The organism is Streptococcus infantis (genome assembly GCF_047463655.1).
Taxonomy (GTDB): domain Bacteria; phylum Bacillota; class Bacilli; order Lactobacillales; family Streptococcaceae; genus Streptococcus; species Streptococcus infantis_Z.
The window spans coordinates 57,672-173,014 of record NZ_JASHDM010000003.1; the positions used below are offsets into that span (position 1 = coordinate 57,672).

Here is a 115,343-nt window from a genome sequence, read left to right on the forward strand (position 1 = left end):
AAGCCTTCTTTTGAATTACTATTCTTCTACTTGGTCTTCTATAAATTGACTATTGTAGAGGTCTGCATAGAAACCACCTTGAGCCATAAGCTCTTCATGATTGCCTTGCTCGATGATGTTTCCTTCTTTCATGACCAGAATCAAGTCAGCATTGCGGATCGTTGACAAGCGGTGGGCGATGACAAAGGATGTACGTCCCTCCATCAAACGGTCCATAGCCTTTTGAATCAACTCCTCCGTACGAGTATCGACTGAGGATGTTGCTTCGTCCAGAATCAAGAGCGGAGCATCTTTGATCAGAGCACGAGCAATGGTCAAGAGTTGTTTCTGCCCGACTGACAAGGTCACTGTATCATCCAAAACAGTATCGTATCCATCAGGTAAGGTTGTGATAAAGTGGTGGATTCCGACTGCTTTGGCAGCTTCAATCACACCTTCATCACTGATACCTGTTTGATTGTAGATGAGATTGTCACGAATGGTTCCTTCAAAGAGCCAGGTATCCTGCAAGACCATTGAAAAGGCATCGTGTACTTCTGAGCGCCTCATAGCCTTGGTATCCACACCATCAATGCGAATACTTCCCTTATCAATCTCATAGAACTTCATCAAGAGGTTAACAATGGTCGTCTTCCCAGCACCAGTTGGTCCAACAATGGCAACCTTTTGACCTGCATGAGCTGTCGCAGAAAAGTCATGAATGATGGTTTTATCAGGAGTATAACCAAAGGCAACTCTGTCGAAGACTACTTCACCCTTCATGTTGGTCAATTGTCTTTCCTTATGAGATTCGTCTTCCATCTCAGTTTCACCTAGAAATTCAAAGACACGTGTCATGGCTGCACTGGCTTGTTGCAAACTTGTAATCCCTTGGGCAATCTGTGATAAGGGTTGAGAGAAGGTACGAACGTAGACCATGAAGGCTACGATGATACCAATACTGATATGGCCTTCAAGAGCTAGGACTGCACCGACGATGATTACCAAAACATAGCTAAAGTTCCCAACAAAGATCATTGCTGGCATCATAATTCCAGAAATAAATTGAGATTTCCAGATACTATCATGTAGGTCTTGATTCAATCCTGCGAATGTTTCTTTAGTTGGTTCTACAGCGTTATAGCTGGTCACAACATTGTGGCCAGAGTACATTTCTTCCACATAACCATTGACAGCTGCTAGATTGTTTTGTTGAGCTTTAAAGTAGCCTTGTGACTTAGCCATAATGACTGAAACAGCCGCAAAACCTACAAGTGTTGAAACAACTGTTACCAATGCTAAAATCCAGTTCATGCCAAACATGGTAATCAAAACAGCAATCAGTAGAAAGCTAGCTGAGAGCACTGTTCCCAGACTTTGGTTGAGGGACTGAGCCGCCGTATCGACGTCATTGGTTACACGAGATAGAGTATCTCCTTGAGAATGACGGTCAAAATAAGCAAGTGGCAGACGGTTAATTTTTTCAGCAATGGCCGTCCGCATTCGTTTTGAAAAATGTTGGATACTCGTTGAAAAAATATAGGCTTGCGTATAGTTGAGAATGGCACCAAGTACATACAAAATTGCTAAAAAGCTGGCGATACTTGTTACAGCCCCTAAGTCGATTTCTGTAGTTAAACCATCTGAAATCAAGTTGGTGATTTCCTTAATCTTAGTTGGTCCATAAACCGTGATGATGCTTGAACATACAGCCGCCACAACTGCAACTAGTAGAGGAAGTTGGAGACCTGCTAGAAAAGGTTTGCACTGTTTCCATAAGGACATTTTCTTATTTTCCATGTTCCAATTCCTCCTTCGATAGTTGTGAATAGGCAATTTCTTGATAAACTTCGTTGGTCGCAAGAAGTTCCTTGTGGGTGCCTTGTCCCACGACTTTACCCTGATCTAAGACTAAGATCAAGTCAGCGTCCATAATGGTTGAGATACGTTGGGCAACGATCAACTTGGTCATAGACTGGGTTTTTTCAGCTAGTTCTTGGCGCAAGATACGGTCTGTCTTGTAGTCCAAGGCTGAGAATGAATCATCAAAAATGAGAATTTCTGGCTTACGAGCCAAGGCACGCGCAATGGCCAAACGTTGTCTTTGTCCTCCTGAAAAGTTGGTCCCACCTTGGGCCACTTCTGAGTTTAGACCTGCTTCCTTATCCTCGATGAAGCTTTTAGACTGGGCCAACTCAAGAGCTTGCCACATAGCAGTCTCACTTAGTGGGCTTTCTTGACTTTTACCGAAGTCTAGATTGCCTTTGACATTTCCTGAGAAAAGGACGGCTTTTTGTGGGATATAGCCGACTTTATTCCGCAAGTCTTCCAAATCATAATCCTGCACATTGACGCCGTCTACTAGGATTTCTCCATCTGATACATCATAAAAACGAGGCAAGAGGTTCACAAGCGTAGATTTACCAGAACCAGTTGAACCGATAAAAGCGACCGTTTGACCAGCTTCTGCCTTGAAGCTAACATGTTCCACAACTGCTTCTGAGTTTTTAGAATAGCGGAAGGTTACATCACGGAATTCCACTTGACCTTGAATAGATGAATCTGCCGTCTGTGGTTGACTAGGATTTTCAATAGAAGAATGCAAGTCTAGTACTTGATTGATACGTCCTGCAGAAACCAAGGTACGAGGAAGGACGATAAAGAGAGCTCCCATGAGCAAGAATCCCATCACGACCTGCATGGCATAAGACATGAAGACCACCATATCACTAAAGAGTGGTAGACGGTCTGTCAGGCTAGCATCATTAATGATATAGGCTCCAATCCAGTAGATAGCTAAACTCAAGCCACTCGAAATCGCCATCATAATAGGATTCATAATCGCAATCAAGCGGTTGACAAAGAGATTGAGACGGGTGACTTCATCATTAGCTTCCTCAAATTTCTGATCTTGGTAGTCCTCAGCATTATAAGCACGCACCACTCGAATCCCTGTCAAACTTTCACGAGTAATACTATTGAGTTTATCTGTCAATTTTTGGATGACAGATTGTTTTGGAAAGGCCAGAGTCAGGAGAACAGTTGTCATCAAAACATTGACGATAACAGCGATTACTACTGCCCAGAGCCAGTACTCAGACTTCCCAAGGATTTTTCCAATGGCCCAGATAGCCATGATTGGTCCACGAGTGACCACCTGGAGTCCCATGGTAAAGAGCATCTGAACCTGCGTGATATCATTGGTCGTCCGAGTCAAAAGACTAGGAATAGAGAAACGTTTGATCTCTGTCTGAGAGTAATCCAAGACACGATTAAAAATATCACTACGCAGATGAGCCGTGTAGGATGCTGCAACGCGAGCTGCAAAAAATCCAACAGTAACGGATGACAGAAAAGCAAGTAGAGACAAGCCTATCATCTTAATGGCTGGTGACCAAAGATCTCCTAGCTCCGTACCTGGAGTTCCAAGTAGTTCTGTAATTTCTGAAATGTAAGTCGGTACTTCTAACTCTAGATAGACCGAGAAACAGGTAAAGAGGACAGTCAAGAGAATCATTCCCCACTCTTTTCCCGTGATACGTTTAGCGAGTTTCTTCATTCTTACCTCCCATTTTATCTACATTAGCCTGTAGTCGACCCATGACTTCTTCAAAAACAGCTAGTTTTTCCTCAGAAATTCCATCAAGTAGACTACGGTCAATTCGATCAAAGAAAGACTTGATTGGCTTCATCTGAGAGCGTGATTTATCCGTCAATCGAACGTACTTAGCTCTCTTGTCATTTGGATTCACTTCCAATTCCACCAAACCATTTTGCACCATACGCTTCACTAGATTACTGGCGACTGACTTGGTGATATTGAGTTCCTGCTCAATATCCTTGATTAACACCGCCTGTTCAGACTCCTCACGATAGTCTAAAAATCGTATGACTTGGCCCTGCGGTCCGCCCATAAATTCAATACCACAACGTTTAGCTTCCTGTTGCACCATAAGGTGAACCTGATGACCAAAACGTTTAAAAGCTAACATCGGCTTATCCATGATTGCTCCTTTTTACACATAAATAGTTCTCATGAAAACCAATTGGTTCTCATGAGAACTATTTTATCATTTTCAAATAGGATGTCAAGAAAAAAGTTTCCTTGAGAACTATCTAAGCAGAAATTGACATAAGCTCTTATTTTATCTATAATAAACACTATCTCACAAAGATACGAATCCAGTTTACTAGAAATGAGAAATTCACACATGAAACAAAAAGAACAGAAAATCTTAGGAATTCTTGCCATCATCTTTGGAGCCCTGGCGCTTCTTGGTTCTTGGATACCAATTATCAATGGTCTATCCTTTCTCTTTGGATTTGTTGCCTTGATCTTAGGAGTCATCGGCATTGGCCTCAATCTCCAAAATCAAAAAACATTAGCTATGATTGGTTCAAGCTTTGGCCTCATTTCCATTATCATTGTACTGATAAGCCAACTGCTGTTCACTCCTATCTTCGCTGATTTTATAAGAGGCTATCGTGGCTCTTCTAATTATCTCATGGAAGAACCAACCAATGAAGATTGGCCAAATAGTACCATTGATGAATATGAAGAGGAAGAAGAGATCTTTACCTGGACTCAAGAACAGTTTGATGCCTTAATAGAGGGCGACCCTTCCAACCAAGGGCAAGGGGGTACCAACTACAATGACATTATCAGGGAACATGGGAGTCCAGATTCTGAAGTAGATTCAAGTGACAGTGATTATGAAACCAAAAGAATCACCTATCTCTCCCTAGGTTCACCTAGTAAGGCAGTTGTTTTAAACTTTGTAAAGCAGAAAAATGGTCAGTTTCTTCTGATTCATAAATTTGCTGTCGGACTGGACCGAAAAGAACAATCTGATTCTGGAGTGAAAGTTTAACATAACTAAAAAGGTACTGGGAATAGCAATCGGTAGACCAAGTCTCGATTTCTAAACCCCAGCACCACGATATTTCCACAATCCATTGGATTATGGATCAAAAATGAATTTTTTGTAAAAAGAGATTTTTGCCTCTTTCCTGCACCTTTTGTTATCACAGGATAAACAAACCCCTTGAAAATACTGAATTTTCAAAGGGGTTATTTTTATTCTTAGAATCCATCTACGTTTGTGTAGATTTTTTGTACGTCTTCGTCGTCTTCAAGGACTCCGTAGAGTTTTTCAAATGTTTCCAAATCTTCACCTGACAACTCAACTTCTGATTGAGGAATCATTTCTAATTCAGTTACTTGGAATTCTTCAATACCAGATTCACGCAAGGCAACGATAGCCTTGTGAAGATCAGTTGGTGCAGTGTAGACAGTGATTGTTCCTTCTTCTGCTTCTACATCGTCTACATCGACATCTGCTTCAAGCAAGAGTTCAAAGATAGCATCAGCATCTTCACCTGCAAAGACGATAACACCTTTGTTGTCAAAGAGGTAAGAGACAGAACCTGAAGCTCCCATGTTTCCACCGTTTTTACCAAAAGCAGCACGAACATTCGCAGCTGTACGGTTGACGTTTGAAGTCAAGGTATCAACGATCAACATTGAACCATTTGGTCCAAATCCTTCGTAACGTCCTTCTGTAAAGGTTTCGTCTGTGTTTCCTTTTGCCTTATCGATAGCCTTATCAATAACGTGTTTTGGTACTTGCGCTTGTTTGGCACGATCGATAACGAATTTCAAAGCAGTGTTTAGTTCTGGATCTGGTTCACCTTTTTTAGCTGCTACATAGATTTCTACACCAAATTTTGCATATACTTTAGAGTTAGCTCCATCTTTAGCCGTTTTCTTAGCTACGATATTGGCCCATTTACGTCCCATTAGGAATCTCCTTTTTTCACATTTTAATCTTTCTTATTATAACACAAGTCTATCCGATTTTCACTAGAGGAAATGGATTTTCTTTTGTAAATTAAGCTAGGATTTCCCGCCAGTAGCCAAGAGTTTTTTGCCTTCTTTGATCCATGGATGTTTGGAAAGTGAGAAGTAAAGTTGGGCAGTCATAACTAGCCAGAGAAGGGGCTCACATAGAATCACACCTGTATAACCTGTCCAAGGAATAATCCAAGCCACGAAAATAATTTTACCAAAAAACTCGATAAAGCTAGATACGAGGGGTAAGAGTTTTTGACCTAGCCCCTGTAAGCTATTTCTATAGATCAATAAAAGACTCAAAAATGGATAGAATACCGAACTGATGCGTAGGTATAAAGTCCCGTTTTCAATCAGATAACCATCTGTCGAACTTGCTAGGAAAGAAACCAGACTAGGACTTGCAAAAAATAGAAATACACAAGCAAAGCTTGCCCAAGCCATACTGATATAACTCCCTAGTCGAAGACCTTGAACGATACGTTCGGGACGTTTCGCTCCAAAGTTTTGAGAGATAAAAGTCGTCATGGAAGCTGAAATAGCTGTCATCGGCAATAAGGCAAAGGCCATGATTCTGCGTGCTGCTGTCTGAGCACTGATAATGACTGCTCCAAAACTATTGACAGAGGATTGCAAGATGACGCTTCCGACAGAAACGATTGATCCCATCAGCCCCATAGCTAGCCCCTGCTCTAAGAGATCGACATAGAGGGCCTTATTCCATTTAAAATCCTTCAACCTAGGAAGGAGCTCTGGAACACTCTTTCGGATATAGAGATAACAAAGGATAGCTGACAAACCCTGGGAGATAATGGTTGCAAGACCAGCAGATTGAACACCTAACTGCAATTGTGTAATAAAATACAAATCCAGAATCACATTAACGATGGCTGAGAAAATAAGAAAACCAAGCGCAGCAAGACTATCGCCAACAGAGCGTAGCAAACCTGCAAAAAGATTATAAGCAAAGCTCACTCCCACACAGCTAACAATCATGGAGATATATTCATAGGACTGAGGGAGAATTTCTGCAGGTGTTTCTAGGTACTGTAAGAGTGGATAAAGACCAAAAAAGCCCATCATCATGACAAGCACACTCAATATAATCCCTAAAATCCAAGTTGCTGCGACAGCTTCCTTAATCTTCTCAAAATTACGAGCGCCGTAGAGACGTGCAATAACAACACCCATCCCATTTCCAACACCGAGGGCAAAGCCGATAATCAAATCAAAAATGGCTGTCGTTGCTCCGACTGCCGCCAAGGAATCTTGCCCTAAAAAACGCCCAACAATCAAAATATCAGCCGTATTATAAAGTTGCTGAAAGATATTGGACAGTAGAATCGGTAATGCAAAACTAATTAGCGCGGGAAGGATGGGACCATGAATCAGGTCCACCGTTGATTTTTTATTCATAAGGCTATTATATCAGCTTTCTAGTAGGGGAACAAGGGAGTTTGGATAAGAAAGCGTTGCCTAGTTACAAACAATCTGGTATAATCGTGACAGAAAAGGAGAGTATGTATGAGCTTAACCAGCCAGTTAATTACAGATGCATTCCCAGACCTTGAAAAAGTCGACCAATTAAACAAGGAAGCCTTTCCTGAAGAAGAACGCGTCTCTTTGGAAGAATTTTTAAGTTACCAGGATAGAGATGATGCCCACTTTTTCGCTTTCTATAACGAGGAAGAATTTGTCGGCTTCGCTTTTGCCATTTCCAACCAAAAAGCATTCTACATTAGCTTCTTTGCTATTATGCCTCATCTCCGTAGTCATGGCTACGGGAGAGAAATCATTGAAAAACTCATTGATTTTTACCAACGTACCATGATTCTTGAAGTGGAGCGGTTGGACGAAGATTGTGATAACCTCGAACAACGAAAAGCCCGCATGGACTTCTACCTACAAAATGGTTTTAAAACTGCCAATGCTTTTTTGGAGTACGAAGGTCTTAGTTTTGAGATTCTATATCGTGGCGACCACTTTGATGAAGAAGCCTATCGGAATATCTTCCAAAAATTGCAAGAAGAGAATTACTTCGACTTTCGCATCGAGTACCGTCGCTTTAGCGAACACTAATCTAGATTGAAACCTTGAATCTCCATTAAAGATTTGTAATTTTCTCTGTAACCAATATACAATCACCTGTCGTAGGTGATTTTTTATTTTTCCTAAATAAGATGAAAATTGGGAAAAAACTATTCTCGCATATCACAAATAAGAGGCTGGGACAAAAATCCTAGCCTCTCAATTGTCTTTGGATTATCGAGCAAGACGCAGTGGTTGAGTGGGCTCTACTACGCTGATTTCATCAGCTTTTACAGCCCTACTCAACTTTGCGGAGGTGGGACGACGAAATCGAATTCTAACGAATTACCGATTTCTGTCCCACTCTCTTATCATGATTTGTCTTATAAAGATGCACTAAGTTTATGCTTCTGTTCCAGCTTCAGGCATGATGAGCCAAAGAATGAGGTAAGCAAGAATTCCTGATCCACCTAGTAATGTGAAGAGAATTCAAAGCCCACGAATAAGTGTTGCATCAATATCTAAATAGTCAGCAAGCCCTGCACAAACACCAGCAATTTTTTTATCTTGAACATTACGAACTAGACGTTTTTCCATACCAACAATCTCCTTGGCATTACTTTTGTTTTCAATTTGTTTTATCATCAAATCAAATCTTTTGCAATAGTCTTCCTCATTTTTACTGTGAAAATCTGTCATTCCTGCTCTCATAACCTTGTTTCTTTATTCTCATATAGCAGAAAAAGTGGGGATTTCTCCACCACTTTTACTTTTTAATCTTCAATTTCGATTTCAAGATCATCGCCAAGGTCAAGAGTCACTTCTTGATTAGCTACTTCTGATTCTACTGGTGCAATTTTTTCATCGGCTACTGCATCATCTTCAATCAAGCCAAACTTGACACGAACTTGGTGGTCAATTTCATCAAAGATTTCTGGGTGATCCGCCAAGTATTTCTTAGCATTTTCAGAACCTTGACCGATTTTTTCGTCTTTATAAGAGTACCATGCTCCTGCTTTCTTGATGATGTCAAGATCACTTGCAATCTTCAAAAGCTCACCAGTTCTTGAAATTCCTTCACCATACATGATTTCAACAAAGGCTTCTTTAAATGGTGGAGCCACCTTGTTTTTAACAACCTTAATCTTGGTTTCCTTACCTACGCTCGTATCTTTTTGGTCACCAGTTCCCTTGATTTGTGTGCTTCCACGAACATCCAAACGGACAGAAGCGTAGAATTTAAGGGCACGTCCACCAGGAGTTGTCTCTGGATTACCAAACATAACCCCTACTTTTTCACGCAATTGGTTGATGAAGATAGCGATTGTCTTAGTCTTATTAATAGAAGCTCCAAGTTTACGCATAGCCTGGCTCATCATACGAGCTTGAAGACCAACGTGGCTATCTCCGATATCTCCATCGATTTCTGCACGAGGTACAAGGGCAGCAACTGAGTCGATAACAACAAGATCAACTGCACCTGAGTCAATCAATTTCCCCGCAATTTCAAGGCCTTGCTCACCTGAGTCTGGTTGTGACAAGAGCAATTCATCGATATTAACACCAAGCGCTGCTGCATAGGCTGGATCAAGCGCGTGCTCCGCATCGATAAAGGCAGCAATTCCGCCTTCTTTTTGGGCTTGCGCTACCGCATGAAGGGCTACTGTTGTCTTACCTGATGATTCTGGCCCGTAGATTTCAATGATACGTCCCTTTGGATAACCACCTGAACCAAGTGCAATATCAAGAGCCAAAGAACCTGAGCTCATCACTTGGACCTTTTGCTCTGCACGTTCCCCCAGACGCATGATTGAACCCTTACCAAAGTCTTTTTCAATCAATTTAAGGGCATCGTTTAAGGCTTTTTCACGATCAGCACCAAATTTTTTGCCAATTTCGTCTAATTTTTTTGTTGGTTTTTTCGCCATTATATTCTCCTGTATTCTAATAGTCCTTAGACCTTCTTCTATTATAACAAATCTCCAGCACTTAATAAAGCTTTGCGAACTAGGTTAAAGGCATGTAAGACTGCAATTTCTCGGACATCAGCTCGACTTCTGCCTGCTATATTGGCCTGGATAACTTCTGTCCCCGAAGCTTGCGCCAAAGCGATAAAGACTGTACCTGCTGGATGTCCTTCTAGGCTATCTGGTCCAGCCACTCCTGTCAAACTAATTCCAAAATCTGACTGAGTCTTGATTCGCGCCTGTTCAGCCATTTTTTCAGCAGTAAAGGCTGAGACGACTCCGTGTTTTTCCAATTCCGCTTGTGGAATATTAAGCATCTTAGCTTTTTCCTCAAGACTATAGGTCACAAAGCCACCTTTAAAGATAGAAGATACACCTGAAAAATCTGCCAAAGTAGCTTGAAAAAGACCTGCAGTCAAGCTTTCTGCTGCAGTGATAGTTTTCTTTTGCTTTTTCAACTCTTCTACTACCAGGCTAGCCAAGCTGGTTTCTTCCCCATAGCCATAGCAAATTTCTCGAAGTGAAAGCCCCTCAAAGGTTTCTCTTTCAAGGATTTTTTGTTCTAAAGCATCTAGAACACGATCCGCCTCTTCCTGACTCTTAGCCTTGGTCGACAAGCGAAGGGTCACTTCTCCAGTTTTGGCGTAAGGCGCTATGGTTGGATCCGTTTGCTGGTCAATCAGATCTGATAGAATGGTCACTAGCTGACTTTCACCAATCCCAAAGAAACGCATGACATGCGAATAAAGCTTAGAGCCCGTTGTCAATCTCGGCAGCAACTCATTTAAGACCATGGGTTTCAATTCACTTGGAGGTCCTGGTAGGACAACATAGGTGACACCCGCCACCTCAATCATGCCACCGACTGCCAGCCCTGTTTCGTTTGGTAATGGAGTTGAACCTTGAACGATTTGAGCCTGGCGTTCATTATTTGGTGTTCTAGCATAGTCTGGTCGGTGAGCAAAAAAGTCATCCAGCTTAGCCTGAGCCTGAGGATCAAAAGTCAAGTCACGTCCTAAAAATTGGGCCAAAGTTTGCTTGGTCAAATCATCTTCCGTTGGCCCCAAGCCACCTGTTAAAATAACTAGACTACTGCGATTCTGAGCAATTTCTAACAAGGATAAGAGACGAGCCTCGTTATCTCCTACGGCCGTCTGAAAATAGACATCTACACCAATTTCAGCCAACTTTTCAGACAAGAATTGCGCATTGGTATTGACAATCTGACCTGTCAAAATCTCTGTCCCGACAGCTATAATTTCTGCTTTCATTTTTTCCTCCTACTTACCTATTCGGATTTCTTTGAAAAAATCGCAGGATAATTCCTACGATTTGATGGATAGTTTCTTGTTATTCTGACTCCTCAGAAGATGGTGGCAAGTGGCCAAAAAGATTCTCGTACAAGACTATATTGGTCTCCAAATTCGTAACCTCTGGTTGTCCGAGCGAACGGCGTAAAAGATTTTGCATCTCTAGTATATGCTCAGCGGAAACGATCTGGTAAGAAATCCCGTCAATCATTTCACCTTCACCACGTAATTGTTGGGTTTCGATATTTTTAAAGGAATCTTGATAACCCATCAACTGAGGAATCGTTGTTGTTGTAATCTCGATATTTGTCTGCATGTTGTCACTAAGAGCCTTTAGAATCTCTTGGTAGTGACTCACACTGTTCAAACTAAGAATTTTCTCGACAACCTTTTGAATCACTTCACGCTGGCGTTTTTGACGACCATAGTCCCCTTCAGGATCCTGATAACGCATGCGTGAATAAACAAGAGCTTCTTCACCATTGAGGGTTTGCTCACCGACTCCAATCGAAATCGTATTAAAAGGTTCCTGATCTTGAATAGAAATTGGGAAGCCGAGAGTGTTGTTGACTGTAATTCCACCCACAGCATCAACCATTCTTTGAAGTCCATGCATATTGACCATCACATAACGGTCAATATGGATGTTCATCATCTTTTGAATCGTTGAAATAGACAACTCTGCTCCGCCATCAGCATAGGCAGCATTGAGTTTCGCTTCTCTAACACTACCATCTGGTTGCTGGATTTGTGTGAGAATATCACGCTCCAAACTCATCATGACTGTCTTCTTAGTTTTAGGATTCACTGTCACTAAGATCATTGAATCACTGTTACCAGCCCATGGATCTGTACGCTCAACATTTCCTGTATCCACGCCCATAAGCAAAATCGTCAGAGGTTCGGTCGCTTCAATGACCTTGGTTTCTTCACCGATTTTTTTATAGGTTTTAGCTAAAGTTTGCGTACTTTGCTGATAAATTGTATAAGCATAGGCACCTACACCTAGCACCGTCACAAGGACCAAACCCAAAAACATTCCAATTATTTTTTTTACCATACTCTTATTCGTCTATCAGTTGACCCATTAGGTAAACATCTAGAAACTCTCCTCCTTCTATACAAGCACCACGTTCCTGTAATCCTTCTATGATAAAACCCATTTTTTCATACAGATGCACCGCAGCAAGATTTCTTTTTTGAACTGTCAATTGTAACCGTCGAATACTACCACTTGATTTGGCCCATTCAATAGTTTCTTCCATCAAGATACTACCGAGATCATTTCCCCAGTAAGCTTTTTTTATTCCTAAAAAAACATCTCCAATATGACGGACTCGCGGACGTTGATCAGCTGTTGTATTGATGATTCCTACTAACTCATCATTCAAAAAAGCGAGTAGGGTAATTTGATTATCCGACTGGGCCTGCTTATCCAAAAAATGTTGCATCTCAGACTCACTCATTGCAATCCCATTTTCATCCAGACTGGTAAAATTAGACTCTTGACCAATTTGATCTAAGAGAGCAATGACCGCTGAAGCATCCTGGATTTCCGCTTCACGGATTAAAAGATCATACTCCATCCGTCAATCCTTTCAAAAGTTCTGTAGCTCTTTGGCCATGAGCATGAAAGACGATTTCTCGGCCCTCATCTTTTTTAAGGATTTCTAACTCCAGATAATCCGATGGAAGATTGCCCCCCAATAGATGTCCCCACTCAATAACCGTTACACCTGAACCAAAAAGAAATTCATCCAAGTCGATAGAATCTGCATCACCTTCGATACGATAAACATCTAAGTGATACAAGGGTAGACGTCCTTCATATTCTCGAACAATGGTATAAGTAGGACTCTTAATCATTTGATGAATGCCTAATCCCTTAGCCAGACCCTTTGTTAGCGTTGTTTTCCCAGCACCTAATTCACCAGTCAAAATCAACACATCATTTTTTTCTAACAAGTGCCCTAGCTTTTCCCCAAGTGCAACCAACTCATCTTCATTTTTTGTGTACATGTATTTATTATACCAAAAAGTTTTATTTTGTGATATTTCCATCAACAAAAAAAGAGGAGACTCCCCTCTTTTTTTGTTTTTGTCATTAGTTAAGAGCCATACTGATATAGTTCAAGATAAACAAGGCATCCAAAATCCAAATCATGACATGCACATCTTTCACTTGACCTTTGACAACTTTCGTTAAAGTATAAGTTAAGAAACCAACGGCAATCCCTTGTGTAATTGAGTAGCTGAATCCCATAAAGATAGATGTGAAGAAAGCTGGAACAGCTTCAGCCATATCATCCCAAGGAATATTTTTCAAGTTAGAGAGCATCATAATTCCGACAATAATCAAAATTGGTGCAGTTGCAGCTGTTGGAACGATTGCTAGAAGTGGGCTAAAGAAGCTTGATAGGGCAAAACAGATGGCAACAACCAAAGCTGTCAAACCAGTACGTCCACCAGCACCGATACCAGCTGCAGACTCAACATAAGTTGTAACGTTTGAAGTACCTGCAATAGCACCTACTGAAGTTGCCACCAAGTCAGAGTAAAGAGCCTTATCCAATTTAGCTGACTCATGGTTTTCACCACTTGTTGCAATGATACCAACTTTTTCACCAGTACCGATAAGAGTACCGATAGTATCAAAAATATCTGTCAATGAGAAAGCAAGAATGGCCATCAAGGTTTCTGGCAAACGAGAAGTGTTTGAAATCAGAGATCCCAATCCTTCTGAACCAAGAGCAGCACCAAACAAGGTTCCTAGGTCATTAACGGCTGATGAAAGATTATTGCTTGCAAAGTCAATGCTAGACAAATCAACAAGACCAACAGCAATGGCAAGAACTGTCGTTGTCAAAATAGAAAGGATGATACCACCTTTGATCCCCTTAACAACGAAGAAGATAGTAATGGCAATACCTGCAAGAGCTACCAAGACAGCTGGAGTGTTGAAGTCTACCAATCCTGGAACAGCTGCTGAGTTTGCAGTAAGTGCTGCTTGAGCCTTATCTGCTCCTTCACCTGCTACTGTATAGGTACCTGGGTCAATCGAGAATTTCAAGAGACCAGCATTCTTAATCCCAACATAAGCAAGGAAAACCCCAATACCAGCTGAAATCGCTGAACGAAGAGTTGTAGGAATAGATTCGATGATCATTTTACGAACATTGGTCAATGTAATAATCAATGAAATAATCCCACAGATGAAGACCATTCCAAGAGCTTCTTGCCATTTATAACCCATCCCAAATACGACGGTAAATGTGAAGAAGGCATTTAGTCCCATACCTGGAGCTTGCGCATATGGCAAGTTAGCATAGAAGGCCATCATCAAAGTTCCCACAACAGAACCGATGATTGTTGCCAAGAATACACCTTGAACAGGCATTCCTGTTTGTGAAAGCATTTGAGGGTTTACAAAGAGAATATAACTCATTGCAAAGAAAGTTGTTAAACCAGCAAGAACCTCTGTACGGACGTCTGTCCCGTGCTCTTTTAGTTTAAATAGTTTGTCCATTTTTAATCTCCTTTGTCATTTTACGAACAATATGACTATTATACCATCAATCATTCATATTTTCAAGATGTTTTTACTGAATCATAAAAATCTTATCCGATACTTTTCTCCTTCTTTTTACTTATTATCAGCTTTTCTAGTCACTTTCTGATATAATAGAAAACATCTTATCTGAAACTAGATTCGGGAGGATTTTATGACTAAAAAAATGATTGCCGTCGATTTGGACGGTACCCTACTCAACTCTGAAAGCAAACTTTCTGACTTTACTATTGAAACGATTAAGAAAATCTCAAAAAAAGGCCACCAAATCGTTATCGCAACTGGTCGCCCTTACCGTATGGCCAAAGATTTTTATGATCAACTTGAACTTGAAACCCCTATGATCAACTTCAACGGTTCACTTACTCATCTGCCAGGTAAGACTTGGAAACATGAAAAGTGTCTGACTGTGGACAAAAAATACCTCTTGGATATCGTGAAACGAAAAGAGGATATTGAAGCAGACTTTATCGCAGGCGAATACCGTAAAAAGTTTTACATTACAGCCCCGAACAAAGAAATTGCCGACCCTAAATTATTTGGTGTTGAAAACTTTCGCCCAGAAAATCAATTCCAGTCTAATTTAGTGACCAAGGGGCCTAACTGTATTCTATTACAAACTAGGGCAGACGATAAATATGCACTGGCTGAAGAGATGAACAACTTCTACAAGCACCAACTCAATATTAATACTTGGGGTGGCCCCTTAAATATCCTTGAATGCACTCCAAAAGGTGTCCACAAGGCTTTTGCCCTCGAATACCTTCTCAATGTCATGAACATAGACAAACAGAATTTGATTGCCTTTGGTGACGAACACAATGACCAAGAAATGCTTTCTTTTGCAGGTAAAGGCTATGCCATGAAAAACGCAAATCCTGCTCTGTTACCTTTCGCAGACGAACAATTACCATTAACCAATGAAGAAGATGGCGTTGCTCAGTTTTTACAAGAACGATTTCTTTAATTTCACTCATTCTATACTTTTGTGGTAGACATTAGCGACCTTAAAAGTATGGAATTTTTTTGAGCTCAAAGTCAATAAAAAAAGAATTTGCACCTGTTTTAGCCAGATTCAAATCCTTACAAAATATCTATTTCTTTAAAACGATACGATCAGAAACGTCGCGGTCCATGTCATCGATAATAATCTGGTTCTCTTCTGCCACATAAATCTTGATATCGTCTCCAATAAAGACTCTCTGATTTTCTGATTCGAAGGTCACCTTCTTAACCTCTTGATCTCCGTCCGCTTCAACTTCTGTCCACGTTCCGGTATTTCCAGTGACTACAAGAGTAATGCTATCACCCTCGTCTTGGCCCTTGTAGGTCCCATCTATATTAGTAGTTGTGTCAGTCTTTGCACTAGTAGTAGAACTAGAAGCACTGATTTCTGATACTTGACTAGTGCTCGCTTCAGAGCTAGTGCTTGCTTGGGATAAAGGTGTCGACTTAGTTATTGGCAAACACGCAACTAAGAGACTAAGACTTACCACAGTAGCAAGAGAAAGTGTGAATTTTTTTTAGTGACATAATGTCTCCTTTCTTTTAACAACTATGAAGTATCATAATACTGCTGAGCCATTTCACCTCTACTATATCAAGCGGGTTCAAACATTCACAAGATAGGCACGAACCTCAGATATAAAATAGAGAGAACCTGTCACAAATAGCAAGTCTTTCTCGCCTGCAGAACTATCAAAATTATCTATAAAATCTCGATAGGAAGCAACTCTATGATAGCCACTCAAATCCTGCTCCTCCAAAGAGCCTTGATAGTCGAAGCTCGTCACATAGAGAGCTGTATCAGGTAAATGATCTGTCAAATAAGTTAACATTCCGCTATAATCCTTACGCTTTAAAGCACCAAAAAGGATTTGGGGATGATAACCTTGCTGAATTTTTTCCTGGATAAATTCAACCAACCGCTCTAGAGCTGGTAAATTGTGAGCCCCATCCAAATAAATGTGCTCCGTAACAGCTTCTAGACGCCCAGCCCAGCTGGTTGTTTTCAGAGCATACCGGATAGCTTCCTCATTGATCTTTTCACCTCTCTCTGTCATAAACAACAGAAATGCCTGCAAAGCCAAAGCAGCATTCTCCTCTTGATAAGATCCTTCCAATCCTAGTTTTAGTTGGTTCAAATCCGCAAGAGAAGAAGAAAAATGTCCTGATTTGAAAGAAAAATCTCGGTCAGCTTGGTAGAGAGTTACATCTAAATCTTCTGCTATCTTTTGACAAACGAGCTGGGCTTCAGGAGCTAAGTTTGCAATCACTGCTGCTCTTTCTAGCTTAAAAATTCCTGCTTTCTGTTCAGCGATTTCTTCTAGACTATTACCCAAGGTCTCTTGGTGATCTAGGCCGATTGATGTAATAACTGCGATCTCTCCAGTCACCACATTGGTCGTGTCAAGCAAGCCACCAATTCCAACTTCTAATAGAACTAGATCCACCCCTTGTTCTTTAAAATAAAGCAAAGCAATCACGGTTAACAACTCAAAAAAAGATAGCTGATCGTGTGTTTCTAGAAGTCTTTGCTCCATTTCCTTAACTTGATTTGCTAAACGGATAAAGTCTGCGTCCGATATGGGTTGACCATTGATGCAAATCCGATCATGGATGCTAACAATATGGGGCGAAGTAAAGGTCCCCACCTTCTTGCCGTGCGAAACAAAGAGCTCTCTCATAAAGGCGATGGTTGAACCCTTTCCATTTGTCCCTGTCACATGGATAATAGGATAGGCTTGCTCAGGATTTCCCAGCAAGTTTACCGCACTCTGCATCCTCCCTAAACCTGATCTAAAATTCAAACCGATTCGACTATGAAGCCATTTTTCTACTTCAAACACGCTTAATCTCCTTAATCCTTAACAAAAAAGCGAAGATTCTCTTCGCTTTTTACTCATTTTGCTAGATACTAGCTAAATTTTATTTTTAGCGTCAGGCTAAAAACATCCACCGAACTTACTGACGGTTTTTATTTTTAGCATCAGGCTAAAACGTCCACTGGACTGACTTGCGGTCTTCATTTCTATCGCAAGGGTAAAAACGTTCCCCGAACGTTTTTACTCCTCCATAAAGCTGTTGAAGACTTCTTCAATCATGTTCCATTCATCTTCTGAATCTTCAGGGATTGGTTGCAATTCACCTTCTGTTCCATCTTCATTTTCGATGAACGAATAAGCTTGAATTTCAACTTCGCCGTTTTCATCTTCTTCTGCATTAACTGGTACAAGAAGGACATAGTTTTTACCAAATTCTTCTTTTCCGTCAATAGTCAAAAGGATTTCAAACAAAGTTTCGTTTCCTTGCTCATCTACAAGTGTAATAAGTTCACGTTCTTCGTGATCGTGGTTGTGATCGTGTGACATAGTTTCTCCTCTGTCTTAAAATTTTCTATCTAAATAATTTTGCAAAATCAATTGAGCGGCTAATTTATCAATAACTTTTTTACGCTTATTGCGACTAATATCCGCTTGCTCAATCAACATACGCTCTGCAGCGACCGTAGTTAGGCGTTCATCTTGATACTCTACCGGTAGACCAAAGAGTTCTTCTAGTTTGGCTCCATAGGCTTGACTGGCTTCTACCCGCGGTCCGCTGGTATTGTTCATGTTTTTAGGCAAACCAACAACAAAACGGTCTACCTTATAGGTTTCAACGAGTTCCTTGAGGCGGTCAAAACCGAACTCTCCTTGTTCTTCATTGATTTGGATGATTTCAAGTCCTTGTGCCGTAAAGCCTAACGGATCGCTAATCGCCACTCCTACCGTTTTGGAACCAACGTCCAATCCCATAATTCTCATAGATTATAGATCGACTCCTTGTCCTTTAAGGTAGTAGCGAACCAATTCTTCAACGATTTCATCTCGCTCATACTTACGGATTTGATTTCGTGCATTGTTATAACGAGGAACGTAAGCTGGGTCTCCACTGAGAACATAGCCCACGATCTGGTTAATAGGGTTATAGCCCTTTTCATTCAAAGAAGCATAGACATCTGTCAATGTTTCACTGATTTCTTTTTTATTGGAATCGTCCAATTTAAAACGTACGGTTTCTTCAGTAAATCCCATTCTAACACCCTCTTTCCTTAGAATAGTACTATTATAGCACATTCGCGGTCGTTCTACAAATCACACAGTCTGATTCTGCTGATTTTCTCTGACTTTTTACTGGACTGTTGCCCCATTTGCAACACGATTAGCAATATAGTCCTCTGGTTCGTTTTTCAATAGATTTTCCAGTCCAACATTCTTCAAGTATTCGTTTTCACTTGCTTTTTTGAGATCCAGTGTTTGGAAATCATAGCTAGTCTTGGTTTCCATTTCTTTCTCATTTAAAAGAGTCGTTTCAATGGTAAAGCCTGAAATTTTTCGAGCCACTTGAACAGACTCATCCTTATCCTCAGCTTCTTTTAGAGCTTTTTTAGCTTCATCTAATCCTCGCTCAGAAATATAAGTTTTTAAGTCTTCTGATACAGGACGCTTCTGCTGAATGGTCAAGCTTAAAAATTGATTGCCTTTGTAGGTAATGATTTGAGTTTGCTGTGCTCCACTCTCATCAGCTGGCAAAACTAAGGTCTTGGTAACAACTGTATTCTTGCTTGCATTTTCTAATACGGGCAAGGTTGACTGCAGGGCTTCTTGAGAACTCTCAGTAGTTGAAGAGGCCGTATCTTTTTTCTGACCACAGCCAACAAGTAAAAATAGCGCTGCGAATGTTCCAATGACTAACTTTTTCATAAATCCTCACATGTTATCCAATTTAAAAATTTAAATATTAGAGAAGGCCAGGAGTCACTCCCAGCCTTGATGTTTTATAGAGCCGCACGTAAACGCGCTTCTGCATTTTCCACATTACGGACAGAGCGTGGTAAAAAGGCACGGATATCGTCTTCTTTATAGCCGACTTGTAGGCGTTTCTCATCCACAAGAATTGGACTTTTCAAGATACGTGGTGTTTCCATGATTAGGTTGAGCACTTCATTGACACTCAAATCTTCGATATCAACACCAAGGGCCTTTGCATAACGATTTTTCGATGATACGATACTTGCAATTCCATTGTCTGTTTTTGTCAAAATATCAAGTAGTTCTTCTCTCGTGATTCCTTCCTTACCGAGGTTTTGTTCTTTATAACTTAACTGGTGGGCATTGAGCCAGGTCTTCGCTTTTTTACAGCTAGTACAACTTGAGACTGTATAAATTTTGATCATGTACCTACCCCTTTCGCTACATGTTACTATCAGTTTAGACTATTATACCATAAAAAACATCGGACTTGCGACCTATTTTTAAAAAATTTTAACTTTTTTGGCAATTTTTGAACTTTTTTCTTGACAAAATACGAACTATAACCATTCTTTATACTTTTTAATGTAAAATTTCTTAATAACTGTAACGCTAAACATATACAAGAAAATAATACAGATTAAGAACAAGAAGTAAGGAAATCCTAAGGGTGCTAGACGAAGGATATTTACCAGTGGTCCATATGGTAGACTGGTTACGAAGAAGGCTGCAACCAGTGTCATCAAAATCACAAGCCAAGCTGGTCTGCTTTGTACAAAAGGAACTTTTGCTGTACGAAGCATATGGATGACCATGGTTTGAGACCACATAGATTCGATGAACCATCCTGTTTGGAACAAGATAATAAACTGAAGGGCAGATTCAGAGCCGTGAACATAATGATGACCTGTCACCAATGGAACAATGATAAAGTAGAGGAAGATAAAGGTCAAAATATCAAAGACAGATGAGATTGGTCCCATCCAAACCATAAATCGCGTAATGGATTTTGCTTCCCATGTATGGGGTTGTTTAAGGAAGTCTTGATCCACATTATCAAATGGCAATGCCACACAAGACAAATCATAGACTAGGTTTAGGACAATGAGATGAACAGGGGCCATTGGTAAAAATGGCAAGAAGATACTCGCAACAAGGAGTGAGAAGATATTCCCAAAGTTTGAACTAACTGTCATCTTGATGTACTTGGTCATGTTGGCGTAGACCTTACGGCCCTCAACAATACCAGTCTCAAGAACCATGAGATCCTTGTCTAGCAAAATAACATCCGCTGTTTCTTTGGCGATGTCTACTGCTGTATCTACAGAAATTCCAACATCAGCCACCTTCATGGATGGAGCGTCGTTAATCCCATCTCCCATATAACCAACGGCATGACCATTTTTCTTTAACTGTAAAATGATACGAGCTTTTTGATCCGGAGACAATTTAGCAAATACTGTTACACTTTCAACCGCTTCTGCCAATTCTTGATCTGTCATTTGGTCAATGTCAGCCCCTAAGAGCATATGCTCAACGTCCAAACCAACCTTTTGACAAATGGCTTGGGTTACTTTTTCGTTATCCCCAGTTAAAATTTTTGTTTTGACACCATGCTCAAGCAGAGCTTGAATAGCGGGTGCTGCAGATGGTTTTGGCGGATCCAAGAAGGCAAGGTACCCCGTAAGGATCATGTCACTTTCATCAGTCACAGCATAGGCATAATCTTCACGTAGACCTGACTTGTAACCAACACCTAAGACACGCAAACCTTGACGGTTTAATTGACCAACTTCTGCTAATACTTCTTGGCGAATGTCTTCGGTTAGGGGAATGATTTCTCCGCGATATTCCACATGAGTCGAAATGTTCAACATTTCTTCTAAAGCGCCTTTGGTAACCATACTAACGACATTGCTGTCGTCTTTTACAATGACGCTCATCCGTCTACGTTCAAAGTCGAATGGAAGTTCGTCAATCTTTTGGAAGATTTTATCCAAATCTTGTAGAATAACGTGTTCTTTAGCTTCTTTTTCAGTTCTACTGATAATGGCACGGTCCATCAAGTTTTTCAAACCTGTTTGGAAATGTGAATTTAGATAAGCTCTTCTTAAGACTGCCATATCCAAATCACCATGGATATCCAAAGGGTATTCTAAGACAATCTCATCTTGCGTTAGAGTTCCAGTTTTATCCGTACATAGGATATCAATTGCTCCTAGGTCTTGAATAGCATTAAGTTTTTTGATAACCACCTTTTCCTTGGCCATGATAATGGAACCTTTGGCCAAGCTGGCTGTGATAATCATTGGAAGCATTTCTGGTGTAAGTCCGACACCAACGCTCAAGGCAAAGACTCCAGCCTCTAGCCAGTCTCCATCAGTCAACCCATTTGCGAAAAACACGATTGGAACCATGACAAGCATCAAGCGGATCAAGAGCCAAGAAATGCTGTTCATTTCACGTTCAAAAGAAGTTGGTTCATCGTAGGTGTTGAGAGTCTGCTCAATGGCTCCCATCATGGTGTCATCACCAACTGCCAGAACCATCGCTGTAGCACTTCCCGAAATAACGTTTGTCCCCATGAATGCCAAAGATTCTGCTTCTAAAAGACTCTCTACATTTTGATTAGTAGCTTTATTTAAGGCAAGTTTTTCAACTGCATCACTTTCTCCAGTCAAGCCTGACTGTTGAACGAAAAAGTCGCGTGATTCAAATAAGATAACATCTGCTGGAATCATATCTCCCGCACTCAATTTCACGAGATCTCCTACAACCAACTCATCGATGGGTAACTCTTGTTCAAGACCATCACGAATAACAGTTGCAGTGTTGACAATCATTTTTGAAAGGTTGGTTGTTGCCTTGTCGCTCCGCAATTCTTGGACAAAACGGATACCTCCTGAAATCAAAACCAAGACAACGATAATGATAGAAGTCGTTGGATCCTCTTGACCAGGTTTGGCAAGCCAGACGTTTGTAACGAGAGAGATAAAGGCAATCACAAGCAAAATGATTGTGAAAGGATTGATAATGGACTCATAAATCTTTTTAAAGATGGAATCCTCTTGACCCTTAGTGATGGTGTTTTCACCATATAAGTCACGGTTTTCTTCGACTTGTTCTGAATCTAAACCTTTTTGACTTGTATGGTAAAAAGCTAGACTATCTTTTAATGAATTTTGAATAGCTGCTGCTAGTCTTTCTTTTGTAGTTTTCATTGGTTTCTCCTATCTGTATGAATGGTGATTTCATACACGGGGACCAATCACTTTATAAGGACAGAACGACACAAATCAGCGATTGGCTGTGTATGTGCGGTTCTGGATGATCGTCAATTTGCATCGTTTGTCTCCCTTCTTTGTTCTAAAACAGCAGAAAGTCCTGCCATAAAATGGCAGGACTAAAAAACTGATTATCTGTTTTCGTTCAAGCTTTAACTCCATAGGGCGATGTAATGAGCTTAGTCTTGACCTTCGCGACCAGAACTGTTGACCAACGAGTAGTGTCTCCACTGCTTTGCGGTAGTCATCCGTATCCCTATGGTAGCCTCACCTACCGTTTTCGCCTTTCAGTATAAACCTTTAACTAGTAAAAGTCAACGATTTATCTCATTTTTCTTAGATTACGATTAATTCTTTTGGAGCAAGGGTTAATAACTCGCAACCAGTATCTGTAATCAGGATGTCGTCCTCAATACGAACCCCGTATTTACCTTCAATATAAATACCCGGTTCATCAGTCAAGACCATACCCGATTTAATAACTTCTGTAGAGGTTTGGCTAAAGTAAGGTTCTTCGTGGATATCGAGTCCGATACCATGCCCGATACCGTGTGTAAAGTATTGTCCATAACCTGCTTCCACAATAATGTCACGAGGAATCTTATCAAAGTCTCGGAAACCTAAACCAGCCTTAGCTTGGTCAATCAATGCTTGGTTGGCTTTTAGAACTGTATTGTAAATCTCTGCCTGCTCGTCACTGACATGACCGAGGTAGATGGTCCGAGTCATATCACTGACATAATGCTCGTAAAGGCATCCAAAGTCCATAGTGATAGCTTCGCCTAGTTCTACTGGCTTGTGCATTGGGTGGGCATGGGGTTTAGAAGAGTTGATGCCACTCGCTAGAATCGTATCAAAAGACAAACCGGCAGCTCCAAGCTCTCGCATACGGAAGTCGAGGAAGTTGGCAATTTCAATTTCTGTCTTACCTGGTTTGATAAAATCAAGAGCATCACGGAAAGCTTGGTCTGAGATAGAACAAGCCTTGCGAATGGTCGCAATCTCTGTCTCATCCTTAATCATACGAAGCGCCTCAACAAACTGTTTCTGTGGAACTAGTTCCAAACCTTCAAAAGCGGATTGCATGCGATGGTAATAAGAAACTGAAATCTCATCTTCAAACCCGATACGAGAAAGACCCAGGTCTTTTACAATTTTTGCGATAGTAGCCAACTCGTCACGCTCCGCAAAAATCTCAAAACCAGTTACTTCTTGCTTGGCAGCAATGATATAGCGGGCATCTGTCACCAAGACCTGACGGTCACGACTGATGAAGACTGTTCCATTTGAACCCCAAAATCCTGTCAAATAGTAGACATTTTTGAGGTTGTTGATAATGATTCCATCTAATTCTTTTTCTTGCATTTTATCGAGAAATGCTTGCACACGTTTATTCATGATGTAACTTTCCTTTCAAATACTGTCCTGTATAGCTGGCTTCATTAGCAGCTACTTCTTCTGGTGTTCCTGTTGCGATAATGGTTCCGCCACCCACACCACCTTCTGGTCCTAAGTCGATAACATGGTCTGCTGTTTTGATGACATCCAGATTGTGCTCGATCACGAGAACTGTATTTCCATCATCGACAAAGCGAGACAAAACGGTGAGTAATCGAGCGATGTCCTCAGTATGCAAACCAGTTGTCGGCTCATCTAAAATGTAGAAAGACTTACCTGTCGAGCGCTTGTGGAGTTCGCTAGCCAGCTTCATACGCTGCGCTTCTCCACCAGAAAGGGTGGTAGCAGGTTGTCCTAAGGTCACATAACCTAGACCAACATCTTTGATTGTCTGGAGTTTGCGTTGAATTTTCGGAATATGTTGGAAAAATTCTACTGCGTCGTTGACGGTCATATCCAAGACTTGCGAGATATTCTTTTCCTTGTAGTGAACTTCTAGCGTTTCACTGTTGTAGCGGGTTCCGTGGCAGACTTCACAAGCCACATAAACATCTGGCAAGAAGTGCATCTCAATCTTGATAATCCCATCACCCGAGCAGGCTTCACAGCGACCACCCTTAACATTGAAACTGAAACGACCCTTCTTGTAGCCTCGAATCTTGGCTTCATTTGTCTGAGCAAAGAGGTCTCGGATGTCATCGAAAACACCTGTATAAGTAGCGGGATTAGACCTCGGTGTTCGTCCTATTGGACTTTGGTCAATATCTATCAGACGGTCGATATGCTCGATTCCTGTAATAGTCTTAAACTTCCCAGGTTTGTCTGAATTGCGATTTAGTTTTTGAGCAATAGCTTTTTTGAGGATGCTGTTGATTAGGGTCGATTTCCCTGAACCCGACACCCCTGTCACCGCAATGAATTTTCCGAGAGGGAAGCGAGCAGTGATATTTTGTAGGTTGTTTTCACGCGCTCCCGTCACTTCGATAAAACGACCATTACCGACACGACGCTCTTCTGGCACTGGAATGGCACGTTTGCCTGACAAGTACTGACCTGTGATAGACTTGCTGTTGCGCGCTACTTGCTTAGGTGTTCCCGCTGCAACAATTTCTCCACCAAAGACGCCCGCTCCAGGACCAACGTCGATCAGATAATCAGCTTCTCGCATGGTATCTTCATCGTGTTCTACCACGATGAGAGTATTTCCTAAATCCCGCATCTTTTTCAGACTGGCGATCAGGCGATCATTGTCCCTCTGGTGAAGACCAATCGACGGCTCATCAAGAATATAGAGAACTCCTGAGAGGTTGGAACCAATCTGAGTTGCCAAGCGAATACGTTGGCTCTCCCCACCTGATAATGTTCCTGCAGAACGGGATAACGTTAAATAGTTAAGACCCACGTTATTGAGGAAGGTCAAGCGATCCTTGATTTCCTTAAGAATCGGACGAGCGATAATAGCTTCATTTTCAGATAAGGTTAGCTGGTCAATAACTTCCAAATGGTCTGCGATGGATAGGTCTGAAATTTCTCCGATATGGAGTCCTTTTTCTCCCCCTACACGAACCGATAAGGCCTGGTCATTGAGACGATAACCATGACAGGTACCACAAGTTAGCTCATTCATATAAAGGCGCATCTGAGTGCGAGTGTAGTCGCTATTGGTTTCATGATAGCGACGCTTGATATTATTGACAACTCCTTCAAAAGGGATGTCGATGTCGCGAACTCCGCCGAATTCATTCTCATAGTGGAAATGGAATTCCTTACCATTTGAGCCATAGAAGATGAGATACTTCTCCTCCTCTGACAAGTCCTCAAAAGGCCTATCCATATCCACTCCAAAGGCTGTCATGGCTTGTTCTAGCATATTTGGATAATAGTTAGAAGAGATAGGATTCCAAGGTGCTAATGCTCCCTCACGAAGGGTCTTGCTAGCATCTGGCACTACTAAGTCCGTATCAACCTCTAGCTTGATTCCCAAACCATCACACTCGCTACAAGAACCAAATGGTGCATTGAAGGAGAAGAGACGAGGTTCTAGCTCTGGAACTGTAAATCCACATACTGGACAAGCATAGTGTTCTGAAAAGAGCAACTCTGAATCATCCATAGTATCAATAACGACATAACCTTCAGCGATACGAAGGGCTGCTTCAATTGAGTCAAAGAGACGACTACGGATACCATCTTTGATGATAATACGGTCTACCACCACATCGATGTTGTGTTGTTTATTCTTTTCAAGTTCAGGAACTTCGGTCACATCATAGACAACCCCATCGACACGGACACGAACATAGCCATCCTTTTGAATCTTTTCAATCAGCGTCTTATGCTGACCCTTTTTCTTACGAATGACAGGAGCCAAAATCTGCAAGCGTTGGCGTTCTGGCAATTCCAAAACCTTGTCCACAATCTGCTCTACAGACGAAGCCTTGATAGCCCCATGTCCATTGATACAGTAGGGGGTCCCTACACGTGCATAGAGAAGACGTAGATAATCGTTGATTTCCGTCGTTGTTCCAACCGTCGAACGAGGATTTTTACTGGTCGTTTTCTGGTCAATGGAAATGGCAGGGCTGAGACCATCGATAGAATCCACATCTGGCTTTTCCATATTGCCTAAGAACTGACGAGCATAGGCTGACAGACTCTCAACGTAGCGACGTTGCCCTTCTGCATAAAGGGTATCAAAGGCTAAACTAGACTTTCCTGATCCAGATAGTCCCGTCACCACAACTAACTTGTCACGCGGAATTTCCACATCTATATTTTTTAAATTATGGGCGCGAGCCCCATGGATGACAATCTTATCTTGCATGTTACTTCTTTCTAGTCCATTGTTGCTTTCCATTATACCAAAAAAAGTGAAATTCTATTACCAAAAAAGCCGATTTTGTAGTATAATAGTACGGTGTCAAAAATCACTGAAACACGGATTAGATTAGGAAAGGATAGGAGATATGAAACAAGTCTTTCTCTCAACAACAACTGAATTTAAAGAGATCGATACGCTCCAGCCGGGCACTTGGATCAATCTCGTCAATCCTACTCAAAGCGAATCGATGGAAATCGCCTCTGCCTTTGATATTGATATCGCAGACCTCCGTGCACCACTCGATGCGGAAGAAATGTCTCGTATCACCATCGAAGATGAGTACACCTTGATTATCGTAGACGTCCCAATCACAGAGGAAAGAAATAACCAGACCTACTACGTGACCATTCCCTTGGGGATTATCATAACAGAAGAGGCTATCATCACTACCTGCTTGGAGCCACTACCACTTCTTGATGTCTTTATCAATCGTAGGCTTCGGAATTTCTATACCTTCATGCGTTCGCGCTTCATCTTCCAAATCCTCTACCGCAATGCGGAGATTTACTTGACAGCCCTCCGTTCAATCGAACGTAAGAGTGAGCAGATCGAGAGTCAACTTCACAAATCTACTCGAAACGAAGAATTGATCGAACTCATGGAGTTGGAAAAGACCATCGTCTACTTCAAAGCTTCTCTGAAGACAAATGAGCGCGTGATTAAAAAATTGACCAGCGCAACTAGCAATATCAAGAAATACCTTGAAGACGAAGACTTACTGGAAGATACCTTGATTGAAACGCAACAGGCCATCGAGATGGCGGACATCTATGGAAACGTCCTTCACTCTATGACAGAAACCTTCGCTTCTATCATTTCAAACAACCAGAACAATATCATGAAAACCTTGGCACTTGTGACTATCGTTATGTCCATCCCGACCATGATTTTCTCAGCCTACGGAATGAACTTTAAGGATAATGAAATTCCTTTAAACGGAGAACCGCATGCTTTCTGGCTCATCGTCTTTATCGCCTTTGCTATGAGTGTTTCTCTCACTCTTTACCTCATCCATAAAAAATGGTTCTAACAGGAGTTATTATGTCACAGATTGATTTAAAAGAATTAACCAAGAAAAACCAAGAATTTATCCACATTGCAACCCAGCAATTTCTAAAGGATGGAAAAACTGACGCCGAAATCAAGGCTATCCTTGAAGAAGTCATTCCTCATATCCTTGAAGAACAACCAAAAGGTGTGACCGCTCGTTCTATCTACGGAGCACCAACTCACTGGGCTCACAGCTTTAGCGAAAAAGAGCAATACGAAAAAGAACATCCAAAGGAAAATGACGATCCAAAATTGATGATGTTGGATTCAGCCCTTTTCATTACAGGACTGTTTGCAGTAGTTAGTGCCTTGATGAGCTTCTTCTCAAACCAACCAGTGGCTTACGGTTTGGTAACACTCATCAGTGTAGGGGCCTTCGGAGGAGTTGCCTTCTACCTTCTCTACCACTTCATCTACCGCTACTACGGACCAGATACTGACCGTAGCCAACGTCCTCCATTCTGGAAATCACTTTTGGTTATGTTAGCAACCATGTTTGCCTGGGTCTTCATCCTCTTCTTGAGTAACTTCCTTCCACAAGCCATCAACATTAGTCTCCCACCTCTTGTTTTGTTGGTGATTGGAGGAGCTCTCCTTGCCCTACGTTTCTACCTCAAAAAACGTTTCAACATCAAGAGCGCAAGTGCAGGACCTGCTAGATATTAAGATAAACAATGAAAGTAGTGTGTTTTGTAGACAGACTACTTTTTTTGTAGTTCCAAATCATTTATTGATTCGTCAAAATCATAAATAGACATTTTGTCTAAATTTACTTCAATGTAAAGTCTTTCCTTAGAATCCCGAGGTTTTGTCCTTGAATCCAAGTTGTTTTTCTGTTATACTAATAAAGTAATAAGGAGAAGTATATATGACTAAACAGAGAATTAATCAAATTGTTGGTTCAATTGGTGCCTTTATCGGAATTATTGTATTTATAGCCTACATCCCCCAAATTTTTGCCAATTTACAAGGAAATAAAGCTCAACCATTCCAACCTTTATCAGCAGCTGTTTCTTGCTTAATCTGGGTCATTTATGGATGGACAAAAGAGCCTAAGAAAGACTGGATTCTAATCATTCCAAACTCGGCTGGGGTTATCCTTGGCGGACTGACCTTCCTTACTGCTCTATAAGAATGCAACTACTATAAAAAGCAACCACATCGAGCGGTTGCTTTTTTGCTTACTTTCGTGATCTAAAAGCCTTTTTCTGATTCTAATTCTTGTTGTTTCCCCTCTTCTTTTGTGATACAATAGCATCAATCTATTTCTAGGAGGATGAGATATGGTTTCTACTATTGGTATTGTTAGTTTGTCTAGTGGCATTATCGGAGAAGACTTTGTCAAACACGAAGTGGACTTGGGTGTCCAACGTCTCAAGGATCTGGGACTTAATCCTATCTTTTTGCCCCATTCGTTAAAAGGCTTAGACTTTATCAAGGACCATCCTGAAGCGCGTGCGGAGGATTTGATGCAAGCCTTTTCTGATGATAGTATCGACATGATCCTATGCGCCATCGGTGGAGATGATACCTATCGTTTGTTGCCCTACCTTTTTGAAAATGACCAACTAGAAAAAGTTATCAAACAAAAGATTTTTCTTGGTTTCTCGGATACAACCATGAACCATCTCATGTTGCATAAACTAGGTGTTAAAACTTTTTATGGTCAATCCTTTTTAGCAGACATTTGTGAATTAGACAAAGAAATGTTGCCATATAGCCGCCACTACTTTAAAGAATTGATTGAGACTGGAAAAATCTCAGAAATCCGCCCTAGCGACGTTTGGTATGAGGAACGGATTGACTTTAGTCCAAAGGCCCTGGGAACAGCTCGTATCAGTCATGTAAATACAGGTTTTGACTTATTGCAAGGAAATGCTCAGTTTGAGGGAGAAATTCTCGGTGGTTGCCTTGAATCTCTCTATGATATCTTTGACAATTCTCGATACGCAGACAGTACGGAGCTCTGCCAAAAATACAAACTTTTCCCTGACTTGTCAGACTGGGAAGGAAAAATCCTCTTGCTAGAAACCAGCGAAGAAAAGCCTAAGCCAGAAGACTTCAAAAAGATGTTGCGGACTTTGAAGGAAAATGGGATATTCGAGGTTATCAGTGGACTCTTGGTCGGAAAGCCAATGGATGAAACCTTTTATGACGACTATAAAGAGGCACTATTGGATATCATTGATAGCAATATCCCGATTGTCTATAATCTAAATGTTGGTCATGCAACTCCAAGAGCTATTGTCCCCTTTGGGGTCCACGCCCATGTAGATGCAACGGAGCAAGTCATCCACTTTGACTATAACAAATAAAGCTGGGAAGAATTTCTCAGCTTTTTCTATATTCTCAGATATGCTAGCTACCTATACACACTAATGACCGCTTTTCCATTCACAATCATTCTCATGGTCATCAACCAAACCTGCAGCCTGTAGAAAAGACAAAACTGCAATAGGACCCGTAAACTTAAAGCCTCGTTTTTTGAGATCCTTGGATAATGTCTCAGACAAGGCTGTTTTGGCTGGTGCTTGACTGTAGTCCGGGATATCATTAACGATGATTTTCCCATCTACAACAGACCAGAGATAAGCATCAAAAGAGCCATACTCTTTCTGAACTTGTAGAAAGGCCTGGGCATTAGCTCGCGTCGCAAAAATCTTGGCGCGATGACGAATGATAGCTGGATTTTCTAACAAAGATTCCAGTTCTTCATCCGTCATGTCTGCAACAGCTTGAATTTGGTAACCATGAAAAACTTGACGGAAAGCTTGGCGTTTGTTGAGCACCGTTTCCCAAGACAGGCCTGCCTGATAGGTTTCCATGCACAATAACTCAAACAATGCTTGGTCATCATGGAGGGGCTGGCCCCACTCCTCATCATGATAGGCGATATAGAGAGGATTAGTCATCTTGACCCACGAACAACGTTTTGTCATGCTCTGCTCCTATTTTACCAACATCTTAAGGGCAGACTTGATATAATTCTCTGCTGTATCAGTCGTTCCTTCAAAGAATTTCTTGATCTTCTTCAGCTCGGTCGCCTTGTAGCCCAATGCCAACATGGCTTCCATGGCTTCTTCCAATTCTTTGTTGTCGTTGCTAGATGGAACTGCAGTCTTAGCAGGGAGGTCGTCACAGGCCACAACCACCTTACCTTCTAGATCCAACACCATCTGTTGAGCTGTTTTTTTACCGATTTTAGGGAATTTAGTCAAGTAGGTGATATTCTTAGTCTCGATGGCTTGGACGAGGCCAGCATTGTCATCTGCTGCAATGATAGCCAGAGCTGATACAGGACCAATCCCAGAAACCGAAATCAGACTGAGAAAGAGCTTTTTCTCGTCTTCTGATCGAAATCCATAAAGCAGATGGGCGTCCTCACGCACCACTTGATGCACATAGACTTGTGCTTCTTGGTTGACTTGTCCTGAGTAAGCATAGGGGTTGGCTACATGCAGGATGTAGCCGATACCGTTAGCTTCTAGAACAATGTATTTAGCAGTAATTTTGGTAATAATACCCTTTAAATATTCGTACATAATTTTCCCTTCAATTTATACTCAATGAAAATCAAAGAGTAAACTAGGAAGCTAACCGTAGGCATAACTTAAGTTAGACAAGGTAAGGCTGACGCAGTTTAAAGAGATTTTCGAAGAGTATTAGTATTTGCCTAGTTCTCGTAGGCTAGTGTGATTTTCCTGAATGCGACGGAACATCTTTTCCATATCTGACTTGGTAAAGTGGACCAAAACAGGGCGTCCGTGTGGACAGTTGTAGGGGTTGTCACATTGGGAAAGTTGGTATAGAAGCTGTCTAGCTGAGTGGTCATCGATACGATGGTTAGCCTTGATAGATCGCTTGCAGGACATCATGATCGCTAACTCTGCTCGGTATTTCTTGATTGAAACTTCCTTGGTCAAAAGGAGCATATCACACATCTCATAGATACCAGACTCGATTTCCTCCTCTGCCATCCAAATTGGATGTTCCCGTAGGATAAATTGATTTTCCCCATACTCTGATAGAAAGACACCAACTTCCTCCAAGAGAGGCATTCTTTCCTTGAGACGAAGGGCATCATCTGCAGGGAATTCAAAGATGTAGGGCACTAGGAGCTGCTGCTGGCTCTGGTCAACATTGCCAATACTTTCGCGATACTCCTCATACTTAACCCGCTCCTGGGCTGCGTGTTGGTCTATGATGTAAAGCCCATCTCGCCCTTGAGCAAAGAGATAGGTTCCGTGCATTTGCCCGAAAAATTCCAACTCTGGGAAACTCGAAGACTCTTCTCGCTCCAGCTTATCATAAGCCTTATCCAAACTAGCCATATCTAACTCTGGATGATCCAGTTGGTCGTAGCTGACCGATTTTCTCTCTGCAAAATGCAGTTTAGCTGGCTTGGTCAACTGATCCAATGTTTCCTTAGCGAAGAGGCTCAAATCCTGTTTCTCTTCAGTCAAGTCTACTTGACTGTCTGAAACCTCAGCTGGAATAGAGATTGTTGCTTCCGTTTGCTCGTAGTAGAGATTGTTTTCTTTAAGTGGGAGAATGGTTTGCTCTACTTTTTCACGGTTGCGAACGGTAGATTTGGCAAGATTTTCCAAGGCATCCGGAATCAAGGTCTGCTCCTTGAGGCTCTTTGCGATAGCTTCTGAAACCAGCGCCATCAGTTCTCTTTCTTTAGAAATTCGTACCTCTTGCTTGGTTGGATGCACATTGACATCCGCCAGATAAGGATCGATCTGGATGTGAATAACGGCTAGTGGAAAACGCCCTACCATGAGCTTGCTCCCGTAGCCATCTAAAATAGCTCGATTGAGCAGGAAGTTTTTGATATAACGGCCATTGATAAAGAGACTGATGTAGTTACGATTAGCCCGTGTCAATTCCGGCAATGAGACAAAGCCTGAAATTTCAAAGTCTAGGTCAGAATTCTCAATCTCAACCATCTTTTTGGCACTAGCTAAACCATAAATTCCAGCAATGGCTTGGCGCAGTTGACCCGTACCAGCTGTTCGTGTCATTTCCTTGCCATCGCTAATCAGGCTAAAGGAAATCTCAGGATGGGCTAGCCCCAAACGGTTGACAATATCAATGATGTGAGACAACTCCGCCTGCTGACTCTTCATATACTTGAGACGAGCTGGTGTGTTGAAAAAGAGGTCCTCCACACAAACCTTAGTCCCCACAGGACTGGTCGCTGGGCTAATCTCTTCAACTTCTCCCCCACGAGCCACTAACTTGGTCCCGTGACTTGCTCCATCCACCGCAGTCAACAAAGTTAAAACACTAACAGAAGCGATTGAAGGCAGGGCTTCACCACGAAAACCCAGCGTGCGAATCCTAAAGAGATCTGCCTGATTTTTTATCTTACTAGTGGCATGACGACGGAGAGCCAACTCTACTTCGTCGTGGGCAATCCCATGTCCATTATCTGTGATTTGGATTTTCTTAAGCCCAGCTTCTTCAATTTCAACGATAACCTGGCTTGAGCCAGCATCGATAGCATTTTCAACTAATTCTTTGACAACGCTAGCAGGACGCTCGATAACTTCTCCTGCTGCAATCTGGTTGGCCAATACTTCTGGCAATTCAATAATATGAGACATTTTCCAGCCCCTTTCTCAACTATTTTTATCTATTTCTCTGAAAATAAGCTAGTGCTATTATACCATATTTCACTCGTTTCCAAAAAAGTCCAAGCAGCAACTTTCTTCCCGATTTTACTAGGTTATTTACCAAGTTTGTGGTACAATAGGTAGAAACAATATTTTAAAAAGGAGAAAAGACACATGCACATTTTTGATGAGCTAAAAGAGCGTGGTTTGATTTTTCAAACGACTGATGAAGAAGCTTTGCGTAAAGCCCTAGAAGAAGGTCAAGTTTCTTATTATACTGGCTACGATCCAACTGCTGACAGCCTTCACCTAGGCCACCTTGTCGCTATCTTGACAAGTCGTCGTTTGCAGTTAGCAGGTCACAAACCTTATGCGCTCGTTGGCGGTGCTACTGGTCTCATCGGAGATCCGTCCTTCAAAGATGCTGAACGTAGTCTCCAAACAAAAGACACAGTAGATGGCTGGGTCAAGTCTATCCAAGGACAACTTTCTCGTTTTCTTGACTTTGAAAATGGTGAAAATAAAGCTATCATGGTCAACAACTACGACTGGTTTGGCAGCATCAGCTTCATTGACTTCCTCCGTGATATCGGAAAATACTTCACTGTCAACTACATGATGAGCAAGGAGTCTGTTAAAAAACGGATTGAAACAGGGATTTCTTACACAGAATTTGCCTACCAAATCATGCAAGGTTACGACTTCTTTGTCCTTAACCAAGAGCACAATGTAACTCTCCAAATTGGTGGTTCTGACCAATGGGGAAATATGACAGCTGGTACTGAGTTGATGCGCCGTAAGGCAGATAAAACTGGCCACGTAATCACTGTTCCACTCATTACAGACGCAACTGGTAAGAAATTTGGTAAATCTGAAGGGAATGCTGTTTGGCTCAATCCTGAAAAGACTTCTCCATACGAAATGTACCAATTCTGGATGAATGTTATGGATGCAGACGCCGTTCGCTTCTTGAAGATCTTTACCTTCTTGTCACTGGATGAGATTGAAGAGATTCGTAAACAGTTTGAAGCAGCTCCACACGAACGCTTGGCTCAAAAAGTCCTCGCTCGTGAAGTCGTAACACTTGTACACGGAGAAGAAGCTTACAAAGAAGCCCTTAACATCACTGAGCAACTCTTTGCTGGAAATATCAAAAACCTTTCTGTCAAAGAACTCAAACAAGGACTTCGTGGCGTACCAAACTACCAAGTACAAGCAGATGAAAATCACAACATCGTTGAACTTCTCGTATCTTCTGGCGTGGTTAACTCAAAACGCCAAGCCCGTGAAGATGTTCAAAACGGTGCCATCTACGTAAACGGCGACCGCATCCAAGACCTTGACTATGTCTTAGGGGATAACGATAAATTAGAGAACGAACTGACTGTTATCCGTCGTGGGAAGAAAAAATACTTTGTATTGACTTACTAAATTGTTCAACATTTACCTATAAAAAAGGAGTTAACCTCGAGAAAGGTAACTCCTTTTCTACCATTTGTCAAGTATATCAAGGTATTTGATGAAAAATAGTTTGATTTCCATAGTCAAACTAAGGAAATTGTCTTTTTCTGAACTAAAGTTTAGTGAAAAAAGTGTACACTAAACCAACACCTTATCTGGTGATTTTTTTGATAAGGCGTTACAATAATATGGCATAAACAATTTTACCGATTTTGGGTAGAAGTATAATCGTAAAGTTTGTTATGCGTTATAAGGTAATACATTGTTCTAATGAGACGATGTATAGAGGCAATCGTGTGTGGTTTGGTTGAAGTCACTTGCGATTGTCTTTTCCTTTTCTCATAGAAGTCTGCGATATGACAAGGATTGGTGTGGCTAGCTGAAGCTATGTTATGAATGCACTTAAAGAGAATCTTTCTGGCATAAGGATTCCCACGTTTGGAGATATGTTCCTTGGCTAGAAAGTTCCCAGATTCATAGTGTCTGAGGTCAATGCCGATAAAAGCATTGATTTGATTGGCAGAGTGAAATCGACGAATGTCACCAAGTTCACCAATAATGCTTGTCGCTGTAGTTTCAGCTATTCCAGGAATAGAGAGAAGAATCTCGTATTCTGGCAAAGGTTGAGCCAATGTTACCATCTCCTCTAAAACACTTTGTCTATATTCAGAAAGCCTAAGTAACTCCTCTGCATAGTATTTGACCTCTTCCATCATTGGAGAGTTTTTTTTGACCGCACAATAAGACTGATTAGCTAGTTTTGTAAGCTTATCTACTAAGTAAGTCACACGTTTTTCAGAGATGCGTTTTGATGTAGACTGACGGATGATAGCTCTTAATGCGGCGTCATCTGACTCCAGTACAAAACTATTACATGGAAAAGTCATGACCAAGTTCCAATATTGTTCCCCGGTTGGTGCCGACAAGATGTTTTCCAATTCAGGAAAAGTGACCTGTAAAACCTTGTGCAGACGGTTTTTAGCGCAGACGATATCCGGCTGAGATCGCGTAATTCTTGATAAAGCGCTTCTTGGACATAGCTTGGTTTACGATTGAGAATGAACTGAGACGCAGCTAGTTTTTCAGCGTCAATCCTATCGGTTTTACGTACTCTCAAGCTATCTAGTTGTTTTTTGGATTCTAAGGGATTGAGCCGTGTATAAGCGTAACTATTATCCTCAAAGAAGGCCTGAAGACGACGAGAATAGACACCAGTCGCCTCGAAGACAATCTCTGGCTCGTGAACAGTCTTCAAGTCCCCAAGTAGTCGATTAAATCCGATGGCATCATTGGGTATGGTATAGCCATGTACTTTTTCTCCATTGACCAAGATGGCTACTTCTGAACTTGCTTTACTCACGTCAATCCCAAAAACTACTCGCATGATATTACCTCTTTGTCTTGAATGATTCCTTGTTTTAGTGATGTCATTTTCAATACTCGACGTTTTTCGTCCCACATACTTTGATAACATTCTTCCTAAAACAGGTGTCTTGTCAGTTTTAGTTACGACGTCTAGCGCCAAAGGACTTATCGACTTAACAAGACACCACTACTTTAACATAACGAAAAAGTAGTGAGTACTTTCTCCCGTCGGAGATTTCCTCACTACTAATCTTAGTATGTTTTAGTTTGATTTTATACTCTTCGAAAATCAAATTCAAACTACGTCAGCGTCGCCTTACCGTACTCAAGTACAGCTTGCGGCTAGCTTCCTAGTTTGCTTTTTGATTTTCATTGAGTATTAATAGACAGGCTACGCAGGACTATGCGTAAGGTTGTTAGATTATGTAAGATAGAGAGATTTGAAGGACTGAGCCAATTAAACAAGCCAAAGCCAATCAAACTACTATTTACGACAACAGTATCTTGAATATTTTTCTTGATGAGTGTTTGCAAAGATGATGATAGCGAATCCAACTCTTGGAAGAAATCCAAGCGATTATCTAACAATAAGATATCACTCATCTGCTTAGAAATATCTGCACTCTCATTCATCACCACACCGATATCTGATAGGGTTAGAGCCGCTGAGTCATTCAATCCATCTCCAACCATCAAAATAGTGTGACCTGCTTTCTGCAGTTCCTCTACTAACTCAAATTTCCCATCAGGTTTCAAGTCTGTATAGACCTGATCAAAGGACAAATCTTTGACTAATTCCTCTGTCCTAACCAAGGTGTCCCCTGTTGCCAGAATCAATTTTTTCCCTTGTGCCTTAAGTTTCTCCAAGGCTGCTTTTGCTTCTTTTCTCAAAGGAGTATGGATGCAGAACATTCCAATCAATTCATTCTGATAAGCCAAGAATAAGAGATTGTAGTGACTCTTGTACTCTTCAATTAAAGCATTTTGTTCTGAACTGATATGAATCTGCTCATCCTGCATCAAGACATAATTTCCAATAAGAACTGGTTGACCATCGATATGGGACTTAATTCCCTTGCTTGCGATATATTGGAGTTTCCCATGCATTTCCTCATGTTCAATCCCCTCTATCTCAGCTTGCTTGACGATGGCATTAGCAATAGGATGATAGATGTGCTCCTCAAGACAGGCACTGATTCTGAGAATATCTTCCTCACTATTGTCTCCAAAAGGTAACACCTTTTCAACTATCGGATAGCTAGTTGTGATTGTTCCCGTCTTATCAAATAAGAAAGTATCAACTTCCAGATATTTCTCCAGAACAGCCCCATCCTTAATCACCATTTCACGGTTCAACCCCTCCTTGATAGCTGTCAAATAAGCTACAGGAGTAGAGATTTTCAAAGCGCAGGAGAAATCGACCAATAGGAAAGAAATAGCCTTAGAAAAAGAACCTGTTAATAGGTAAGTCAGACCAGCCCCCAAGAAATTATATTTGACGACCTTATCCGCCATTTTGATGAAATAGCGTTGTTTCGTTTTCTTGTTTTCTTCAGATTTCTTCATCAACTCAATCAGTTGTAAAATCCGGCTGTTCATCTGATTATCGGTTACACGAATGCGTAACTCTCCAGTTTCTAATACTGTATTTGCACAAACCAAATCAGACTCTCTTTTTTCAACTGGAAAACTCTCTCCCGTCAAGGAACTTTCGTTGACCATACCTAAACCTGAAACTACTTGTCCATCAAACAGAATTTCATTTCCTTGAGATAATACCAAGACATCTCCTATTTGAACATTGGAACTCTTGATACTAACGACCGTATCACCCTGTACTAGGAATACATCGCTCTCTTTTGCAAGAAGACTCTGTTCTAAATCTGTTGCAGTTTTTTTCAAGGACCACTGATCTAAATGATTCCCCAAATCAAGCATAAACATGATATTGCTAGCTGTCTTGGATTGGTTCATAAACAAGGACAATAAAATCGCCGAACAGTCCAAGACCTCCATCGTTAGTTCCTTACGCGCTAGTGTTTGATAGGCTTCTCTAATATAACCCAAAGCCTGATAACAAGTCCATATATAGCGAATAGGATACGGCACAAAACTACGAAAAAGTACACGCTTAATCGCTGCACCTGAAACAATAGAATAAGCACTCTCTTCTCTACGAATGGGAAGAGTCATCAACTCAGAAACTTTCCCTTTATCAATTCTTTTTAAAAAGGCTTCTGCATTATCTAATACAGAAAAGCCTTCTTTTATGCGTAGAGTAAAGTGCTGTTGATCCATGTAAAACTGGATAGACTCAATCCCCTTTTCATCTCTCGCCAAGGAACGAAGATAGTCTTGAATATCCAAGGTGAGTGAAAAAGAAGATGATAGTCGGATATGTTGGTATCCTCTATGTAGCACTTTAAAAGACATATTATTCTCCTATAAGGCTATCTAATTGCTCTTCTTTTTTCTCTTGCTCGTACAAATATTTGGCATCTTGCAAGACATCGTCTCCATGTTGTTTCACAACAGAAACAGATGCATCTAGCCCGTCTTTCAACTTGTAAGCCTTAGCCAAAGCTTTAGAATAACCTTTTTTAGCTTCCTTACTTGCTAAGATTTTCAAACCAAGGGTACCAAATGCGACACCACCCAAAAAGAGTGATGATTTTTTCGCAACTTTTGCAACGGTTAGTACTTCTTTTAACATACTTATTTCCTCCTTATCATTATTATATAGCAATTTAGATATAAAAGCAATTTCATTCTATAAATTGGAGAATTAGTTTTATTTCTACTGAATCTCCCATTTACTTATTCCTAAAGTTGCTTTCATTTGCCTCTTTTGATACACTTAAACTATGAATACAAACCTCAAACCCAAACTCCAGCGCTTTGCTTCTGCTAGTGCCTTTGCCTGCCCTATCTGCCAAGAAAATCTGACCTTGGTAGAGTCTAGTCTTAAATGTGAGAATCGGCATTCTTTTGACCTAGCAAAATTCGGCTATGTCAATCTTGCCCCTCAAATCAAACAATCCGCCAACTACGATAAAGAAAACTTTCAAAATCGCCAGCAAATCCTAGAAGCTGGCTTTTACCAAACTATTCTAGATGCCATCTCTGATTTAATTGCAAGTTCAAAAACTGCCAAAACAATTTTAGATATCGGCTGTGGCGAAGGCTTCTACTCTCGCAAACTTCAGGAAGTGCACCCTGACAAGATCTTCTATGCCTTTGATATTTCAAAAGATTCGGTCCAAATCGCTGCCAAGAGCGAACCCAACTGGGCAGTCAATTGGTTTGTCGGTGACCTGACTCAACTTCCTATAAAAGACGCTAGCATGAATATCCTTCTTGATATCTTCTCTCCTGCAAATTATGGAGAATTTCAACGAGTTTTATCAAAAGATGGTATCTTAATCAAGGTCATCCCTACCGAAAACCACCTCAAGGAAATCCGCCAAATAGTACAGGACCAGCTGACAAAGAAGGACTATTCCAACCAAGATATCAAGGTACACTTCCAAGAATATTTCAGCATCCAATCTATCCAGGCTGCTTCCCTGACCAAATCCATCACCGCAGAGCAAAGACAAGCTTTACTCAGCATGACACCCCTCCTCTTTCACGTTGACCAAAGCAAGATTGATTGGAGCCAACTGACAGAGATTACCATTGAAGCAGAGATTTTGGTTGGGAAAGCATTCTAAACTAGACTTCCCAAAGGTATAAAACTTACCGAAAATCTTCAATATTACAAAAACGCATAAGAACAGGTACTCAAAAACCTTAATCTTATGCGTTTTGTTATGCAAAAATCACTGAAGTTTCTATACACATTAAGTGGAAATCTTTGAAACCAGTTCTTTTAATAACCATTGAATACCATATATTACATTTACCCCAAATATGATATAGGCCGTATAAATCAAGTATTTCGATTTCTCCCGCCTCAAAGAATAGATCTTGTACAAGATAAACAAATTTAAAATAATAAATAATAGAGACAAAATCTTCCCTCCAAAATAAATCTTAAAAGTACACCGCCAAGCATAGCCCTAAACTTTATTTTCGATTCGAGATAACAAACTTATCAATAAACAGTAAGTGATATAAGGCCAGTACCGAACCCCAAAAGCTACCACGAAAAGAGATTTCTTGATGAGTAAGCGGAAACGAAGAACTATTACCCGTATAAAGGCATGACCAAATTACAAAAAGAATCCAAAATAAATCAGTCCATTTATATTTTGAAAAATATTTTTTCCACATAAGAACATCCTCCTTCTTTACTACAATACTATTATAATACTGTATGTAAACGAATACAAGAAATTTGAGGTAACAGCTAAGAAGAACCTTAGGCTTAAAGGTAGTACAACCAACCTTCTTAGTGTTCTCTAGGTCTGATTTTTAAGTCTAGAAATTATTGACAAATTATTTTTTCTTTTGAGACCAGTCAACCTCAAGTCCATAACATTCAAAAAAAGCGAATTTCATTTGAAACTCGCTTTTTTGCTAGATAGTGTAATAACTATTAAATTGTATATCTTAGTTCAAGTGCCAGATATCTTCGTTGTACTGAGCGATTGTACGGTCAGATGAGAAGAATCCTGCTTTAGCAATGTTGACGATGACTTTATCCAACCATGCGTCACGGTCTTCGTAGTCAGCAAGCATTTGCTCTTTCACTTTGATGTAGTCTTCCAAGTCAAGAAGAGTCATGAACCAGTCTTTGTTGATCAATTCATTGTAAAGACGTTCCAAGCGCTCTTTGTTTCCAGCTGCAAGAACTGCATCGCTAACGATGAAGTCAACCAATGGTTTGATCGCTTCACGAGCGTAGAACTCGCTTGATTTGTATGCTGATTTAGCGTAAAGGTCGATAACAGTTTCTGAATCTTCACCGAAGATGTAGATGTTTTCGTCTCCAACCAACTCAGCGATTTCCACGTTAGCACCGTCCATAGTACCAAGAGTCAAAGCTCCGTTCAACATGAATTTCATGTTACCAGTACCTGAAGCTTCTTTAGAAGCAAGTGAGATTTGTTCTGAGATATCACATGCTGGGATAAGGAAGCTTGCTGCAGTAACGTTGTAGTTTTCAACCATAACTACTTGCAAGTGTGGAGCTACTGCTGGATCATTAGCAATAACTTCTGACATGCAAAGGATTAAGTGAATGATGTCTTGAGCGATTGTGTAGGCTGGAGCTGCTTTACCACCAAAGAAGATTGTGATTGGGCGAGCAGGGATGTTACCAGCTTTGATGTCAAGGTATTTGTGGATTACGTACAAAGCGTTCATTTGTTGGCGTTTGTACTCGTGAAGACGTTTGATTTGGATATCAAAGATAGAGTTTGGATTGATTTCCACACCTTGGTGTTCTTTCAAGTGACGAGCCAATTTACGTTTGTTGTGAGCCTTGATGCTTTCCAATTTTTCTTTGACAGCTGCTTTGTCTTCATAAGACAAAAGTTTTTCAAGCTCATCTGCTTCATGGTGCCAACCTTCTCCAAGAATCTCATCCAAGTAGTGAGACAATCTTGGGTTAGCATGCATGAGCCAACGACGGAAAGTAATACCGTTTGTTTTGTTGTTGAATTTTTCTGGGTAAAGGTCGTAGAAGGCTTTCAACTCAGAATTTTTCAAGATTTCAGTATGAAGTGCCGCTACTCCGTTAACACTGTATCCGTAGTGGATATCCATGTGAGCCATGTGAACACGTCCGCTCTCATCGATAATTTGAACAGCTGGATCTTTGTATTCTGCTTTCACACGACGGTCCAATTCTTTGATGATTGGTACCAAGTGAGGAACCACTTCTTCCAAGAATTCAAGAGGCCATTTTTCAAGGGCTTCAGCAAGGATTGTGTGGTTAGTGTAGGCAGTCATGCTACGAACGATAGAGATTGCTTCATCAAGCTCGATACCACGTGCTGTCAAAAGACGGATCAATTCAGGGATAACCATTGATGGGTGAGTATCGTTGATTTGGACAACTGCATAGTCAGCAAGGTCATGCAAGTTGCTTCCTTTTTCGATTGCTTCGTCGATGATCAATTGCGCACCGTTTGAAACCATGAAGTATTGTTGGAAGATACGGAGCAATTCACCTTGACGGTCACTATCATCTGGGTAAAGGAAGAGAGTCAAGTTGCGAGCGATATCTGTCTTGTCAAAGTTGATACCATCTTTAATGATAGAAGAATCAACTGAATCCAAGTCAAACAAACGCAAGCGGTTTTTAGTTGCTGTCTCATAACCAGTAACATCAATATCATAAAGAGTTGATGTCAAAGTAAAGTCTGCAAATGGTACTTGGTAGCTACGGCTTGAGCGAACCAACCAGTTTTGCTCTGTCAACCATGCATTTGGAATTGTTTCTTGTTGGTTGTTTTTAAGAACTTGTTGGAAAAGACCAAAGTGGTAGTTAAGACCAACACCGTCACCGTTCAAACCAAGAGTAGCAATTGAGTCGATAAAGCAGGCAGCCAAACGTCCCAAACCACCATTACCAAGAGATGGTTCCAATTCTACTTCTTCGACTTCGATCAAGTCTTTACCTGCAGCTGCAAGTTCTTTTTTAACATCGTCGTAAAGACCAAGGTTGATCAAGTTGTTTGACAAGAGTTTACCAATCAAGAACTCAGCTGAGATGTAGTAAACTTTTTTCTTACCAGTGTTCACTGGTTTTTGGCTGCTTGCAAGTTTGCTGTAGTTAAGAAGAGCAAGGTAAAGCTCTTCATTGCTACATTCTGCAATGGTTTTATTGTAACGATTTTGTACAAATTCTTGTAGTGATAACATGTTTAGTTGTCTCCTGATTATTGTCTTATTTCTTTAATTTTACCAAATTTTCATTGATTCGGCGATAGATTGTTGTCAAGTCAAGCAAACTTTCCTCGACAGCTGGTGTCAATTGATCTTCAGTCATACGCCAAGACCAGTTTCCACCAAGGGTAGATGGGAAGTTCATACGAGCTGTCTCATCCAATTCTAGCAAATCTTGCATAGTTGCAATTGCCATGAAGCTAACTGATGAAAAGACTGTACGAAGCATAGCATGTGGCACTGTTTCGTATTCTTTACGGTTAGTATAGCGTGCCATGTACTCACGAGTCGCATCATCGATCTCGTTACGGTACCAACCAAGGACCGTATTATTATCGTGTGTCCCTGTGTACATAACTGAGTTAGCAGGTGCCAAGTGTGGGCTATCGATACTTTCGTCTTCTGGGTTGAAGGCAAATTGAAGGATCTTCATTCCTGGGAAGCCAGTACGTTCACGCAATTCAATAACTTCATCTGTCATGAAGCCAAGGTCTTCAGCAATGATGTTTAACTCACCAAGTTCTTCCTTAACAGCTGCAAAAAGCTTGTAACCAGGACCTTTCACCCACTCACCAGGTGCTGCTGTATCGGAACCAGCAGGGATTTCCCAGTAAGATTCGAAACCACGGAAGTGGTCGATACGAACGATGTCGTAGATTTTGAAGCTTTCACGCAAGCGTTCAATCCACCATTTGTAGCCGTCTTTGTCCATTGCTTCCCAGTCATAGATTGGGTTACCCCAAAGCTGACCAGTTGCAGAAAATTCATCTGGTGGGCATCCTGCGATGCAAGTCGCCTTACCGTTGACATCTGTTTTGAAGAGATGTGGATTTGCCCACATATCGCTTGAATCTTCCGCTACATAGATTGGCATGTCCCCAACGATTTCGATGTGGTTGCCGTTAGCGTAAGCTTTCAATTTCAACCATTGTTGGAAGAAGAAGTATTGAGTCACACGGTGGTAAACCAACTTGTCTGCTAATTGCTCACGGTAGCTTTCAAGTGCTGAAGCTTTACGAGCACGAGCATCTGCATCTGGCCATTCAGTCCAAGCAAGATTATCAAAATGCTCTTTGATAGCCATATACTCTGCAAAGAGTTCAAGCCATGATTGGTTGTCTTGAGCAAATTTCTCAAAATCTTTAACATCTCCTACCTCAAAGAAACGTTTCACCGCTTTTTCTAAAAGAGGACGACGTGCATAGTAGATTTTAGCATAGTCAACTTCAGACGCATCGCTACCAAAGTCAACTCCTTCAAGGTCACTTGCTTCCAACAAACCTTGCTCTACCAAAATATCAAGATCGATAAAATGAGTATTTCCAGCAAAGGCTGAGAAAGATTGATAAGGAGAATCTCCGTAGCTGGTTGTGCCTAAAGGAAGGATTTGCCAGTAACGTTGCTTTGTACGAACCAAGAAGTCAACGAAATCATAGGCGCTTTGACCAAATGATCCGATTCCGTAAACTCCTGGAAGCGATGAGATGTGCATCAACACACCACTTTGACGTTTTTTCATAATAGCACCTCAAGTGTTTGTAGTTAAATATTTCATTTTTACTTGGCGCAAACGTTTGCGCCAAGTAAAGTATAACCCATTTCAAAAAGAAATGCAAGCGTTTCAACAAAAAACTTTTCAATTTATTTACTTTATAGCTTTTTTAAAAAACTATATTCTTATTTTTTCACCTCTACAAAAACATCTACAAACTATGCAAACGTTTCCCTTAAATTATTCTTGAATTGAAATTTATATGATTTCATCCTTTCCTTCCTATTATATAACCAATTTTAGAGATTAACCAGTTACAAGCTTTTTAAATTTTTTTCAAAAAACGCTTGCAACCGTTTTCTGTTTGTGCTATACTAAGTTCATAAGAGAAAACGTTTGCGTTTCCTTGAAATCAAAATTTGTTATTCTTTAGGAGGAATACACTATGTCAACTAAATTCATGAAGAGCGCAGCTGTACTTGGTACTGCTACTCTTGCTAGCTTACTTTTAGTAGCTTGTGGAAGCAAAACTGCTGATAAAACTGCTGACTCTGGTTCATCAGAAGCGAAAGAAATCACTTTCTACGTTGAAGATCAATATAAAGCTTTTGCAGAATCAGCTGCCAAAGCTTACGAAAAAGAAGCTGGTGTAAAAGTTACTATTAAAACAGGGGACCAATTAGGTGGACTTGACAATCTTTCACTTGATAACCAATCAGGTAAAGCTGCTGACGTCATGATGGCACCATACGACCGCGTAGGTAGCCTTGGTACTGACGGACAACTTTCAGAAGTAACTTTGAGTGACGGTGCTAAAACAGACGATACTACTAAGTCTCTTGTAACTGTTGGTGGTAAAGTTTATGGGGCTCCAGCCGTTATCGAGTCACTTGTTATGTACTATAACAAAGACTTAGTGAAAGAAGCTCCTAAGACATTTGCTGACTTGGAAGAACTTGCTAAAGATAGCAAATATGCCTTCGCTGGTGAAGACGGAAAAACTACTGCTTTCCTAGCTGACTGGACTAACTTCTACTACGCATATGGACTTCTTGCTGGTAATGGTGCCTACGTGTTTGGACAAAACGGTAAAGACCCTAAAGATATTGGTCTTGCTAACGATGGTGCTATTGCAGGTATCAACTACGCTAAAACTTGGTATGACAAATGGCCTAAAGGTATGCAAGATACTGAAGGTGCTGGAAACTTGATCCAAACTCAATTCCAAGAAGGTAAAACAGCTGCTATCATTGATGGACCTTGGAAAGCTCAAGCATTCAAAGATGCTAAAGTAAACTACGGTGTTGCAACTATCCCAACTCTTCCAAACGGTAAAAACTACGCAGCCTTTGGTGGTGGTAAAGCTTGGATCATCCCATCAAGCACTAAGAACCTTGAAGGAGCTCAAAAATTCGTAGACTTCCTTGTTTCAACTGACCAACAAAAAGCATTCTACGATGCAACAAACGAAATCCCAGCTAACACTGAAGCTCGTACTTACGCTGAAGGTAAAAATGATGAGTTGACTACTGCTGTTATCAAACAGTTCAAGAACGCTCAACCAATGCCAAACATCTCTCAAATGTCAACAGTTTGGGACCCAGCTAAAACAATGCTCTTTGACGCTGTAAGCGGTAAGAAAGATGCTAAAACAGCTGCAAATGATGCTGTAACATTGATCAAAGAAACAATCCAACAAAAATTTGGTAACTAATTGATTGATTCAAGGGGGATTTAAAACTTATCCCCCTTGATTTTTAGATATTAACAGAACTCAGCTTGACGTTCACATCTTATGAAAGGAGCACTCATGGAACAACAACCAAGAAAAGCAGCCTTGCTTTCATTGATTCCTGGGTTGGGGCAAATCTATAACAAACAAAAAGCCAAAGGTTTTATCTTCCTTGCTGTAACATTAGCTTTTGTCCTCTATTTTATAGTACTTGCAGCACCTGAATTGAGCAACTTGATCACACTTGGGGAGAAACCTGGCCGTGACAACTCTCTCTTTATGTTGATTCGTGGTGCATTTCACTCTATTTTTGTAATTGTTTATCTAGCCTTTTATATTCTCAATATTAAAGACGCCCACACTATTGCAAAACGTATCAATAATGGCATCCCTGTCCCATTGACACTTAAGGATATGATTAAAGGTATCTATGAAAATGGATTCCCATACTTGCTCATTATCCCATCTTACGTTGCCATGACATTTGCGATTATCTTCCCGGTTATTGTAACCTTGATGATTGCCTTTACTAACTACGATTTCCAACATTTACCACCAAATAAATTGTTGGATTGGGTTGGATTGACTAACTTCACAAATATCTGGAGTTTGAGTACCTTCCGTTCAGCCTTCGGTTCTGTTCTTTCTTGGACTATTATCTGGGCTTTATCTGCATCGACTTTGCAAATCGTACTCGGTATCTTTACAGCTATTATTGCTAACCAACCATTCATCAAAGGGAAACGTATCTTTGGTGTTATCTTTCTTCTACCTTGGGCTGTTCCAGCTTTCATCACTATCTTGACATTCTCAAACATGTTCAACGATAGTGTTGGTGCTATCAACACTCAAGTTTTGCCACTTTTTGCTAAGGTTCTTCCATTCCTTGACGGGGCACTCATCCCTTGGAAAACAGACCCTACTTGGACTAAGGTTGCCTTGATTATGATGCAAGGTTGGCTTGGATTCCCTTATATCTATGTCCTTACTCTCGGTATCCTACAGTCTATTCCAAACGACTTGTATGAAGCAGCTTATATCGACGGTGCAAACGCTTGGCAAAAATTCCGCAACATCACTTTCCCAATGATCTTGGCTGTTGCGGCGCCTACTTTGATCAGCCAATACACCTTCAACTTCAACAACTTCTCTATCATGTACCTCTTCAATGGCGGTGGTCCTGGTAGTGTCGGTGGTGGAGCTGGTTCAACCGATATCTTGATCTCATGGATTTACCGTTTAACAACAGGTACAGCTCCTCAATACTCTATGGCAGCTGCTGTTACCTTGATTATTTCAATCATTGTCATCTCTATTTCTATGATTGCCTTCAAGAAACTACACGCATTTGATATGGAGGACGTCTAAGATGAATAACTCAATCAAACTAAAACGTAGACTGACTCAAACCCTCACTTACCTCTACTTGATCGGACTTTCAATCGTCATTATCTATCCTCTTTTAATCACGATTATGTCTGCCTTCAAGGCTGGTAACGTTGTGGCCTTTAAACTCGACAGCAATGTCAACTTTAGTCTTGATAACTTCAAAGGGCTCTTTACAGAAACCTTGTACGGTACATGGTACCTCAACACTTTGATCATCGCTTTGATCACTATGGTTGTACAAACAAGTATTATCGTACTTGCTGGTTATGCCTACAGCCGTTACAACTTCTTGGCTCGTAAGCAAAGTTTGGTCTTCTTCTTGATTATCCAAATGGTGCCTACAATGGCTGCTTTGACTGCCTTCTTCGTTATGGCCCTCATGTTGAACGCCCTTAACCATAGCTGGTTCCTCATCTTCCTCTACGTCGGTGGTGGTATCCCTATGAATGCATGGTTGATGAAAGGTTACTTTGACACCGTGCCAATGTCTCTTGATGAGTCTGCAAAACTTGATGGTGCAGGACACTTCCGCCGCTTCTGGCAAATCGTTCTCCCTCTTGTTCGCCCAATGGTGGCGGTACAAGCACTCTGGGCCTTCATGGGACCTTTCGGGGACTACATCCTCTCTAGTTTCTTGCTTCGTGAGAAAGAATACTTTACAGTTGCCGTTGGTCTGCAAACCTTCGTTAGCAATGCGAAGAACTTGAAAATTGCCTACTTCTCAGCAGGTGCTATCCTCATCGCTCTTCCAATCTGTACACTTTTCTTCTTCTTGCAAAAGAACTTCGTTTCAGGACTTACAAGCGGTGGCGACAAGGGGTAATATACCCCCGCCACCCTTTTTCATTTTGAAACTTGTCCTTACTTAGATAATCTGATGAGAAATAAAAGCTTACTGAGGTTATGCTTCTTGTTTGTGAACAATTTAAAGCAAAAGCCTACTTTCAACCAGCATTGTACCTGACCCACTTGAAATTAAACACATTTCTCTATATAATACTCATATAGAAAAATGCCTTAGAAAGAGAATTATGTTGCCATATCCATTTTCTTATTTTAATAGTATCTGGGGATTCCGTAAGCCCCTATCTCAACGTTTTGGTCTCAACTGGTTTCAACTGATTTTTACCAGTATTTTCTTGATTAGCTTGTCTATGGTGCCTATTGCCATCCAGAACAGCTCTCAGGACACCTATCCTTTAGAAACCTTCATCGATGATGTCTACGCTCCTCTGACGGATAGTGTAGTTCAGGATTTGGCTGCCAATGCTAAGATTGTAGATGGTAAGTTGAGCTATACGGGTTCAACCCCTCATCAAGCTTCTGTTCAAATCGGAGACGCTTCTAGTTCAGACTTTCCTGAGGAATTACTTCTTAACTTTGAACCTGAGCAACTCGTCATCAGTAAGCAAGGAAAAGAATTGACTAGCATTCGCTATCATGCGATCACGACTGAGAGCTTCCAAAGCAAGGAAAGCTTAACACAAGCCATTTCTAAAGACTGGTATCAACAGAATCGCGTCTATATTAGTCTCTTTCTTGTGCTAGGTTCTAGCTTCCTCTTTGGACTTAATTTTTTTATTGTTGCTTTAGGTGCTAGCCTCTTGCTCTACTTCACGAAAAAATCACGTCTCTTTTCATTTAAAACTTATAAAGAGTGCTATCATTTCATTTTGAACTGTTTAGGATTACCAACCTTACTTGCCATGATTCTCGGTCTCCTAGGCCAAAATATGGCAACTTTAATTACTGTTCAAAACATTTTATTTGTTCTATACCTGGTCACTATCTTTTACAAAACGCATTTCCGTGATCCAGACTACCATAAGTAGGAGATTATTATGCCTGTTACGATTAAAGACGTGGCCAAGGCTGCAGGGGTTTCACCCTCAACCGTAACCCGTGTTATTCAAAATAAATCAACCATTAGCGATGAGACTAAAAAACGAGTTCGAAAGACAATGAAAGAGCTCAATTATCATCCTAACCTCAATGCCCGAAGCTTGGTTAGTAGTTATACTCAGGTCATTGGTTTAGTTCTTCCAGACGACTCCGATGCCTTCTATCAAAATCCTTTCTTTCCTTCTGTTCTACGTGGTATTGCACAAGTTGCTTCAGAAAATCACTATGCCATCCAAATTGCAACTGGAAAAGATGAAAAAGAACGCTTAAATGCAATTTCACAGATGGTCTATGGAAAGCGTGTAGACGGTCTTATCTTCTTGTATGCCCAAGAAAATGATCCCTTGGTAAAATTAGTTTCAGAAGAGCAATTTCCTTTCCTCATCCTTGGAAAATCCTTGTCCCCTTTTATTCCGCTTGTTGACAACGATAATATTCAAGCTGGTTTTGATGCGACAGAGTATTTCATCAAAAAAGGATGCAAGCGAATTGCCTTTATCGGAGGTACTAAGCGACTCTTCGTAACACTAGACCGTCTGACAGGTTACGAGCTAGCTCTAAAACAACACCAACTTCCTCTCGATACTAATCTGACTTACTTTGCTACTGAATTTCTTGAAGATAATGGTTATCGCTTTAGTAGACTTCTCTTCAAACACAATCCAAATATTGACGCTATTATTACCATTGATAGTCTCCTTGCTGCAGGGGTCTGTGATTACATCGCAAAACACCAACTGGATGTCCCTGTCCTCAGCTTCGACTCAGTCAATCCCAAGCTCAACTTGGCGGCCTATGTCGATATCAATAGTTTGGAGCTTGGTCGTGTCTCCTTTGAAACTATTCTCCAGATCATCAATGATGCTAAAAACAACAAACAAATTTGTTACCGCCAGTTGATTGCCCACAAAATCGTTGAAAAATAAAAAAGCCCAACTCTGACAATGTGTTCAAGAGTTGGGTTTTTCGTTCTATTCATTGTTATAAATAACTATTAGTAAACTAGAGCAAGGTATCACTAATGGAATTTGAAGATGTCCTGAAATCTTTAGTTTTCGACCTCGACAAATCGGCCTAGGATATGAACATTTTCTGAAACAGAAACAAAGGCTGTTGGATCAACTTGCTTCATGATTAATTTAAAATCATTGAACTCTGCACGAGTGATAACCGTAATCAAAACAGCCTTACGCTGGTGATTATAAGTTCCTTCAGCATCATGTATCATGGTTGCTCCACGGTGCAATTTATTATGGATCTTCTCAATGACGGCATCTGGATTGCTAGTAACAATCATGGCCTGCATGCGTTTTTGCTTGGTGAAAACTGCATCTGTCACACGACTTGAGACAAAGATGGTAATCATAGAATAAAGGGCATATTTCCAACCAAAGGTCACTCCTGCAATCAACATGATTGTACCATTGACCAAGAAAGAGATACTTCCGACGTTACGACCAGTCTTCTTACGAATGGTTAAGCTGACAATGTCTGTTCCACCACTGGAGATGTTATGACGTAAAGCAAAGCCGATCCCCAGTCCCATGACAACACCCCCAAAAAGGGCATTGATGATGGGATCCTCTGTTAAGACCACCACAGGCACAAACTGGATAAAGAGCGAGCTCATGGATACCGTGATAAAGGTAAAAATCGTGAACTTATGCCCAATTTGATACCAAGCCAAAATCATGAGAGGAATATTGATGGCATAAAATGCTACTGAAATCGGGAAATGAAAACCAAACCAGTGGTTACTAAGGGCAGAAATAATCTGGGCCAAACCTGTCGCACCACTTGAATAAACGTGCCCTGGTTGGAAAAAGAAATTTACGGCTACTGCTGATAGAAAACCATATACCAGAGAAGCTGAGATTTTTTCATCGTATTTTTCTCGAGAAATACTTTGTAAAACACGCAAAATCTTTACTCGATAAGCAAAGCGGCGAAGATAATGGTACCACTTTTTAGTTAGTTTCGTTTGTTTCATCTTGTTCTACTTGTAGATTAAGTTCCTCTAGTTGTTTAAGAGCTACTATTGATGGTGCTTGCGTCATTGGGTCGCTAGCCTTGTTATTCTTAGGAAAGGCAATGACTTCACGGATATTATCTTCGCCTGCTAAGAGCATTACAAAGCGGTCAAGTCCAATAGCCAAGCCACCGTGTGGTGGGAATCCATAATCCATGGCTTCCAAAAGGAATCCAAACTGGTCATTTGCTTCTTCTGCTGAGAATCCAAGGGCCTTGAACATACGTTCTTGGAGTTCTTTTTGGTTGATACGAAGGCTACCACCACCAAGTTCATAACCGTTCAAGACGATGTCGTAGGCAATGGCACGAACCTTAGCCAAATCACCTTCAAGCTCATGAGCAGTTTCTGCTTGAGGAAGGGTAAATGGATGGTGGGCACTCATATAACGGCCTTCTTCTTCTGACCATTCAAACATTGGCCAGTCAACAACCCAAAGGAAGTTGAACTTGTCAGTATCAATCAAGCTAAGTTCTTTAGCAATACGTCCACGAAGGGCACCAAGTGTTGCATTGGCTACTTCAAGCGTATCTGCTACAAAGAGAACCAAGTCCTTATCTTCAAGACCAAGTGCTGTTGTCAAATCTGCCTGAACGCCAGTCAAGAATTTCGCAACTGGTCCATTTAATTCTCCATCAACTACCTTGACCCAAGCAAGACCTTTAGCACCATACTGTTTAGCTACTTCAGTCATCTTGTCAATATCTTTACGTGAATAGTTGTCCGCAGCTCCTTTGACCACAATGGCTTTTACAGCAGGTGCTTCTGAAAAGACTTTAAAGTCCACACCTTTGACCACTTCTGTCAAGTCCTGAAGCAACATGTCAAAACGCGTATCAGGTTTGTCAGAACCATAAAGAGCCATAGCGTCATCGTATTTCATACGAGGGAATGGCAGCGTTACTTCAATCCCTTTTGTTTCCTTCATCACGCGCGCAATCAAGCCTTCTGTGATATCTTGGATTTCTTGCTCAGTAAGGAATGAAGTTTCCAAGTCGACCTGTGTAAACTCAGGTTGACGGTCTCCACGTAAATCTTCATCGCGGAAACATTTGACGATTTGGTAGTAACGGTCAAATCCCGCATTCATTAACAACTGTTTGATAATCTGCGGACTTTGAGGAAGGGCGTAAAAATGCCCTTTATTGACACGAGAAGGCACCAAATAGTCACGCGCCCCTTCTGGTGTTGACTTAGAAAGGAATGGCGTTTCCACATCGATAAATTCCAACTCATCCAAGTAGTTACGGATAGAATGTGTCACCTTAGCACGCAGTTTAAGATTTTCCAACATTTCTGGACGACGAAGGTCAAGGTAGCGGTAACGTAGACGCGTATCGTCGTTTGCCTCAATGCCATCCTTAATCTCAAATGGTGTTGTTTTGGCTGTGTTAAGCACTGTAAGAGCTGTTACATTCAGCTCAACCGTTCCAGTCGCCAACTTGTCATTGGCCTGCTCACGTGCAGCAACCTGACCAGTCACCTCGATGACAAATTCACTACGAAGGCTTTCAGCTGTTGCCATCACCTCTGCAGATACTTTTTCTGGGTTGATAACCAACTGCATGATTCCTTCACGGTCACGAAGATCGATAAAAATCAAACCACCAAGGTCACGACGACGGCCAACCCAGCCTTTCAAGGTAATTTCTTGTCCGATGTGCTCCTCACGAACACGACCAGCATACATACTACGTTTCATTGTTTCTCTCCTCTTTTATTCTGTTACTATTTTACCATAAAAGCGCAGGCTCTTCATGAAAATCATCAGAAAAGTTGAGAAGAATCCTGCTATAAATGAAAAAATCCAGCAAAGTCATTCGCTGGATCTTATTTTACTTGGTATTTCTTTATTTTTTTCGCTTTGCAGCAATCTCTGCAGCCTTTTTAGGGAGAACAATCTCCGTTGCATAGGCTGTTGCAAATCTCATAATACCTGCAATTGGTGCAAAGATAACTGCTAGATAGTTATAAAAGAAATCCCCTTTAAAAGCATAGGCAAGCGCTCCAATAATGAAGAAGAGAACAACTGCCTGAATCACTGCTAATAATATCACTCGTTTCATGACTTCCTCCTGAGTCTATTATAGCATCATTATCATGACAAATGAAATTAAATTGTTCAAGGCATGCAATCCCATACTATAAGCCAGACCACCTTTGCTGATATAAGCCAATCCCAAACTAAAACCAAGTGAAGCATAAACTAGAAATTGTTGAGGAGTGCCAGGGAAATGAACAAGAGCAAAAATGATACTACTTACAAGTAGGAAGAGAGCTGTCTGCTTGACATTATCCTGTTGAGGGAAGACATAACGAGCTAGCATACCTCTAAAGGTTAACTCTTCTGTCAGGGGCGCAAAGACAACTATCATGAAGAAAGCGAAGAGAGGTTGATTATGAGTCAATTGTTCTGCCGTCTGTTGATTGACTGATGGATCATTTGGCAAAAAGAATTGGGCAACAATGACAAGGGCCCATACCAAGGCAGGCAACCAGATGTATTTGTTGAGGGCTGTTTTTTCAATCGTAACGGTTCCTGTCTTATACCACTTGTATGTTAAGAATGTAAATGCTCCTGCCAAGAGAATATAAAGCGGAAGAACACCGATTATAGGTGCACCTAAGCTAAGAGTAATCAGAGGTAATGCCTGAATAAAACCGTAGATAAACAAAAATGATAAGAAAGCAAGAACAAACCAGCCAATGTTTTTAAGTAATTTCATAAAAGACTCCTATTTTCCTTTATAACTATTTTTTAATACAAAGAGACTCGCTAGGCCTAGAACAAGGACCCATGCTAATAAAAGACCAAGATTTCCCAGAGACAATTCTCCTCCACCTTCTTTTAATAGACCTACAAAAGGACCGATAAAAGAATAGTCCAACAGTTTTTGAACCGTATCATTTTGAGAAGCAATCGTGGGTAAAAAAGAGACAATTAACATAGGAAATATACTATAGACTTGCGCTTTAGATTGAGTATCTGATACTGCACCGATTAGAAGGTTGAGAAAAATAATACATATAGTTGCTAGGAGCAAATAGATAGCATAGGCAAATAAATAACCAGATACATCTACTTTAAGATAGATGGGGAGTACAATCATAGCAAGCAACATTATCAAAATCGGGAGAACGAGCATACTGAAAGTATATTCTGTTGCTGTCACACCACTTAGAATGAGTGATTTGAGATTTCGTTTTTCCTTATCTTCTGCCATCATAATTGATACCATGTAACCACTTCCCATGCTCAAAACCATCGTCAAGCTAGCAGATAGTAAAAATAGACTCACTTCTCCATTCTTATTTAAAAATTCATTTAATAAAACAGCAATACCAAAAGGCATCAATAAAGTTGCTAACAAAGTTGAATTGCTAATAAGAACTTGTAATCTTAACCATAGTAGGGCATTTAATTTTCTAAACATCTAACTTTTCTCCTGTTAATCTGATAAAGATCTCTTCTAAAGTTGGCTCACAAGAGTGAACGACCATCAAATCTGTCGTGTCTAAATGCGGTAATTCTTCAAACGGAACTATTTGTTCTCTTCCATCTTTATAACCTACACGTACTTTCTTATCCACATGGTATTTTTGAATAATCTCTTGTGGGCTTCCATACTCTATTAAATTTCCCTTATTTAAAAGAGATAAGCGATCACAAAGCAAAGTTGCTTCATTCATATCATGCGTGGTCAGAAAGATAGTTGTCCCAGCTTGCTTTAATTCTTGAAGTAGGGTATGAATCATCTTAGATGTTGTAGGGTCTAAGCCACTGGTTGGCTCATCTAGAAAGAGAATCTTAGGAGCATTCAGAAGGGCACGAGCCAAGAACATTCGTTGTTTCATTCCTGTAGATAGTTTTTCTGCGATAATATCTTTAGCATCTGCCAATCCAACCTGTTGGAGCACCTGATTTACTCTATCTGACTTGAGACCATATAACTTAGCATAGATGAGAAGATTTTTATAAAGACTCATCTTTTCATAAAAACCACTGCCATCACTAACTATACCGATTTGTTCCAAATCATTTGAGGTTAAATCTTGAGAATTCTTGCCTAACAAAATTGTGTTACCTTGATCTGCAGTTAACTGGCCTGTTAAGACATTGATCATAGTTGTTTTACCTGAGCCAGAAGGCCCAAGAAAACCAAAGATTTCACCCTCCTTAATCTCAAAAAAAATCTGATGAAGAGCTTTTTTGCTCCCAAAACTTTTGCTTACATTTTCAACACGAATCATAGAAACTCCTTTTATTTAAAATAACGTTTTGTTTTTCTTAATTGTGCGATAGTTATATAAAGATGGATGATAATCAAAAGAACTAAGGCAACTACTTGTATTTCTCGTAAAATAACTGATAATACTATCAGTAAAATATAGAGCAATGGCAGTATAATTTGATCCAGCCTAAACAGAGTTAAAAAGGCACTCTCCATCTCTGCCTGCTTTTCTCCCTCATCATAACTGTTAAGATAGGTTAAAATATCTTTTGGAGTGTAATAAGCAGACAGTTTATAGTGTCGAACGATAAAAATAGTTCGCAACAAGTAATTGGCAACAATAATGTATAAGCATAATAGAATAAGAGTAGGAAGAATTAGCAAGGTATTTTTAAATATCGGAGAAATTAGTATGATCCCACTGGTCATCATTGCTATCATCAAAATATTTGAAGAAACTGAACCATAATCTAAGTAACGATAAGCTCTTACATAGGTTTGGTTACTATCTTCTTCCTCTGTCGCCCTTTGATAAAGAGTATAAACTTCGCGACTTTTACCAAGATAATACATGGCTAAAACGAAGGAAAGTCCTCCAATAACAAGAGCGATTCCATAAATAGTAGGTAAGACTTGTTCCATTTGAATCTGTTCAACTATCCCTCTAAGAGTGTAGGCAAAGGCTACTACAAAAGCACTTAACATACACATTACTACTCTCAACCATCTACGATTATTATTCATTTTCTGACCTCTATCTAAACTAGCCAATAACCTTAAGTAGTTTCAGTGATCTTTCCTATTTGAAATAGCGTTTTACCATAGGTAACTGCATCACATTGATATAAATATGGATTGTTCCTACGAGCAAGAAGGCTAGTAACTGAATCTCTCCTGTCAGTAAGGAAAAGAGAGCAATCAGAAAGTACAAAGCTGGCAAGACATACTGATGTAATTGGAATAAAATCCGAAAACTCTGTTCCAAATTAGCCTGGCGCTCCCCTTCATCGTAAGAATTGACATAACCTAAGATATCCTTTGGCATAGAGAAAAATACCATATCAAACTGGCGAACAATCGCAATGGTTTTATAAAAATATTTTTGAACATTAAAAATCAATACTAATCCCAAAAAAGAAAGAGATAAGGTTAGATTGCTTCTATTTAGTATAACCACTTCACTTGCTGAAATGAAGAGAGCCAATAAAATCGCTACGCTTGTAATATTAAAAGCAATGTTACCAAACTCAAGATTGCGATACATTTGCACATAATAGGTTTCATTCAGATTATCATCCATTTCCTCTTGATACAAGGAGTGAAATTTTCTGCTTTTCTTTAAGAAATTGAAAGTTAAAAGAATGCTAATGAAACCTATCAGTAAACAAATAGCTGATATCCAGGGTATCAAGACTTTTACATCTAAAATAACTTCGTAGGATTCGGCACCGGCCTTAAACATCCCTACAAAACCGCCCAAGAAACCTCCAAAGACAACAGACATTAAAAATAACAAGCCACCTTTCTTATTCTTTTTCATATTCATTCTCCTTTTTCACTTGCTAAATTGTTTACTTTCTTTTCAATCCAGTCAACGACTGGGATAAGAGCAAAGTAGGCCCAAATAAATTGGTTGCTTTGATATGGATTAAACCAGCCTAGGTCCATCCCAATCAGTAGAAATACGCTGACTAATAAAGCTAGGGCAACTACATAATAAATCACTTTATACTTGTTCATCATTTTTCTCCTTTTTCTTCAACCGATTGAAAATGGACAAGAGGGCTAAATTAAGCCAAAACAAATACTTACTTTCAACAAAATAGAACCACCCCAGTAATGTTCCAACCATAGCGAAAGCATTCACAATGAGGGCAAGAACACTCATGTAATAAATCACTTTAAACTTGTTCATCACTCATCCTCCTCCAAGCGAAAGACTGACTCGACAGACTCATGGAATATCTGAGCAATCTTCAGGGCAATGACGATGGATGGCGTGTACTCATCTCGCTCCAGTAGACTAATGGTCTGCCTAGACACGCCAGCTAGTTTGGCCAGCTCTGTTTGATTCAGACCATCGCGAGCCCGAAGCTCTTTTAGACGATTTTTTAGTTGCATGTCACACACCTACTTTCCGTCAAATTCAACGGTTTGGATATCCTCAATGCGTTGTAGTTTGAATTTTTCTTTTCCTTTTTTATTTACACGGCGTAGCTTGACCCACTCCTCATCAACATCTACAACTTCCCAATTGTCTGTCCCAAAAACTTGTCCAAAGATTGTTGGTTTTTTCCCAATCAATTCTTTTAATAATCTTGACATTTCTTTATTTCCTTTCTGTTTTTGCTCAATTCTTTTGATTTTATTCTCTAGTTTCTTGACCCTTTGGGTATGATAGAGATAAAACATAAACACAAGAGGTACAAATCCTAATGCCCACATAATTGTTCCTTTCTCCTTTTCTCTTAACTTGATTATATTGTAACACATCTTTTTCTTTTTGACAAGCATATTTGTCAAAAAGTTTATGATTTTTGTCATTTTGCAAAAGAAAACGGTCAGGAGTAAAATCCTGACCAGTTTATGTGTTATTAAAATCCTAGTTTTTCAAAGGTTTCTGAGAAATTTTGACTGATAGCACCAAGCGAAACTTGAACTTCTTCTCGAGTTTGGTTATTCTTAACTGTCACTTGTCCGCTTTCGACCTCGCTCTCTCCAAGAGTGATGAGGGTCTTAGCTGCAAAGACATCGGCTGACTTAAACTGAGCTTTAAGCTTGCGGTTGAGGTAATCACGCTCTGCTTTGAAACCTTGTTGGCGAAGAGCTTGCACCAACTCCAAAGCTTTAAGATTTGCTCCTTCACCGAGAACAGCGATATAGACATCTAGGGCGTTTTCGATAGGGAGAGCTACACCTTGCTTTTCAAGAACTAAAAGGAGACGTTCTACACCAAGTCCAAACCCAAAACCAGCAGTCTCAGGACCACCAAAGTAGGCAACCAAGCCATCGTAGCGACCACCTGCACAGACTGTCAAGGCATTGCCCTCAATCTCAGTGATGAATTCAAAAATCGTGTGGTTGTAGTAGTCCAAACCACGAACCATATTGGTATCGATGATGTAGTCTACTCCGAGGTTTTCCAGCATCTGACGGACGGCATCAAAATGAGCTTGGCTTTCTTCATCAAGGTAATCCAAGATAGACGGCGCATTCTCTACTGCCACCTTGTCTTCTTTTTCCTTAGAGTCCAAAACACGGAGAGGATTTTCCTCCAAGCGACGTTGGCTATCCTTAGACAAGGTCTCCTTAAGTGGTGTCAAATAGTCAATCAAGGCTTGACGGTAGGCCGCACGGCTCTCTGGATTTCCAAGAGTGTTGAGGTGGAGTTTGACCCCTTGAATACCAATTTCTTTCAGGAAGTGAGCTGCCATGGCGATTGTTTCCACATCTGTCGCTGGATTGCTAGAACCAAAGCACTCCACACCGATCTGGTGGAATTGACGCAAGCGACCTGCTTGTGGGCGCTCATAGCGGAACATTGGCCCCATGTAGTAGAACTTGCTTGGTTTTTGAACTTCTGGTGCGAAGAGTTTATTTTCCACATAAGAACGAACAACTGGTGCTGTTCCCTCTGGACGGAGAGTGATATGGCGGTCACCCTTGTCGTAAAAGTCATACATTTCCTTGGTTACGATATCAGTTGTGTCTCCAACCGAACGACTGATGACTTCGTAGTGCTCAAAAATAGGCGTGCGTACTTCTGCATAGTTGTAGCGTTTGAAGATTTCACGCGCAAATCCTTCAACGTACTGCCATTTGGCAGACTCAGCAGGTAAAATATCCTGCGTTCCTTTTGGTTTTTGTAATTTCATAGGGAATCCTCTTTATAACTTAATAGTCCTATTTTACCATAAATGAAGGGATTGGGACAGTCTGAAAAGAAGACGAACACCTAAATTTCATTTTTGAGATTGAGACTTGTCAGAAGAATAGCTATCAGAGAAAGATCTACGAAAAGTATCCAAGTCAACTGTATATCCCATACCGCCACCAGTGAAAAACAGGCCGTCCCCACTGGTATAGATAGAGTAAACAACAAACCTAAAAAATTACTGGTACGAGAGAGAACTTCTGGAGCAAGATTTTTCATGAGCAGAGCACTAATTTTAGGGGAAATTTTACCAGAGATATACATGGTAAAAAAGACGAAAAGCATCCCGAACAAGACTTGGTTTAACAAATTAGATAGACCAACTAGACTGGCTCCTAATGTGACCCACATCATCAATCTAGGCAATGATTGCTTCCCAAAATAGTCATTTCCCGTAAGGCTACTGATGATGACTGCTAATAAGGTAATCAATTGTAAGATAAACAAGGCATCCTTGTAGGAAAAATTCAGTAAGGAATGTTTTAAAAGGAAGATGTTATAGATACCACCTAAGGCACCACCCAAAGCATTGATAAGCAAGATAGCAAAGAGCATAAAACCAAAGTTTTTCTGTCCACTTTTAAGAAAAACAAGACGTAAGTTTCCGTAAATCGTTAAAAACTGATCTTTGATAGAAAGCTTCTCATTTTTCAGTGATTTACTATCAACAAGTGGAATTGATAAGCTTAATTCAGCCCTTCCTAAAAAGAGAATGAGAGCTGACACTAGGAAAAATATGGCATTGATTCCCGCTACGAGCGAAAAGTTCTGTGTCGACACCCCTAATAGCCATACTCCGAAAGCCTGCCCGCCAATCGCAGAGATGTAGGTAATAAACTGTGAAAAGGAATAGGCCTCCATCAAATCTGGCTCTGCTACTTTTTCTTTAACGAGAGGCATTCGCAAGCCACCCGCAAAATCACTGGCTACATCACTAATGACATTGATGATGCAAAGGGTCGAAAAGGCAAAGAAACTAGCTTGCTGAACAACTAGGGCTGCTAGAAAAAATAAAACCGCCTGAAATAAACCGACATAGGTCATCCATTTGACCTTGTCCCTCGTGTAATCTGCCCGAATTCCCACAAAAACTGTAAAAAGAGTTGGAAGCATCATCACAACATTCGCCATAGCAACGGCAACAGAAGCCTCTGGCAAAGTTGAGGCATAGACCACAAAGACTAAATTAAAAATGGAAGCTCCAAAAGCATTGAAAAATCGTGATAAGCTCAAAACTCTGTATGCTTGATTTCTTAGTAATAGTTTCATATAGATTCCTCTCTTTCTCACATACTACTTTTATGGTAGCTCTAGTATAGCATCAAGAATCTTACGAGAAGATGTTTTTGAATATATGCAACAGATTAAACGAATAACAAAAACGCTAGAATTTTCTACTACTAATGAGTATCTTCACAGTCCTATCGTTTCAAGTTATTTTATCTAGTTGCAGATATTCAACACTTCATGGCGCTTCTATAATAGTCAGCAGATTTGCTACAACCAATCATCTCGAAAATACGAATAGCGTCCTCCATCTTTCTCTGTCCTTCCTCCGCTCTTCCTTGCTTACTATCAAGCAAACCTTCTGCCCATAGGTAGACTATTCGAAAATAGGTTTCATTTTCTTCAAAGAAGTTCTTTTCAATTTGTTTTTTGAAATAGAGGGCATTGGTAACATCATCAACTTCAATACAGGCCATAAAACCATTGAGGAGCAAGGTGTGCATTATATTTCGATTTTTCCCAACTCCTTGCAAGAAATCTGACTTCCGCAACATTTCTCGAGTGTACTTTGTAAAAAGCTGGACCGATAAAAGAGGAGAACAGGAAGAAAAGAACAACAATTCATAGTGTCCCCAAATTTCGACAGAAAATAGATAATCATGTAGGACTCTTTCTTCCTCAGCGGTCAATGTAACCGTCTCATCAATGGCTTTCATATAGGATTTTATTAAAATAGCATTGAGAATGTGTTGCTGTCTATCTTTTGAAAAAGGAAGTTGTTGATATTCTCTCTGGTAGAGAGTGCGCAAGGATGTCAAATCTTGAGGGTCAATAGCCTCAACTATTCTGTTTCTAAATTCAGAATAGGCATCCTGATGAAAACCTCTCGCCAAAAATAACAATTCTTCCATACTCGCATGAATATTCTCCAAAGCTGTGATTAACTTTGGAGCAGATATTTCACTCTGACCATTTTCAAAACGCGACAATAAGGATGCTGAAAAGCGTCCACCTGTTGCTTTTCTCAAGGAAATTTTTCTTGATTCTCGTAACTCTTTAAAAACTTTTCCTAAATTCTTCATCCTCTTACCACTCGTCTTTTATTTTTTCCTATTTTACCACATTTCCTAATAAATACTAGTTCCAAACCAGCATTTACAATCTGCCACAGGCATGATACAATGAATAACATCAGATATACGAAGGAGAATTTATGAAAAAGAATATCTTGACGACCCTTGTAGCTGCCCTTGTCTACTTTCTCTGTATCGGAGTGGGTGTTCTACTAGGAAACCTTGTCGACCACACTGGAAATATGTTTTACGCCCCTGCTTTTTCTGCTCTTGTGGGTGGTAGCGTCTATATGATCCTTTTAGCAAAGGTTCCTCGTTTTGGAGCGATTACTACGATTGGACTTGTAATTGCTCTCTTTTTCCTCGGGAGCAAGCATGGTGCTGGAGCCTTTCTGCCAGGTATTATCTGCGGTCTTGTAGCAGATGCCATCGCTCACCTAGGACATTACAAGGATAAGGTTAAAAACCTTCTTTCCTTCCTAGTTTTTGCTTTTGGTACTACAGGTCCCATCCTACTCATGTGGTTGACACCTCAAGCTTACATAGCAACCCTAGTTGCTCGTGGAAAATCTCAGGACTATATTGATCGCATCATGGTCGCGCCTAACCCTGGTACTATCCTTCTCTTTGTAGCAAGCGTCCTTATCGGCGCTCTACTCGGTGCCCTTATTGGACAAGCGCTGAGTAAGAAATTCGCAGATAAAATGTGATAGAAAAAGAGCCACACGGCTCTCAGTAGGTAGACAAACCCTTTCGGTAATTAAAGTAACTTAGTTACTATATCTTGAAAACTCTTAGAAATGCTAATACATGCTATTTTTAAGAGTTTTTTTATTTTCTCTAATAAAAGAAAAAGATTGAAGAAAATTGTCCAAAATTGACTTTTTCTTCAATCTGAGAGCTAGCTGGCTCTTTTTTTTATTTATGACTTAATTTCTTGGTCAAAAAGTCTCCCAAGAACTGAATTGTAAAGATAATCAGGATAATGATGAGTGTCGCAAGGACTGTTACATCATGATTGAAACGGTTAAATCCATAGGCGATAGCTACGTTACCGATACCACCTGCTCCGACCGCTCCCGCCATAGCTGTTTCACCAACTAGTGAAATCAAGGTCACAGTTGTCACACGGATCAAGTCTGGTAGACCTTCCGATAGGTAAACACCTACGATGTCCCAGAAAGTAGCTCCGCTAGCTTGAGCTGCCTCGATGACACCGCCATCTAGCTCTGCCAATACCACCTGTACCTGACGAGCAAAGAAGGCAAAGACTGCAAAAGATAGGGGGACAATAGCCGCATTTGGTCCGATACTTGTCCCTACGATTAGATGAGAGAAGGGTGACAAGACAGCCAAGAGAATGATGAATGGCACCGCACGGAAGATAGAGGTAATCTTGTCTAAAATCCAGAAAACAACTTTATTTTCCAAGACACCACCTGGAGCTGTCAAGACAAGGAAAAGCCCTGCAACCAGTCCTAAGAAACCTCCGATGATAAAGGAAAGAACCGTCATATAAAGAGTCAAGTAGATAGCTGTTCCCCAGCCTGCCTGACCTGACCAGCCCATCTTATAGACATTTGGTAAGTATGATTTAATCAATTCTGCCATCTTACTGCCCTCCCTTCAGTACTTTTAGTTGCACACCAGCCTCACGGATAGCTGCCTGGGCACCTTCCAAAGCTTCTTTTTCTCCTGACAAGACAACTACTAGCTCACCAACAGGAGTCCCATCAAGAATTTCAATATTTCCGTAGAGGATATTGGCCGTTACTTGGTAGTGCTTGTACAATTCATTTAAAAGTGGCTCATCTGTAGAAGCTCCTGCGTACTTGAGTTGCACCAAGAGACTGTTTTCAGATAGGTGTTCCACGATTTCTTGCTTCTCGATTTTGACCATGGCTTCGTCAATACCTGTAGCTGTTGAAATAAAGTCTTGAGTCAAAGGTTGTTTAGGGTCTGAGAAGATTTCAAGAACACTACCCTCCTCAATTAAATGACCATCCTGCATGACTGCCACACGATTGGCAATATCTTTGACAATCTGCATTTCATGCGTAATCAAGACAACAGTCAAGCCTAATTTTTGGTTCAAATCTTGCAACAAGGCCAAAATCTGCTTGGTTGTCTTAGGATCAAGGGCAGAAGTTGATTCGTCTGAAATCAAGATTTTTGGATCATTTGCCAAAGCACGCGCAATGGCCACACGCTGTTTTTGCCCTCCAGATAATTGTGAAGGGTAGTTTTCAGCACGGTCTGCCAAGCCAACCAAGTCAAGCAATTTAGCCACTTTAGCCTTCTTTTCTTCCTTGCTGAGTCCAGAGTGTTTGAGGGCAAAGGCTACATTCTCCTCTGCTGTTTTCTGGCTCATGAGGTTAAAGTGTTGGAAAATCATTCCGATATCTTGACGTTTACGACGCAACTGCTCGGCCGTCAAGGTCACTTTGCCATCAAAAATCACATCGTCATCAATGGTGATTTTCCCTGCAGATGGCTTTTGCAAGAGGTTAATAACACGAACTAGGGTTGATTTCCCTGCTCCAGAATATCCAACGATTCCGTAGATATCCCCTTCTTGGATGTGAATGGTCACATCCTTGACCGCTGTGATAGTTCTCTTCTTTTGGTGAAAAGTCACATCGATCTGATCTAACTTGATAATATCTCTACTCATAGCTTCTAATCAGCTCCTCTACTAATTCAATATGGGTGTAATAATCGGCGATTCGCACGTTTTCATCTCCACCGTGATCTCGGCTATTGGCATTTCCTAGACCAAAGGCAACCATGGGTACTTCTAAAGCATCAAATACCGTATGCATAGGTCCTGTCCCAGCTGTAGTCGGCAAGACTGAAACGCCCTGTGGATAAAATTTCTTGGCCAACTCGATCACATTGAGAATGGCTGGTGCGCTCATATCGCTTCGATAACTCATCTCTCCCAAGGTATAGTATAATTCTACCTTATCAAAGCCATTTTTGTCTAGCTGTTTCCGAATTTTTTCCAGAACATCATGCGGTTCTAGACCAGGAACCAAACGAACTTCTAGCTTAGCGCTGGCTTCTGCAGGCAAAATCGTTTTAACTCCTTGTCCTTGATAACCTGACTGGATCCCTTCGATATTAAGGGCTGGCTCAAAAAAGAATCGTTTTAGAAAGGCTGCTCGATCCTCTTGTAAAAGAGGCAATTTCAAACCATAAATATGGCTAATTTCCCCTGGATTTCGTTGGGCGTAAGTGTCCACCAAGTCCAATTCTCGTTCATTGGGCTCTTGTACATCATCGTACAAACCTTCTACCAAAATACGGCCATCAGCAGCGCGAAGACTGGTCAAGGCTTGGATCAGGTACCAGGGAGCAGATTCTATGACTCCTCCATAGCTAGAATGAATATCCACATCAGCACTCTTAACCTTGGCATCAAAGGTCACAATTCCCTTATTACCACCTGAGATTTCTAATTGCTCCAAGGCATTTTTGGTTCCCTGTTCCCAGACTAACAAGTCAGCACCTCGTAGCTTATCTGCATGCTTTTCTAGGTATTTGTCCAAGTCAACAGAGGCTGACTCCTCTGCTCCTTCCATGATAAAGCTGATATTGACTGGAAGATCATCATGATGCTGCATGTATTTTCTCAGCGCACTAAGTCGTGCAGTGATATGCCCCTTGTCATCATCGACTCCTCGTCCGTACATAATACCATCGCGAACAGAAAGAGTAAAAGGATCCTCAGTCCACACTTGGTCACCATCAGCTGGTACCGTATCATAGTGGTTGTAGAAAATGATGGTCTTAGCATCTGGTCGTGAACTTTTGAAATGTGCCATGACAAAAGGCGCTGTATAGCTCTCGTCAATCTCAACTTCTGCACCAACACGCTTGAAGATCTCGCCTAGATAACGAGCCACCTCTTTAAGGCCGACTTGTTGGGCAAAAACAGATTTTTTAGAAATCAAGGTACGCAAAACTTCAAAATAATGTTGCGCTACATGATCCTTTTCAAACTTTTCAATTTGTTCTTCTTGGCTAGGGAAAACCATTTTCTCTCTACCTTTCTACTAGGACTTGTACCTTTGGAATCAATACAAGTGGATATTCTTTTTCTTTAGTCTCTATATAAAAGCAAGAGGTGGAAAAATCTCTCCCACCTCCCTGTGTTTATTACCAAACTGGTTGATCCAAGCCGTCTGAAGTTTCTTCGATAACTTTTTTCACTTCATCAGTGTGGTAAGCTGCGATAATTTTCTTGATTGCATCAGCTTTAGGTGATGATTCCCAATCTTTTTTCGCAACGATGATGTTGTACCATTGTTTTGAGTTTTCATCAGCTTGCTCTTTAAAGAGTGCTTTCTTGTAGTCCAATTTTGCTTCTGTAACGAAAGTATTGTTTACAACAGCTGCATCTACTGATGACAATGAACGAGCTGTTTGGCTTGCGTCCAATTCAGTGATTTTCAAGTTCTTTGGATTTTCTGTGATGTTTGCGATTGTCGCAAGTGCAGTTCCTGAAACATCCAACTTGATTAAACCAGCTGATTGAAGCAAGTAAAGAGCACGACTTTCGTTTGTAGCGTCGTTAGGTACTGCGATTTCACCGTTTGCTGGGATGTCTTCGACTTTAGTGTACTTGTTTTCACTTCCGTTCAAACCTGAGTAAAGACGGATTGGTGAAATGTAAGTATCTGCAATCGCAACAAGGTCTTTACCGTTTTCTTTGTTCCAGTTGTTTAAGAAGTTGTAGTGTTGGAAAGCGTTCAAGTCTACTTCACCATCAGCAGTTGCTTTGTTTGGTTGTGAGTAGTCTGTAAACTCTGTGAATTCCAATTTAATTCCGTCTTTTTCAACTAATTCTTGGACTTTATCCCAACGTGCTTCCTCAGAACCGCTACGGTTCACTGTTGCAATTTTAACAACTGTTCCGTTGTCTGCTTTCTTTTCTGAATTTCCGCAAGCTGCAAGTGCAAGGCCTGCTACTGTAGCAAGGGCTGCTACGCCTAACCATTTTTTGATTTTCATGATTGTTTCTCCTTTAAAAATAATACCGTAATAGTATCTCATACTTTATTTGATTTAGCAAATTGTTTTAAGATAGGCAGACATATAGTTTAAAACTATATGTCTACAGAATGGAAAACCATCCATCTACCAGAGAATGGATGATTTAAAAACTTATTTAATATCAGCTTCTGCTGGCAGGTAAGAATCACCAAAGAACTGTTGAGATAGTTTTTCAAGGGTTCCGTCTTTATATAGTTCTTGGATGCGTTTGTCAACAAATGCCTTCAACTCATCTTGACCTTGAGCAAGAAGTGGGTATACGTATGGTTGTTGGTCGCTTGGAAGTTCGATGACTTTCAAGTTATCCAAACCTTGGTTTTTGATAACTGTCTCTACACCGATCTTGTCAAAAATCTTATAGTCAAATTGTCCATCGCTCAAACGAGACATGATTTGTTGGAAATCTGCCTTAGTATAATTAAGGATAGTTGGATTGTCCGCATGTTCTGTGTTGTATGCTTCCAATTGTTTAGCTGAGGTTGTTCCTTGAACGACTTCAGTAGATTTCCCACCTATATCATCAAGAGACTTGATGATAGTGTCGTCCTTCTTCACAACAAGAACGTTAGGGTTTTTAGCAGTTGGCGCTGCATAGAGGTATTTCTCTGCACGTTCTTTGGTATAACTAAGGTTGTTAACGGCCATTTGGTAACGATCGCTATCAAGTCCTGGGAAAATCCCTGACCACTCTGTCTTTTCAAACTTAACAGTATACTTGTCTGAGTCTTTAAAGATAGCACGAATAAGCTCAATCTCGTAACCTGTCAATTCACCATTTTCTTCATAGATAAATGGTTTTGGGGATCCGTTAGTTGCAACGATGATTTCTTTCTTAGCAGTTGTTGCTTCACCCGACGCCGCATCTTTCTTTTCGCCACCTGAACAAGCTGCCAGTACACCTGCAGCAACAAGCCCTAGGGCAGCAAGTGATGAATATTTAACGATTTTTTTCATGATATTTCCTCCAAAATAGAATACAATCTTATCTTAACAGAAAAAAAGGAATTACGCTATTATATGATTTCTATATTTGTGATAGATTTTCTTTATGGCTGATTAAAAGACCAAACGTAGGACTGCTATCAAGACCACCCCAAAGAGAACAGTCCCTACCAGATTGCGATAGCGAAAGGCTACAAAAGCCGTTGGAAAGACTGCTAAAAAGTCTAACCACTTTATCTGCGGAAGGCTTCCAACTTTTCCTGTCACAACACTTGAAAGAATCAAGGCAAAGATAATAGAGACTGGTAGAAATTTCAAAAAGCGCTCTACGATAGGCGGCAAACCCTTGTACTTGGCTAGGATAAAAGGAATCATTCTTGGAATCCAAGTCACCAAACCAGAAAAGACGATTGCCATTAAAATATACTTACTGACCATCCAAGACCACCCCCATGGTACAACCTAGCAAGGTCGCAAACAAGACAGCTAATGACTGAGACACCACCGTCAAGAGCAAAAAGAAAGATACAGCTACAACTGCTAAAATTATGAAGAGATTGCGCAAAGGAATCCGTTTTTGCATAATCTGAAACTGGGAAGTAAAAATCCCAATAAACATCCCCACTAGAGCAAAATCTAAGCCAAAAATTTCTGGATTTGGTAGAAGTCCACCTAGAGCAGTTCCGACAACAGTTCCGACAAACCAAGCCACATAGCTGTTAAGGTTGTTCCCGTGCATCCACATAGGATTGACCTTATCCGTATGCACCAACTCGCCCATCAAAACGCCATAGGTCTCATCGGTCAAGAGGCTGGACATGCCGATATTGTGCCAAAGACTGGTATGACGAAAATAGGTCGATGCATGCAAACTGAGCAAGAAGAGACGCAGATTAATCAAAAAGACCGTCATCGCAATAGCAGCTACTGGAGCTTGAACTGCAATCAAAGCTATCATGGCAAACTGAGCGCTCCCAGCATAAACAAAGAGACTCATCAGACCCATTTCTAGTGGTGTCACATAGGGCGAACCGATAATCCCACAGGCAAGACCGATGCTAACATAGCCCAGAGCCGTCGGCACCGCAGCCTGCACACCCTCCCAAAATCCTTTTTCTTTCATAGACTTCCTCACTAATCATTCCTTCAGCAACTGCTTTTCAAACAGTCACAGCAAACATTATTATAACATATTCGTAAAATAGAAAAAAGTCTGCTGACTGACAAGAACAGAAAAAGACTGGGAGGCCAGTCTCATGATGCAACTTATAAACTATTTTAGATTTAATACCCAAATACCAATAAACTAACAACGATTAAAAATGTATTCCACAAGATATGAAGAGCCATTGGCCAATAAACTGAACGAGTATAACGAAATAGCATACCGAACAAGAGACCTGCTCCTGCATAAACGATGAAATCTGTTAACACCCAGCCATACTGTAAAACATGGATAAGACTAAAGAGTGTGGAGGAAACGACGACATCAACATAATACTTTTTAAATTTGGACAATGCCGTCATCAGAAGCCCACGAAAAACTAACTCTTCAACGATAGGAGCTATGAGACTGCCATAGAGAATGCGCATAATAAAGTAACTAATTCCTGTCAAATTAGCAGCTTCTTTCATCATTTCGCTCCCATTTTGCGTGCTAGGAAAAATCAGAGTCGTTATATTTACCCACACAAACATCAGTATAAAGAAAAGAAAGAAGACACCCAGATAAGCCCAACGGAACTGGAAGCGACCGCATTCTTTCCAACCTTGACTCTTTACAAGAACCACTGTAGCAGCAATCCCCTCAAGAGCTATCAATAAAATTTGTAAGCCATAAAATCCAAAATCTGATAATTGGTTAACAAATTCTAACCTTGCTACACAATTAAAAATTAAGTAATAGGTGACTATTATCAAAACAGTTGACAAGTAGAATTTCTTATCTTTCTTTTTCATCGTTGATCCTTTTAAGTTTTAGTTACACCATCTTCCAGCTAAACTTCCCCAAATCCCTTTTATCCAATCAAAAGCACCGCAATTAGGACTTTTCCCTTGATTTAAGATTCTTAAAATCCACTAAAATAACAAAGGTAGAATTTGAGCAATGGCATTATTAACTATATGCAGTCCAATAGGCCAATAAATAGACTTTGTCACTCTAAAAAAGACTGCCATTATTAGACCACCACCCATATATACGAAAAAGTCTGTCAAGACCCAACCATGACTACTGATATGCAGAATTCCAAATAAAGTAGCCGAACCGAGCACATCCAGTCCCCATTTTTTCCCTTTTTCCAAAGCGGTCATCACCAATCCACGATAAATCATCTCTTCAAAAATGGGACCTGCAATCACAGGATAGAAAAAATACATCAAAAATGCAGTAGGACCTGTAAAAGTAGGAAGATCCAGTTGATAAGAAATTTCATTTTGGGTGGACGGGAAAATAAAAAATGTAACGAAATTCCAAACAAAAAAAGCTAGAAGAGCTAAAAAGGAATAGAAAAGATAGGACCCTTTAAATTTTCTGCTATTAATTTGTTGCCATTTTCCTGACCAAATCATGGCAACAAGAGCAAGTAAAACCACAAGAAAATTCAACATCATATCCGAAAAATAATAGCCAAAATCAGATAGACCAGCAGCCAAGTCGCTGTGTAAAACCAGACGGATGAAGAACTGGTCCGCAATGATAAGTAGAATAGCTACAAACAAGTAGTAACGTGAGATTATCTTTTTCATATATCACCCTTCTAAAATCCAAACACCAATAAACTAACAATAAGCAAGAAGGTATTCCATGAAGCATGTAAAGCTATGGTCCAATAAATAGAGCGTGTACAGCGAAACATCATGCAAAATATCAAGCCCATTACAAAGTAGAGTATGAAATCTGTCGTTATCCAACCATGCTGTAAAACATGCATAGCGCCAAATATGGCAGCAGAAACAAGAACATCAATATAGTAGTTTTTAAATTTAGACAAGCTTGTCATCAAAAAACCACGACACACGATTTCTTCTGCTATAGGTGCAATAAAGCTACCGTAAAGTACACGCGTGATAAAATAGCTAATTCCTGTCAAACTGGTGGCTACTTCCACTACCGTACTTCCATTTTGCGTACGAGGAAAGATACGTGTTGCTAGATTTGCCCACACAAATAATAAGAAAAAAGAAAGAAAGAAAACACCTAGGTAAGACCAACGAAACTGGAAGTGACCGCACTCTTTCCAATGTTCACTTTTGACAAAAATAATTGTAGATACAGTTCCCAGAATAAGTACCAATAAAACCTGGAACACATAGTAGATCTCATCAGACAAAGCTACAGTAAAATCTAAGTCTGGTATGACATTAAAAATGAGGTAATAGGTCAAAAGCAACAAGCCAGTTGCTAGATGAAATTTCATTTCTTTCATTTTCTGCATTGAATTACTTCCTATACTATTTTATCGACGACGTCTTAACCACTCACCTGTTGGCTCTACAGCCCAATCAAAAGCACCACGATGAGGACTCTTCACTTGATTTATGATTCTCAAAATCCTCTAAAATAACAAAGGAAGTATATGCCCGATACCGTTATAGACTATATGCAGTCCAATAGGCCAATAAATAGACTTTGTCACTCTAAACAAGAGTGCAAATATGATACCACCGCCCATATATACGAAAAAGTCTGTCAAGACCCAACCATAATCACTGATATGCAAGATTCCAAATAAAGCAGCCGAACCAAGCACGTCCAGTCCCCATTTTTTCCCTTTTTCCAAAGCGGTCATCACCAATCCACGATAAATCATCTCTTCAAAAATGGGACCTGCAATCACAGGATAAAAAAATACATCAAAAATGCCGTAGCGCCTGTAAAACTAGGAGCAGCGAGTTGGTAAGCAAGTCCATTTTGGGTAGGTGGGAATAGGAAAAATTTGATAAAATTCCAAATAAATAAAGCGAGAAAAGCTAAAAAAGAATAGAAAAGATAGGATCCTTTAAATTTTCTACTGTTGATTTTTTGCCATTTTCCTGCTCCTACCATAAAAATAAAAACAAGCAAAACCACAAGAAAGTTCAACATCATATCCGAAAAATAATAGCCAAATTTAGATAGACCAGCAGTAAAATCATTGTTTAAAACCAGACCACTGAAGTACTGGTAAACAATAACAAGTAGAATGGCTATAAAAAAGTAGTAGCGTGAGATTATCTTTTTCATTCTTTTTTCTCCTATACTATGAAATAAAGAAAGCCCCTACCCAAGAAAAAGGCAAGGGCATTATATATTAATAATAACGACGGCGGTCAGGATCAGAATCTTTTTTAAAGTTAAAAAAGTGGTCAGCAAAGTTAGAATTTCTCCAAAACGATCCTATGCCTCCCCAATTTCCACCACCTGGGATATTGGCATTGTACACAAGATCTCCTCCGCTAACCGCTTGCAATTCTGCTTCTGTCAATTCCATTGTTTCTGCAAATTGTAAATTCAACATCATTTACACTCCTTTAATTATTTTTTATTCGTAAACCACTTCTGCGACCTAGGATTTACTTCAAGTGCTTTACAAGAATAGTATAGCACGGAAATCAGTTTATTTTAGAAAATCGCATATTTGATATTTTTTCTCATAGAAATTTCACATTTGCGATTTTTGTAGATTTGATTATTTCACTGATATAATATAGTTACCATTATGTAGGAGGATATGAAATGAAGAAACAAATCATAACATTATTGACAATCGTTGCTGAGATTATTATCTTTTTGCATCTTTAACTAATCGATAAGGTCTTTGTATTGCTGTAAGCGTAGTTCAAAAAGGGCTGTTAATTGTGGATTTTCTAATATTTGCAGAGATTGGATAAAGTGTTCAATCTCTTTTTGATTGCTTCCCTTGGTCTGAAGGAAAACACTCATTTTCTTTAAAAACTGCCACAGTAATTTCTCAAAAACATCGTACGGGCGAAGTATGCTCTCCAACTCGGCTTCAAAGATTGGGATGTAAGAGAAAAGTTTGCGCTCCATGAGCTCTGAGATGATATTTAGAAAGCAACTTTTCATATACAGTCTATTGTGTGCCAATTCTTTAAATTCCTTGGATTTTTCGAGTAAAGAGGTTGATAAAAAGATCAGATCTTGATTGCTTAAAAAAGCATAGTATTGCAAAAGATATAGAGTTCAAACCAGGTCCAAGACTCGATAGCATAGAGATAGGTGGTTAAAAACTCACTATCCTCCTCTGCTAGTGGGTAGCTTTTATCTAGTGAATGGATAGCATCTTTAATCACGATGGCATTCAAGCGACGATAGGTCTGCGCCATCTGTTCTTGCTCGACTTCCTCCAAGAGTTGCTCTAAACCAGCTATATCTTGATGGGCAAAGCGATCCACAAGCCTTCTACCAAATTTCATATGTGGAGATTCTTGGTAGTTGTTGAGCTTGTGACCAAACTCATCAAAGGTCACATTTATCCCTTGGATCGCTAGGATCAACTTATCCGCAGACAACATAGACTGCCCTAGTTCAAACTTGGACAGCTGAGATGCAGTTAGTCCATCACAAGCCACATCTGACTGCTTGAGCTTTCGCGCTAAGCGTAATTCCTTGTAAAATTCTCCCAATTCCATTCTCTCAATCATCTGACCACCTCTTAATTTTTACATATTATATCATCATTTTTACGGTTGTGTCAAAATATTCTGACATTTAAGCAAGCGAAAAAGCCAGCTCAAAGCTGACTTTTTATTCTATAGTATCAAAAGCGAGACTTGGTTTGGCGTTTAACTCCAAGCCTGCAAAGTTTTCTTTGTTCCACTCGCTGACGCTGGCATAGGCAATCATAGCCGCATTGTCTCCGCAAAGTCGCAGAGGTGGAATGATGACCTTGACGTCAGTGATTTCAGCTGCCAAGCGTTCTCTTAATCCTTTGTTAGCTGCTACACCACCAGCCACAACTAGGGTTTTAACAGGGTATTTTTCTAAGGCTTTCTTGGTTTTAGCCATGAGAATATCCATGACTGCAGCTTGGAAAGAAGCCGACAGGTCTTCCTTGGACAAGCTTTCTCCCTTTTGCTCGGCATTGTGGTGAAGATTGATAAAGGCAGATTTCAAACCTGAGAATGAAAACTCCAGATTGTCTTCCTTAATCATGGCACGAGGGAAATCATAAATATCCTGACCTTGGTGGGCTAGCTCGTCAATCTCCCGACCTGCTGGATAAGTCAAGCCCATGACACGACCGACCTTATCATAGGCTTCACCAACCGCATCATCACGAGTTTCACCAACAATCTTATAATCACCAGCCTCAGAAACATAGACCAACTCTGTGTGTCCACCACTGACTAATAGAGCTAGTAAGGGGAATTCCAAAGGCTCCACACTTTGAGCCGCCATAAGGTGGCCAGCCATGTGGTTCACGGGAATCAGCGGAAGTCCATGTGCCCAAGCAAAGGCCTTGGCAGCTGACAAACCAACTAGCAAGGCTCCGACCAAGCCTGGTCCATAAGTAACCGCAACAGCTGTCACGTCCTCTTCGGTTATCCCTGCTTCTGCCAGCGCTTCCTCGATACAGGCTGTAATGACTTCGACATGGTGACGACTGGCTACTTCTGGCACTACACCACCAAAGCGCTTGTGACTTTCAATTTGACTGGCAATGACATTGGATAAGAGCTCGTCGTCGTTTTTCAGTACGGCAACACTGGTCTCATCACAGGATGTCTCAAATGCTAAAATATATCTATCCTTCATCTATTTCTCTCTTCATGATAATGGCGTCCTCGACTGGATTATGGTAGTAGGCCTTTCGCTCAGCGATGACTGCCATCTTTTCTTTCTTGTAAAATGCTTGCGCTCGTTGATTTGACTTTCTGACTTCGAGGAAAATCTCCTTATCTGTTGGTAATTGAGCAAATAAGGCTGATGCAATCCCCCGACCCTGATAGGTTTGTTTGACAGCAATTTGCAGGACTTCTGCTTCAAAAAGATTCTCCTGAATTGCTAGAAAACCTATCACTTCTGCCTCATCATAAGCTAGAACATACCAAGTCTGGTCTTGGGACAGGTCTGCTTGGATTTGTTCCAGAGTCCAAGGACTGACTGTATACACATCTACCATAACAGCGTAGATGGCTTGATCCAAGTCAGGCTGCTGTTGGATTCGTTTAATCTCTATCATAGGCGTTTAATGTAAGACTCGCCAGACTCGGTGTGATTCTTGAGCCAGTTTTCCTCAGCTTCGACACGCTTAAGGTAATTCGGCACAAAATCGTGCAAGGAGTCTGCTTCCTTGTCCCAGGCCCAAAGAGCTAGATTAGCTGCATTTGGTAAGGTTTCTAGATAGTTGGCTTGTGGCAATTGTTCTTGAATTTGATCCACAAAGGCTCCAACTTCTCCAACAAAGGTTACCTGATCAGTATCCTTGACTTTTTCTAACACCTCTTCAAAAGATAGGTGCGCTTCTGGAAAGACTGGCTGGGCATTTTCATAAAATCCTGCATACACATTGTTGCGACGTGCATCCATCAAAGGGACAACCAAACCTTCCTGCTGGCTCGGTACCAGGGCTAAAAAGCTAGACATGCCAACTAACTCGATGTTCAGAGTATGAGCCAAAGTCTTGGCAGTCGCTACTGCGATTCGCAAACCTGTGTAGCTACCTGGCCCCTCTGCTACGACGATTCGATCCAAATCCTTAGGTGTCCAATCTAGACTGGCCATCAAAAAATCGATAGCAGGCATCAGAGTGATACTGTGATTTTTCTTGATATTAATAGTCGTCTCGGCAAGAAGCTGCTTGTCCTCTAAAATAGCTAGAGAAAGAGCCTTGCTGGACGTATCAAAAGCTAATACTTTCATAACACATTCCTATCTTTTTGTCTGCTTACTATTATACTACAAAAGCTGACGCATGGGAATTTTCTTTGTTTTGAAACAAGAATGTCCTGCCAAATAGACAGGACAAGCACTTAAGTATTCAAGCCAAAGTAAAATACAAACCAGACCACATAAGTCACAAGAAGAAGGAAAAACGAATACAGAGTCACGAAGCCAATCTTCCAAAGGAATTTGGTTTTTCGATGCTCTAGCCGAGTATACAAAACATTTCCTCCGTAAACACAGGCAACAAAAATCATAAAAGCTACCAAACGAATACCGATAGCAAAAGTAAATAGGCCATTCATCTTTCAACCTCCTTGATATAGAAATGTCTCTTATAACTTTATTATAGCACTTGCATCTGATGTCTTCAAATACTTATACAAGGTAAAATGGAACCCATTTCAAGCTCCTTACTTTCATGTTTCCTGCTTTTACTAATTCCCCTTTTTATGTTATAATTGAGATAATTGTAACGAATCAAGGTCAATCGAGACAAAAAATGAACTGGAATCAAACCAGCTTCAAACTGAGCATTTTTGAATATAGCTGACCTGAAAGCAGAAAGGAAACATATGATTTACAAAGTTTTTTATCAAGAAACAAAAGAACGCAGCCCACGTCGTGAAACAACACGCTCACTATACTTAGACATCGATGCTAGTTCAGAACTTGAAGGACGTATCGCTGCTCGCCAACTTGTCGAAGAAAATCGTCCAGAATATAATATCGAGTATATCGAACTCTTGTCTGACAAATTACTAGACTACGAAAAAGAAACTGGCGCATTCGAAATTACGGAGTTCTAATATGGCCTACACTCTTAAACCAGAAGAAGTCGGCGTTTTTGCCATTGGTGGTCTAGGAGAAATCGGAAAAAACACATATGGTATCGAATACCAAGACGAAATTATCATCGTTGATGCAGGGATTAAATTCCCTGAGGATGACCTACTTGGTATCGACTACGTTATCCCTGATTACTCCTACATTGTAGAAAATATCGACCGCGTCAAGGCTCTCTTGATTACACACGGACACGAGGACCATATCGGAGGGATTCCTTTCTTGCTCAAGCAAGCCAATATCCCTATCTATGCTGGTCCACTGGCCCTTGCCTTGATCCGTGGAAAACTCGAAGAGCATGGACTTTTGCGCAACGCTACACTTCACGAAATCAACCACAACACTGAGTTGACTTTTAAAAACCTTAAAGCAACTTTCTTTAGAACAACCCACTCGATTCCAGAGCCATTGGGAATCGTCATCCATACACCTCAAGGGAAAATCGTTTGTACGGGAGACTTCAAGTTCGACTTTACACCAGTTGGTGAACCTGCAGACTTGCACCGTATGGCAGCCCTAGGGGAAGATGGAGTACTTTGCTTACTCTCTGACTCGACCAATGCTGAAGTGCCAACCTTTACAAATTCTGAAAAGGTTGTCGGCCAGTCGATCATGAAGATTATCCAAGGTATCGAAGGACGTATCATCTTTGCCTCCTTTGCCTCAAATATCTTCCGTCTCCAGCAAGCAACGGAAGCTGCTGTTAAGACCGGGCGTAAGATTGCTGTCTTTGGGCGCTCTATGGAAAAGGCTATTATTAACGGGATTGAACTTGGTTACATCAAGGCTCCTAAGGGAACCTTCATCGAGCCAAATGAAATCAAAGACTATCCTGCGGGTGAGATTCTTATCCTCTGTACAGGAAGTCAGGGCGAACCTATGGCAGCCCTCTCTCGTATCGCTAACGGAACCCACCGTCAGGTGCAACTCCAACCCGGTGATACTGTCATCTTCTCATCTAGCCCAATTCCAGGAAACACCACTAGCGTCAACAAATTGATTAACATCATTTCTGAAGCTGGTGTTGAAGTTATCCACGGTAAAGTGAACAATATCCATACATCTGGACACGGTGGTCAGCAAGAGCAAAAACTCATGCTCCGACTCATCAAACCAAAGTACTTCATGCCTGTTCATGGTGAATACCGCATGCAAAAAGTCCACGCTGGACTTGCCGTAGATACTGGAGTTGAGAAGGACAATATCTTTATCATGAGCAATGGTGATGTGCTTGCCCTTACTGCAAATTCTGCCCGTATCGCAGGTCATTTTAATGCTCAAGATATCTACGTCGATGGTAATCGTATCGGTGAAATCGGCGCTGCTGTCCTCAAAGACCGTCGCGATCTATCTGAAGACGGTGTCGTTCTAGCAGTCGCAACTGTTGACTTCAAGTCTCAGATGATCCTATCTGGACCAGATATTCTCAGCCGTGGATTTGTCTACATGAGAGAGTCTGGCGACTTGATCCGTCAAAGCCAACGCATCCTTTTCAATGCTATTCGTATCGCATTGAAAAACAAAGATGCCAGCGTCCAATCTGTCAATGGCGCTATCGTAAATGCCATTCGACCATTCCTTTACGAAAATACTGAACGTGAACCAATCATCATTCCGATGATTCTCACACCAGATGAAGAATAAGAAAAAATTCTCTGAAGTCCTATGTCTTCAGAGAATTTTTGTTATTTCACAACAAGTTGTGCCAAGTATTTTTCTTTAATCAACTAGTCTATAAATCCTATCGCTCTCACCGACGCTTGGTCTCAATAGCTTTTTTCACCAAAATCTGTTGATAAGCTTCCATATCTCCACGTTTCAATGATTCTTCTTCATGAATGGATAATCGCCATTTATAAGCCTGAATTTCCTTATCCAACAACTGCTGAGGTGCCCCAATCAGATTCAAAATAGTCAGACGCTCTTCAATACTCTTTAAAGGATAAACATCTGCAAGATTAACTGTTCTAGTGACACTTGTGGAGCGTTTTCTATGAATATAAATGGCTTTATTCATATAGGCAATCTTATCTGCTTGAAGGTAAACCTTATAGGTCGTATAATCGTCTTCTACCTTCTGATCCGTTGGATAGACAATATCCTTGAAAAGCTCCGCTTTATAGAGTTTTGCCCACGGAACAGTAAAACATTGACTAAGATTATACTTTTCGTCATATTGATGATAGAACCAATCAAAAGGGTTGTACACTTGTTCAAAATAGTTGTCTGCACCTACATGAATTAAAAAACTTCCCTGATCTTCAATAAACTGAGTAAAATTACCAATTGCAATATCTGCATCCGTTTTTCTCAATAAATCATAAAGACTTTGGATATGGTCTAACTCTAGCCAATCATCATTATCCACAAAGACAATGTAATCACCTGTCACAGCTTCCAAGGCACGATTGCGACTGGAAGCAACTCCTCCATTTGGCTTATGATATACTTTAACACGCGCATCTTGATTTTTATATCGTTGACAAATAGCTGCTGAACCGTCAGTTGAACCATCATTGATTAAAATAACTTCAAGATTTTGATAAGTTTGTTGAAGAATGCTATCTAAAAATTTTTCAAGATAGGCCTCTGACATATAAACAGGGACGATAACACTTATTTTTTCTATTTTTATTTCTTTCTTTACTCAATTTTTAGTCTAGTTTCTTCAAATATTTCTGAATCGATACAATCATATCCTCTTAGCCACAAACTCTTGATTACATTTCTCCATACTAAGTTGATGATTGAAATACAAATTGTCAGCAAGTGAAATACTAAGCTAAACGCTATATAGTTATTGATATCTTTATCTAGGAAGATCTACTCTAAAGCTTTCACGATACTTCCCTTATTTATCCGTTATTTAAAAAAGTAACTTCAACTCTGCCCTGGTCACTAAGTACGGATTCATCTTTTGTTTATCATAAGCAGATTGATATTTTTCTGGATTTACAAGTTGAGATAATTCGTCAATCATCTCTGCTACACCATCCCTTGGAAACACATGGTCAGTAGCATAAAACTCTGGTTGGTGACACGTGTCCTTAAAAGCATAAAGGACCATGCCGTTTTCAAGAGCTGTACGGCTACCATCAAGTATTTCCTGCGCATGAGAAATATCCAGATAAATGCTACACGTTTGTAAAAGTTTCTCATATATCTCTCTAGACAGGCCTGGGTAGAGATGAACATTTGCATGACAATCCAGATCTAATAAACGCCCTCCCATTACTGTTAGCGCAGCAATATGAAATTCAAAATTCGGTAGGGCAGATACAAGGACTTCAATTTGCTCTAGTTCTTGCGTGTCTGTCAAAATTAAAATATGCGGACGAAACTCCCTAAAGGCGCCAAGAAAGGTTGGTAGATAAATCAGGGGAAGATTCATATTGTCTGTCTTTAATTTCAAATCTCGAGTCAGTAGTTTCCCACAACGATCTTTTAGATACCAAATATCTTTCGCGGATAACTCTTCTCTCATATAAAATACTAACTGATTAGATGAGAGGTTAGGCATATCCCTAAGTAAGCTTATATCTGATAATACTAAACAATCACCTGTAGATAATTGTTTATCTAAAATCAGTTTTCTTGCTTCATCAATTGAAGAAAGCCCCTGTTCCTGACCGTTCGCTTCTCGATAAAGTGCACGATCATGAGATGAAAAAAGATAGAGTTGCTCTTGATTTTCCTGACCATAAACGTCTATCTCTTTTTTCCCACCACTCCAAATTTCTCTATGAAAACAAGTTCCCGATAAATCATAATGATCTCTTGCACAACAAACACCTTTGTTATCATACCATTCGACTATCTTCACCATTTGTGGCCACTGAGGATAACAGAAAATCTTTCCTTTTTTATTTCCTTCCGCAACGATATCACCTGTAGAAAGAACCTCCCAAAATCGAGGTAAGGGAAGTTGAGTCATGTGTAAGGGACTTGAATTTTCATGATTAGAAAAAAAACTAGTAAAAATATTGTTAATCGTTAATGGTTTCAGATCCATCCCCATAAGTTCTAAATCTTTTTTTAGGCGATCGTCATCTGAAGACCATTCCCTTGCCAGATAATAATATATCATTTCTTTTTTATTCCCATTCTCTAGTCAAAAATTCATACCATTGTTTTGTTATGTGGTCTGATAAATATTCTTCAGCCAAGCGGTAAGAGCCTTCCCTCAGCTGTTTGATCTGTTTGAAGGCTTTCTCTAAAGCTTTTGTTAAATTAACCACAATTTCCTCATCCGAACGAGCATCAAAAGGAACTAAATAACCATTTTTACCCTCTTGAATAAAGGTCTGATTTCCATAAGGTACATCTAAACCAACAAGAGCTTGTCCAGAACCAATTGCTTCTAACAAAGTTATACCAAAAGTTTCCCATTCCGAGGTAGCCAGGTAAAGTTCATACTCTTTGAAACGGTTTGAAATTGTCTGATGCCCCTTAAGATGGATATAATTTTGTGCTCCTAGATTGGCAATCTCTGCTTCAATATCCTGCCATAGCATCCCTTGCCCATAGATATCTAAGTTGACGTCTGGAAAAATTTCATGAAAAGCAACGATGGCTTTGATTGCTAAGTCTAACCGTTTTCGGCGTTCAAACCGCGCGGCAATCATCACAGAATAAGGTTTTCGTTCATCAGCTAATTGCAACTGTTCTAGGGCAGCTACTGGAAGAACGCGAACTTGACCAGTTTTCCCTAGTAATGCTAAATGTTTTTCCAATTCATCCTTCTGTGATTGCGTTGATACTAAAATATCATCAAATTCCTCGGCATATTGAAAAAGGTGATAGTATTCAGAATTGATCTGATCTCCCCAATAATGAATAGAGTGCACAACACAGGATAATCTTGCTTCTCCTTTTAAACGTAAAATAGGTGATGTGAAGGGAACATTCTCTAGACGATCAATAAATACATGATCCTCTTTACTAAACTGCAACTCTGATAAGGCTCGCTCTAAAAATTCAGACTCACTATAGAACCACTCCGATCCACACCGATAAACTGCTTCAGTATCCTCACCTGGTTCTTTCTTAATCTCTTCAAAGGCTATGGAACCATCTCTATTATGAAACAGTCGGCGAACAACTCTAGCTTCTAGACCAAATCCAGCATCCACTGCTGTAAAAAATTCTGTGAACAACTTTTTCTTACCATAATGTTCTCTACGAAGTAAACGACCAAATACATAATAATCTACATAATCCACATAATCCGGTTTTAGACTGTTTTTATGTAGAATGGTAGTCACACCATCTTGTTCTTGAAAAATCAATTCACAATTATTTTCCTTATATTCAGTAGTCAGGTGTAAGAGCTGCTTCATATCATCTATACGGATCCCCAAGCTCATATCACGCTGATCTGTCAACAACATATGTGCTAATAGGATTTCTTCCTCAAGATGACCCAAAGAAAGGTAATAGTCCCATTTAAAGCGAGGAGGGACCTGTGTAAAAACAAAACTGGCAGGAAGGTCCAAGTCGCGAAAAACCTTCCCACGATATGCTTGAGCAACATCTACACCATTTGGTTCTAAACCCACCATAAGATTAAAAGTGTAAAGCATTCTTTAACTCCAAACTAAACTCTAATCACAAGCATCAAAGCATAGACTCCATAAAAGAAGTGAACTAGCGAATGATTAGATTATCTACTAAAACTTTCTCATTTATCTAACGAATTGAGGTAAGCTTTAATCGCCACTACCATCGCTTCAGGAGTTTGTGAAGAAAAAATCTGACTTCCTCCTATTTGGTCCTTACTAGTATTATCAAAAGCAAAGATCGGTTTCCCTAATTTATGAATCTCCTGAGTGATATTCATAATTTCGTTAAAATGATTGATATCCAAATAAAAATCGATTTTGCTAAGAACATTTTCAAAATTATAAGGATTGAACTGTGGATAAATGGACACATTTAAATATCGTTGTAAATCGACCACTTGGGAGGCAAAAGTTGTATGAGCCAAAATATGAAAATGAACCTCAGGTAGTGCTTTTATCAAAAACTCCAAGTGCTCCATCTCGCAAGCATTTGTAAAGATTGCAGTATGATATTTTTCTTTTTCTGTAAGCTCATCTAAACCATGTTTGATAATCTCTTTCCGTAAGATAATATCTGACCAATCTAAAGCATAGAAGAACCACCACTTATCTCCCAAGCGATTATTATATACAGCTGACCATGGTTTTTCGTCTGTATAATGAATAACAGAAACCTCTGATTCATATTGATTCGCTTTTACATACCATTCATCTTTTTGAAAACGTGTCGCAATAGTATCCATTCCAACCATAAAATTGTAATTGACGTCTAGCTCTTTCCATTGCCCTACAAAAAATCGGTTTAAAATTCCTTGATCACCAAACTCAACTTCATGGTACTGATCTGCTAATTCAAACAATTTTGTTGAAATCGCATGCTCTCTCCAATGGGCATTATTTATCAATAAAACGCCTGAATTAAAATTTGTTTGCTGCAATTCATCTCTAACTGCTGCGACTGGGCCATCACCTAGATCTATTGCAAAAAGGGGTGTTAAATCTCCATTGACAATAATATCCGAATCAAGATATAAAACCTTATCTTCCTTCAGTATGTCTGGAATAAAAAAGCGAAAATAAGCTGCGTATGATAAATGCGCCGTTGGTAAACGATATTTTCGGAGATGATTATTAGAAATCTTTACATTTACAATTTCTGAATGAATAGCTTTCAATCGCTGATTCATAATACGAAACCATTCCGAAGGTAGATCGTCATTAAAAACATAAAATTTTATATTATCGTTATAAGCACAAACAGACTTGATAGTAGTTTCCACCTTATCCATATATCCATTATCTGCTCCAAGTACGATTGCTTTCTTCATTTTTCAATCCCTTTTATCTAACGTTTATTATCTTCTCTATTGACTAATAAAATCTGTCGAATTTCATCTACCATTTTTGAAGTTCTTCATGGGCGATTACTTTATCAAAGAGTTCTGCTTGATGGGCTACAATATCTAAGGGCAGCACAGTTTTTCCCTAGATCTTGATAGGTTTGATTGAGAATACTATCTAGACATTGTCGTAAGTAGTTTTCAACGTTGTAAACTGATACAATTATACTAATTTTTCTGTCATTTTTATATTTCTCTTTATACTTTTCCAAAGTTAGGAAAAACGGTTCTTCAGTAGGATTCCCAATTCACTACTAGCTTTCTCTAGTTTGCGGAAAAATTCTTTGATGAAAGCTGAAATATCTTTACTCATGATTTTATCCAGCCTCTCAGTAGTCAACTCCTCTGACCGGTTCCACCAATATCCTTGATTTGACCATCGGGTAACAGTTGAAAAAAGCGCTGATGTTGCTTATTTTTATGTGAAAATATACAGAATTTTCCAGATACTGATACCATTGCTAATCTTCCCCTTATAACTTCGACCAAGAACACGAGTCTTCTATAGAGAATTTTTTTCCAAAAATCTTTATAAAAATCTAGTATTTTTTAGTCAAAAGCCTAGATTTATTCCATTTTAATTATACCTTATTTTTAGCAAAAGAGCTATCATATAAATATATCTATTAGATATTATTGTAGCATTCAACTATCAATATAAGTCAATCATCTTTATTCAGTAAGAATATTTGATATATAGAATTATCTTCTAAACTTTAGATTATTTCCTTATTTTTCAAAAATCAAAAAACCTAGATTCTAACAGCTAGTAAATAACTAACGGTTAAAGTCTAGGTTTACTCAGAAAACAATCATTATTTCACAACAAGCTCATAACGAGTTTTGCTGGTGAAAGTTTCACCTGATTTAAGAATGACTTGATCTTTAAGATCACTATGAATAGCATCTGGTAAAGCTTGCGCCTCAAGAGCAATTCCATTGTGCTGAATCATTGGCTGACCTGCGATGATGACACTCTCATCCACAAAGTTTGCTGTGTAGACCACAAAGCAAGGAGCCTCAGTCTTGAAGAGCAAGAAGCGACCTGAACCTTGGTCATAGAGGAATCCAGCATTGTCATGTCCTGCAGGAAGAGCAAATGGATGGTCCAAACCAGATACGAGTTGGATTTGCTCATCTTCTTCTGCAAAGATATCTTTCAACAAAGCACCATTGTAGATATGCTTGACCACATCACGATTAGCATCTGGGGTTTTATCTGGAACACCATCAGGAGCAATTGGATAAATACCCTCTGTATTCAGTTGGAAGACATGGCGGTCAACTGTCTGAGTGAAATCACCTGACAAGTTAAAGTAGCTATGGTTGGTTGGATTGACCAAGGTATCCTGGTCTGTCGTTACCTTGTAACTAACCTCGTAGGCACCACTTTCTTCCAAGTTGTAGCTAATCCAGATCTTGAGATTTCCAGGGAAACCTCCAGTCGCGTCTGCTCTTTCTGTGTAAAGAGTCAAGCCATGGTCACTCACCTCAACTAGCTCAAACAAGCTAGAATCCCAACCAGTTGAGCCACTGTGGTTACAGTTGCTAGCATTGTTGACTTCTAGTTCATAGGTCTTCCCATTGAGTTCAAATGTCGCACCTGCGATACGACCTGCTACCGGACCTACACTTGCTCCATGTTTAGGGCTATTTCCCACATAGCTTTCGAAATCGTCAAAACCTAGGATAACATTGGCAAAATTGCCAGCCTTATCTGGAGTTACATAGCGTAGAATTGTGGCTCCATAGGTCATAATTTCCAGTTGGTAGCCTGCCTCCGTTTCAAAACGGTAAGCGAGGATATCCTTGCCATCAACTTTCCCAAATACACGTTCTGTGTATGCTTTCATCCTTCTCTCCTTTTTCTATTTCAATTAAGTAAACAAACCATAGAAAGCGCATTCACGTTCTATGGTTTTATTGTATGATTTACAGACACCTTTGTCAAGAAACCATAAATATTTTCTTAACAAAAGTAGTTCCTTCTATTCCTGTTCTATGCTTCTACACGTTCAGTCCATGAAGTAGCTGTTGTTTGAAGAACCTTATTAAGTTCATCAATGTTTTCAAATCCAGTTGTACGAAGCCATTCGCGGGCTGCTGCTTCACCATCTTTGATGTAAGCTTCAACTGATCCAGCCCATGTTGCACGTCCACAAAGAACTCCGTTGAAATTTGCACCTGATTCGTGGGCAAATACAAGAGTTTCTTGGAAGAGCTTAGCGGATACACCTGCACTCAAGTAAATGTAAGGAAGGTTAGTTGCTTCGTCTTGTGCTTTGAAGAATGCTGCTGCCTCTTCACGTGTATGAACGATTTCTCCATCACCAAAACCTTCAACGTATTTCACATTGACTGGAACTTCCACTTTCAAAACATCGATGTTGAAACGTGGGTCGGAGAAGACCTTCATCGCACCAATAACCTTGTGTGGTTTCACTTTAGCGTATTCTGCAGAACCTGCATCAGCAATTTTTTCATCGTAAGCCAAGATTTCGAGGAAGAATGGAATATCTTCTGCCACACACTCAGAACCAATACGTTCAATGTAGGCTTGTTTTTGTTGGTTAAGTTCGTCAGAGCTATCTACGTCGTAGTAAAGCAAGAACTTAACAGCATCTGCACCTTGTTCTTTAATGCGTTTTGCAGACCAAACATCCAAGCAGTCTGGCAAACGTTTTGTGCTTGTTGTATCGTAGCCTGTTTTTTCATAAGCAAGGAGAAGACCTGCATTTGGAGCAAGTGCTTTTGTAGCAGGAAGTCCATACTCAGGGTCAAGAAGCATTGATGAAGCGTATTTAGTCAATTCATCCGCTACCAAGACTTTAAGTTCTTCCATTTGAGCTACTGTAGGCTCTTCTGTCTGGTATTGAGCCATAAGGCGTTTCAAAGCACCACGTTGGTCAAAAGCAAGAGCTGAGATGATACCATTCTCATCAGAGAGTTTTTCCAAACATGCACGTTTATTTGGGCTTAATGTTAATTTACTCATAGATTCTTCCTTATTTTTCAAATTCGTGAATAATGACACCTTGAACAACACGGTTAACTGTACCTGTAGGTGATGGTGTATCTGGTCTGTTACCAACTTTAAGTGAAGTCAAGAGAGCAAATAACTGACCATAAACGATGTAAGGGAAGACACGGTAAACATCATTCAGAACCCCACCGCATCCAAGTGCTACTTCCTTAACATTTTCAAGTCCAAAGGCTTGGTCACTCAAGAGAACAACGCGTCGAGCAATTTGGTCGCCTGCAACTTCACGAACCAAGTCCAAGTCGTACTTACGAGTATAGTCTGTTGTCGTACCAAATACCAAAACGACAGTATCTTCGTTGATAAGAGATTTTGGACCGTGACGGAAACCAACTGGGCTTTCATACATAGTCGCGACTTGACCAGCAGTCAATTCCAAAATTTTAAGCTGTGCTTCATGAGACAGACCAAAGAATGGACCTGCACCTAAGTAGATAACACGATTAAACTCTAAGTCTACCAATTCTTTGACATCAGCCGCATTATCTAAAACTTTACGTGCTAGGCTTGCCAATACTTCAAAACGCTCAGATTTAACTGCAAAGTCTGTCGGATCAAAAACCAAAAGTGCGGTCAACATCATTGAAGTGAAGCTTGAAGTCATCGCAAATCCAGCATCGTTAGAAGCAGCTGGTTGTAGCAACAAGAGGTTGCGGTCATCACCATGCGCTTGGAGAGCCAATTTCCCTTCAGCCGCACATGTGATAGTCACTTGATAAAGTTCATCAACCAAGGCCTTGGCCAAGTCAACTGTTGCCACACTCTCAGGTGAGTTCCCGCTGCGTGCGAATGATACCAAAACAGTCGCCACATCTTTTTTCAAATAAGTTTGTGGGTTTGCTACGATATCAGTTGTCGCGATAGCATTAAAGTTCCATTTACGTTCATCATAAACTTCCTTGAAGTAAGGAACGAGAGTATCACCTACATAAGCAGAAGTTCCAGCACCAGTCAGGATAACCTTGATGTAGTCATGTTTGTCAGCAATTCCTTGTAAAAAGGCTGCAATTTCATCACGTCGTGCTTGATAAGCTTCAAAAGCTTCTTTCCAAACGTCTGGTTGTTGGTAAATTTCGCGAGTTGTGATTTCTGCCCCCAACTCAAGCAATTCTTCTTTTGTATAATCTAGCATTGAGTTCCTCTAATCTATTATTATATTGTTTTTTATTTAAAATATGGGAATGGGAGTAAGCCCCATTCCCATTTATATTCTATGAAATATGTTCTAACAGTATTTCTGTTATTACACCTTATTCATCTTCATCGTCATCGAAGCTTGCCAATAAATCATTAACTTTGACAATGCTTTCTGAAGCACGACTCTTATAATCTGCATCAGCGCCGGTTAGGCTCGCATTGATAAACTCAATAACCATTGGAAGATTCATTCCTGCATAAAGTTCAATGTCACGACCTTCCATAATCAGACGGCTCACCACATTACATGGTGTTCCACCAAGGAGGTCAGCAAAGACTAGGAAATCATCCAAACCTTCGACAGCAGCTTCAAATTTCGCAGTGAAATCTTCTGGTCCATCTTCTGGAAGAAGAGCAACTGCATGAATATTTTCTTGTGGACCCATAATCATTTCTGTGCTACCTTTAAGTTCTTCACAAAAACGTCCATGGCTCACTAAAATCAATGATTTACTCATAAATTATGCGCCCATTCCAAGTAAGAATTTACCGATGAATGAAAGTCCAACAGCAAGAGCAATGATGATACCGATTGCTTTAGTTGAGTTCATACCTTTCTTACCAAGCAACCAGAAGATGAATGCTGTGAAGATTGCTGGAAGCAAGCGTGGGAAGATTGAGTTCAAGATATCTTGGAAGTCAATCATTTTCTCACCGATTGGCAATTTGTATGAAATTTCAAAGTTGATCATTGTTGCTACAAGAGCACCCATCATGAACACACCAAGTACAGATGCAGCTTCAATCAAAGCTGTCAAAGTGCTTTGCATGTTGTTGATAAGGTTAACCCCTTCTTTGTATGCAAATTCCAATTGTTTCCAACGGAAGATGTCATACGCTACTGCAACTGCGATCCAAAGGAAGATACCCCAAGGTTGACCAGCGATAGCCATTGTTGCAGCGATAGATCCCATGATAGCAGGTACAAGTGAACCAAAGATAGTATCTCCAAGAGGAGCGAATGGTCCCATCAAACCTGTCTTGATACCGTTAACCGCATCTTTTGAGTCAACGCCATCTTTTTCTTCCATAGCAAGGTCAAAACCAGCGATGATTGTATGGAAGAATGGTGAAGTGTTGAAGAATTGAGTATGAACTTTCATCATTTCTTTCAACTCAGGAGTTCCATCTCCATACATTTTACGCAATTGTGGCAAGATCATGTAAAGGTAACCTGATGCTTGCATACGCTCGTAGTTCCATCCCAATTGGAAAGTGAACAAGCTACGTTTGTTAATTTGATTAAAATCTTCTTTTGTTAATTTGTAATTAGAATTCGTCATCTTCAATTTCCCCACTTTCTGATGGTGTAGAAGGTGCTGCTACAGCAACTTTTTGGCTGTTCTTGAAGTGAACAACCGCAAGGAAGATACCTACGATAGAGATACCGATCATAGACAATCCTTTGAAGTTGTTGGCAAAGCCAATTTTTTCAGCAACGTCAGCAGGAAGAGTGCCAATGATACCAGCAACTGCTCCACCAAGACCTGTTACGTATGAGTAAAGAACAGTCAACATAGCTGTCAAACCGAATCCCATAGCAAGGTAGTGAAGGTTACGTTTAACTGGAAGGTAACGAAGCAAGATAGCGAATCCAAGACCTGGAAGCATACGACCTGCAAGAGTCAAACCGTCTGCAACCCATTGGAATTCTTTAACAAGGTTTACAACTGCTTGTACGAATTCTCCACCAAAAGCAAGGGCGAAGAATACTGGAAGGGCACGAGAAGCAGCCCATGGAAGCGCACCAAGAAGGTAGTTACGTTCGATTGCTTTATAGTCAAAGCGTTCAATCGCAGCATCAATACGGTGTGCGAAGAATGTAGTAGTCATACGACCAAGTACGTCGAAGTAAGTCAAAAGTGCCGCTACTGGTACAGCGATTGTAGTGATCGCAAGATCTGTTTCGATACCTTGTGAAACTGAGAAAGCTGTCGCAAGAACCGCACCAGAAGTTGCGTCGATACGAGAAGCACCACCGAAGGTACCTACCCCAAGGACAAACAACTGCAAGCTACCACCGATAAACAAACCAGTTGTCAAATCTCCCATGATCAAACCAGTAATGAAACCAGCGAATACAGGGGAACCTGCAGAAGAAACGATCGTCAACTCATCACAGATTTGATAAGCTGAGTACAGAGTGAGAAGTAAAATTTGCCACCATTGTATCATAACAATGACCTCCTAAAAATTTTTTCCTATTTTAATAAGCTCAAAAAGTCTGAAACTGGATCATTTGGAACCATTTGAGCAGTAAGTTTAACACCTTTTTCCGCCAATTTGTGGAAATCTTCTACGTCTTTATCTACAACGTTGATTGAACGTGTGATAGAACGAGTTTCTGGTGTTTGAGACATATTACCGACATTGACTGCTTCAAGCGGTACCCCTGCTTCCACTAATCCAAGGAAGCGGTCTGGTTTACGAGCAACGATAAACAAACGTTGGCTATCATATTTTCCAGCAAGGATATTGGCTGCAGCTTTTTCAACTGGCAAAATACTAAGTTTTACACCTGGTGGTGTTGCAAGTTTCAATCCGCTCTTTTCAACGTCGTTATTAACAACTTCATTGTCAACGACCATGATACGTGAAACATTCAGTTTAGCAGACCAAAGGTTTGCTACTTGTCCGTGGATCAAACGTCCATCAATACGGCATCCTACAATTGTCATAAATTTTCCCCCTTTATATGTTTTAGTGTAGGTTTACGAGTTAAATGTATGTGATCTTTATAATCCCCTTCAGTTTCAAAGATAATGATGCGGTTAGCACCTTCCTTGAGATAGCTGTGCGGAATATAAAGCGATAAGGTTGGACCAACATTCCAGAAACGACCTAGATGATGGCCATTGACATAGGCAATCCCTTTACCAAACTCAGATAAGTCTAAGTAGGTGTCCTTTGGAGCCTCAACTTCAAAGTCATAGGCGTAAAAGACAGGTTGTCCTTCTGTCCATCCTTTTGAGAAATCAATCTTTTCAGGATTATCTAGTGGAAGCGGATAGTGTTCCCAGTTCAGCATGAAGTGTAGGTCTTTGCAGACACCTGTACGAATCCCTTTTCGTTGTGTATCTGCTAGGAACTTATGCCCGTAATTGACACGCCCCATATTTTCTACCAAGATATCAAATCGAGAGAGCGCTTTCTTTTCTCCTTGATAGAAGATGTCCTCACCAATTTCTGTCTGGTACTGAGTTGCAACCCATTTACCATCTACAAATAGCTGAGCTCTGTCTCGACCGTCAATGATACGGATACGTTCTTCTTCTGCATCCCAACTAGATTCTGTACGATAGAGTAGATAACCGTAACTTTGTCCCAACTCTTCCATTTTCTTAGGATAGAGACTTTTAGTTGGACTTGTTAGGCTATCCAAGGTTTCGAACAGAGAAACTTTCTCAACCAGTGGAATGTTTTCAACTTCCATACTCTCTTTGTAAAGCGGTTCTAATTGTGGATACTCAGGATAGTAAGTTGCCATCATTTCCTTAACTGCCATGTATTTAGCAGTTGGATTCCCAGCTTCATTAAGGAGAGCGTCATAATCATAAGATGTTACTTGTGGTAAATCAATGGTTCCTCGAGCTGAACAACCATTCATAAAACCAAAGTTGGTTCCACCGTGGAACATGTAAAGGTTGATAGAGCCTTGCTCTAGTACCTCATGTACGGCTTCTGCTAACTCCTCTGGCTCACGCGTAATGACTGGTTCTTTCCATCGGTTAAACCATCCATCCCAGAATTCCATACACATGAGTGGCCATTTCTTTCCATACTCATCAAAGAACTCTTGCATTTGCGAGAAGTTAAAGTTTGCTTTTGAACCAAAGTTCCCTGTCACAAAGAGATCATCTTCAATCAAGGTACCAGCTTTCAAAGTTGCTCGCCATGGACCATCAGATGTAAAGAGCGGACAAGTCACTGAACGTTCTTCCATCAATCGGCGAATCTCACGCAAGTAGGTTTTGTCCTCACCGTATGAACCGTACTCATTTTCAACCTGCATCATGAGGATGTTACCACCATTATCCAACAATCTTGGAACAAGACGTGGAAGTAAATGATCATAGTAGCGTCCTACCATTTCTATAAAGGCTGGATCAGAGGAACGGATTCGCATGTCTTTATTTAAAAGCCATGCTGGTAAACCACCGAATTCCCACTCTGCACAGATAAAGGGAGATGGTCGAACAATAGCATACAAGCCTAAATCCTGAGCTGTCTGAAGAAATTTGTCAATATTAAGATTGCCTTCAAAATTGAAGTTTCCTTCAGTTGGCTCATGCAAATTCCAAGCGACGTAGGTTTCAACAGTGTTAAAACCTAAAGCCTTGAGATTGTACAATGAATGATACCAGTCTTCTTCAGGAATTCTAAAATAATGAATGGCACCAGATAAAATTTTGAATGGTTTCCCATCTAGGTAAAAATCATCCTCAATTTTAAACCTTGTCATTTTACCACCCCATACTTTTCCGTTTGCGCTTTCATTTGTTGTTATATTAAATGATAAACTAATGAATCCATCTTGTCAATAGATTTTTCGAAAATTATTTAAAATTTTTCTTTTTTTTACTGAATTGTTTTCTAAAATTCTTGTAAAAAAATTTTTTTCTTAAATATTCTCGATCCAGATAGCATAAATATATAAGTTTATAACCTCAAATAATATGTAAGTCAATCACTTAGAATATTATTTTATTTTTTTACATTATTTACTATCATTTTCAAACCATTTATGATAAAATCAAAGATGGAGAAGGAAAAAATGAGGTGAAAATATGGCAATTCCAAAGTATCAATATATCAAAGATGAATTGAAAAACAAAATCATTTCAGGTCAATTTGCAAGTGGCGACAAGTTCTACACTGAAGCAGAATTGATTGCAATGTATGACGTAAGTTCAATCACTGTTGTTCGCGCCTTAAACGACCTTGCTAAAGACGGTTATATTGTCCGCCAACAAGGAAAGGGAACCTTTGTGGCTCGCGCTCGCAAGCACAAACTCGTAGAATTTTCTGATGTAGAAATTTTTGAAACCAAGGACGATAAAGTCACTGTTCTTTCCATTGAACGCGGTAACGATCTTAACTACTTAGAAAAATTAGGATTGCGTGGCGATCAATTTTATTACAAAATCGAACGTATCCGTGAATCTAACGGTGTTACTTATATCTACCACACATCTTATATCCCTGAACAATACATCAATGCAAACTATCCAAATCTTGAATACTATAGTTCTATCTATAATCGTTTCAAATTGGACTACCACATTCACATGAATGACGAGCATTTTGAAGAAATCAATGAAATTGTATTTCCAACTCCAGAACATGCTGCTTCTATCCTAGGAGTCGACTCTCAGTTCCCAACTGTTCTCCAAACCAAGACAACTAAACTTGAGTCAACTGGCCAAGTGTTGGAATACATTGAAACTTACAAACGTTCTGATTTCTATAAGATTAAATTTATCTCATGTGATCGTGATCACTAAACATTAAAAAGTAAGTCTGAGACATTTGGTCTCGGACTTTTCTATTTTTATGCTAGCTGAGATTTCTCACGAAAAATTACCTAACAAGTTTAAACTATAATTTGGAGTAATTTTACTAAAAAGAGTTAAAAACTAAAATGACTCTAATTTAAGTACTTCTTATATTTTTTATAGTTATTTTCCTAAAAAGCTTGACTTTACTAGATTCAGATAATACAATGGATTTAGTTTTGTGAAAACGCTACCAAAAATAACAGGGAGGTTACTTAATGAAACCAGAAAACAAACAGCGTTTCTCTATTCGTAAATACGCAATCGGAGCAGCTTCTGTATTGATCGGCTTTGCCTTTCATGCTCAGGCAGTTGCTGCTGATGGAGTCGTTCCAGCAACAGAGAATCAACCTACTCTTCAAGCCGCAGGAGAGACGTCTCCACAGGCTAGTGAGGAAAAGCTTGCGGAAGATCCTGCAACAGAAACAGCAACTCCTGTAACTAACACAGAAGCTCCAAAAATCGAAAGCGCTCCATCTGTAGAAGGACACGTTTCAACTGAGGAAGCTCCAGCTAAGCCAGAAGTTGCTGAAGAAGCTAAGGAAGAAGACAAAAAAGTTTCTAAGGCTGAAGCTCCTGTAGTCGCTACAGAGCGAGCAGCTCAAGTCAATGAAAAACTGGCTAAAAAGAAAATCGTTTCTATTGATGCCGGGCGTAAATATTTCTCTCCAGACCAACTAAAAGAAATTATCGACAAGGCAAAACACTATGGCTATACTGATCTTCACCTTTTAGTGGGAAATGATGGCTTGCGCTTTATGCTTGACGATATGTCTCTAACTGTTGGTGACAAGACTTATGCCAGTGACGATGTCAAACGTGCTGTCGAAAACGGAACTAATGCCTACTACAACGATCCAAATGGTAATCACCTAACTGAAAGCCAAATGACCGACTTGATTAACTATGCTAAAGATAAAGGTATCGGCCTTATCCCAACAGTTAACAGTCCTGGTCACATGGATGCTATCCTCAATGCCATGAAAGAATTGGGTATTGAAAAGCCTAACTTTAACTATTTTGGTAAAGAATCAGCGCGTACTGTTGACCTTGACAATGAAAAAGCTGTTGCCTTCACAAAAGCTTTAATTGATAAGTATGCAGGCTACTTTGCTGGTAAGTCTGAAATCTTCAACATCGGTTTGGATGAGTACGCTAATGATGCTACTGATGCCAAAGGATGGAGCGTTCTTCAAGCCTATAAATGGTATCCAGAAGATGGATTCCCAGACAAGGGCTATGACAAATTCATCGCCTATGCTAATGACCTAGCTCGTATCGTTAAATCTCACGGTCTTAAACCAATGGCCTTCAACGACGGTATCTACTATAATAGTGATACAAGTTTTGGTACCTTTGATAAAGATATCATCGTGTCTATGTGGACTGGTGGCTGGGGTGGTTACGATGTCGCTTCTTCTAAACTACTAGTTGAAAAAGGGCACGAAATCCTCAACACTAACGATGCTTGGTACTACGTTCTCGGCCGTAATGCTGATGGACAAGGTTGGTACAACCTTGATCAAGGTTTGAATGGTATTAAGAGCACACCAATTACTTCAGTTCCAAAAACTGAAGGAGCTGATATTCCTATCATCGGTGGTATGGTAGCTGCTTGGGCTGATACTCCATCTGCCCGCTACTCTCCATCTCGTCTATTCAAGCTCATGCGCCAATTCGCAAATTCAAATGCTGAATATTTCGCTGCTGACTACGAGTCTGCTGAACAAGCTCTGAAAGAAGTTCCAACAGACCTTACTCGCTACACAGCAGAAAGTATTGCAGCCGTTAAAGAAGCTGAAAAAGCCATCCGTTCTCTTGATGGCAACCTCAGCCGTGCTCAACAAGATACTATTGATCAAGCGATCGCAAAACTCCAGGAAGCTGTTAGCAACTTGACCTTCACTCCAGAAGCTCAAAAAGAAGAGGACGCTAAACGCGAAGTTGAAAAACTAGCTAAGAACAAGGTTATCTCTATCGATGCTGGACGTAAATACTTCACACTAGACCAGCTGAAACGTATCGTTGACAAGGCTAGCGAACTTGGTTACTCTGACATCCATCTCCTCCTTGGAAATGATGGACTTCGCTTCCTACTGGATGACATGACTATCACTGCAAATGGCAAGACCTATGCTAGTGACGATGTGAAAAATGCCATCATTGAAGGAACAAAATCTTACTACGACGATCCTAATGGAACTACTTTGAACCAAGCTGAAATTACTGAACTTATCCAGTATGCTAAAGATAGAGGCATTGGAATTATCCCTGCCATCAACAGTCCTGGACACATGGATGCTATGCTTGTCGCTATGGAAAAATTAGGCATCGCAAACCCTCAAGCTAATTTTGACAAGGTTTCAAAAACAACTATGGACCTTGAAAACGAAGAAGCAATGAACTTTACAAAAGCTCTTATCGGCAAGTACATGGATTTCTTTGCAGGTAAAACTAAGATCTTCAACTATGGTACAGATGAGTATGCCAATGATGCTACCAACGCTCAAGGTTGGTACTACCTCAAGTGGTATGGCCTCTATGGTAAGTTTGCGGATTATGCTAATAGCCTAGCTGCCATGGCTAAAGAAAAAGGTCTTCAACCAATGGCCTTTAACGACGGCTTCTACTACGAAGACAAGGATGATGTTGAGTTTGATAAAGACGTTATCATCTCTTACTGGTCTAAAGGATGGTGGGGTTACAACCTTGCATCTCCTCAATACCTAGCAAGTAAGGGGTACAAATTCCTTAACACGAATGGAGATTGGTACTACATTCTCGGTCAAAAACCAGAAGATGGTGGTGGCTTCCTCAAAAAAGCTATTGAAAATACTGAAAAAACTCCATTTAACCAGCTAGCTTCAACTAAATACCCTGAAGTTGACCTACCTACTATTGGTAGTATGCTAGCTATCTGGGCTGATAGACCAAGCGCTGAATACAAGGAAGAAGAAATCTTTGAACTCATGACTGCCTTTGCAGACCACAACAAAGACTACTTCCGTGCTGACTACAAAGCACTACGCGAAGAACTTGCTCAAATCCCTGAAAACTTAGAAGGATATAGCACAGAAAGTCTCGATGCTCTCAAAGCTGCTAAAGAAGCTCTTAACTACAATCTTAACCGTAATAAACAAGCTGAGTTGGATGCACTTGTAGCTAATCTTAAAGTAGCTAGACTAGGTCTTAAACCAGCCGCAACTCACTCAGGAAGTCTTGATGAAAGCGAAACTCCTGCTGCTGTTGAAAACCGACCAGAGCTTCTCGTTAAGACAGAAGAAATTCCTTTTGAAATCGTTAAGAAAGACAATCCTAACCTCCCAGCAGGACAAGAAAAAGTCATCACTGTCGGTGTCAAAGGAGAACGTACAAATTACCTTTCTGTCGTGACTGAAAATGGTATGGAAACCGAAACAGTTCTTGAAGACAAAGTCACAAAAGAACCTATCACTCAAGTGGTAGAAGTTGGAACTCCAGTCACTCACGTAGGAGACGAAGAAGGAGTTGCTCCTGTTGCAGATGCAAAACCACGTGTTGTCATCGAGGACGAAGAAATTCCATTTACAACCATCACTCGCGAGACTCCTTCGCTACCTAAGGGACAAACTCGTCTAGTAACTGCAGGTGTGAACGGTCGTCGCAGCTACTTCTATTCTGTAACTACGGCTACTGATGGAACTGAAGTTAAAACTCTAATAAGCAGTGAAGTAAACCTAGAACCTATCACCCAAGTGGTAGAGGTGGGGAAACCTGTCACTCACCTTGGTGATGAAAAAGGACAAGCTACTATTGCTGAAAACAAACCAAGAGTTGACATCCAAAATGAAGAAATTCCATTTACAACCATCACTCGTGAAACTAATCAATTACCTAAAGGACAATCTCGTATCGTGACTGAAGGTGTAAACGGCCGTCGTAGCCATTTCTACTCTGTGACTACTGCTGCTGACGGAACTGAAGTTAAAACATTGGTTACAACTGTCGTAGCGCAAGAACCTGTCGCTCAAGTGATTGAAGTGGGGAACCCTGTCACTCATGTTGGTGATGAACATGGGCAAGCTGCTATTGCTGAAAACAAACCAAGAGTTGACATCCAAAATGAAGAAATTCCATTTACAACCATCACTCATGAAACTAATCAATTACCTAAAGGACAATCTCGTATCGTGACTGAAGGTGTAAACGGTCGTCGTAGTCATTTCTATTCTGTAACTACGGCTGCAGACGGAACTGAAGTTAGAACATTGGTTACAAGTGTCGTAGCGCAAGAACCTGTTGCTCAAGTGATTGAAGTGGGGAACCCTGTCACTCATGTTGGTGATGAACATGGACAAGCTGCTATCGCCGAAGAAAAACCAACACTAGAAATCCCAAGCGAGCCAGCTCCAGCAACTGTTCCTGCTGAGGAAAACAAAGCACTTCCTCAGGGTCCAGCTCCTGTTGCAAAAGAAAATAAACTTCCTGAGACAGGAAGCCAAGGTTCAGAATGGTTGATTGCTACTGGTCTTATGTCAGCTCTCACAGCTTATGGACTTAGCAAGAAAAAAGATTAAAGATGAATCTTTTGATATAAGATAAAAAGCGGGACTTAAGTCTCGCTTTTTTGTGTTGAATATAAGTACTGTTTTACTTGTGAACCTATCACAGCATATTAGTCACCGAGTCCGAGGCGGTCAAAGATATCATCCACTCGTTTGGTGTAGTATACAGGGTTGAAGATTTCGTCGATTTCTTCTTGAGTGAGGCGAGAAGTTACCTCTGGATCTGCTTCTAGAAGTGGTTTGAAGTCAACTTGGTTATCCCAAGAGTAGGCTGTTTTTGGTTGTACCAAGTCATAGGCTTGCTCACGGGTCATACCTTTCTCAATCAAGGTCAACATGGCACGTTGGCTAAAGATAAGACCAAAAGTCGAGTTCATGTTGCGAATCATGTTTTCTGGGAAGACTGTCAAGTTCTTGACGATATTTCCAAAACGGTTGAGCATGTAGTCAATCAAGATGGTCGTATCTGGCGTGATGATACGCTCAGCTGATGAGTGAGAGATATCACGTTCATGCCAAAGGGCTACGTTTTCATAAGCTGTTACCATGTGACCACGAATGACACGCGCAAGACCTGTCATGTTTTCAGAACCGATAGGGTTGCGTTTGTGAGGCATAGCTGAAGACCCTTTTTGCCCTTTAGCAAAGAACTCTTCTACTTCGCGTTGCTCAGATTTTTGAAGACCACGGATTTCCGTTGCCATACGCTCGATAGAAGTTGCGATGCTAGCAAGAACTGCAAAGTACTCAGCGTGAAGGTCACGAGGAAGCACCTGTGTAGAGATTTCTTGAGCACGGATACCAAGCTTGTCGCAGACGTATTTTTCAACAAATGGTGGAATGTTGGCAAAGTTACCAACCGCACCAGAGATTTTACCAGCTTCCACACCAGCAGCCGCATGCTCGAAACGCTCGATGTTGCGTTTCATTTCGCTATACCAAGTTGCCAATTTAAGACCAAAAGTTGTCGGCTCAGCGTGCACACCGTGGGTACGACCCATCATAATGGTGAACTTGTGCTCCTTAGCCTTGTCAGCGATGATGTTGGTGAAGTTTTCTAGGTCACGACGGATGATGTCGTTGGCCTGCTTGTAAAGGTAACCGTAGGCAGTATCCACCACGTCAGTAGAAGTCAAACCATAGTGGACCCACTTGCGCTCTTCACCAAGAGTCTCAGAAACCGCACGTGTGAAGGCCACCACATCGTGACGAGTCTCCTGCTCGATTTCCAAAATACGGTCGATGTCAAAGTCCGCTTTCTCACGAATCAAAGCCACATCTTCCTTAGGGATTTCCCCTAACTCAGCCCATGCCTCGTCAGCCAAGATTTCCACCTCAAGCCAAGCACGGTATTTATTTTCTTCAGTCCAAATGTTCGCCATTTCGGGGCGAGAGTAACGTTCGATCATGTTGTTTCTCCTTAATCTTTTGGTGTATATAAATCTTTATAGAATTTGTCATTAAAAGATTTAAATTTATTGTCTTGACTATCTAGTTTTCCCCTAAAATAAATATACTTAGGTTCTTTATCTATTAAATCAGCAATATTTCTTGTATTAGAACGTTTTTGTATCTGCTCTAAACTTGAATATATATTCGGATAGTTAGAGCTTATAAATTGTATCTGTAGTATTTTTTTATTAAAACTTGCAATAGAAACTTGAGCTAGACCGTAAAATATCTTTTGTTTATCCTTCACAAGAGGTTTTTTAATATCAACAAAATATTCATCCAGAGAAAGTAATTCATTTTCTATTCTGATATTTTTTAAACTTTTATCAATTTGCGGATCTTTATAAAGCTCTACAAACGTTGCCACAGCAGAAAGTTGTCTATCATGAACTTGTTTTCTATAAATATTTGTTCTAGAGAAAGTTATCGAATGCTCTGTAGTATCAAGTGAAGCAACACTTTTTTTACCATTTACCTTCGCTTTACTCAATGACTTCTTAACAGATATTATTCCACTATCTGAAATTGTTCCTTTAGCCCCTAAAACTTCCTTATTCACCTGTTCCTTAAATTCTTGTGGGGATATGCAAGTACAACCTTCAACATGTAGTTCGTCATTATGAGATGGTTTAAAATAAAACCTTTTCCCACCTCTTCTTTTCCAGTTTGTACATGTTAAAGGAATTTCACAATTATTATCAATACACCTAAATTGTTTTTCAGAATTCAATCTTCCTTCAAGGGAATATTTTTGCGCCTCAAGTGCACTAATGGTCTCACTCAATTCTAAACTATACGCTCGTTCAACCACAACCTACCCCATCCTTTCAATTCTTTTACTGATAATACTTTCCATCTATCTTCAACCTATTTTTTATTTGCTCAATAAAAGGCTTAAGACGTCTATACGCTAATTTGCCAAGCTCTAACTCATATTTAATTTCTTTCCTTTGTTCAGCAATCAAGTGGATTCCATTTCTATAACTATAAATCTCAATTATTTCTGCTGGCAAATCTATTACACTATCTTCCCTATGAATTTTACCAATTAAGTTCAATTTCTCAGCTGTTCGACATTTATCATCAAATCGAATCGAAGTCTTTTGTTTTTTCTTTCTCTTATAATATATAGTGTGTATTTCTTTACCATCATGAGATAATTCAGCTTGTAATTTCTCCTTCTTATCTTGTGGAATACATATACTGGTAGGTACATTATCTTGATGAGTTAAATCTTCATACTCAGGAGTATCTGAATAATAGGTATTTAAAACATACTCTAACACCGCTTCATAGATAGATGCATAAGAGAGAATTTGACTCCTAATTTGAAATCTTAAATGTATATCAGTTGCTTCTAGTCCCTCATATAATTTATAAGCGTATCTAACAGATTGAAATTCCTCTATAATCCGTTTTTTTAAATCAGAATCTTGTATAAAATCAAATTCTTCTTCATACCAATCTTCTTTAGGTAGGTGACTTTCACAATATTTTTGAATTTCTTCTTGACTACTTTTTGGTAATGGCATAATAACTCTTTAAAACTCCTCTACTTCATCCGGCGCATCACTAAACAAAGTCACATGTCCCATTTTGCGGTTGTGCTTTGCTTCTATTTTACCATACATGTGGAGGTGGGCGCTTGGATTTTCTGTCACATATTTTTCAGCAACCTCGACGTGTTGGCCGAGGACATTGAGCATAACAGCTGGAGCATGGAGGTGGATGGCTGGCAATGGTGCTCCGAGAACACCAAGAATATGGGTGTCAAACTGGGAGAAGTCGCAGGCTTCGATTGAATAGTGGCCAGAGTTATGTGGGCGTGGGGCAATCTCATTGACAATGATGTCATCAGCTGTCGCAAACATTTCCACGCAAAGGGTCCCAGAGAGGTTCAGTTGTTCTGCGATTCGCACTGCCATAGCCTTGGTTTTCTCTGCCAAACGATCCGAAATGCGGGCTGGCACGATGGTCTTAGACAGGATATTGTTGCGGTGGATATTTTCCTGAACCGGGAAAACTGTCACGTCCTTGCCATTCCCAGAAACGATAACAGAAATTTCAAGATCAAAGTTGACAAATTCTTCCAAAACGCAGTCTGCTGAGTCAGCTAGCGCATAGGCTTCTGCCAAATCTGCTGCTGAGCGAATGACCTTTTGTCCATGGCCATCATAGCCACCAGTCGCAGTCTTGAGGACATAGTTTTTCGATAGGTCCATATTTGCTAAATCTTGGCTTGAGGTCACAACCTTGTAAGGTGCTACAGTGACTTGAGCCTTGTTTGAGAGAAAGTCCTTTTCAAAAATCCGATTTTGGGAAATGCGAAGCAGGTCTGTCCCTTGAGGGAGTTGTCCATCCTTGATGACAGCATCCAAACCGTCGGCATCGACATTTTCAAACTCATAGGTGAGGACATCGCAACGCTCAGCCAACTGATGGAGAGCGTCTACATCGTTATAAGGCGCCACGATGATTTCCGCCACGCGAGAGGCTGGGCAATCCGCAGCAGGATCCAGCGCAATGACCTTGTGCCCCATATAGATAGCAGAAATGGCCATCATCTGACCCAGCTGGCCGCCACCTATAATTCCGATTGTTTTAGATGAGCTCATTTGTCGACTCCTCTGCGATTTTTCCTTGCTCTTCTGCAAAATCTGCCAATGCTGTCGCGATAGCCTGATCTTCTACTGAAAGGAGACGGAGGGCAAAGAGGGCAGCGTTTGTCGCTCCTGCTTCACCGATAGCCATGGTCGCAACAGGTACTCCACCCGGCATCTGCACGATAGAGTAAAGTGAATCCATGCCACTAAGGGCACGAGATTTGACTGGCACGCCGATGACTGGAAGAGTTGTTTTGGCAGCTACCATTCCTGGCAAGTGGGCTGCGCCTCCAGCACCTGCGATGATGACCTTGATACCACGACTACGCGCTTCTTCGGCATGCTTGAACATGAGGTCTGGTGTGCGGTGGGCAGATACAACCTTCTTCTCGTAGGCTACACCGAAGCGGTCTAGGACTTCTGCTGTTTTTTTCATGGTTGCCCAGTCGGATTTTGAGCCCATGATGATGGAAATAATTGGTTTAGTCATAATTTTTCCTTTTTTCTTCTTTTTTGATAATGGTCTTAGGTGGTAGGGACGGAAGCAAACCTTCGGTTTCATTCCTAAACTTTGAGCCTAAGGTCTCAAAGTTTCCCTAGACCAGAACAGAAATTGTTCTGGTCTTTTCACCACGGCGACCATTATCGTACTTTGGCTCGCTTTCGCTCGCCATGACAAATTTAGTAGCTGTTAATCTTTTATGGCCTTGCTTCCGATATCGGTTCGGTAAAAAAGGCCTTCTGTTTTTTGTTGAGCGAGTTCTTGATAGATAGTGTTTTGGGTTTCTTTAACGGTGTCTGCTGTGGTGACGAGCATGTAGACACGTCCACCGTTTGATAGCAGTGCTCTGCTATTTTCCGCAAACTTAGCCCCTGCATAATAGGTGATAATGTCGCCTTCTGTCTTGGATGGCAACTTGACACCTTTTTCATAGTCTAACGGATAACCGTTGGATGCGACAACCACACCCAGAGTCACACCCTTGTCCGTCCAGGTGATGTTTGGCTCCTTGCCATCGATGATATCCGTAATATTTTGTGCAAAGTCAGATGTTAAACGAAGCAAGATGATTTGCGTTTCAGGATCTCCAAAACGAGCGTTGAACTCGATGACCTTAGGTCCATCAGCTGTCAGAATAAGCCCTGCGTAAAGGACACCAAGATACGGACGACCTTCTTTGATCATCCCTTCAAGAACTGGCTTGACAATAGTCTCCACTGCTGTGTCCACCACGCTCTGTGGCAAGTGAGGAACTGGTGCATAGGCACCCATCCCACCAGTGTTAGGCCCCTTATCGCTATCGTAGGCACGTTTATGGTCCTGAGCCGTTGGCATGATGTAGAATTTGTCCCCATTGACAAAGGCAAAGAGTGAAAATTCCTCTCCTTCAAGGAATTCCTCAATAACCACACGCGCACCTGAGTCACCAAATTTATTGTCCAAAAGCATCTCGTGAGCTGCTTCGACTGCTTGCTCAACCGTCTCCGCAACGACGACACCCTTCCCAAGCGCCAAGCCATCCGCCTTGACTACGATAGGCGCACCCTGCTTTTCGATATAGGCCTTGGCTTCCTCAAAGTCCGAGAATGTGCCATAGGCTGCTGTCGGAACGCCGTATTTGACCATGATTTCCTTGGCAAAATCCTTAGACCACTCCAACTCAGCCGCCAATCTTGTCGGACCAAAGGCCTTAAGCCCAGCTTGGTTAAAATCATCCACGATTCCAGCAGCAAGGGCATCATCTGGACCGATAAAGGACCAAGCTATATCGTTGGCTTTTGCAAAGTCAATCAACTTAAAATGTTCGGAAATAGAGATATTTACCAATTCCAGACCATCCAAAGTCATTCCGTCATTTCCAGGAGCTACAAAAACTTTTTCAACGTCTTTTGACTCAAGCAACTTCTTAGCAATGGCATGTTCACGACCACCCGAGCCGACAACTAACAGCTTCATCTTTCAACCTCTTTTGCGAATTATTTACTAATATTATACCATAAACGTTCGTTTTAATCTTGTTTCGTTTCGCTTTTAAAGCGAAAAAAGGAAAGAAACTGTTTTCTTCCCTTTTATTTTCTTAATGTCTAAAATGTCTCACGCCTGTGAAGACCATAGTCAAGCCGTATTTATCAGCAGCTTCGATAGACTCTTGGTCACGGACTGAGCCCCCTGGCTGGATGATGGCCTTGATGCCTGCTTTGGCGATTTCTTCCACGTTATCCGCAAATGGGAAGAAGGCATCTGAAGCAAGAACAGCACCGTCAAGACGGTCTTTAGCTTGGTCAATAGCAATACGAACTGAAGCCACACGATTGGTTTGACCAGGACCAACACCCAATGTCATGTGGTCGTTAGTTACGATGATACCGTTTGATTTGACGTATTTAATAGCTTTCCATGCGAACTCAAGGGCTGTCGCTTCTGTCTCAGTTGGTTGGCGTTTGGTAACAACTTGCCAGTCAGCCTGACTTTCTTTCACAACGTCTTGGTTTTGAACGAGGAGACCACCAACAACACCAGTGTATTCTGCTTCTGCTTCACTGGCATCTTGTGCGTCAAATGGCAAGGCAAGAATGCGCAAGTTTTTCTTTTTGTTGGTCAAAATGGCTAGCGCTTCATCCGTATAGCTTGGTGCGATGATGATTTCAAGGAAAACGCCGTGCATCTTCTCAGCTGTCGCAGCATCTACCTCACGGTTAAGAACGACGATTCCACCAAAGATAGACACTGGGTCAGACTCATAAGCGTAGTCCCAAGCTGTTTCGATATCGTCAGCTTGACCGATTCCACATGGGTTCATGTGTTTCAAAGCCACAACGGTTGGACGTTCTTTGAAGTCACGGATGATACGGATAGCAGCATCAGCATCACGGATATTGTTGAAGGATAATTCCTTACCGTTAAGCTGTTTAGCAGATGCAATAGAGTAGTCTGTTGGCAAGGCTTTTTGGTAGAAGTCTGCGTCTTGTTGAGGGTTCTCACCGTAACGCATTGGTTGCTTGAGGTCATAAGTCAAAGTGAGTTTTTCAGGCTTGCTTTCACCCACTTGAGCTGTGAAGTATTCTGCAATCAAGGCGTCATAAGCCGCTGTGTGGCGGAATACTTTGGCTGCCAAACGTTGGCGAGTTTCATAAGAGGTTTCGCCGTTTGCTGCCAATTCGTCAAGAACAACAGCATAGTCAACAGGGTCTACAACAACGGTCACGCTAGCGTGGTTTTTAGCTGCCGAACGAAGCATGGATGGACCGCCGATATCGATGTTCTCCACAGCATCAGCGTAAGTTACGTCTGGTTTGAGAATGGTTTCCTTAAAGGGGTAGAGATTGACCACAACAAGGTCGATCAATTCGATCTGATTGTCCTTAGCTGCTTCTAGGTGACTATCCAAATCACGACGAGCGAGAAGCCCACCGTGAATATTTGGATGGAGAGTCTTGACACGACCGTCCATCATTTCTGGGAAACCAGTCACATCATCGATAGCAATGGTGTCAACACCAGCATTGTCAAGGGCAACCTTGGTCCCACCTGTTGAGATGATATCCCAACCAAGTTTCTTGAGTTCTTGGGCAAATTCAACAATGCCCGCTTTATCTGAGACACTGATTAAGGCTTTTTTCGTCATTCTATTCCTCTTTCTTTAAGTCCAAGCGCATAGCGACTTCGTTATTTTCTTCTATAAATCCTGCTTCCTGAAAACCCAAACTAGTCAACAGGTGCTTCATTTTTTCATTTCCAACCACATAATCTGCAACAATATGACTGCAGACTCTATCCATCTGGGCCTCTTTGATTAGAACTTCCAAGGCTTTACGACCATAACCTCTTCCTTGGTACTGCCGACCAATCATTATCCTCCAGATAAAGTATTCCGCTTCATCCTTATCTATTTCCAACAGGAGAAAACCAACTACAAGCTTATTCCAATAGATTGCCATTGGAAACACATCCCCATTCTCTCGGTAGAGCCATGCGTCAGCTAAAGAGCGTACATTTGGAGACACGAAACGTGCTCGTTCATCAGCTTCAGATATTTTCAAATCCAGCACTGCCTGATAACTGCTCTCATCTACTAATTTTATCTCAATCATTTTTTCTCCCAGCAATATTGCAAAATCAAAACTTGATTTACTTCTTATATTCTCCCCACCCCTAAACTATCCAAGACTTCTGGATAGAGTTTGTACTCTGTTTCGTGGATGCGAGTCTCGAAAGTATCAAGGGTATCCCCTTCAAGGAATGGCACACGGACTTGTTTGATGACCTTTCCTGTATCCACACCCGAATCCACCCAGTGAATAGTCACGCCAGACTGGTCCACACCTGCATTCCAAGCATCCTCAATACCATGAGCGCCTGGAAATTCAGGGAGAAAAGCTGGGTGAATATTGATGATACGACCTTCATAAGCTGCTAGTAAAGTTGGGCCAACGATTTTCATATAGCCTGCGAGACAAACTAAGTCAATCTTGTGTTCATCCAAAAGTTCGACGATGGCTTCTTCATAGTCTGCCTTATTCTCAAACTCTTTAAGTTCAAAGGCATAAGATAAAACCCCTAGTTTTTCGGCGCGTTCTAAAACGTAGGCATCCCGGTGATCTGAAAAGACAAATTCTACTGGAAATTGTTCCGCAATCACCTGAAAGTTTGAGCCGTTGCCAGAGGCAAATACCGCAATCCTTTTAACCATTATTTAATCACCACACTTGCGCCATCTTTCTTCACAATACGACCGATTTCATAAACAGGTTCGTCGAGAAGTTCTTTGACACGTTCAACATGTTCTGGTTTAACTGCAAGCATGAGACCAATACCCATGTTGAAGATTTCAAACATTTCTTCGTGTTTGATTTGGCCATATTTTTCAAGAGCTTTGAAAATGGGAAGGACTGGCACTTTGCTTTCGTCAATTTCAGCAGCCAAGTCATCTGAGAACATACGTGGCACATTTTCAATGAATCCACCACCTGTGATGTGGGCAATACCGTTAACCAACTCTTCTTTGATGAGTGGTAAAGCTGCTTTGACGTAGATACGTGTTGGTTCCAAAAGAACGTCTTTAAGTTTCTTCCCTTCCAATTCTGGGAGAACTTCTTCACCTGTGTAATCAGCAAAGACACGACGAACAAGTGAGTAACCATTTGAGTGGATACCGCTTGAGGCAAGTCCAAGAATCACATCGCCTTCAGCTACTTTTGAACCGTCGATGATTTGAGATTTTTCTGCAACACCAACAGCAAAACCAGCCAAGTCATAGTCATCTTCACCGTACATACCAGGCATTTCAGCCGTTTCACCACCGATAAGGGCTGCACCAGCTTGCACACAACCTTCAGCCACACCAGCAACAACTTGTTCTAGTTTAGCTGGTTCATTTTTACCAGTTGCGATATAGTCCAAGAAGTAGAGAGGCTCTGCACCTGTAGCGATGATATCGTTGACACACATGGCCACACAGTCTTGTCCAATGGTATCGTGCTTGTCGTACTTGATAGCAAGCATGAGTTTAGTTCCGACACCATCTGTACCTGAGATCAAAACTGGCTCTTTGACACCTGTTTTTGAAAGGTCAAACATCCCACCGAAACCACCAAGAGCTCCCATAATACCTGCACGTTCCGTACGAGCAACGTGCTTTTTAATCCGTTCAACAACTTCATAACCCGCTTCAACATCCACACCAGATTGAGCGTATGCATTCTTATTTGTCATTTGTTTTTTCCTTTTCTTTAATGGAGAATCTGCCGCCTACTTGTAAAAACTAGTCTTTTCTTCCAAACTTCTACGATAGTCTTCTTCATAGTCGTAGAGAGGTGTTGGGTAGTCACCGTCAAAGTAAGCGACACAGAGACCACCGTTCGGCGCATCTGTTTCGATACCAATCGAATCAATCAATCCCTCAACAGAGAGATAAGTCAGACTGTCCGCCCCAATGATTTGGCGAGTTTCTTCGACCGTATGATTAGCTGCAATCAACTCCTGACGGGTTTGGATATCAATTCCATAGAAGCATGGATAAGCTAGCGCTGGACTTCCAATGGCAACGTGGACCTCAGTCGCACCTGCTTCTTTCAAAAGCTGAACGATACGGCGAGAGGTTGTCCCACGAACAATGGAATCATCCACCATGACCACACGTTTGCCTCTTACAACACCAGAAACAGCAGACAGTTTCATCCGCACCCCTTGCTCCCGCAATTCTTGAGTTGGTTGGATGAAGGTCCGTTGTGTATATTGGTTCTTGATAAGACCCATTTCATTTGGTAGCCCAGACTCTTCCGCAAAGCCCATAGCTGCACTGAGTGAGGAGTTTGGCACACCGACCACAATGTCAGCTTCATGCTTGAACTCACGTGCTAATTGAGCTCCCATTCGCTTACGAGCCGTGTGGACATTGACACCATGGATATTGGAGTCAGGACGGGCAAAGTAAATGTACTCCATGGAACAGATTGCCAGCTGAGTATCGTTTGTATAGCTGTCATACTGGATGCCATTGTCATCAATAATGACAATCTCGCCTGGTTTCACGTCGCGAATCCACTCAGCACCGATTACTTCAAAGGCACAGGTTTCAGATGAAACCACTACTGCTCCATTAGCCATTTTCCCGATTGACAGAGGACGGAAGCCATTTGAGTCAAGCGCTGCAATTAACTTATCTTCAAACATCAAGAGATAAGCAAAACCACCTTTAACAAGACTGAGCGCTTCCTTGATTTTACCCATCAAATTTGGATTGTGGCTACGGCGAATCAAGTGAGCCAAGATTTCAGAGTCAGAAGTTGAGCTGAAAATCGCTCCTCTTTGTTCCAATTCTTGCTTGAGCGATTCTGCATTGGTCAGATTCCCATTATGAGCTAAACCAAACTGCATATCGTGAAAGCGGAAGAGGAAAGGTTGGATATTGTCTACAGAAGCTTCTCCCGCAGTCGCATAACGCACGTGTCCAATCGCTCCAGTTCCTGTCAATTTATCCAAATTAGCAGGATTTTTGAAGACTTCTGATAAAAGCCCCATATCACGATGACGCTTCAATTGTCCATGGTCATTGGAGAGGATTCCTGCCCCCTCCTGACCACGGTGCTGAAGACTATGGAGTCCAAAATAGGTCATTTTGGCAGCGTCTGGGTGGCCCCAGATACCGAAAACACCACATTCTTCATTAAGAGATTTTACTTCGTATGTCATTTTCTATACCTAATTTTTATTTGTGTATCATTCCTTGAGTAGTAGGTACGCTCTCAACTCTCTTTAATGATTTTCTAATTTTTTCATTGTCGTCATAAATGCCGACGAAAAAACAGAAAGTCTATCAGGAAATTTTCGAGCTAGTATTTGAGCCAAAGTCTCAAATACTCCCTTAACAATACTACAGCGGAATGATACGGTAGAAGCTCGTTTCACTCACAACAACAAATCATTTACAATTATCGCAAGTTACATCTACTTGATTTTACATTTACTGATAGTTATCTATTAGAAAATCTGCAAATCTTATTTCCCAGTAAAGTATTTCACCGCTGATGCAAAGAGGTGTTGGTCTTTATTTCCTGGAATATTTTGGAAGAGACCGTCTTCGAAACGTTCTGAGTGACCCATCTTACCAATAATTTGACCGTTCTTACTTATAATACCTTCGATAGCATTGACAGATCCGTTAGGATTGTATTTAGAATCCATGCTTGGTTTACCATCAAAGTCAACGTATTGGGTAAAGATTTGACCATTGTCACGAAGCTCTGCAAATTCCTCAGCAGTCACAACAAATTTACCTTCACCGTGCGATACTGGGATGGCATGAATGTCACCAACTTCTACTCCAGCAAGCCATGGTGAGTTGGTATTGGCAATCCGTGTTTCCACCATCTTAGCCACGTGTTGGTTGGCATCATTATAGAAGAGGGTTGGACTAGTGCTGCTTGCATCTTCAAAGTTACCGTATGGAAGAAGACCTGATTTGACAAGAGCTTGGAATCCATTACAGATACCAATAATCAAACCACCACGTTCAATGAAGCTATCAATAGCTGCACGTACTTTTTCATTGAGCAAGATGTTCACGATAAATTTAGCTGATCCATCTGGTTCATCGGCTGCTGAGAAGCCACCTGCAAAGAAGATAATGTTAGCTTTTTCGATATTGTCAACCATTGTGTCAACAGACTTGACAATCGCCTCTTCGTTCAATGTTACAAATGGTACTAAGTTGACTTTTGCACCTTCTTTTTCAAAGGCCTTAGCTGAATCGTACTCAGAGTTCGTACCTGGGAATACTGGGATGTAAACCACTGGTGTCTCAACTGTTTCTTTAGCTTTGATAACAGCATCTGATGCCACTGCAGGAACTTCTTCCAACTCAGTTGCTTGTGCAAATTCTGTTGGATAAACTTCTTCCAATTTACCTTGGAAGGCACTGTCAAGTTTGTGTCCATCAACCCTTACACCATTGACAGTAAGTGTAAAGTCAACTACTGTTTGTCCGATCTTGGCAACACCTGCAATTTCTTCAGGCGATGTGAATACGAATCCACCCAATTGAGCTGTCAAGCTAGTGTCAAGGTCTGCTAATTCGACGTTTGCACCAATACGGTTACCAAATGTTGCAAGGGCAAGTGCTTCAAGGACACCACCATATTTGACAGCTGATGCAGATGTGACTTTATGGTCAGCTTGGATGGCTTCAAATTGAGCAAAGTTAGACTTGATAAGATCGAAGTCAATTTCTTGTGCCAAAGCTTGACCAGGGATGTAGTAAATATTTTCACCAGCAGCTTTGAATTCTGGAGAAAGAACCTTACGGCTATCTGCAGTTGTTACCCCAAAAGCAACCAAGGTTGGTGGTACGGTCAATTCTTCAAAGGTACCAGACATAGAGTCTTTACCACCGATAGATGGCAAACCAAGTTGAATCTGAGCTTCAATGGATCCAAGAAGAGCAGCTACTGGTTGGCCAAAACGCTCTGCTTGTTTATCCATCCGCTCGAAATATTCTTGATAAGAGAAGCGAGCCTTAGACCAGTTTGCACCAGCAGCAACCAAACGAGCAGTTGCTTCGATGACTGCATAAGCCGCACCATGATAAGGAGACCATTCTGCGATATATGGGTTGAACCCTTGTGCCATAACAGAGGCAGTTGTTGTCACGCCATGTTGGACTGGCAATTTCTGTACAGAAGCTTCAGTTGGTGTAATTTGGTAGCGACCACCAAGTGGGTGATTGACTGTTGAACGACCAACTGAGCTATCAAAGATGGTTTGCAAGCCTTTTTGACTGGCATGGTTAAGGTCAGCCAAGACTGCAAGCGTATCTACTTCAAGGGTTTCGGCAGATGTTTGGCGTTCTTCTGGAAGCTTGACATCCTTGTCAACCACCTTAGCATCCACAACTACACGTACACCGTTTGTATCAAGGAAACGACGTTCCAAATCAACAATCGTTTCACCATTCCAGTGCATAACAAGATTTGGTTTTTCAGTCACTGTCGCAACGACAACAGCGTCAATATTTTCTTTGTTACATGCTGCAATGAAGGAGTCTACATCTTCTGGACGAACCACTACAGCCATACGCTCTTGAGATTCAGAGATGGCAATTTCTGTACCGTTCAAACCTTGGTATTTCAATGGCACTTTGTCTAGATCAATTTCAAGACCATCTGCCAATTCACCGATAGCCACACAGACACCACCAGCACCAAAGTCATTGGACTTCTTGATGAGACGAGTGACCTCACCATTACGGAAGAGACGCTGAATCTTGCGTTCTTCTATAGCATTCCCTTTTTGAACTTCAGCTCCAGCAGTTTCCACGGACTCAACTGTTTGAACCTTAGAAGAGCCTGTCGCACCACCGACACCATCACGTCCAGTCTTACCTCCAAGGAGAATAATCACATCTCCCGCTTCCGGTTTTTCACGGACAACATTGCCCTTAGGAGCTGCACCGACAACAGCACCTAGCTCCATACGCTTAGCAACGAAACCTGGGTGGAAATACTCACGAACGTAGGTCGTCGCAAGCCCAATCTGGTTACCATATGAAGAATAACCATGAGCCGCTGTCTTAGAAATGACCTGTTGTGGCAATTTACCAGCACGAGTTTCCGAAATCGGTGCTGTAATATCACCCGCACCTGAGATACGCATAGCTTGGTAAACATATGAGCGACCTGATAATGGGTCACGAATAGCACCACCGATACAAGTAGCCGCCCCACCAAATGGCTCAATCTCAGTTGGGTGATTGTGGGTTTCGTTTTTAAACATGAGGAGCCATGGTTCTTTCACACCATCAACGTCCACTTCGATTTCTACTGAGCAAGCATTGATTTCGTCTGACACTTCCATATCATCCAAACGTCCATTGGCACGCTCATAACGACCGAAAATAGTCGCCATATCCATCAAGGTTTGCGGTTTTTCAGAACGCCCCAACTCATCACGCATGGCAATATACTTGTCATAGGTTGACTGCAATTGCTTTTGGAATTTAGAAGCTGAAAAATCGATGTGCTTCAACTCAGTCTCGAAAGTCGTGTGACGGCAGTGGTCAGACCAGTAAGTATCCAAAACCTTGAGTTCCGTCTCAGTCGGCACGCGCTCGATTGACTTGAAATAGTCTTGGATAAAGAGCAAATCATCCACTTCCATGGCCATCCCTTGCTCGGCCTTGTAGCGCGTAAAATCTTCCGCTGTATAGCTTTCAAAGAAAGTCAATTTGGGAATGGTCTTGTCTGACTCTGAAAATTCTTGCTTGGCAATCCCTGTCGTGATGTCCTTAAAACGAGAATCAACTGGATTGAGAAGGTAGTTCTTGACAGCTTCTAGTTCAGTCGCATCGATATCTTTATTCACTAAGTAAAGTTGGGCAGTATTGACTGTCACTTCACTAGAACTTCCTAGCAACAGCAAAGCTTCTTGTGAAGATGCTGCACGTTGGTCAAATTGACCAGGCAAACTTTCGATAGCAAAGAAAGCATACTTCTCAAGATCAGCCTTAACCGCGGCTTCATCCAAAACAGTATCGGTCACTTGCTCAGAGAAGATATGTTTTTCCGCACGCGCAAACAAATCCTCTGCTAAATTAAAAACATCGTAAACCTGAACAATACGAAGATCATTTAAAGTTTTCAACTGAAGATTATGCTGTAACTCTTTTACTAAAGAGTCAGATTTGACACGAAAATCAGCTTTTTTCTCAACGAAAATACGTTTATCCATTTTAGTTCCTTTATTTCTATTCAAACAGGCTATTGAAGACGAAGGGGTTCCGTTCCAAAATGATTACTTCAAGCCCTGCAATTTCTCCAACACAACCTTATAAACATCCGTTAAACTGCCTAAGTCCCTACGAAGTGAGTCTGGGACAAAAGTCCTAGCCCTCTTTTTGATGTTGGATTTTAAAGCAAGACGCAGTGGTTGAGTGGGCTCTACTACGCTGATTTCATCAGCTTTTACAGCCCTACTCAACTGTGCGGAGGTGGGACGACGAAATCGAATTCTAACAAATTACCGATTTCTGTCCCACTCTCAGCCTGAGTCCTTTTACTTGAAAGACGAAGGTTTTCCGTTTCAAACAACTTATTTCAAGTCTTTCAACTTCTCTAACACAATCTTATAAACATCCGTTAGACTGCCCAAATCCCTACGGAAAACATCCTTATCCATATGGTGCCCTTCAGCATCCCAAAGGCGGCAGTTATCTGGTGAAAATTCATCTGCCAAGATGATCTTACCATCCTTATCAAAACCAAATTCCAATTTGAAGTCAATCAAACGCAGACCAATTTGTTCAAACCAATTTTTCAGCAATCCATTGATGCGACGTGTTTCTTCCTTGATATAAGCAATTTGCTCATCGTTGGCAATATCCAAGAACTTCACATGCTCATCATTGATAAATGGATCGTCCAACTCATCGTTCTTGTAGTAAAATTCAACGATAGGAGTTTCTAAATCCAAACCTTCTTCAACACCGAAACGTTTTGAGAAAGAACCCGCAGTCACGTTACGAAGCACAACCTCCAAAGGGATGATTGAAACCTTCTTGTTGAGTTGTTCTGTGTCAGAAATACGTTCGATAAAGTGAGTAGCTACACCCGCAGCATTCAATTTTTCAAAAATAAGAGACGAAATCTGATTATTGAGCACACCTTTACCTTCGATAGTCTCTTTACGAGCACCATTCAGCATGGTAGCCTGGTCCTTATAAACGGACCTAATCACATGTTCGTCTTCTGTAGTATAGATATCTTTAGCTTTTCCCGTATAAATAAGTTTACTGGACATTTTATTATTCGCCTTTCGTATTACTTGGCCTCATTCTAACACAAAAATAAGCAGAAATCAAATGTTTTACGAACTATAATTGATATCACATCTGAAAAAGTACAGAAAAATCGCAAACGAATTTTCATTTGCGATTTTCTAAGATTGATTTGAGTTAAAAATAGAAACTTTATTCTTGTTTCAAAAAACGGTCCAGATAGTAGCGTAAGAAACTCTTCCTACCTGTAATCATGGTTAAACGACCTTCAAGTCCATAACGAATCTTTTCTGCCTGTTCAGCACTCAAGTCCGTCTCTGCCTCTAATTTAAAGAAATTGCCCTTTTCTGTCTGAGTCGCACTGGTATCGATATTCGTAATCTTGGATGTCAACACTAGCTGCTTATTGGCATCTGTTACTGTTGTAAATCGTACCTCATTTCCATGCTTGAGATCAGCCACTTCCTTAGAACCGATATAAGCTGTCAGTTTTGCCTTCCTCTCTCTAGCCAACTGCGGAAATAGGTGAGCAAGGATCGTTCCTTCTGGAATGATGGTAGATCGACTATGCTCAGGATTCAAATG

At 40.7% G+C, this 115,343-nt stretch carries 104 protein-coding genes, 6 pseudogenes and 1 riboswitch (1 of these 111 only partly in view); of the genes and pseudogenes, 19 read left to right on the plus strand and 91 right to left on the minus strand.

Annotation, left to right across the window (positions count from 1 at the left end; translation table 11 throughout):
- Positions 1–18: 18 nt before the first annotated feature.
- The 3 genes from QM877_RS03995 to QM877_RS04005 are packed head-to-tail and all read right to left on the minus strand — an operon-like array spanning position 19 to position 3,983.
- Positions 19–1,779, minus strand: coding sequence for an ABC transporter ATP-binding protein (locus QM877_RS03995; RefSeq protein WP_414317664.1), 1,761 nt, complete (start codon positions 1,777–1,779; stop codon positions 19–21).
- Complete coding sequence (locus tag QM877_RS04000; protein ID WP_414317665.1) at positions 1,769–3,538, minus strand: ABC transporter ATP-binding protein; 1,770 nt, start codon at positions 3,536–3,538, stop codon at positions 1,769–1,771. The genes QM877_RS03995 and QM877_RS04000 overlap by 11 nt, the downstream gene beginning before the upstream one ends.
- Entirely contained in the window at positions 3,522–3,983 is a 462-nt protein-coding gene (locus QM877_RS04005) for a MarR family winged helix-turn-helix transcriptional regulator (RefSeq protein ID WP_414317666.1), read from the minus strand. Before QM877_RS04005 ends, QM877_RS04000 begins: the two co-directional genes overlap by 17 nt.
- A 207-nt stretch (positions 3,984–4,190) precedes the next feature.
- Here QM877_RS04005 and QM877_RS04010 point away from each other — a divergent pair, with 207 nt between their 5' ends.
- Positions 4,191–4,850, plus strand: a complete 660-nt coding sequence (locus tag QM877_RS04010; RefSeq protein WP_414317667.1) for a hypothetical protein — start codon at positions 4,191–4,193, stop codon at positions 4,848–4,850.
- Positions 4,851–5,062: 212 nt separating this feature from the next.
- On the opposite strand, the gene QM877_RS04015 is transcribed toward QM877_RS04010, so the two are convergent.
- Both QM877_RS04015 and QM877_RS04020 read right to left on the minus strand, forming a co-directional pair.
- Positions 5,063–5,779: a YebC/PmpR family DNA-binding transcriptional regulator gene (locus QM877_RS04015; RefSeq protein WP_045762594.1), complete on the minus strand. Its 717-nt coding sequence runs from the start codon at positions 5,777–5,779 to the stop codon at positions 5,063–5,065.
- Between the two features lie 96 nt (positions 5,780–5,875).
- A complete protein-coding gene (locus QM877_RS04020) occupies positions 5,876–7,246 on the minus strand; it encodes an MATE family efflux transporter (RefSeq protein ID WP_414317668.1) in 1,371 nt (456 codons plus the stop codon).
- Positions 7,247–7,354: 108 nt separating this feature from the next.
- Between QM877_RS04020 and QM877_RS04025 the strand changes: the two genes are divergently transcribed.
- A complete protein-coding gene (locus tag QM877_RS04025) occupies positions 7,355–7,909 on the plus strand; it encodes a GNAT family N-acetyltransferase (protein ID WP_414315085.1) in 555 nt (184 codons plus the stop codon).
- Positions 7,910–8,260: 351 nt separating this feature from the next.
- On the opposite strand, the pseudogene QM877_RS04030 reads toward QM877_RS04025, so the two are convergent.
- The 7 genes and pseudogenes from QM877_RS04030 to QM877_RS04060 all read right to left on the minus strand — a co-directional run bounded on the left by QM877_RS04030 (position 8,261) and on the right by QM877_RS04060 (position 14,661).
- Positions 8,261–8,455: pseudogene (locus tag QM877_RS04030) on the minus strand (PspC domain-containing protein).
- Between the two features lie 176 nt (positions 8,456–8,631).
- Positions 8,632–9,786: a recombinase RecA gene (gene recA, locus QM877_RS04035; protein ID WP_414317669.1), complete on the minus strand. Its 1,155-nt coding sequence runs from the start codon at positions 9,784–9,786 to the stop codon at positions 8,632–8,634.
- 41 nt (positions 9,787–9,827) lie between these two features.
- Positions 9,828–11,096: a competence/damage-inducible protein A gene (locus QM877_RS04040; RefSeq protein ID WP_414317670.1), complete on the minus strand. Its 1,269-nt coding sequence runs from the start codon at positions 11,094–11,096 to the stop codon at positions 9,828–9,830.
- Positions 11,097–11,175: 79 nt separating this feature from the next.
- Positions 11,176–12,195, minus strand: coding sequence for a biofilm formation/cell division transcriptional regulator BrpA (brpA, locus tag QM877_RS04045; protein WP_414317671.1), 1,020 nt, complete (start codon positions 12,193–12,195; stop codon positions 11,176–11,178).
- A gap of 4 nt (positions 12,196–12,199) precedes the next feature.
- The gene (locus QM877_RS04050) at positions 12,200–12,721 is read right to left on the minus strand and encodes an N-acetyltransferase family protein (RefSeq protein ID WP_414317672.1); all 522 of its coding nucleotides are present in this window, start codon (positions 12,719–12,721) and stop codon (positions 12,200–12,202) included.
- On the minus strand, positions 12,711–13,154 hold the full coding sequence (gene tsaE / locus QM877_RS04055; protein WP_414317673.1) for a tRNA (adenosine(37)-N6)-threonylcarbamoyltransferase complex ATPase subunit type 1 TsaE: 444 nt from the start codon (positions 13,152–13,154) through the stop codon (positions 12,711–12,713). The genes QM877_RS04050 and tsaE overlap by 11 nt, the downstream gene beginning before the upstream one ends.
- A gap of 85 nt (positions 13,155–13,239) precedes the next feature.
- Positions 13,240–14,661, minus strand: coding sequence for an NCS2 family permease (locus tag QM877_RS04060; protein WP_315640334.1), 1,422 nt, complete (start codon positions 14,659–14,661; stop codon positions 13,240–13,242).
- 196 nt (positions 14,662–14,857) lie between these two features.
- Here QM877_RS04060 and QM877_RS04065 point away from each other — a divergent pair, with 196 nt between their 5' ends.
- Positions 14,858–15,670, plus strand: coding sequence for a Cof-type HAD-IIB family hydrolase (locus QM877_RS04065; protein WP_075232343.1), 813 nt, complete (start codon positions 14,858–14,860; stop codon positions 15,668–15,670).
- 127 nt (positions 15,671–15,797) lie between these two features.
- Here the strand turns inward: QM877_RS04065 and QM877_RS04070 are convergent.
- The 10 genes and pseudogenes from QM877_RS04070 to uvrA form a co-directional block, all read right to left on the minus strand.
- Positions 15,798–16,226 (minus strand): annotated as a pseudogene (locus tag QM877_RS04070) (SP_0198 family lipoprotein); the annotation flags it as partial.
- An 87-nt stretch (positions 16,227–16,313) separates the two neighbouring features.
- On the minus strand, positions 16,314–17,552 hold the full coding sequence (locus tag QM877_RS04075; protein WP_414317674.1) for a bifunctional folylpolyglutamate synthase/dihydrofolate synthase: 1,239 nt from the start codon (positions 17,550–17,552) through the stop codon (positions 16,314–16,316).
- A gap of 216 nt (positions 17,553–17,768) precedes the next feature.
- Complete coding sequence (locus QM877_RS04080) at positions 17,769–18,074, minus strand: DUF1292 domain-containing protein (RefSeq protein WP_000017624.1); 306 nt, start codon at positions 18,072–18,074, stop codon at positions 17,769–17,771.
- Positions 18,075–18,089: 15 nt separating this feature from the next.
- Positions 18,090–18,509: a Holliday junction resolvase RuvX gene (ruvX, locus tag QM877_RS04085; RefSeq protein ID WP_414317675.1), complete on the minus strand. Its 420-nt coding sequence runs from the start codon at positions 18,507–18,509 to the stop codon at positions 18,090–18,092.
- 3 nt (positions 18,510–18,512) lie between these two features.
- Positions 18,513–18,779 carry an IreB family regulatory phosphoprotein gene (locus tag QM877_RS04090; protein ID WP_000507060.1) on the minus strand — a complete coding sequence of 89 codons (267 nt, stop codon included), beginning with the start codon at positions 18,777–18,779 and terminating at the stop codon, positions 18,513–18,515.
- 96 nt (positions 18,780–18,875) lie between these two features.
- A complete protein-coding gene (locus tag QM877_RS04095; protein ID WP_414317676.1) occupies positions 18,876–19,448 on the minus strand; it encodes an SP0191 family lipoprotein in 573 nt (190 codons plus the stop codon).
- A 74-nt stretch (positions 19,449–19,522) separates the two neighbouring features.
- The gene (spx, locus tag QM877_RS04100) at positions 19,523–19,921 is read right to left on the minus strand and encodes a transcriptional regulator Spx (RefSeq protein ID WP_000591165.1); all 399 of its coding nucleotides are present in this window, start codon (positions 19,919–19,921) and stop codon (positions 19,523–19,525) included.
- Positions 19,922–20,056: 135 nt separating this feature from the next.
- Complete coding sequence (gene mgtA / locus QM877_RS04105; RefSeq protein WP_414317677.1) at positions 20,057–22,717, minus strand: magnesium-translocating P-type ATPase; 2,661 nt, start codon at positions 22,715–22,717, stop codon at positions 20,057–20,059.
- Positions 22,718–22,909: 192 nt separating this feature from the next.
- A riboswitch (M-box (ykoK) riboswitch) is annotated at positions 22,910–23,063 on the minus strand.
- A 53-nt stretch (positions 23,064–23,116) separates the two neighbouring features.
- Positions 23,117–24,178, minus strand: coding sequence for a M24 family metallopeptidase (locus QM877_RS04110; RefSeq protein ID WP_414317678.1), 1,062 nt, complete (start codon positions 24,176–24,178; stop codon positions 23,117–23,119).
- A complete protein-coding gene (uvrA, locus tag QM877_RS04115; RefSeq protein WP_414317679.1) occupies positions 24,171–27,002 on the minus strand; it encodes an excinuclease ABC subunit UvrA in 2,832 nt (943 codons plus the stop codon). The genes QM877_RS04110 and uvrA overlap by 8 nt, the downstream gene beginning before the upstream one ends.
- Before the next feature lie 142 nt (positions 27,003–27,144).
- Here uvrA and QM877_RS04120 point away from each other — a divergent pair, with 142 nt between their 5' ends.
- The 4 genes from QM877_RS04120 to QM877_RS04135 all read left to right on the plus strand — a co-directional run bounded on the left by QM877_RS04120 (position 27,145) and on the right by QM877_RS04135 (position 30,424).
- The gene (locus QM877_RS04120; RefSeq protein ID WP_000815631.1) at positions 27,145–28,089 is read left to right on the plus strand and encodes a magnesium transporter CorA family protein; all 945 of its coding nucleotides are present in this window, start codon (positions 27,145–27,147) and stop codon (positions 28,087–28,089) included.
- An 11-nt stretch (positions 28,090–28,100) separates the two neighbouring features.
- Positions 28,101–28,775: a DUF1129 domain-containing protein gene (locus QM877_RS04125; RefSeq protein WP_006146142.1), complete on the plus strand. Its 675-nt coding sequence runs from the start codon at positions 28,101–28,103 to the stop codon at positions 28,773–28,775.
- Positions 28,776–28,977: 202 nt separating this feature from the next.
- A complete protein-coding gene (locus QM877_RS04130) occupies positions 28,978–29,241 on the plus strand; it encodes a SemiSWEET family transporter (RefSeq protein ID WP_004250486.1) in 264 nt (87 codons plus the stop codon).
- A gap of 151 nt (positions 29,242–29,392) precedes the next feature.
- A complete protein-coding gene (locus tag QM877_RS04135; RefSeq protein ID WP_414317680.1) occupies positions 29,393–30,424 on the plus strand; it encodes a S66 family peptidase in 1,032 nt (343 codons plus the stop codon).
- A 60-nt stretch (positions 30,425–30,484) separates the two neighbouring features.
- Here QM877_RS04135 and QM877_RS04140 read toward each other — a convergent pair whose 3' ends face one another.
- From QM877_RS04140 to mutL, 3 genes are all read right to left on the minus strand, one after another.
- Complete coding sequence (locus tag QM877_RS04140) at positions 30,485–31,048, minus strand: DNA-3-methyladenine glycosylase I (protein WP_414317681.1); 564 nt, start codon at positions 31,046–31,048, stop codon at positions 30,485–30,487.
- 9 nt (positions 31,049–31,057) lie between these two features.
- On the minus strand, positions 31,058–31,651 hold the full coding sequence (ruvA, locus tag QM877_RS04145) for a Holliday junction branch migration protein RuvA (protein ID WP_414317682.1): 594 nt from the start codon (positions 31,649–31,651) through the stop codon (positions 31,058–31,060).
- A 120-nt stretch (positions 31,652–31,771) separates the two neighbouring features.
- Positions 31,772–33,721 (minus strand): DNA mismatch repair endonuclease MutL, encoded by a 1,950-nt coding sequence (gene mutL, locus QM877_RS04150; protein ID WP_414317683.1) that lies wholly within the window; start codon positions 33,719–33,721, stop codon positions 31,772–31,774.
- 183 nt (positions 33,722–33,904) lie between these two features.
- Here mutL and tyrS point away from each other — a divergent pair, with 183 nt between their 5' ends.
- A complete protein-coding gene (gene tyrS / locus QM877_RS04155; protein WP_414317684.1) occupies positions 33,905–35,161 on the plus strand; it encodes a tyrosine--tRNA ligase in 1,257 nt (418 codons plus the stop codon).
- Positions 35,162–35,394: 233 nt separating this feature from the next.
- Here the strand turns inward: tyrS and QM877_RS04160 are convergent.
- The 3 genes and pseudogenes from QM877_RS04160 to QM877_RS04170 form a co-directional block, all read right to left on the minus strand.
- A pseudogene (locus tag QM877_RS04160) lies at positions 35,395–36,575 on the minus strand (IS110 family transposase).
- A gap of 350 nt (positions 36,576–36,925) precedes the next feature.
- Positions 36,926–38,989 carry a heavy metal translocating P-type ATPase gene (locus tag QM877_RS04165; protein ID WP_414317685.1) on the minus strand — a complete coding sequence of 688 codons (2,064 nt, stop codon included), beginning with the start codon at positions 38,987–38,989 and terminating at the stop codon, positions 36,926–36,928.
- A 1-nt stretch (position 38,990) separates the two neighbouring features.
- Positions 38,991–39,269, minus strand: a complete 279-nt coding sequence (locus tag QM877_RS04170) for a DUF6110 family protein (protein WP_000910910.1) — start codon at positions 39,267–39,269, stop codon at positions 38,991–38,993.
- 151 nt (positions 39,270–39,420) lie between these two features.
- Here QM877_RS04170 and QM877_RS04175 point away from each other — a divergent pair, with 151 nt between their 5' ends.
- Complete coding sequence (locus QM877_RS04175) at positions 39,421–40,269, plus strand: putative RNA methyltransferase (protein WP_414317686.1); 849 nt, start codon at positions 39,421–39,423, stop codon at positions 40,267–40,269.
- A gap of 355 nt (positions 40,270–40,624) precedes the next feature.
- Here the strand turns inward: QM877_RS04175 and QM877_RS04180 are convergent, their stop codons facing one another.
- From QM877_RS04180 to malQ, 3 genes are all read right to left on the minus strand, one after another.
- A complete protein-coding gene (locus QM877_RS04180; protein ID WP_414317687.1) occupies positions 40,625–40,831 on the minus strand; it encodes a hypothetical protein in 207 nt (68 codons plus the stop codon).
- A gap of 279 nt (positions 40,832–41,110) precedes the next feature.
- On the minus strand, positions 41,111–43,369 hold the full coding sequence (gene glgP / locus QM877_RS04185) for a glycogen/starch/alpha-glucan family phosphorylase (protein WP_414317688.1): 2,259 nt from the start codon (positions 43,367–43,369) through the stop codon (positions 41,111–41,113).
- A gap of 25 nt (positions 43,370–43,394) precedes the next feature.
- Positions 43,395–44,912 (minus strand): 4-alpha-glucanotransferase, encoded by a 1,518-nt coding sequence (gene malQ / locus QM877_RS04190; protein ID WP_414317689.1) that lies wholly within the window; start codon positions 44,910–44,912, stop codon positions 43,395–43,397.
- A 418-nt stretch (positions 44,913–45,330) separates the two neighbouring features.
- Here malQ and QM877_RS04195 point away from each other — a divergent pair, with 418 nt between their 5' ends.
- From QM877_RS04195 to QM877_RS04215, 5 genes are all read left to right on the plus strand, one after another.
- Complete coding sequence (locus QM877_RS04195; RefSeq protein ID WP_075232327.1) at positions 45,331–46,599, plus strand: extracellular solute-binding protein; 1,269 nt, start codon at positions 45,331–45,333, stop codon at positions 46,597–46,599.
- Positions 46,600–46,695: 96 nt separating this feature from the next.
- A complete protein-coding gene (locus QM877_RS04200; protein ID WP_311522487.1) occupies positions 46,696–47,985 on the plus strand; it encodes a carbohydrate ABC transporter permease in 1,290 nt (429 codons plus the stop codon).
- 1 nt (position 47,986) lies between these two features.
- Positions 47,987–48,829 carry a sugar ABC transporter permease gene (locus tag QM877_RS04205; RefSeq protein ID WP_006149616.1) on the plus strand — a complete coding sequence of 281 codons (843 nt, stop codon included), beginning with the start codon at positions 47,987–47,989 and terminating at the stop codon, positions 48,827–48,829.
- 208 nt (positions 48,830–49,037) lie between these two features.
- The gene (locus QM877_RS04210) at positions 49,038–49,838 is read left to right on the plus strand and encodes a DUF1189 domain-containing protein (protein ID WP_414317690.1); all 801 of its coding nucleotides are present in this window, start codon (positions 49,038–49,040) and stop codon (positions 49,836–49,838) included.
- Positions 49,839–49,847: 9 nt separating this feature from the next.
- Positions 49,848–50,834, plus strand: a complete 987-nt coding sequence (locus tag QM877_RS04215; RefSeq protein ID WP_248034476.1) for a LacI family DNA-binding transcriptional regulator — start codon at positions 49,848–49,850, stop codon at positions 50,832–50,834.
- A 122-nt stretch (positions 50,835–50,956) separates the two neighbouring features.
- On the opposite strand, the gene QM877_RS04220 is transcribed toward QM877_RS04215, so the two are convergent.
- The 15 genes from QM877_RS04220 to QM877_RS04290 form a co-directional block, all read right to left on the minus strand.
- The gene (locus QM877_RS04220; protein ID WP_075232323.1) at positions 50,957–51,898 is read right to left on the minus strand and encodes a YitT family protein; all 942 of its coding nucleotides are present in this window, start codon (positions 51,896–51,898) and stop codon (positions 50,957–50,959) included.
- Complete coding sequence (gene aspS, locus QM877_RS04225) at positions 51,876–53,639, minus strand: aspartate--tRNA ligase (RefSeq protein ID WP_414317691.1); 1,764 nt, start codon at positions 53,637–53,639, stop codon at positions 51,876–51,878. The genes QM877_RS04220 and aspS overlap by 23 nt, the downstream gene beginning before the upstream one ends.
- Positions 53,640–53,787: 148 nt before the next feature.
- Positions 53,788–54,003, minus strand: a complete 216-nt coding sequence (locus QM877_RS04230; protein WP_248034478.1) for a hypothetical protein — start codon at positions 54,001–54,003, stop codon at positions 53,788–53,790.
- Positions 54,004–54,021: 18 nt separating this feature from the next.
- Positions 54,022–54,663 (minus strand): CPBP family intramembrane glutamic endopeptidase, encoded by a 642-nt coding sequence (locus tag QM877_RS04235; protein ID WP_248034479.1) that lies wholly within the window; start codon positions 54,661–54,663, stop codon positions 54,022–54,024.
- Positions 54,664–54,672: 9 nt separating this feature from the next.
- Entirely contained in the window at positions 54,673–55,371 is a 699-nt protein-coding gene (locus QM877_RS04240; protein WP_414317692.1) for an ABC transporter permease, read from the minus strand.
- Entirely contained in the window at positions 55,364–56,188 is an 825-nt protein-coding gene (locus QM877_RS04245; RefSeq protein ID WP_414317693.1) for an ABC transporter ATP-binding protein, read from the minus strand. Before QM877_RS04245 ends, QM877_RS04240 begins: the two co-directional genes overlap by 8 nt.
- 11 nt (positions 56,189–56,199) lie before the next feature.
- Positions 56,200–56,913 carry a DUF3169 family protein gene (locus tag QM877_RS04250; protein ID WP_414317694.1) on the minus strand — a complete coding sequence of 238 codons (714 nt, stop codon included), beginning with the start codon at positions 56,911–56,913 and terminating at the stop codon, positions 56,200–56,202.
- Between the two features lie 55 nt (positions 56,914–56,968).
- Complete coding sequence (locus QM877_RS04255; RefSeq protein WP_414317695.1) at positions 56,969–57,715, minus strand: DUF3169 family protein; 747 nt, start codon at positions 57,713–57,715, stop codon at positions 56,969–56,971.
- Positions 57,712–57,909: a hypothetical protein gene (locus QM877_RS04260; protein WP_371607921.1), complete on the minus strand. Its 198-nt coding sequence runs from the start codon at positions 57,907–57,909 to the stop codon at positions 57,712–57,714. Before QM877_RS04260 ends, QM877_RS04255 begins: the two co-directional genes overlap by 4 nt.
- On the minus strand, positions 57,896–58,084 hold the full coding sequence (locus tag QM877_RS04265) for a hypothetical protein (protein ID WP_075229661.1): 189 nt from the start codon (positions 58,082–58,084) through the stop codon (positions 57,896–57,898). Before QM877_RS04265 ends, QM877_RS04260 begins: the two co-directional genes overlap by 14 nt.
- Positions 58,084–58,290 (minus strand): helix-turn-helix transcriptional regulator, encoded by a 207-nt coding sequence (locus tag QM877_RS04270; protein WP_414317696.1) that lies wholly within the window; start codon positions 58,288–58,290, stop codon positions 58,084–58,086. Before QM877_RS04270 ends, QM877_RS04265 begins: the two co-directional genes overlap by 1 nt.
- A 9-nt stretch (positions 58,291–58,299) precedes the next feature.
- A complete protein-coding gene (locus QM877_RS04275) occupies positions 58,300–58,764 on the minus strand; it encodes a hypothetical protein (RefSeq protein WP_373094688.1) in 465 nt (154 codons plus the stop codon).
- Entirely contained in the window at positions 58,764–60,044 is a 1,281-nt protein-coding gene (gene hisS / locus QM877_RS04280) for a histidine--tRNA ligase (RefSeq protein ID WP_414317697.1), read from the minus strand. Before hisS ends, QM877_RS04275 begins: the two co-directional genes overlap by 1 nt.
- An 80-nt stretch (positions 60,045–60,124) precedes the next feature.
- A complete protein-coding gene (locus tag QM877_RS04285) occupies positions 60,125–61,372 on the minus strand; it encodes a transporter (protein ID WP_414317698.1) in 1,248 nt (415 codons plus the stop codon).
- Between the two features lie 188 nt (positions 61,373–61,560).
- Positions 61,561–62,412 carry an Rgg/GadR/MutR family transcriptional regulator gene (locus QM877_RS04290; protein ID WP_414317699.1) on the minus strand — a complete coding sequence of 284 codons (852 nt, stop codon included), beginning with the start codon at positions 62,410–62,412 and terminating at the stop codon, positions 61,561–61,563.
- A gap of 131 nt (positions 62,413–62,543) precedes the next feature.
- On the opposite strand from QM877_RS04290, the gene QM877_RS04295 reads away from it, so the two are divergent.
- A complete protein-coding gene (locus QM877_RS04295; protein ID WP_414273090.1) occupies positions 62,544–63,113 on the plus strand; it encodes an MptD family putative ECF transporter S component in 570 nt (189 codons plus the stop codon).
- A gap of 208 nt (positions 63,114–63,321) precedes the next feature.
- On the opposite strand, the gene QM877_RS04300 is transcribed toward QM877_RS04295, so the two are convergent.
- From QM877_RS04300 to QM877_RS04380, 17 genes and pseudogenes are all read right to left on the minus strand, one after another.
- A complete protein-coding gene (locus QM877_RS04300; protein ID WP_414317700.1) occupies positions 63,322–64,014 on the minus strand; it encodes a methionine ABC transporter permease in 693 nt (230 codons plus the stop codon).
- 1 nt (position 64,015) lies between these two features.
- A complete protein-coding gene (locus QM877_RS04305; RefSeq protein WP_049548100.1) occupies positions 64,016–65,077 on the minus strand; it encodes a methionine ABC transporter ATP-binding protein in 1,062 nt (353 codons plus the stop codon).
- On the minus strand, positions 65,070–66,443 hold the full coding sequence (locus QM877_RS04310) for a M20 family metallopeptidase (protein WP_414317701.1): 1,374 nt from the start codon (positions 66,441–66,443) through the stop codon (positions 65,070–65,072). The genes QM877_RS04305 and QM877_RS04310 overlap by 8 nt, the downstream gene beginning before the upstream one ends.
- 121 nt (positions 66,444–66,564) lie before the next feature.
- Positions 66,565–67,419 carry a MetQ/NlpA family ABC transporter substrate-binding protein gene (locus tag QM877_RS04315; protein ID WP_414317702.1) on the minus strand — a complete coding sequence of 285 codons (855 nt, stop codon included), beginning with the start codon at positions 67,417–67,419 and terminating at the stop codon, positions 66,565–66,567.
- Positions 67,420–67,572: 153 nt separating this feature from the next.
- Positions 67,573–68,415, minus strand: coding sequence for an amino acid ABC transporter substrate-binding protein (locus QM877_RS04320; protein ID WP_414317703.1), 843 nt, complete (start codon positions 68,413–68,415; stop codon positions 67,573–67,575).
- 102 nt (positions 68,416–68,517) lie between these two features.
- On the minus strand, positions 68,518–68,841 hold the full coding sequence (locus QM877_RS04325) for an AzlD domain-containing protein (protein ID WP_049548103.1): 324 nt from the start codon (positions 68,839–68,841) through the stop codon (positions 68,518–68,520).
- Positions 68,831–69,526 carry an AzlC family ABC transporter permease gene (locus QM877_RS04330; RefSeq protein WP_075227925.1) on the minus strand — a complete coding sequence of 232 codons (696 nt, stop codon included), beginning with the start codon at positions 69,524–69,526 and terminating at the stop codon, positions 68,831–68,833. The genes QM877_RS04325 and QM877_RS04330 overlap by 11 nt, the downstream gene beginning before the upstream one ends.
- A gap of 161 nt (positions 69,527–69,687) precedes the next feature.
- Positions 69,688–70,362 (minus strand): lysostaphin resistance A-like protein, encoded by a 675-nt coding sequence (locus QM877_RS04335; protein WP_414317704.1) that lies wholly within the window; start codon positions 70,360–70,362, stop codon positions 69,688–69,690.
- A gap of 120 nt (positions 70,363–70,482) precedes the next feature.
- Positions 70,483–71,151 carry a lysostaphin resistance A-like protein gene (locus QM877_RS04340; protein WP_414317705.1) on the minus strand — a complete coding sequence of 223 codons (669 nt, stop codon included), beginning with the start codon at positions 71,149–71,151 and terminating at the stop codon, positions 70,483–70,485.
- A gap of 11 nt (positions 71,152–71,162) precedes the next feature.
- Positions 71,163–71,840, minus strand: a complete 678-nt coding sequence (locus QM877_RS04345) for a lysostaphin resistance A-like protein (RefSeq protein ID WP_414317706.1) — start codon at positions 71,838–71,840, stop codon at positions 71,163–71,165.
- Between the two features lie 120 nt (positions 71,841–71,960).
- Positions 71,961–72,628 (minus strand): annotated as a pseudogene (locus tag QM877_RS04350) (lysostaphin resistance A-like protein).
- Between the two features lie 67 nt (positions 72,629–72,695).
- Positions 72,696–72,902 carry a peptide pheromone VP1 gene (locus QM877_RS04355; RefSeq protein ID WP_414317707.1) on the minus strand — a complete coding sequence of 69 codons (207 nt, stop codon included), beginning with the start codon at positions 72,900–72,902 and terminating at the stop codon, positions 72,696–72,698.
- Positions 72,903–73,186: 284 nt separating this feature from the next.
- Positions 73,187–74,049 (minus strand): annotated as a pseudogene (locus QM877_RS04360) (XRE/MutR family transcriptional regulator).
- A gap of 103 nt (positions 74,050–74,152) precedes the next feature.
- Entirely contained in the window at positions 74,153–75,163 is a 1,011-nt protein-coding gene (gene tsaD, locus QM877_RS04365; protein ID WP_414317708.1) for a tRNA (adenosine(37)-N6)-threonylcarbamoyltransferase complex transferase subunit TsaD, read from the minus strand.
- Positions 75,153–75,590: a ribosomal protein S18-alanine N-acetyltransferase gene (gene rimI, locus QM877_RS04370; protein ID WP_414317709.1), complete on the minus strand. Its 438-nt coding sequence runs from the start codon at positions 75,588–75,590 to the stop codon at positions 75,153–75,155. Before rimI ends, tsaD begins: the two co-directional genes overlap by 11 nt.
- A complete protein-coding gene (tsaB, locus tag QM877_RS04375) occupies positions 75,587–76,270 on the minus strand; it encodes a tRNA (adenosine(37)-N6)-threonylcarbamoyltransferase complex dimerization subunit type 1 TsaB (protein ID WP_414317710.1) in 684 nt (227 codons plus the stop codon). Before tsaB ends, rimI begins: the two co-directional genes overlap by 4 nt.
- 110 nt (positions 76,271–76,380) lie before the next feature.
- Positions 76,381–76,596, minus strand: coding sequence for a hypothetical protein (locus QM877_RS04380; protein WP_414317711.1), 216 nt, complete (start codon positions 76,594–76,596; stop codon positions 76,381–76,383).
- 270 nt (positions 76,597–76,866) lie between these two features.
- On the opposite strand from QM877_RS04380, the gene QM877_RS04385 reads away from it, so the two are divergent.
- Both QM877_RS04385 and rnjA read left to right on the plus strand, forming a co-directional pair.
- Positions 76,867–77,100: a DNA-dependent RNA polymerase subunit epsilon gene (locus QM877_RS04385; RefSeq protein WP_000639587.1), complete on the plus strand. Its 234-nt coding sequence runs from the start codon at positions 76,867–76,869 to the stop codon at positions 77,098–77,100.
- Position 77,101: 1 nt separating this feature from the next.
- On the plus strand, positions 77,102–78,781 hold the full coding sequence (gene rnjA / locus QM877_RS04390) for a ribonuclease J1 (protein WP_414317712.1): 1,680 nt from the start codon (positions 77,102–77,104) through the stop codon (positions 78,779–78,781).
- Between the two features lie 106 nt (positions 78,782–78,887).
- Here rnjA and QM877_RS04395 read toward each other — a convergent pair whose 3' ends face one another.
- From QM877_RS04395 to QM877_RS04455, 13 genes are all read right to left on the minus strand, one after another.
- Entirely contained in the window at positions 78,888–79,766 is an 879-nt protein-coding gene (locus QM877_RS04395; RefSeq protein WP_414317727.1) for a glycosyltransferase family 2 protein, read from the minus strand.
- 237 nt (positions 79,767–80,003) lie between these two features.
- On the minus strand, positions 80,004–81,224 hold the full coding sequence (locus QM877_RS04400; RefSeq protein ID WP_414317713.1) for a hypothetical protein: 1,221 nt from the start codon (positions 81,222–81,224) through the stop codon (positions 80,004–80,006).
- 7 nt (positions 81,225–81,231) lie between these two features.
- Positions 81,232–82,719 carry a glycosyltransferase gene (locus QM877_RS04405; protein WP_414317714.1) on the minus strand — a complete coding sequence of 496 codons (1,488 nt, stop codon included), beginning with the start codon at positions 82,717–82,719 and terminating at the stop codon, positions 81,232–81,234.
- Positions 82,720–82,817: 98 nt separating this feature from the next.
- Positions 82,818–84,026, minus strand: a complete 1,209-nt coding sequence (locus QM877_RS04410; protein ID WP_414317715.1) for a glycosyltransferase family 8 protein — start codon at positions 84,024–84,026, stop codon at positions 82,818–82,820.
- 104 nt (positions 84,027–84,130) lie between these two features.
- Positions 84,131–84,310: a glycosyltransferase gene (locus tag QM877_RS04415; RefSeq protein ID WP_371607937.1), complete on the minus strand. Its 180-nt coding sequence runs from the start codon at positions 84,308–84,310 to the stop codon at positions 84,131–84,133.
- Between the two features lie 603 nt (positions 84,311–84,913).
- Positions 84,914–85,951 (minus strand): aldose epimerase family protein, encoded by a 1,038-nt coding sequence (locus QM877_RS04420; RefSeq protein ID WP_414317716.1) that lies wholly within the window; start codon positions 85,949–85,951, stop codon positions 84,914–84,916.
- A 146-nt stretch (positions 85,952–86,097) separates the two neighbouring features.
- The gene (lacD, locus tag QM877_RS04425; protein ID WP_414317717.1) at positions 86,098–87,093 is read right to left on the minus strand and encodes a tagatose-bisphosphate aldolase; all 996 of its coding nucleotides are present in this window, start codon (positions 87,091–87,093) and stop codon (positions 86,098–86,100) included.
- Between the two features lie 10 nt (positions 87,094–87,103).
- Positions 87,104–88,270 (minus strand): SIS domain-containing protein, encoded by a 1,167-nt coding sequence (locus QM877_RS04430; protein ID WP_414317718.1) that lies wholly within the window; start codon positions 88,268–88,270, stop codon positions 87,104–87,106.
- A gap of 118 nt (positions 88,271–88,388) precedes the next feature.
- Positions 88,389–88,793 carry a PTS sugar transporter subunit IIA gene (locus QM877_RS04435; protein ID WP_414317719.1) on the minus strand — a complete coding sequence of 135 codons (405 nt, stop codon included), beginning with the start codon at positions 88,791–88,793 and terminating at the stop codon, positions 88,389–88,391.
- A 3-nt stretch (positions 88,794–88,796) separates the two neighbouring features.
- Positions 88,797–89,618: a PTS system mannose/fructose/sorbose family transporter subunit IID gene (locus tag QM877_RS04440; protein WP_373094633.1), complete on the minus strand. Its 822-nt coding sequence runs from the start codon at positions 89,616–89,618 to the stop codon at positions 88,797–88,799.
- Positions 89,605–90,510, minus strand: a complete 906-nt coding sequence (locus tag QM877_RS04445; protein WP_075232293.1) for a PTS mannose/fructose/sorbose/N-acetylgalactosamine transporter subunit IIC — start codon at positions 90,508–90,510, stop codon at positions 89,605–89,607. The genes QM877_RS04440 and QM877_RS04445 overlap by 14 nt, the downstream gene beginning before the upstream one ends.
- A 26-nt stretch (positions 90,511–90,536) precedes the next feature.
- Positions 90,537–91,013, minus strand: a complete 477-nt coding sequence (locus tag QM877_RS04450; RefSeq protein ID WP_000156977.1) for a PTS system mannose/fructose/N-acetylgalactosamine-transporter subunit IIB — start codon at positions 91,011–91,013, stop codon at positions 90,537–90,539.
- Positions 91,010–92,797 carry a glycoside hydrolase family 35 protein gene (locus tag QM877_RS04455; protein WP_414317720.1) on the minus strand — a complete coding sequence of 596 codons (1,788 nt, stop codon included), beginning with the start codon at positions 92,795–92,797 and terminating at the stop codon, positions 91,010–91,012. Before QM877_RS04455 ends, QM877_RS04450 begins: the two co-directional genes overlap by 4 nt.
- A gap of 325 nt (positions 92,798–93,122) precedes the next feature.
- Here QM877_RS04455 and QM877_RS04460 point away from each other — a divergent pair, with 325 nt between their 5' ends.
- Positions 93,123–93,839: a GntR family transcriptional regulator gene (locus QM877_RS04460; protein WP_414317721.1), complete on the plus strand. Its 717-nt coding sequence runs from the start codon at positions 93,123–93,125 to the stop codon at positions 93,837–93,839.
- Between the two features lie 269 nt (positions 93,840–94,108).
- Positions 94,109–98,446 (plus strand): G5 domain-containing protein, encoded by a 4,338-nt coding sequence (locus tag QM877_RS04465; RefSeq protein ID WP_414317722.1) that lies wholly within the window; start codon positions 94,109–94,111, stop codon positions 98,444–98,446.
- 98 nt (positions 98,447–98,544) lie between these two features.
- Here QM877_RS04465 and purB read toward each other — a convergent pair whose 3' ends face one another.
- The 15 genes and pseudogenes from purB to QM877_RS04540 form a co-directional block, all read right to left on the minus strand.
- On the minus strand, positions 98,545–99,843 hold the full coding sequence (purB, locus tag QM877_RS04470) for an adenylosuccinate lyase (RefSeq protein WP_311522434.1): 1,299 nt from the start codon (positions 99,841–99,843) through the stop codon (positions 98,545–98,547).
- Positions 99,844–99,854: 11 nt separating this feature from the next.
- Positions 99,855–100,697 carry a hypothetical protein gene (locus QM877_RS04475; RefSeq protein ID WP_311522433.1) on the minus strand — a complete coding sequence of 281 codons (843 nt, stop codon included), beginning with the start codon at positions 100,695–100,697 and terminating at the stop codon, positions 99,855–99,857.
- 25 nt (positions 100,698–100,722) lie between these two features.
- Complete coding sequence (locus tag QM877_RS04480; RefSeq protein ID WP_414317723.1) at positions 100,723–101,418, minus strand: hypothetical protein; 696 nt, start codon at positions 101,416–101,418, stop codon at positions 100,723–100,725.
- A gap of 9 nt (positions 101,419–101,427) precedes the next feature.
- Positions 101,428–102,501 carry a 5-(carboxyamino)imidazole ribonucleotide synthase gene (gene purK, locus QM877_RS04485; protein ID WP_414317724.1) on the minus strand — a complete coding sequence of 358 codons (1,074 nt, stop codon included), beginning with the start codon at positions 102,499–102,501 and terminating at the stop codon, positions 101,428–101,430.
- Positions 102,488–102,979: a 5-(carboxyamino)imidazole ribonucleotide mutase gene (gene purE, locus QM877_RS04490; RefSeq protein ID WP_049549443.1), complete on the minus strand. Its 492-nt coding sequence runs from the start codon at positions 102,977–102,979 to the stop codon at positions 102,488–102,490. The genes purK and purE overlap by 14 nt, the downstream gene beginning before the upstream one ends.
- A 201-nt stretch (positions 102,980–103,180) precedes the next feature.
- Positions 103,181–104,446: a phosphoribosylamine--glycine ligase gene (gene purD, locus QM877_RS04495; RefSeq protein ID WP_049549442.1), complete on the minus strand. Its 1,266-nt coding sequence runs from the start codon at positions 104,444–104,446 to the stop codon at positions 103,181–103,183.
- Between the two features lie 121 nt (positions 104,447–104,567).
- Positions 104,568–106,115, minus strand: a complete 1,548-nt coding sequence (gene purH / locus QM877_RS04500; protein ID WP_049549441.1) for a bifunctional phosphoribosylaminoimidazolecarboxamide formyltransferase/IMP cyclohydrolase — start codon at positions 106,113–106,115, stop codon at positions 104,568–104,570.
- 1 nt (position 106,116) lies between these two features.
- Positions 106,117–106,581, minus strand: a complete 465-nt coding sequence (locus tag QM877_RS04505; RefSeq protein ID WP_049549440.1) for a GNAT family N-acetyltransferase — start codon at positions 106,579–106,581, stop codon at positions 106,117–106,119.
- Between the two features lie 44 nt (positions 106,582–106,625).
- Complete coding sequence (purN, locus tag QM877_RS04510; protein WP_049549439.1) at positions 106,626–107,180, minus strand: phosphoribosylglycinamide formyltransferase; 555 nt, start codon at positions 107,178–107,180, stop codon at positions 106,626–106,628.
- Positions 107,180–108,202, minus strand: coding sequence for a phosphoribosylformylglycinamidine cyclo-ligase (gene purM, locus QM877_RS04515; protein WP_414317725.1), 1,023 nt, complete (start codon positions 108,200–108,202; stop codon positions 107,180–107,182). Before purM ends, purN begins: the two co-directional genes overlap by 1 nt.
- 36 nt (positions 108,203–108,238) lie before the next feature.
- Positions 108,239–109,681, minus strand: a complete 1,443-nt coding sequence (purF, locus tag QM877_RS04520) for an amidophosphoribosyltransferase (RefSeq protein WP_414310754.1) — start codon at positions 109,679–109,681, stop codon at positions 108,239–108,241.
- 306 nt (positions 109,682–109,987) lie between these two features.
- Positions 109,988–113,713 (minus strand): phosphoribosylformylglycinamidine synthase, encoded by a 3,726-nt coding sequence (locus QM877_RS04525; RefSeq protein WP_414317726.1) that lies wholly within the window; start codon positions 113,711–113,713, stop codon positions 109,988–109,990.
- Between the two features lie 63 nt (positions 113,714–113,776).
- Positions 113,777–113,854 (minus strand): annotated as a pseudogene (locus QM877_RS04530) (phosphoribosylaminoimidazolesuccinocarboxamide synthase); the annotation flags it as partial.
- A 219-nt stretch (positions 113,855–114,073) separates the two neighbouring features.
- Positions 114,074–114,781, minus strand: a complete 708-nt coding sequence (gene purC, locus QM877_RS04535; RefSeq protein ID WP_049549435.1) for a phosphoribosylaminoimidazolesuccinocarboxamide synthase — start codon at positions 114,779–114,781, stop codon at positions 114,074–114,076.
- A gap of 169 nt (positions 114,782–114,950) precedes the next feature.
- Positions 114,951–115,343, minus strand: the 3' portion of a protein-coding gene (locus tag QM877_RS04540) for a bacteriocin secretion accessory protein (protein ID WP_049549434.1). 957 nt of this gene lie beyond the right edge of the window; only the last 393 of its 1,350 coding nucleotides appear in the window; its start codon lies beyond the right edge, outside the window; it ends in the stop codon at positions 114,951–114,953.

What these genes read in the sequence shown, in the direction of transcription:
- QM877_RS03995 (WP_414317664.1), bottom strand. Translation starts at nt 1,779, where the DNA reads ATGGAAAATAAGAAAATGTCCTTATGGAAACAGTGCAAACCTTTTCTA.
- QM877_RS04000 (WP_414317665.1), bottom strand. Translation starts at nt 3,538, where the DNA reads ATGAAGAAACTCGCTAAACGTATCACGGGAAAAGAGTGGGGAATGATT.
- QM877_RS04005 (WP_414317666.1), bottom strand. Translation starts at nt 3,983, where the DNA reads ATGGATAAGCCGATGTTAGCTTTTAAACGTTTTGGTCATCAGGTTCAC.
- QM877_RS04010 (WP_414317667.1), top strand. Translation starts at nt 4,191, where the DNA reads ATGAAACAAAAAGAACAGAAAATCTTAGGAATTCTTGCCATCATCTTT.
- QM877_RS04015 (WP_045762594.1), bottom strand. Translation starts at nt 5,779, where the DNA reads ATGGGACGTAAATGGGCCAATATCGTAGCTAAGAAAACGGCTAAAGAT.
- QM877_RS04020 (WP_414317668.1), bottom strand. Translation starts at nt 7,246, where the DNA reads ATGAATAAAAAATCAACGGTGGACCTGATTCATGGTCCCATCCTTCCC.
- QM877_RS04025 (WP_414315085.1), top strand. Translation starts at nt 7,355, where the DNA reads ATGAGCTTAACCAGCCAGTTAATTACAGATGCATTCCCAGACCTTGAA.
- recA (WP_414317669.1), bottom strand. Translation starts at nt 9,786, where the DNA reads ATGGCGAAAAAACCAACAAAAAAATTAGACGAAATTGGCAAAAAATTT.
- QM877_RS04040 (WP_414317670.1), bottom strand. Translation starts at nt 11,096, where the DNA reads ATGAAAGCAGAAATTATAGCTGTCGGGACAGAGATTTTGACAGGTCAG.
- brpA (WP_414317671.1), bottom strand. Translation starts at nt 12,195, where the DNA reads ATGGTAAAAAAAATAATTGGAATGTTTTTGGGTTTGGTCCTTGTGACG.
- QM877_RS04050 (WP_414317672.1), bottom strand. Translation starts at nt 12,721, where the DNA reads ATGGAGTATGATCTTTTAATCCGTGAAGCGGAAATCCAGGATGCTTCA.
- tsaE (WP_414317673.1), bottom strand. Translation starts at nt 13,154, where the DNA reads ATGTACACAAAAAATGAAGATGAGTTGGTTGCACTTGGGGAAAAGCTA.
- QM877_RS04060 (WP_315640334.1), bottom strand. Translation starts at nt 14,661, where the DNA reads ATGGACAAACTATTTAAACTAAAAGAGCACGGGACAGACGTCCGTACA.
- QM877_RS04065 (WP_075232343.1), top strand. Translation starts at nt 14,858, where the DNA reads ATGACTAAAAAAATGATTGCCGTCGATTTGGACGGTACCCTACTCAAC.
- QM877_RS04080 (WP_000017624.1), bottom strand. Translation starts at nt 18,074, where the DNA reads ATGTCACACGATCACAACCACGATCACGAAGAACGTGAACTTATTACA.
- ruvX (WP_414317675.1), bottom strand. Translation starts at nt 18,509, where the DNA reads ATGAGAATTATGGGATTGGACGTTGGTTCCAAAACGGTAGGAGTGGCG.
- QM877_RS04090 (WP_000507060.1), bottom strand. Translation starts at nt 18,779, where the DNA reads ATGGGATTTACTGAAGAAACCGTACGTTTTAAATTGGACGATTCCAAT.
- QM877_RS04095 (WP_414317676.1), bottom strand. Translation starts at nt 19,448, where the DNA reads ATGAAAAAGTTAGTCATTGGAACATTCGCAGCGCTATTTTTACTTGTT.
- spx (WP_000591165.1), bottom strand. Translation starts at nt 19,921, where the DNA reads ATGATCAAAATTTATACAGTCTCAAGTTGTACTAGCTGTAAAAAAGCG.
- mgtA (WP_414317677.1), bottom strand. Translation starts at nt 22,717, where the DNA reads ATGAAAACTACAAAAGAAAGACTAGCAGCAGCTATTCAAAATTCATTA.
- QM877_RS04110 (WP_414317678.1), bottom strand. Translation starts at nt 24,178, where the DNA reads ATGAATAAACGTGTGCAAGCATTTCTCGATAAAATGCAAGAAAAAGAA.
- uvrA (WP_414317679.1), bottom strand. Translation starts at nt 27,002, where the DNA reads ATGCAAGATAAGATTGTCATCCATGGGGCTCGCGCCCATAATTTAAAA.
- QM877_RS04120 (WP_000815631.1), top strand. Translation starts at nt 27,145, where the DNA reads ATGAAACAAGTCTTTCTCTCAACAACAACTGAATTTAAAGAGATCGAT.
- QM877_RS04125 (WP_006146142.1), top strand. Translation starts at nt 28,101, where the DNA reads ATGTCACAGATTGATTTAAAAGAATTAACCAAGAAAAACCAAGAATTT.
- QM877_RS04130 (WP_004250486.1), top strand. Translation starts at nt 28,978, where the DNA reads ATGACTAAACAGAGAATTAATCAAATTGTTGGTTCAATTGGTGCCTTT.
- QM877_RS04135 (WP_414317680.1), top strand. Translation starts at nt 29,393, where the DNA reads ATGGTTTCTACTATTGGTATTGTTAGTTTGTCTAGTGGCATTATCGGA.
- QM877_RS04140 (WP_414317681.1), bottom strand. Translation starts at nt 31,048, where the DNA reads ATGACAAAACGTTGTTCGTGGGTCAAGATGACTAATCCTCTCTATATC.
- ruvA (WP_414317682.1), bottom strand. Translation starts at nt 31,651, where the DNA reads ATGTACGAATATTTAAAGGGTATTATTACCAAAATTACTGCTAAATAC.
- mutL (WP_414317683.1), bottom strand. Translation starts at nt 33,721, where the DNA reads ATGTCTCATATTATTGAATTGCCAGAAGTATTGGCCAACCAGATTGCA.
- tyrS (WP_414317684.1), top strand. Translation starts at nt 33,905, where the DNA reads ATGCACATTTTTGATGAGCTAAAAGAGCGTGGTTTGATTTTTCAAACG.
- QM877_RS04165 (WP_414317685.1), bottom strand. Translation starts at nt 38,989, where the DNA reads ATGTCTTTTAAAGTGCTACATAGAGGATACCAACATATCCGACTATCA.
- QM877_RS04170 (WP_000910910.1), bottom strand. Translation starts at nt 39,269, where the DNA reads ATGTTAAAAGAAGTACTAACCGTTGCAAAAGTTGCGAAAAAATCATCA.
- QM877_RS04175 (WP_414317686.1), top strand. Translation starts at nt 39,421, where the DNA reads ATGAATACAAACCTCAAACCCAAACTCCAGCGCTTTGCTTCTGCTAGT.
- QM877_RS04180 (WP_414317687.1), bottom strand. Translation starts at nt 40,831, where the DNA reads ATGTGGAAAAAATATTTTTCAAAATATAAATGGACTGATTTATTTTGG.
- glgP (WP_414317688.1), bottom strand. Translation starts at nt 43,369, where the DNA reads ATGTTATCACTACAAGAATTTGTACAAAATCGTTACAATAAAACCATT.
- malQ (WP_414317689.1), bottom strand. Translation starts at nt 44,912, where the DNA reads ATGAAAAAACGTCAAAGTGGTGTGTTGATGCACATCTCATCGCTTCCA.
- QM877_RS04195 (WP_075232327.1), top strand. Translation starts at nt 45,331, where the DNA reads ATGTCAACTAAATTCATGAAGAGCGCAGCTGTACTTGGTACTGCTACT.
- QM877_RS04200 (WP_311522487.1), top strand. Translation starts at nt 46,696, where the DNA reads ATGGAACAACAACCAAGAAAAGCAGCCTTGCTTTCATTGATTCCTGGG.
- QM877_RS04205 (WP_006149616.1), top strand. Translation starts at nt 47,987, where the DNA reads ATGAATAACTCAATCAAACTAAAACGTAGACTGACTCAAACCCTCACT.
- QM877_RS04210 (WP_414317690.1), top strand. Translation starts at nt 49,038, where the DNA reads ATGTTGCCATATCCATTTTCTTATTTTAATAGTATCTGGGGATTCCGT.
- QM877_RS04215 (WP_248034476.1), top strand. Translation starts at nt 49,848, where the DNA reads ATGCCTGTTACGATTAAAGACGTGGCCAAGGCTGCAGGGGTTTCACCC.
- QM877_RS04220 (WP_075232323.1), bottom strand. Translation starts at nt 51,898, where the DNA reads ATGAAACAAACGAAACTAACTAAAAAGTGGTACCATTATCTTCGCCGC.
- aspS (WP_414317691.1), bottom strand. Translation starts at nt 53,639, where the DNA reads ATGAAACGTAGTATGTATGCTGGTCGTGTTCGTGAGGAGCACATCGGA.
- QM877_RS04230 (WP_248034478.1), bottom strand. Translation starts at nt 54,003, where the DNA reads ATGAAACGAGTGATATTATTAGCAGTGATTCAGGCAGTTGTTCTCTTC.
- QM877_RS04235 (WP_248034479.1), bottom strand. Translation starts at nt 54,663, where the DNA reads ATGAAATTACTTAAAAACATTGGCTGGTTTGTTCTTGCTTTCTTATCA.
- QM877_RS04240 (WP_414317692.1), bottom strand. Translation starts at nt 55,371, where the DNA reads ATGTTTAGAAAATTAAATGCCCTACTATGGTTAAGATTACAAGTTCTT.
- QM877_RS04245 (WP_414317693.1), bottom strand. Translation starts at nt 56,188, where the DNA reads ATGATTCGTGTTGAAAATGTAAGCAAAAGTTTTGGGAGCAAAAAAGCT.
- QM877_RS04250 (WP_414317694.1), bottom strand. Translation starts at nt 56,913, where the DNA reads ATGAATAATAATCGTAGATGGTTGAGAGTAGTAATGTGTATGTTAAGT.
- QM877_RS04255 (WP_414317695.1), bottom strand. Translation starts at nt 57,715, where the DNA reads ATGAATATGAAAAAGAATAAGAAAGGTGGCTTGTTATTTTTAATGTCT.
- QM877_RS04260 (WP_371607921.1), bottom strand. Translation starts at nt 57,909, where the DNA reads ATGAACAAGTATAAAGTGATTTATTATGTAGTTGCCCTAGCTTTATTA.
- QM877_RS04265 (WP_075229661.1), bottom strand. Translation starts at nt 58,084, where the DNA reads ATGAACAAGTTTAAAGTGATTTATTACATGAGTGTTCTTGCCCTCATT.
- QM877_RS04270 (WP_414317696.1), bottom strand. Translation starts at nt 58,290, where the DNA reads ATGCAACTAAAAAATCGTCTAAAAGAGCTTCGGGCTCGCGATGGTCTG.
- hisS (WP_414317697.1), bottom strand. Translation starts at nt 60,044, where the DNA reads ATGAAATTACAAAAACCAAAAGGAACGCAGGATATTTTACCTGCTGAG.
- QM877_RS04285 (WP_414317698.1), bottom strand. Translation starts at nt 61,372, where the DNA reads ATGAAACTATTACTAAGAAATCAAGCATACAGAGTTTTGAGCTTATCA.
- QM877_RS04290 (WP_414317699.1), bottom strand. Translation starts at nt 62,412, where the DNA reads ATGAAGAATTTAGGAAAAGTTTTTAAAGAGTTACGAGAATCAAGAAAA.
- QM877_RS04295 (WP_414273090.1), top strand. Translation starts at nt 62,544, where the DNA reads ATGAAAAAGAATATCTTGACGACCCTTGTAGCTGCCCTTGTCTACTTT.
- QM877_RS04300 (WP_414317700.1), bottom strand. Translation starts at nt 64,014, where the DNA reads ATGGCAGAATTGATTAAATCATACTTACCAAATGTCTATAAGATGGGC.
- QM877_RS04305 (WP_049548100.1), bottom strand. Translation starts at nt 65,077, where the DNA reads ATGAGTAGAGATATTATCAAGTTAGATCAGATCGATGTGACTTTTCAC.
- QM877_RS04310 (WP_414317701.1), bottom strand. Translation starts at nt 66,443, where the DNA reads ATGGTTTTCCCTAGCCAAGAAGAACAAATTGAAAAGTTTGAAAAGGAT.
- QM877_RS04315 (WP_414317702.1), bottom strand. Translation starts at nt 67,419, where the DNA reads ATGAAAATCAAAAAATGGTTAGGCGTAGCAGCCCTTGCTACAGTAGCA.
- QM877_RS04320 (WP_414317703.1), bottom strand. Translation starts at nt 68,415, where the DNA reads ATGAAAAAAATCGTTAAATATTCATCACTTGCTGCCCTAGGGCTTGTT.
- QM877_RS04325 (WP_049548103.1), bottom strand. Translation starts at nt 68,841, where the DNA reads ATGGTCAGTAAGTATATTTTAATGGCAATCGTCTTTTCTGGTTTGGTG.
- QM877_RS04330 (WP_075227925.1), bottom strand. Translation starts at nt 69,526, where the DNA reads ATGAAAGAAAAAGGATTTTGGGAGGGTGTGCAGGCTGCGGTGCCGACG.
- QM877_RS04335 (WP_414317704.1), bottom strand. Translation starts at nt 70,362, where the DNA reads ATGAAAAAGAAAGATAAGAAATTCTACTTGTCAACTGTTTTGATAATA.
- QM877_RS04340 (WP_414317705.1), bottom strand. Translation starts at nt 71,151, where the DNA reads ATGAAAAAGATAATCTCACGTTACTACTTGTTTGTAGCTATTCTACTT.
- QM877_RS04345 (WP_414317706.1), bottom strand. Translation starts at nt 71,840, where the DNA reads ATGCAGAAAATGAAAGAAATGAAATTTCATCTAGCAACTGGCTTGTTG.
- QM877_RS04355 (WP_414317707.1), bottom strand. Translation starts at nt 72,902, where the DNA reads ATGTTGAATTTACAATTTGCAGAAACAATGGAATTGACAGAAGCAGAA.
- tsaD (WP_414317708.1), bottom strand. Translation starts at nt 75,163, where the DNA reads ATGAAGGATAGATATATTTTAGCATTTGAGACATCCTGTGATGAGACC.
- rimI (WP_414317709.1), bottom strand. Translation starts at nt 75,590, where the DNA reads ATGATAGAGATTAAACGAATCCAACAGCAGCCTGACTTGGATCAAGCC.
- tsaB (WP_414317710.1), bottom strand. Translation starts at nt 76,270, where the DNA reads ATGAAAGTATTAGCTTTTGATACGTCCAGCAAGGCTCTTTCTCTAGCT.
- QM877_RS04380 (WP_414317711.1), bottom strand. Translation starts at nt 76,596, where the DNA reads ATGAATGGCCTATTTACTTTTGCTATCGGTATTCGTTTGGTAGCTTTT.
- QM877_RS04385 (WP_000639587.1), top strand. Translation starts at nt 76,867, where the DNA reads ATGATTTACAAAGTTTTTTATCAAGAAACAAAAGAACGCAGCCCACGT.
- rnjA (WP_414317712.1), top strand. Translation starts at nt 77,102, where the DNA reads ATGGCCTACACTCTTAAACCAGAAGAAGTCGGCGTTTTTGCCATTGGT.
- QM877_RS04400 (WP_414317713.1), bottom strand. Translation starts at nt 81,224, where the DNA reads ATGATATATTATTATCTGGCAAGGGAATGGTCTTCAGATGACGATCGC.
- QM877_RS04405 (WP_414317714.1), bottom strand. Translation starts at nt 82,719, where the DNA reads ATGCTTTACACTTTTAATCTTATGGTGGGTTTAGAACCAAATGGTGTA.
- QM877_RS04410 (WP_414317715.1), bottom strand. Translation starts at nt 84,026, where the DNA reads ATGAAGAAAGCAATCGTACTTGGAGCAGATAATGGATATATGGATAAG.
- QM877_RS04420 (WP_414317716.1), bottom strand. Translation starts at nt 85,951, where the DNA reads ATGAAAGCATACACAGAACGTGTATTTGGGAAAGTTGATGGCAAGGAT.
- lacD (WP_414317717.1), bottom strand. Translation starts at nt 87,093, where the DNA reads ATGAGTAAATTAACATTAAGCCCAAATAAACGTGCATGTTTGGAAAAA.
- QM877_RS04430 (WP_414317718.1), bottom strand. Translation starts at nt 88,270, where the DNA reads ATGCTAGATTATACAAAAGAAGAATTGCTTGAGTTGGGGGCAGAAATC.
- QM877_RS04435 (WP_414317719.1), bottom strand. Translation starts at nt 88,793, where the DNA reads ATGAGTAAATCATTGATTTTAGTGAGCCATGGACGTTTTTGTGAAGAA.
- QM877_RS04440 (WP_373094633.1), bottom strand. Translation starts at nt 89,618, where the DNA reads ATGACGAATTCTAATTACAAATTAACAAAAGAAGATTTTAATCAAATT.
- QM877_RS04445 (WP_075232293.1), bottom strand. Translation starts at nt 90,510, where the DNA reads ATGATACAATGGTGGCAAATTTTACTTCTCACTCTGTACTCAGCTTAT.
- QM877_RS04450 (WP_000156977.1), bottom strand. Translation starts at nt 91,013, where the DNA reads ATGACAATTGTAGGATGCCGTATTGATGGACGTTTGATCCACGGACAA.
- QM877_RS04455 (WP_414317720.1), bottom strand. Translation starts at nt 92,797, where the DNA reads ATGACAAGGTTTAAAATTGAGGATGATTTTTACCTAGATGGGAAACCA.
- QM877_RS04460 (WP_414317721.1), top strand. Translation starts at nt 93,123, where the DNA reads ATGGCAATTCCAAAGTATCAATATATCAAAGATGAATTGAAAAACAAA.
- QM877_RS04465 (WP_414317722.1), top strand. Translation starts at nt 94,109, where the DNA reads ATGAAACCAGAAAACAAACAGCGTTTCTCTATTCGTAAATACGCAATC.
- purB (WP_311522434.1), bottom strand. Translation starts at nt 99,843, where the DNA reads ATGATCGAACGTTACTCTCGCCCCGAAATGGCGAACATTTGGACTGAA.
- QM877_RS04480 (WP_414317723.1), bottom strand. Translation starts at nt 101,418, where the DNA reads ATGCCATTACCAAAAAGTAGTCAAGAAGAAATTCAAAAATATTGTGAA.
- purK (WP_414317724.1), bottom strand. Translation starts at nt 102,501, where the DNA reads ATGAGCTCATCTAAAACAATCGGAATTATAGGTGGCGGCCAGCTGGGT.
- purE (WP_049549443.1), bottom strand. Translation starts at nt 102,979, where the DNA reads ATGACTAAACCAATTATTTCCATCATCATGGGCTCAAAATCCGACTGG.
- purD (WP_049549442.1), bottom strand. Translation starts at nt 104,446, where the DNA reads ATGAAGCTGTTAGTTGTCGGCTCGGGTGGTCGTGAACATGCCATTGCT.
- purH (WP_049549441.1), bottom strand. Translation starts at nt 106,115, where the DNA reads ATGACGAAAAAAGCCTTAATCAGTGTCTCAGATAAAGCGGGCATTGTT.
- QM877_RS04505 (WP_049549440.1), bottom strand. Translation starts at nt 106,581, where the DNA reads ATGATTGAGATAAAATTAGTAGATGAGAGCAGTTATCAGGCAGTGCTG.
- purN (WP_049549439.1), bottom strand. Translation starts at nt 107,180, where the DNA reads ATGGTTAAAAGGATTGCGGTATTTGCCTCTGGCAACGGCTCAAACTTT.
- purM (WP_414317725.1), bottom strand. Translation starts at nt 108,202, where the DNA reads ATGACAAATAAGAATGCATACGCTCAATCTGGTGTGGATGTTGAAGCG.
- purF (WP_414310754.1), bottom strand. Translation starts at nt 109,681, where the DNA reads ATGACATACGAAGTAAAATCTCTTAATGAAGAATGTGGTGTTTTCGGT.
- QM877_RS04525 (WP_414317726.1), bottom strand. Translation starts at nt 113,713, where the DNA reads ATGGATAAACGTATTTTCGTTGAGAAAAAAGCTGATTTTCGTGTCAAA.
- purC (WP_049549435.1), bottom strand. Translation starts at nt 114,781, where the DNA reads ATGTCCAGTAAACTTATTTATACGGGAAAAGCTAAAGATATCTATACT.